112 protein-coding genes, 1 tRNA gene and 5 pseudogenes (1 of these 118 running past the window's edge) are annotated in these 112305 nt (G+C 70.7%); 91 read left to right on the top strand and 27 right to left on the bottom strand.

Features of this window, described 5'->3' with window-relative positions; genetic code table 11:
- Positions 1 to 10: 10 nt before the first annotated feature.
- The 3 genes and pseudogenes from POD19_RS05945 to POD19_RS05955 all read left to right on the top strand — a co-directional run bounded on the left by POD19_RS05945 (position 11) and on the right by POD19_RS05955 (position 2146).
- Positions 11 to 459: pseudogene (locus POD19_RS05945) on the top strand (FAS1-like dehydratase domain-containing protein).
- Complete coding sequence (locus POD19_RS05950; RefSeq protein WP_101965856.1) at positions 459 to 950, top strand: MaoC/PaaZ C-terminal domain-containing protein; 492 nt, start codon at positions 459 to 461, stop codon at positions 948 to 950. The pseudogene POD19_RS05945 and the gene POD19_RS05950 overlap by 1 nt, the downstream one beginning before the upstream one ends.
- Entirely contained in the window at positions 947 to 2146 is a 1200-nt protein-coding gene (locus POD19_RS05955; protein WP_101965855.1) for a UDP-N-acetylmuramate dehydrogenase, read from the top strand. The genes POD19_RS05950 and POD19_RS05955 overlap by 4 nt, the downstream gene beginning before the upstream one ends.
- Before the next feature lie 200 nt (positions 2147 to 2346).
- Here the strand turns inward: POD19_RS05955 and asd are convergent, their stop codons facing one another.
- The 7 genes from asd to mshD all read right to left on the bottom strand — a co-directional run bounded on the left by asd (position 2347) and on the right by mshD (position 7792).
- Positions 2347 to 3519 (bottom strand): aspartate-semialdehyde dehydrogenase, encoded by a 1173-nt coding sequence (asd, locus tag POD19_RS05960; protein ID WP_049146263.1) that lies wholly within the window; start codon positions 3517 to 3519, stop codon positions 2347 to 2349.
- Between the two features lie 10 nt (positions 3520 to 3529).
- On the bottom strand, positions 3530 to 3760 hold the full coding sequence (locus POD19_RS05965; RefSeq protein ID WP_070708542.1) for an NF038396 family protein: 231 nt from the start codon (positions 3758 to 3760) through the stop codon (positions 3530 to 3532).
- Between the two features lies 1 nt (position 3761).
- Entirely contained in the window at positions 3762 to 4322 is a 561-nt protein-coding gene (locus POD19_RS05970; RefSeq protein ID WP_044659551.1) for a dihydrofolate reductase, read from the bottom strand.
- A gap of 22 nt (positions 4323 to 4344) precedes the next feature.
- Positions 4345 to 5175: a thymidylate synthase gene (locus POD19_RS05975; protein WP_036317717.1), complete on the bottom strand. Its 831-nt coding sequence runs from the start codon at positions 5173 to 5175 to the stop codon at positions 4345 to 4347.
- A gap of 82 nt (positions 5176 to 5257) precedes the next feature.
- Positions 5258 to 5614 carry a GNAT family N-acetyltransferase gene (locus POD19_RS05980; protein WP_041103569.1) on the bottom strand — a complete coding sequence of 119 codons (357 nt, stop codon included), beginning with the start codon at positions 5612 to 5614 and terminating at the stop codon, positions 5258 to 5260.
- 75 nt (positions 5615 to 5689) lie between these two features.
- Positions 5690 to 6700, bottom strand: coding sequence for an NUDIX hydrolase (locus tag POD19_RS05985; protein WP_113913807.1), 1011 nt, complete (start codon positions 6698 to 6700; stop codon positions 5690 to 5692).
- Positions 6701 to 6838: 138 nt separating this feature from the next.
- Positions 6839 to 7792: a mycothiol synthase gene (mshD, locus tag POD19_RS05990; protein ID WP_135019256.1), complete on the bottom strand. Its 954-nt coding sequence runs from the start codon at positions 7790 to 7792 to the stop codon at positions 6839 to 6841.
- 101 nt (positions 7793 to 7893) lie between these two features.
- Here mshD and POD19_RS05995 point away from each other — a divergent pair, with 101 nt between their 5' ends.
- From POD19_RS05995 to ygfZ, 3 genes are all read left to right on the top strand, one after another.
- Positions 7894 to 8700: a hypothetical protein gene (locus tag POD19_RS05995; protein WP_228070389.1), complete on the top strand. Its 807-nt coding sequence runs from the start codon at positions 7894 to 7896 to the stop codon at positions 8698 to 8700.
- A gap of 187 nt (positions 8701 to 8887) precedes the next feature.
- Entirely contained in the window at positions 8888 to 9556 is a 669-nt protein-coding gene (locus POD19_RS06000) for a nitrobindin family protein (RefSeq protein ID WP_135019254.1), read from the top strand.
- The gene (ygfZ, locus tag POD19_RS06005; protein WP_095694872.1) at positions 9553 to 10749 is read left to right on the top strand and encodes a CAF17-like 4Fe-4S cluster assembly/insertion protein YgfZ; all 1197 of its coding nucleotides are present in this window, start codon (positions 9553 to 9555) and stop codon (positions 10747 to 10749) included. The genes POD19_RS06000 and ygfZ overlap by 4 nt, the downstream gene beginning before the upstream one ends.
- A 13-nt stretch (positions 10750 to 10762) precedes the next feature.
- On the opposite strand, the gene POD19_RS06010 is transcribed toward ygfZ, so the two are convergent.
- The 3 genes from POD19_RS06010 to POD19_RS06020 all read right to left on the bottom strand — a co-directional run bounded on the left by POD19_RS06010 (position 10763) and on the right by POD19_RS06020 (position 13697).
- Positions 10763 to 11515 (bottom strand): hypothetical protein, encoded by a 753-nt coding sequence (locus POD19_RS06010; RefSeq protein ID WP_135019253.1) that lies wholly within the window; start codon positions 11513 to 11515, stop codon positions 10763 to 10765.
- Positions 11512 to 12543 (bottom strand): 6-phosphofructokinase, encoded by a 1032-nt coding sequence (locus POD19_RS06015; RefSeq protein WP_036317733.1) that lies wholly within the window; start codon positions 12541 to 12543, stop codon positions 11512 to 11514. Before POD19_RS06015 ends, POD19_RS06010 begins: the two co-directional genes overlap by 4 nt.
- Positions 12544 to 12632: 89 nt before the next feature.
- A complete protein-coding gene (locus POD19_RS06020; protein ID WP_102708516.1) occupies positions 12633 to 13697 on the bottom strand; it encodes a PspC domain-containing protein in 1065 nt (354 codons plus the stop codon).
- A 96-nt stretch (positions 13698 to 13793) separates the two neighbouring features.
- On the opposite strand from POD19_RS06020, the gene POD19_RS06025 reads away from it, so the two are divergent.
- Both POD19_RS06025 and POD19_RS06030 read left to right on the top strand, forming a co-directional pair.
- On the top strand, positions 13794 to 15053 hold the full coding sequence (locus POD19_RS06025) for an ATP-binding protein (RefSeq protein WP_036317738.1): 1260 nt from the start codon (positions 13794 to 13796) through the stop codon (positions 15051 to 15053).
- Complete coding sequence (locus POD19_RS06030) at positions 15050 to 15748, top strand: LuxR C-terminal-related transcriptional regulator (RefSeq protein ID WP_036317741.1); 699 nt, start codon at positions 15050 to 15052, stop codon at positions 15746 to 15748. The genes POD19_RS06025 and POD19_RS06030 overlap by 4 nt, the downstream gene beginning before the upstream one ends.
- Before the next feature lie 47 nt (positions 15749 to 15795).
- Here POD19_RS06030 and POD19_RS06035 read toward each other — a convergent pair.
- Positions 15796 to 17003: pseudogene (locus tag POD19_RS06035) on the bottom strand (pyridoxal phosphate-dependent aminotransferase).
- 173 nt (positions 17004 to 17176) lie between these two features.
- Here POD19_RS06035 and POD19_RS06040 point away from each other — a divergent pair.
- The 48 genes and pseudogenes from POD19_RS06040 (at position 17177) to POD19_RS06275 (ending at position 54673) form a co-directional block, all read left to right on the top strand.
- Positions 17177 to 17249: transfer RNA gene (locus tag POD19_RS06040), tRNA-Trp, on the top strand.
- An 80-nt stretch (positions 17250 to 17329) separates the two neighbouring features.
- A complete protein-coding gene (gene secE / locus POD19_RS06045) occupies positions 17330 to 17581 on the top strand; it encodes a preprotein translocase subunit SecE (protein ID WP_036317743.1) in 252 nt (83 codons plus the stop codon).
- A 104-nt stretch (positions 17582 to 17685) separates the two neighbouring features.
- The gene (gene nusG, locus POD19_RS06050) at positions 17686 to 18561 is read left to right on the top strand and encodes a transcription termination/antitermination protein NusG (protein WP_144820105.1); all 876 of its coding nucleotides are present in this window, start codon (positions 17686 to 17688) and stop codon (positions 18559 to 18561) included.
- 132 nt (positions 18562 to 18693) lie between these two features.
- Positions 18694 to 19125 carry a 50S ribosomal protein L11 gene (gene rplK, locus POD19_RS06055; RefSeq protein ID WP_144820104.1) on the top strand — a complete coding sequence of 144 codons (432 nt, stop codon included), beginning with the start codon at positions 18694 to 18696 and terminating at the stop codon, positions 19123 to 19125.
- A 77-nt stretch (positions 19126 to 19202) separates the two neighbouring features.
- Positions 19203 to 19910 (top strand): 50S ribosomal protein L1, encoded by a 708-nt coding sequence (gene rplA, locus POD19_RS06060; RefSeq protein WP_073116807.1) that lies wholly within the window; start codon positions 19203 to 19205, stop codon positions 19908 to 19910.
- Between the two features lie 343 nt (positions 19911 to 20253).
- Positions 20254 to 20775: a 50S ribosomal protein L10 gene (gene rplJ, locus POD19_RS06065; protein ID WP_070708780.1), complete on the top strand. Its 522-nt coding sequence runs from the start codon at positions 20254 to 20256 to the stop codon at positions 20773 to 20775.
- Positions 20776 to 20844: 69 nt separating this feature from the next.
- The gene (gene rplL / locus POD19_RS06070) at positions 20845 to 21234 is read left to right on the top strand and encodes a 50S ribosomal protein L7/L12 (RefSeq protein ID WP_036317747.1); all 390 of its coding nucleotides are present in this window, start codon (positions 20845 to 20847) and stop codon (positions 21232 to 21234) included.
- Between the two features lie 285 nt (positions 21235 to 21519).
- Positions 21520 to 25026 carry a DNA-directed RNA polymerase subunit beta gene (gene rpoB, locus POD19_RS06075; protein ID WP_036317750.1) on the top strand — a complete coding sequence of 1169 codons (3507 nt, stop codon included), beginning with the start codon at positions 21520 to 21522 and terminating at the stop codon, positions 25024 to 25026.
- A gap of 83 nt (positions 25027 to 25109) precedes the next feature.
- On the top strand, positions 25110 to 29006 hold the full coding sequence (locus POD19_RS06080; RefSeq protein WP_036317751.1) for a DNA-directed RNA polymerase subunit beta': 3897 nt from the start codon (positions 25110 to 25112) through the stop codon (positions 29004 to 29006).
- A 310-nt stretch (positions 29007 to 29316) separates the two neighbouring features.
- Positions 29317 to 29691 carry a 30S ribosomal protein S12 gene (gene rpsL / locus POD19_RS06085; RefSeq protein ID WP_002854787.1) on the top strand — a complete coding sequence of 125 codons (375 nt, stop codon included), beginning with the start codon at positions 29317 to 29319 and terminating at the stop codon, positions 29689 to 29691.
- The gene (rpsG, locus tag POD19_RS06090; protein ID WP_010080379.1) at positions 29691 to 30161 is read left to right on the top strand and encodes a 30S ribosomal protein S7; all 471 of its coding nucleotides are present in this window, start codon (positions 29691 to 29693) and stop codon (positions 30159 to 30161) included. Before rpsL ends, rpsG begins: the two co-directional genes overlap by 1 nt.
- A 118-nt stretch (positions 30162 to 30279) precedes the next feature.
- Positions 30280 to 32394, top strand: coding sequence for an elongation factor G (gene fusA, locus POD19_RS06095; protein ID WP_036317752.1), 2115 nt, complete (start codon positions 30280 to 30282; stop codon positions 32392 to 32394).
- 281 nt (positions 32395 to 32675) lie between these two features.
- Complete coding sequence (tuf, locus tag POD19_RS06100; protein WP_036317754.1) at positions 32676 to 33866, top strand: elongation factor Tu; 1191 nt, start codon at positions 32676 to 32678, stop codon at positions 33864 to 33866.
- A 128-nt stretch (positions 33867 to 33994) separates the two neighbouring features.
- Positions 33995 to 34135, top strand: coding sequence for a hypothetical protein (locus POD19_RS06105; protein WP_162833779.1), 141 nt, complete (start codon positions 33995 to 33997; stop codon positions 34133 to 34135).
- Entirely contained in the window at positions 34132 to 34599 is a 468-nt protein-coding gene (locus POD19_RS06110) for a DUF3817 domain-containing protein (protein ID WP_036317755.1), read from the top strand. The genes POD19_RS06105 and POD19_RS06110 overlap by 4 nt, the downstream gene beginning before the upstream one ends.
- Before the next feature lie 325 nt (positions 34600 to 34924).
- Complete coding sequence (gene rpsJ / locus POD19_RS06115) at positions 34925 to 35233, top strand: 30S ribosomal protein S10 (RefSeq protein WP_002857463.1); 309 nt, start codon at positions 34925 to 34927, stop codon at positions 35231 to 35233.
- A 20-nt stretch (positions 35234 to 35253) separates the two neighbouring features.
- Complete coding sequence (gene rplC / locus POD19_RS06120; protein ID WP_036317759.1) at positions 35254 to 35904, top strand: 50S ribosomal protein L3; 651 nt, start codon at positions 35254 to 35256, stop codon at positions 35902 to 35904.
- A gap of 4 nt (positions 35905 to 35908) precedes the next feature.
- Positions 35909 to 36544, top strand: coding sequence for a 50S ribosomal protein L4 (rplD, locus tag POD19_RS06125; RefSeq protein WP_041103272.1), 636 nt, complete (start codon positions 35909 to 35911; stop codon positions 36542 to 36544).
- The gene (rplW, locus tag POD19_RS06130; protein WP_002857471.1) at positions 36541 to 36846 is read left to right on the top strand and encodes a 50S ribosomal protein L23; all 306 of its coding nucleotides are present in this window, start codon (positions 36541 to 36543) and stop codon (positions 36844 to 36846) included. Before rplD ends, rplW begins: the two co-directional genes overlap by 4 nt.
- A gap of 37 nt (positions 36847 to 36883) precedes the next feature.
- Positions 36884 to 37723, top strand: a complete 840-nt coding sequence (gene rplB / locus POD19_RS06135; protein ID WP_010080386.1) for a 50S ribosomal protein L2 — start codon at positions 36884 to 36886, stop codon at positions 37721 to 37723.
- A gap of 15 nt (positions 37724 to 37738) precedes the next feature.
- Positions 37739 to 38020 (top strand): 30S ribosomal protein S19, encoded by a 282-nt coding sequence (rpsS, locus tag POD19_RS06140; RefSeq protein ID WP_002857475.1) that lies wholly within the window; start codon positions 37739 to 37741, stop codon positions 38018 to 38020.
- Between the two features lie 51 nt (positions 38021 to 38071).
- Complete coding sequence (rplV, locus tag POD19_RS06145; RefSeq protein WP_017487837.1) at positions 38072 to 38437, top strand: 50S ribosomal protein L22; 366 nt, start codon at positions 38072 to 38074, stop codon at positions 38435 to 38437.
- A 2-nt stretch (positions 38438 to 38439) separates the two neighbouring features.
- Positions 38440 to 39258 (top strand): 30S ribosomal protein S3, encoded by an 819-nt coding sequence (rpsC, locus tag POD19_RS06150; RefSeq protein ID WP_002857479.1) that lies wholly within the window; start codon positions 38440 to 38442, stop codon positions 39256 to 39258.
- Positions 39258 to 39674 carry a 50S ribosomal protein L16 gene (rplP, locus tag POD19_RS06155; RefSeq protein ID WP_036317764.1) on the top strand — a complete coding sequence of 139 codons (417 nt, stop codon included), beginning with the start codon at positions 39258 to 39260 and terminating at the stop codon, positions 39672 to 39674. Before rpsC ends, rplP begins: the two co-directional genes overlap by 1 nt.
- 4 nt (positions 39675 to 39678) lie before the next feature.
- Entirely contained in the window at positions 39679 to 39948 is a 270-nt protein-coding gene (gene rpmC / locus POD19_RS06160) for a 50S ribosomal protein L29 (protein ID WP_036317766.1), read from the top strand.
- Complete coding sequence (rpsQ, locus tag POD19_RS06165) at positions 39945 to 40226, top strand: 30S ribosomal protein S17 (RefSeq protein ID WP_036317768.1); 282 nt, start codon at positions 39945 to 39947, stop codon at positions 40224 to 40226. Before rpmC ends, rpsQ begins: the two co-directional genes overlap by 4 nt.
- 342 nt (positions 40227 to 40568) lie before the next feature.
- Complete coding sequence (rplN, locus tag POD19_RS06170) at positions 40569 to 40937, top strand: 50S ribosomal protein L14 (protein ID WP_002857487.1); 369 nt, start codon at positions 40569 to 40571, stop codon at positions 40935 to 40937.
- 4 nt (positions 40938 to 40941) lie between these two features.
- A complete protein-coding gene (gene rplX / locus POD19_RS06175) occupies positions 40942 to 41283 on the top strand; it encodes a 50S ribosomal protein L24 (protein WP_036317770.1) in 342 nt (113 codons plus the stop codon).
- Positions 41283 to 41858: a 50S ribosomal protein L5 gene (gene rplE, locus POD19_RS06180; protein ID WP_036317773.1), complete on the top strand. Its 576-nt coding sequence runs from the start codon at positions 41283 to 41285 to the stop codon at positions 41856 to 41858. The genes rplX and rplE overlap by 1 nt, the downstream gene beginning before the upstream one ends.
- Before the next feature lie 73 nt (positions 41859 to 41931).
- Entirely contained in the window at positions 41932 to 42330 is a 399-nt protein-coding gene (gene rpsH, locus POD19_RS06185; RefSeq protein ID WP_002857494.1) for a 30S ribosomal protein S8, read from the top strand.
- A 30-nt stretch (positions 42331 to 42360) separates the two neighbouring features.
- Positions 42361 to 42894, top strand: a complete 534-nt coding sequence (gene rplF, locus POD19_RS06190; RefSeq protein ID WP_036381545.1) for a 50S ribosomal protein L6 — start codon at positions 42361 to 42363, stop codon at positions 42892 to 42894.
- A complete protein-coding gene (rplR, locus tag POD19_RS06195) occupies positions 42894 to 43268 on the top strand; it encodes a 50S ribosomal protein L18 (RefSeq protein WP_002857498.1) in 375 nt (124 codons plus the stop codon). The genes rplF and rplR overlap by 1 nt, the downstream gene beginning before the upstream one ends.
- Positions 43265 to 44014: a 30S ribosomal protein S5 gene (rpsE, locus tag POD19_RS06200; protein WP_002857500.1), complete on the top strand. Its 750-nt coding sequence runs from the start codon at positions 43265 to 43267 to the stop codon at positions 44012 to 44014. Before rplR ends, rpsE begins: the two co-directional genes overlap by 4 nt.
- A 3-nt stretch (positions 44015 to 44017) precedes the next feature.
- A complete protein-coding gene (rpmD, locus tag POD19_RS06205; RefSeq protein WP_002857502.1) occupies positions 44018 to 44242 on the top strand; it encodes a 50S ribosomal protein L30 in 225 nt (74 codons plus the stop codon).
- The gene (gene rplO / locus POD19_RS06210) at positions 44235 to 44687 is read left to right on the top strand and encodes a 50S ribosomal protein L15 (RefSeq protein ID WP_036317776.1); all 453 of its coding nucleotides are present in this window, start codon (positions 44235 to 44237) and stop codon (positions 44685 to 44687) included. The genes rpmD and rplO overlap by 8 nt, the downstream gene beginning before the upstream one ends.
- 165 nt (positions 44688 to 44852) lie before the next feature.
- Entirely contained in the window at positions 44853 to 46160 is a 1308-nt protein-coding gene (gene secY / locus POD19_RS06215) for a preprotein translocase subunit SecY (protein ID WP_036317778.1), read from the top strand.
- Positions 46161 to 46211: 51 nt separating this feature from the next.
- A complete protein-coding gene (locus tag POD19_RS06220) occupies positions 46212 to 46829 on the top strand; it encodes an adenylate kinase (RefSeq protein ID WP_036381548.1) in 618 nt (205 codons plus the stop codon).
- A gap of 4 nt (positions 46830 to 46833) precedes the next feature.
- A complete protein-coding gene (map, locus tag POD19_RS06225) occupies positions 46834 to 47676 on the top strand; it encodes a type I methionyl aminopeptidase (RefSeq protein WP_036381552.1) in 843 nt (280 codons plus the stop codon).
- 204 nt (positions 47677 to 47880) lie between these two features.
- Positions 47881 to 48102, top strand: coding sequence for a translation initiation factor IF-1 (gene infA / locus POD19_RS06230; protein WP_010080397.1), 222 nt, complete (start codon positions 47881 to 47883; stop codon positions 48100 to 48102).
- A gap of 35 nt (positions 48103 to 48137) precedes the next feature.
- Positions 48138 to 48251, top strand: a complete 114-nt coding sequence (rpmJ, locus tag POD19_RS06235) for a 50S ribosomal protein L36 (RefSeq protein ID WP_002857509.1) — start codon at positions 48138 to 48140, stop codon at positions 48249 to 48251.
- A 274-nt stretch (positions 48252 to 48525) separates the two neighbouring features.
- Positions 48526 to 48894 carry a 30S ribosomal protein S13 gene (gene rpsM, locus POD19_RS06240; protein WP_017487821.1) on the top strand — a complete coding sequence of 123 codons (369 nt, stop codon included), beginning with the start codon at positions 48526 to 48528 and terminating at the stop codon, positions 48892 to 48894.
- Positions 48895 to 48977: 83 nt separating this feature from the next.
- The gene (gene rpsK / locus POD19_RS06245) at positions 48978 to 49382 is read left to right on the top strand and encodes a 30S ribosomal protein S11 (protein ID WP_002857513.1); all 405 of its coding nucleotides are present in this window, start codon (positions 48978 to 48980) and stop codon (positions 49380 to 49382) included.
- 132 nt (positions 49383 to 49514) lie between these two features.
- Positions 49515 to 50513, top strand: a complete 999-nt coding sequence (locus POD19_RS06250; protein WP_049146318.1) for a DNA-directed RNA polymerase subunit alpha — start codon at positions 49515 to 49517, stop codon at positions 50511 to 50513.
- A gap of 75 nt (positions 50514 to 50588) precedes the next feature.
- Positions 50589 to 51317, top strand: coding sequence for a 50S ribosomal protein L17, sunset domain variant (gene rplQ / locus POD19_RS06255; protein ID WP_049146305.1), 729 nt, complete (start codon positions 50589 to 50591; stop codon positions 51315 to 51317).
- Between the two features lie 117 nt (positions 51318 to 51434).
- A pseudogene (locus POD19_RS06260) lies at positions 51435 to 52327 on the top strand (tRNA pseudouridine synthase A).
- A 277-nt stretch (positions 52328 to 52604) separates the two neighbouring features.
- Positions 52605 to 53048, top strand: coding sequence for a 50S ribosomal protein L13 (gene rplM, locus POD19_RS06265; protein WP_002857519.1), 444 nt, complete (start codon positions 52605 to 52607; stop codon positions 53046 to 53048).
- Between the two features lie 41 nt (positions 53049 to 53089).
- Entirely contained in the window at positions 53090 to 53578 is a 489-nt protein-coding gene (gene rpsI / locus POD19_RS06270; protein ID WP_036317791.1) for a 30S ribosomal protein S9, read from the top strand.
- Positions 53579 to 53778: 200 nt separating this feature from the next.
- A pseudogene (locus POD19_RS06275) lies at positions 53779 to 54673 on the top strand (polyphosphate kinase 2).
- 65 nt (positions 54674 to 54738) lie between these two features.
- Here the strand turns inward: POD19_RS06275 and POD19_RS06280 are convergent.
- Complete coding sequence (locus POD19_RS06280) at positions 54739 to 55539, bottom strand: peptidoglycan recognition protein family protein (protein ID WP_041103278.1); 801 nt, start codon at positions 55537 to 55539, stop codon at positions 54739 to 54741.
- A 162-nt stretch (positions 55540 to 55701) separates the two neighbouring features.
- Between POD19_RS06280 and glmM the strand changes: the two genes are divergently transcribed.
- A complete protein-coding gene (glmM, locus tag POD19_RS06285) occupies positions 55702 to 57057 on the top strand; it encodes a phosphoglucosamine mutase (protein ID WP_179288534.1) in 1356 nt (451 codons plus the stop codon).
- A gap of 329 nt (positions 57058 to 57386) precedes the next feature.
- Here glmM and mscL read toward each other — a convergent pair whose 3' ends face one another.
- From mscL to coaA, 3 genes are read right to left on the bottom strand one after another with little or no spacing between them, the layout of a single operon-like run.
- Positions 57387 to 57809 (bottom strand): large conductance mechanosensitive channel protein MscL, encoded by a 423-nt coding sequence (gene mscL, locus POD19_RS06290; protein WP_095353616.1) that lies wholly within the window; start codon positions 57807 to 57809, stop codon positions 57387 to 57389.
- 59 nt (positions 57810 to 57868) lie between these two features.
- Positions 57869 to 58618: a M15 family metallopeptidase gene (locus POD19_RS06295; RefSeq protein WP_041103280.1), complete on the bottom strand. Its 750-nt coding sequence runs from the start codon at positions 58616 to 58618 to the stop codon at positions 57869 to 57871.
- 3 nt (positions 58619 to 58621) lie between these two features.
- Positions 58622 to 59596 (bottom strand): type I pantothenate kinase, encoded by a 975-nt coding sequence (gene coaA, locus POD19_RS06300; protein ID WP_227717996.1) that lies wholly within the window; start codon positions 59594 to 59596, stop codon positions 58622 to 58624.
- A gap of 109 nt (positions 59597 to 59705) precedes the next feature.
- On the opposite strand from coaA, the gene galE reads away from it, so the two are divergent.
- From galE to POD19_RS06365, 13 genes and pseudogenes are all read left to right on the top strand, one after another.
- Complete coding sequence (gene galE, locus POD19_RS06305) at positions 59706 to 60761, top strand: UDP-glucose 4-epimerase GalE (protein ID WP_340309373.1); 1056 nt, start codon at positions 59706 to 59708, stop codon at positions 60759 to 60761.
- 50 nt (positions 60762 to 60811) lie between these two features.
- On the top strand, positions 60812 to 62683 hold the full coding sequence (gene glmS / locus POD19_RS06310) for a glutamine--fructose-6-phosphate transaminase (isomerizing) (RefSeq protein ID WP_095353614.1): 1872 nt from the start codon (positions 60812 to 60814) through the stop codon (positions 62681 to 62683).
- Positions 62684 to 62840: 157 nt separating this feature from the next.
- Positions 62841 to 64970 (top strand): glycogen debranching protein GlgX, encoded by a 2130-nt coding sequence (gene glgX / locus POD19_RS06315; protein ID WP_036315853.1) that lies wholly within the window; start codon positions 62841 to 62843, stop codon positions 64968 to 64970.
- Positions 64967 to 65698: a hypothetical protein gene (locus tag POD19_RS06320; protein WP_095353613.1), complete on the top strand. Its 732-nt coding sequence runs from the start codon at positions 64967 to 64969 to the stop codon at positions 65696 to 65698. The genes glgX and POD19_RS06320 overlap by 4 nt, the downstream gene beginning before the upstream one ends.
- Complete coding sequence (locus POD19_RS06325; RefSeq protein WP_036338002.1) at positions 65695 to 66075, top strand: holo-ACP synthase; 381 nt, start codon at positions 65695 to 65697, stop codon at positions 66073 to 66075. The genes POD19_RS06320 and POD19_RS06325 overlap by 4 nt, the downstream gene beginning before the upstream one ends.
- Entirely contained in the window at positions 66072 to 66617 is a 546-nt protein-coding gene (locus POD19_RS06330; protein WP_340309374.1) for an NAD(P)H-hydrate epimerase, read from the top strand. Before POD19_RS06325 ends, POD19_RS06330 begins: the two co-directional genes overlap by 4 nt.
- Positions 66614 to 67648 carry an NAD(P)H-hydrate dehydratase gene (locus POD19_RS06335; RefSeq protein WP_340309375.1) on the top strand — a complete coding sequence of 345 codons (1035 nt, stop codon included), beginning with the start codon at positions 66614 to 66616 and terminating at the stop codon, positions 67646 to 67648. The genes POD19_RS06330 and POD19_RS06335 overlap by 4 nt, the downstream gene beginning before the upstream one ends.
- On the top strand, positions 67645 to 68850 hold the full coding sequence (alr, locus tag POD19_RS06340) for an alanine racemase (RefSeq protein ID WP_340309376.1): 1206 nt from the start codon (positions 67645 to 67647) through the stop codon (positions 68848 to 68850). Before POD19_RS06335 ends, alr begins: the two co-directional genes overlap by 4 nt.
- Positions 68847 to 69473, top strand: a complete 627-nt coding sequence (gene tsaE, locus POD19_RS06345) for a tRNA (adenosine(37)-N6)-threonylcarbamoyltransferase complex ATPase subunit type 1 TsaE (protein ID WP_049160271.1) — start codon at positions 68847 to 68849, stop codon at positions 69471 to 69473. The genes alr and tsaE overlap by 4 nt, the downstream gene beginning before the upstream one ends.
- A gap of 10 nt (positions 69474 to 69483) precedes the next feature.
- On the top strand, positions 69484 to 70155 hold the full coding sequence (tsaB, locus tag POD19_RS06350) for a tRNA (adenosine(37)-N6)-threonylcarbamoyltransferase complex dimerization subunit type 1 TsaB (protein ID WP_210078938.1): 672 nt from the start codon (positions 69484 to 69486) through the stop codon (positions 70153 to 70155).
- Entirely contained in the window at positions 70152 to 70739 is a 588-nt protein-coding gene (locus POD19_RS06355) for a GNAT family N-acetyltransferase (protein ID WP_340309377.1), read from the top strand. Before tsaB ends, POD19_RS06355 begins: the two co-directional genes overlap by 4 nt.
- Before the next feature lie 26 nt (positions 70740 to 70765).
- Positions 70766 to 71856, top strand: a pseudogene (tsaD, locus tag POD19_RS06360) (tRNA (adenosine(37)-N6)-threonylcarbamoyltransferase complex transferase subunit TsaD).
- Between the two features lie 50 nt (positions 71857 to 71906).
- Entirely contained in the window at positions 71907 to 72437 is a 531-nt protein-coding gene (locus POD19_RS06365; protein ID WP_340309378.1) for a hypothetical protein, read from the top strand.
- 7 nt (positions 72438 to 72444) lie between these two features.
- On the opposite strand, the gene POD19_RS06370 is transcribed toward POD19_RS06365, so the two are convergent.
- From POD19_RS06370 to POD19_RS06390, 5 genes are all read right to left on the bottom strand, one after another.
- On the bottom strand, positions 72445 to 73476 hold the full coding sequence (locus tag POD19_RS06370; RefSeq protein ID WP_340309379.1) for a cation diffusion facilitator family transporter: 1032 nt from the start codon (positions 73474 to 73476) through the stop codon (positions 72445 to 72447).
- Entirely contained in the window at positions 73473 to 73976 is a 504-nt protein-coding gene (locus tag POD19_RS06375) for an ABC transporter substrate-binding protein (RefSeq protein WP_144786662.1), read from the bottom strand. The genes POD19_RS06370 and POD19_RS06375 overlap by 4 nt, the downstream gene beginning before the upstream one ends.
- A complete protein-coding gene (locus POD19_RS06380; RefSeq protein ID WP_340309380.1) occupies positions 73973 to 75004 on the bottom strand; it encodes an NAD-dependent epimerase/dehydratase family protein in 1032 nt (343 codons plus the stop codon). Before POD19_RS06380 ends, POD19_RS06375 begins: the two co-directional genes overlap by 4 nt.
- On the bottom strand, positions 75001 to 76176 hold the full coding sequence (locus POD19_RS06385; protein WP_340309381.1) for a zinc-dependent alcohol dehydrogenase: 1176 nt from the start codon (positions 76174 to 76176) through the stop codon (positions 75001 to 75003). Before POD19_RS06385 ends, POD19_RS06380 begins: the two co-directional genes overlap by 4 nt.
- Positions 76177 to 76248: 72 nt before the next feature.
- A complete protein-coding gene (locus tag POD19_RS06390; RefSeq protein ID WP_340309382.1) occupies positions 76249 to 77685 on the bottom strand; it encodes a polysaccharide biosynthesis tyrosine autokinase in 1437 nt (478 codons plus the stop codon).
- A 533-nt stretch (positions 77686 to 78218) separates the two neighbouring features.
- Between POD19_RS06390 and POD19_RS06395 the strand changes: the two genes are divergently transcribed.
- The 12 genes from POD19_RS06395 to POD19_RS06450 all read left to right on the top strand — a co-directional run bounded on the left by POD19_RS06395 (position 78219) and on the right by POD19_RS06450 (position 92218).
- Positions 78219 to 80186 (top strand): nucleoside-diphosphate sugar epimerase/dehydratase, encoded by a 1968-nt coding sequence (locus POD19_RS06395; protein WP_340309383.1) that lies wholly within the window; start codon positions 78219 to 78221, stop codon positions 80184 to 80186.
- The gene (locus POD19_RS06400; RefSeq protein WP_340309502.1) at positions 80086 to 81207 is read left to right on the top strand and encodes a DegT/DnrJ/EryC1/StrS family aminotransferase; all 1122 of its coding nucleotides are present in this window, start codon (positions 80086 to 80088) and stop codon (positions 81205 to 81207) included. Before POD19_RS06395 ends, POD19_RS06400 begins: the two co-directional genes overlap by 101 nt.
- Positions 81204 to 82490 (top strand): NeuD/PglB/VioB family sugar acetyltransferase, encoded by a 1287-nt coding sequence (locus POD19_RS06405; RefSeq protein ID WP_340309384.1) that lies wholly within the window; start codon positions 81204 to 81206, stop codon positions 82488 to 82490. Before POD19_RS06400 ends, POD19_RS06405 begins: the two co-directional genes overlap by 4 nt.
- The gene (locus POD19_RS06410) at positions 82487 to 83743 is read left to right on the top strand and encodes a glycosyltransferase family 4 protein (protein WP_144818475.1); all 1257 of its coding nucleotides are present in this window, start codon (positions 82487 to 82489) and stop codon (positions 83741 to 83743) included. Before POD19_RS06405 ends, POD19_RS06410 begins: the two co-directional genes overlap by 4 nt.
- Entirely contained in the window at positions 83740 to 84774 is a 1035-nt protein-coding gene (locus POD19_RS06415) for a polysaccharide biosynthesis protein (protein ID WP_101967437.1), read from the top strand. The genes POD19_RS06410 and POD19_RS06415 overlap by 4 nt, the downstream gene beginning before the upstream one ends.
- Before the next feature lie 2 nt (positions 84775 to 84776).
- A complete protein-coding gene (locus POD19_RS06420) occupies positions 84777 to 85871 on the top strand; it encodes a polysaccharide biosynthesis C-terminal domain-containing protein (protein ID WP_144818474.1) in 1095 nt (364 codons plus the stop codon).
- Positions 85872 to 85873: 2 nt separating this feature from the next.
- Positions 85874 to 87004 carry a non-hydrolyzing UDP-N-acetylglucosamine 2-epimerase gene (gene wecB / locus POD19_RS06425; RefSeq protein ID WP_101967439.1) on the top strand — a complete coding sequence of 377 codons (1131 nt, stop codon included), beginning with the start codon at positions 85874 to 85876 and terminating at the stop codon, positions 87002 to 87004.
- Positions 87001 to 88155 (top strand): glycosyltransferase, encoded by a 1155-nt coding sequence (locus tag POD19_RS06430; protein ID WP_101967440.1) that lies wholly within the window; start codon positions 87001 to 87003, stop codon positions 88153 to 88155. The genes wecB and POD19_RS06430 overlap by 4 nt, the downstream gene beginning before the upstream one ends.
- An 83-nt stretch (positions 88156 to 88238) precedes the next feature.
- Entirely contained in the window at positions 88239 to 89375 is a 1137-nt protein-coding gene (locus POD19_RS06435) for a hypothetical protein (RefSeq protein ID WP_144818473.1), read from the top strand.
- Positions 89376 to 89558: 183 nt separating this feature from the next.
- The gene (locus POD19_RS06440; protein WP_144818472.1) at positions 89559 to 90806 is read left to right on the top strand and encodes a hypothetical protein; all 1248 of its coding nucleotides are present in this window, start codon (positions 89559 to 89561) and stop codon (positions 90804 to 90806) included.
- A 93-nt stretch (positions 90807 to 90899) separates the two neighbouring features.
- Positions 90900 to 92050 (top strand): IS3 family transposase gene (locus POD19_RS06445; protein WP_145930913.1). Its coding sequence is split into 2 segments (ribosomal slippage): positions 90900 to 91170 and positions 91170 to 92050, totalling 1152 coding nucleotides; the frame shifts between segments, so codons are not numbered across the junction.
- 15 nt (positions 92051 to 92065) lie between these two features.
- Entirely contained in the window at positions 92066 to 92218 is a 153-nt protein-coding gene (locus POD19_RS06450) for an IS3 family transposase (RefSeq protein ID WP_260849760.1), read from the top strand.
- A 548-nt stretch (positions 92219 to 92766) separates the two neighbouring features.
- On the opposite strand, the gene POD19_RS06455 is transcribed toward POD19_RS06450, so the two are convergent.
- The 5 genes from POD19_RS06455 to POD19_RS13020 all read right to left on the bottom strand — a co-directional run bounded on the left by POD19_RS06455 (position 92767) and on the right by POD19_RS13020 (position 97748).
- Positions 92767 to 93108 carry a hypothetical protein gene (locus POD19_RS06455; RefSeq protein ID WP_254184685.1) on the bottom strand — a complete coding sequence of 114 codons (342 nt, stop codon included), beginning with the start codon at positions 93106 to 93108 and terminating at the stop codon, positions 92767 to 92769.
- 37 nt (positions 93109 to 93145) lie between these two features.
- Entirely contained in the window at positions 93146 to 93541 is a 396-nt protein-coding gene (locus tag POD19_RS06460) for an acyltransferase (protein ID WP_144819312.1), read from the bottom strand.
- Positions 93542 to 93696: 155 nt separating this feature from the next.
- The gene (locus POD19_RS06465; protein ID WP_144819314.1) at positions 93697 to 95031 is read right to left on the bottom strand and encodes a hypothetical protein; all 1335 of its coding nucleotides are present in this window, start codon (positions 95029 to 95031) and stop codon (positions 93697 to 93699) included.
- A 546-nt stretch (positions 95032 to 95577) separates the two neighbouring features.
- A protein-coding gene (locus tag POD19_RS06470; RefSeq protein ID WP_119217444.1) for an IS5 family transposase occupies positions 95578 to 96472 on the bottom strand; the annotation gives its coding sequence in 2 pieces (ribosomal slippage) (positions 95578 to 96114 and positions 96116 to 96472; 894 coding nt in all).
- A gap of 46 nt (positions 96473 to 96518) precedes the next feature.
- A complete protein-coding gene (locus tag POD19_RS13020) occupies positions 96519 to 97748 on the bottom strand; it encodes a glutamate-cysteine ligase family protein (protein WP_445299759.1) in 1230 nt (409 codons plus the stop codon).
- Positions 97749 to 97817: 69 nt separating this feature from the next.
- Here POD19_RS13020 and POD19_RS06485 point away from each other — a divergent pair, with 69 nt between their 5' ends.
- From POD19_RS06485 to POD19_RS06505, 5 genes are all read left to right on the top strand, one after another.
- The gene (locus POD19_RS06485) at positions 97818 to 99149 is read left to right on the top strand and encodes a class I SAM-dependent methyltransferase (protein WP_044659443.1); all 1332 of its coding nucleotides are present in this window, start codon (positions 97818 to 97820) and stop codon (positions 99147 to 99149) included.
- Positions 99150 to 99319: 170 nt separating this feature from the next.
- Positions 99320 to 100384: a siderophore ABC transporter substrate-binding protein gene (locus POD19_RS06490; RefSeq protein WP_144819117.1), complete on the top strand. Its 1065-nt coding sequence runs from the start codon at positions 99320 to 99322 to the stop codon at positions 100382 to 100384.
- Positions 100381 to 101439, top strand: coding sequence for an ABC transporter permease (locus POD19_RS06495; RefSeq protein ID WP_080695885.1), 1059 nt, complete (start codon positions 100381 to 100383; stop codon positions 101437 to 101439). Before POD19_RS06490 ends, POD19_RS06495 begins: the two co-directional genes overlap by 4 nt.
- Positions 101432 to 102520 (top strand): iron chelate uptake ABC transporter family permease subunit, encoded by a 1089-nt coding sequence (locus tag POD19_RS06500; protein WP_049146677.1) that lies wholly within the window; start codon positions 101432 to 101434, stop codon positions 102518 to 102520. Before POD19_RS06495 ends, POD19_RS06500 begins: the two co-directional genes overlap by 8 nt.
- A complete protein-coding gene (locus tag POD19_RS06505; RefSeq protein WP_002857584.1) occupies positions 102517 to 103272 on the top strand; it encodes an iron ABC transporter ATP-binding protein in 756 nt (251 codons plus the stop codon). Before POD19_RS06500 ends, POD19_RS06505 begins: the two co-directional genes overlap by 4 nt.
- A 205-nt stretch (positions 103273 to 103477) precedes the next feature.
- Here POD19_RS06505 and POD19_RS06510 read toward each other — a convergent pair whose 3' ends face one another.
- Positions 103478 to 104455: a hypothetical protein gene (locus POD19_RS06510; RefSeq protein ID WP_036315903.1), complete on the bottom strand. Its 978-nt coding sequence runs from the start codon at positions 104453 to 104455 to the stop codon at positions 103478 to 103480.
- Positions 104456 to 105094: 639 nt separating this feature from the next.
- Here POD19_RS06510 and groES point away from each other — a divergent pair.
- The 3 genes from groES (at position 105095) to POD19_RS06525 (ending at position 109184) form a co-directional block, all read left to right on the top strand.
- Complete coding sequence (gene groES, locus POD19_RS06515; RefSeq protein WP_002857590.1) at positions 105095 to 105391, top strand: co-chaperone GroES; 297 nt, start codon at positions 105095 to 105097, stop codon at positions 105389 to 105391.
- A gap of 108 nt (positions 105392 to 105499) precedes the next feature.
- Entirely contained in the window at positions 105500 to 107107 is a 1608-nt protein-coding gene (gene groL, locus POD19_RS06520) for a chaperonin GroEL (protein ID WP_101965835.1), read from the top strand.
- 121 nt (positions 107108 to 107228) lie between these two features.
- Positions 107229 to 109184, top strand: a complete 1956-nt coding sequence (locus POD19_RS06525) for a BCCT family transporter (RefSeq protein WP_340309385.1) — start codon at positions 107229 to 107231, stop codon at positions 109182 to 109184.
- A 1-nt stretch (position 109185) separates the two neighbouring features.
- Here the strand turns inward: POD19_RS06525 and POD19_RS06530 are convergent, their stop codons facing one another.
- Positions 109186 to 110619, bottom strand: a complete 1434-nt coding sequence (locus tag POD19_RS06530) for a dicarboxylate/amino acid:cation symporter (protein WP_070709889.1) — start codon at positions 110617 to 110619, stop codon at positions 109186 to 109188.
- Between the two features lie 185 nt (positions 110620 to 110804).
- Between POD19_RS06530 and guaB the strand changes: the two genes are divergently transcribed.
- Positions 110805 to 112305, top strand: the 5' portion of a protein-coding gene (guaB, locus tag POD19_RS06535) for an IMP dehydrogenase (RefSeq protein WP_070709887.1). The gene runs 44 nt beyond the window's last position; 1501 of the gene's 1545 nt are visible here — the first part of the coding sequence; its start codon is at positions 110805 to 110807; the stop codon falls past the right edge of the window.

The raw sequence follows: 112305 nt of genomic DNA on the forward strand, positions 1-112305 counted from the left end.
GAGGCCCGAGTTGAGCGTGAACCCCGACGTCGCCGGGCGGAGCTATCCGCCCGCGCCCCCTTCCAGGTCGGTCGTGAGGCGGTCCGCGGCTTCGCCGAGGCCGTGCAGGCCCACCATCCCGCGCACCACGACGTCGCGGCCGCCCGGGCCCTGGGACACGCCGACCTGGTCGCCCCCCCGACCTTCGCCGTCGTCATCGCCCAGCGCGCCGAGGCCGCCGTCGTCGCCGATCCCGAGCTGGGGATCGACTTCTCGCGGGTGGTCCACGCGGACGAGCGCTTCGTCCACCACCGCCCGCTGGTGGCCGGGGACGAGGTCGTGGCGACCGTGCGGGTCGAGGCCGTGAAGTCCCTCGGCGGCAACCGCATGGTCACCACCGTCACCGAGATCGCGGATCTGGACGGCGCTGCCGTCTCCACCGTCACGTCCACCCTGCTGGTCCGGGGAGAGGAGTCCTGATGAGCACCGCCCCCCGCCTGTCCGACCTCGCCCGGGGCGAGGTGGTCGGCACGCGCACCGTCACGTTCACCCGCGCCGACCTCGTCGCCTACGCGGGTGCCTCCGGCGACCGCAACCCGATCCACTGGTCCCCGACGTTCGCCGAGCACGTCGGCCTGCCCGGCGTCATCGCCCACGGGATGCTCACCATGGGCGCGGCCGTGCAGCTCGTCTCGGACTGGGCGGGCGACCCGGGCGCCGTCGTCGACTACCAGACCCGCTTCACCGGCATGGTGCCGGTCGCGGACACCACGGGGCGCACGGACGACGACGGCGCGCCCGTCCCCGGCGCCACGCTCGAGGTCGTCGGCACGGTCGGCGCCGTGGACGAGGCTGCCGGGACGGTGCGGATCGACCTGAACGTCACCAACCCGGACGCGGTGAAGCCGCGCGTGCTGACCAAGGCGCAGGCCGTGGTCCGTCTGGCCGACCCCGCGGGGGAGAGCGCGTGAGCGAGCGGCTGGCGGACCACACCACCACCCGCGTCGGCGGGCCTGCGCGCGCGTGGGTCACCGCGCGCACCGAGGCCGAGGCGATCGAGGCCGTGCGCGCCGCCGACGCGGCGGGCGAGCCCCTGTTCGTCCTCGGCGGCGGTTCCAACACCCTCATGGCGGACGCCGGCTTCCCCGGCACCGTCGTGCGGCTGGCCTTCGAGGGCATCCACGTGCTGGACGGGCCGCTGCCCGGCGAGGGCGAGACGCCGCCCGCCGGCGACGGGGCCCGGTCCGCGGACCACGAGGGGGAGGCCGTCGTCGTGCGGATCGCGGCGGGCCACCCGTGGGACGACGCCGTCGCATGGACCGTGGCGCACGGGCTCGGCGGGATCGAGGCGCTCTCGGGCATCCCGGGCTCGGCCGGCGCGACGCCCGTGCAGAACGTCGGCGCGTACGGCGCGGACGTCTCGCAGGTGCTCGTCGCCCTGCGCGCGTGGGACCGGGAGGCGGGCGACGTCGTCGAGCTGACGCCCGCGGACCTGCGCTTCGGCTACCGCGACTCCGTGATCAAGCGCTCCATGCTGGAGACCGGCGCGCCGAGTCCCCGGTGGATCGTGCTCTCGATCGACCTGCGGCTGCGTCGCGCCTCCTCCGACGCCGAGCCGACGGTGCCGGTCCGCTACGGGCAGCTGGCGGCCGCGCTCGACGTCGAGGAGGGCGCCCATGCCCCGCTCGCGGTGGTCCGCCGCGAGGTGCTGGCCCTGCGCGCCGCCAAGGGGATGGTGTCCGATCCGGCGGACCCGGACACGTGGTCCACGGGCAGCTACTTCACAAACCCGATCGTGCCCGCGTCCGTGCGGGCCTCCCTGCCCGACGGCGCCCCGGCGTTCGCCGCCGGCCAGGCCGAGGACGGGACGCCGCTCGTGAAGCTCTCGGCGGCCTGGCTGATCGATCGCGCGGGCTTCGCGAAGGGCTTCGGGCTGCCCGAGGTCGCCCCCCGCGAGGGCGGGCCGGACGGCCGCGGAGCCGACGGCACCGGCCTGGCCGGGGGCCGCGCGTCGGTGTCCACGAAGCACACCCTCGCCATGACCAACCGCGGCGACGCGACCACCGAGGACGTCCTGACGGTCGCGCGCACCGTGCGCGACGGCGTGCGCGAACGCTTCGGCGTCGAGCTGCACCCCGAGCCGATGATCATCGGCACCAGCCTCTGACCCCCCTCCACTTTCGTTCGGGAAACGGCGCCCCCAGGAGTGCTTTCGTTCGGGAAACGGCGCCCCTAGGCGGCGCGGGCGCCGTTTCCCGAACGACAACGCGCGAACACCCGCCGTTTCCCGAACGAAAACGGGGGCCGGGGTCCGGGGTCCGGTGCGGGGCCGGGTCCCCGCGCGCGCCGCGGCGCCGGCGTCGCGGCTCAGAGGTTGCCGGTGGCGATCATCAGCATGCGACGCACGGGCTCGGCCGCACCCCACAGCAGCTGGTCGCCGACGGTGAACGCCGAGAGGTACTCGGGACCCATGTTGAGCTTGCGCAGCCGGCCGACGGGGATCTGCAGGGTGCCGGTCGCGGCGATCGGGGTCAGGTCGGTGACCGTGGCCTCCTTGGTGTTCGGCACCACCTGCACCCACTCGTTGTCCGCGGCGATGATCTGCTCGACCTCGTCCAGCGGCACGTCCCGGGTGAGCTTGAGGGTGAGGGCCTGCGAGTGGGAGCGCATCGCGCCGATCCGCACGCACAGCGAGTCGAACGGGATCCGGTCCGCCCCGGTCAGTCCGAGCACCTTGTTGGTCTCGTCGTAGGCCTTGCGCTCCTCGCGGGAGACGCCGTCGCCCAGGTCGGAGTCGATCCAGGGGATCAGCGAGCCGCCCAGCGGCACGCCGAACTGCGTCGAGTCCAGGCCGTCGCGCTGCAGCTCGATCACCTTGCGGTCGATCTCGAGGATCGCCGACGCCGGATCGGCCAGCTCGGCCCGCACCGCGCCGCCCAGCTCGGCGTACTGGGTGAGCAGCTCGCGCATGTGCCGGGCACCGCCGCCGGAGGCCGCCTGGTAGGTCATGGCGGTGCCCCACTCGACCAGGCCCGCCTTGAACAGGCCACCGAGGCCCATGAGCATGCAGGAGACGGTGCAGTTGCCGCCGATGAAGTCCTTCGTCCCGTTCGCCAGGGCGGCGTCGATCACGCCGCGGTTCACGGGATCCAGTGCGATCACGGAGGTGTCCGCCATGCGCAGGGTGGAGGCGGCGTCGATCCAGATGCCGTCCCAGCCGGCGGCGCGCAGCTTCGGGTACACGGCCTGCGTGTAGTCCCCGCCCTGCGCGGTGAGGATCACGGGCAGGGCCTTGAGCGCGTCCACGTCGTACGCGTCCTGGAGCACGCCCGGGTCACCGGCCATGCCCTCGAGCACGGGCGCGGGACCGCCGGCGTTGGACGTGGAGAAGAAGACGGGATGGATACGGGCGAAGTCGCCCTCCTCGGCCATGCGCTGCAGGAGGACGGACCCCACCATGCCGCGCCAGCCGACCAGGCCCACGGTGGGCACGGCGGCCGCGTCGGGGGCGTTCACAGATGCGGGGGCAGCGGAAGTCATGCCCTCCAGGCTAGCGGCCCTGCTGCGCGCGCTTCCGCTTGTTCCACGCGATGAGACCGCCCACGGCGAACACCTGGGTCAGCACGAGCAGGAACACCAGCCCGGCGATGGTCTTGCCCTGCAGCACGAGGATCAGCCCGAACACGGCGCACACGAACGCCAGCACGGGCAGGACGACGAGCGCGAGGAACGAGACCGCCTGCGGGGAGAGCAGACGCTGGTCGGAGTCGGTCGGGGCCATGTCAGTCGCGTTCCCATCGTTCGAAGCGGTGGCGCGGGCCGGAGGCGGAGTCCAGCCACGCGTCGGGGGCGGGCTCGACGGCGGTGCGCCGCCAGCGGGCGTCGAGCAGCGGGGCGTGCGTGTCGCCGTCGACGTCGGCGTCGATCACGGTCACCTCGGCGCGCGAGGCCACGTCGAGGGCCTGCTCGTAGAGCGTCGCCCCGCCGATCACCCACACGGTGTCACAGCCGTCGGCCTCGGCCGCGGCGGCCAGGGCCGCCCCGAAGTCAGGCACGACGACGGCGCCCGCGGCCCGCAGCTCCGCGCCGGCCTCCTCGGTGGCCGTCAGGGTGCGGGAGACCACGATGTTCGTGCGCCCGGGCAGCGGGCGGAAGCGCGCCGGGAACGACTCCCACGTGCGCCGGCCCATGATCACGGGGTGGCCGTGCGTGTGGGCCCGGAAGTGGGCGAGGTCCTCGGGGACGTGCCACGGCATGGTGCCGTCGCGGCCGATGACGCGCTCGGGGGTCTGGGCCCAGATCATGGCGATCACGGGCTCGGTGGGACGGGTGGCCCGGCTCATGGGGTCGCTGCGCATCCTCGGCTCAGACGGCGATCGGCGCCGTGATGGTGGGGTGGTGACGGTAGTCGAGGACCTCGAAGTCGTCGTAGTCGTAGTCGAAGATCGACGCGGGGGTGCGCCGCAGCCGCAGCCGCGGGTACGGGTACGGCTCGCGGGAGAGCTGCTCGCGCACCTGCTCCTCGTGGTTCGCGTAGATGTGCACGTCCCCGCCGGTCCACACGAACTCGCCGGGCGTCAACCCGGTCTGCTGCGCGACCATCACCGTGAGCAGCGCGTACGAGGCGATGTTGAACGGCACGCCGAGGAACAGGTCCGCCGAGCGCTGGTAGAGCTGGCATGAGAGCCGCCCGGGGGCGCCGTCCTGACCGGGGGAGACGTAGAACTGGAACAGCGCGTGGCACGGCGGCAACGCCATCTCGTCCACCTCGGCGGGGTTCCACGCGGTGACGATGTGCCGGCGCGAGTCGGGGTTCGTCCGGATCTGCTCCACGACCTTGGCGATCTGGTCGATGTGGCCCCCGTCCGGGGTGGGCCACGAGCGCCACTGCACGCCGTAGACGGGGCCGAGCTCGCCGTCCTCGTCCGCCCACTCGTTCCAGATCCGCACGCCGCGCTCCTGGAGCCACCGCACGTTCGAGTCCCCGCGCAGGAACCACAGCAGCTCGAGCGCGACCGACTTGAAGTGCACGCGCTTGGTCGTGATCAGCGGGAAGGACTCGGCCAGGTCGAAGCGCAGCTGGCGGCCGAACACGCTGCGCGTGCCCGTGCCGGTCCGGTCCGTCTTGACGGCCCCGTGGGCCATCACGTCGGCGAGGAGGTCCTCGTAGGGGGTGGGGATGCTCACCCGGTCCACTCTAGCGATCCGAGCGGACGCGCTGAGCGTCGTCGACGGCCCGGCGGAGGCGGGTACCGGCAGGGCAGGGCCCCGCCCCCGGTCAGCCGTGGAAGACCATGTCCTGGTACTCGGGGTAGCGGCGCAGGTAGTCCTCCACGTAGGAGCACTCGGGCACGATCCGGTCACCCTCCGCGCGCAGCCGGTCCAGGACCATGGTCACGAGGGCGCGGGCATAACCGCGGCGGCCAAACTGCTCGTCGATGATGGTGTGCTGCAGGCGCAGGACCACGGTGTCCTCGCCGTCCGCGCCGCGCACGGTCTCCTGGTCGTAGCCGAGGAACCCGATGAAGGTCCCGTCCTGGCGCAGCTCGAAGCGCTGACGGTCCGGGTCCCGGGTCACCGTGAGGCGCTCGTGGACGATCTTCTCGGGCTGGCTCTGGGCGGCGGTGTTCTCCATGACCCGAGCCTAGGGCCGGGGGCGGGCCCGCTCAACGGTGGCCCGGTCGTGCGGGCCGAGGCCGGCGCGGGCGGCTCAGTCGTCCCAGGGGTCGTAGACCTCGACGGCCACCACGTCGCCGTCGAGGTCGAGCGCGCGGTGCGCCACCAGCACAGCGCCGGGCCGCAGCCACGGATCCTCGGTCGGCAGGGCCCGCAGCACGCGGTCCGCCTGGCCGGCGGCCGCGTCCTCGACCACCTCGAACAGGGTCGGCAGCACCGGCCGGTGCGTGCACACGACCAGCGGCCGGGAGCGGCCCATGAGCTCGGCCATCACCTTGCGGGTCTTCTTGGGCTTCTCCCGGGCCGTGGTCTCCGTGAACGCGCCCTTGGTCTTCAGCGGCAGCCGGCTGGACTTCACGAGCGGGGCCAGCGTCTCCACGCAGCGGCGCCACGGGGAGGAGACCAGCCGCTCCGGCCGCCAGGCCGACACGAGGCCCTCGACGGCGAGCGCCTGCCGCCGGCCCGTCGCCGCCAGCGGGCGCTCCTGCTCGGCGCGGGACCACGAGGAGCGGGGCTTGGCCTTGGCGTGGCGCAGCACCAGCAGCGGCACGGTCCGCAGGCGCCCCCGGGAGGCGGCACGCAGCAGCAGGTCGAGCGGTTCGTGATCCGAGTCGTTCGTCAGCAGCCGCCGGGCCTCGTCCGGCCCGACCCAGCGGACCTCGTCCACCTCGTCGCCGTCGGGGAGGGCGCGCTGGCCGTCGACCTCGGCGGCCCAGTACCAGACCTCCTTGCTCTGACGTACGCCCCGCTTGCCGGGCACCTCGTACGCGGTCACGCACAGCGGGATGCCCGGCCGCAGCTCCAGGCCGACCTCCTCGCGCAGCTCGCGGACCGCGCACTCCGGCAGCGTCTCACCCGGATCGAGCTTGCCCTTGGGCCACGACCAGTCGTCGTAGCGGGGCCGGTGGATCACCATCACCTCGAGGCCGCCGGGCACGCGGCGCCACGGCAGCATGCCGGCGGCCAGCACCTCGGCGCGGGGGCCTTCCGAGGCGCGGTCCTCCGTGGACCAGCGGGCGACGCGGTCGGCGTGGGACGAGGGCATGGGGCGGGTTCCTCTCGGGGTGCGGCGGCCGCGACGACTGCTGGGGCAGGGCACGGGGCGTGGCCGACCCCACGGGGGCCGGCCTCACCAGGATACGAGGCCGCCGGGATGTGCCCGGCCGGCCCCCGCCCGAGGGTCTCAGGGGCGGCGGTACTGGGCGTCGGCGGCGAACAGCTCGAAGCCGAGGGACGCGTAGAGCGCGACGGCGGCCGTGTTGTCCGCGTCCACGTACAGGTCCACGACGTCGACTCCCTGTTCCGCCATCCGGTGCAGCCCCGCCAGCGTCAGGGCCCGACCGAGGCCGAGGCCCTGGGCGTCGGGGGAGACGCCCACGGCGTACACCTCCCCGACGCGCGGGCCGTCGGCTCCGGCATCCGGCTCCACCTTCGTCCAGTGGAAGCCGAGCAGCCGCCCGTCCGCCTCGCGGGCGGCGAGCAGGAGGCCGTCGGCGTCGAACCAGTCCTCCGCCATGCGGTCGTCGAGGTCGGCGCGGGTCAGGCTGCCCTGTTCGGGGTGGTCCGCGAAGGCGGCGGCGTTCACGTCCAGCCAGGCCTGCTCGTCCTGGCCGGGGACGAAGCCGCGCAGGGCCACCCCGTCGGCGAGCCGCACCTCCGGCAGGGCCGCGAGCGCCGCGTGCGACAGGCGCATCCGGCGCAGCTCGCGGACGGGCTCGAGGCCGTGCCGCCGGGCGAGCCGGACCGCCCCCGGGAGCATGCCGTGGGCCCAGACGCTCGTGGTCTCCTCCCGCGCCAGGTCCCGGACCGCGGCGGCCGCGGCCTCGGCCAGGGCCGACCCCCGGCCGGTGCGGCGTGCGGCCGGGTCGACGACGAGCTCGAGCACCGCCGCCGCGCCCTCGGGCACGAGCACGGCCGCCCCGTCGATCGCGCCGTCCGGGCCCCGGGTGGCCCCCCACCAGAGCTGCCCGCCGCGGGCGAGCAGCACGCGCGTCTGGTCCGACAGCGGGGGATGACCGTCCGCCGCCCCGGCGCGGTCGGCCAGGTCCAGGACGGCGCTCGCCTCCTCCGGGCGCGGGGTGACGACGCGCGGCATGCCGTCAGCGTCGGAGGTCGTGGGGGTGGGGTGTTCGGCCATGCCGGCCACCCTACGGAAGGAGGACGGTGGCCCGCGAGGTGCGCCCCGCCGTCGCCCGCCCAGGGCCGAGCCGGTGCGCACCTGGCAGGATGGGGCAGGTGATGCGCTTGTCCATGGCCCTGAGTGCGGCCGTCGCCGCCCTCGTCCTGGGCGGTGCCGCGCTGCTGGGCCCGGTCCCCGCCGCCCTCGCCGCCGCCGTCGTGATCCTGGTCATCGCCTGGGGCTGGCCGCGGCAGATGGGGGCGCCCGCGCGCCTCTCGCTCAGCGTCACCCTGGCCGTCGCCGGGGCCGTCGCGGTGCTGCTCATGCTGCTGTGGCCGCCGCTCGAGGACGGGCGCAGCGGGGCCTGGACGCTCTTCGAGCCGCTCGCCGTCGTCGTCGCCTGGAGCACCATGGCCTCGTTCGTCGTCCAGCTGGTGCGCGGGACCGGCCGGCCGCTGCGCCTCGAGTCCACCGTCGCCACGATGGGCGGGGCGTTCATGGCCGTCGTGACGGCGTGCTGGGTGGCCGTCTCACGTTGGACCGACACCCCCGCGGTCGCCGGGCTGGTCATCACGCTGGCGGTCACGGTGGCCGCGGTCTGCCTCGTCGGCCTCACCCCGTGGATGCAGGGCCGGCCGGGGGTCCTGGCGCTCGTCGTCATCCCCCTCGGCACGGTGCTCGCGTGGCCCGTCTCGGCGCTGGCCGGCGTGGGCACCCGGGACCGGCCGGCCGTCACGGCCGCGGCGCTCGCGGTGGCCGTGCTCGTGTCCCTGACCGCCGCCACGGCGCCGTCGTCGCGACCCCGGCCCGAGGACCGGCCGGTGGGCACCACCCTGCGCCCGCGCCGGGCGGGCTATGCCCTCGCGTTGGCGCCCGTGGGCGCGGCCGGCGTCGTGGCGCACGTCATGGTGGGCTTCCTGGCCTGACAGGTCGGGCCCGCTCGGTAGGATGTCCCGCATGGATACCCTTCTTGCGCTCGAGATCTTCTTCCTGGCCCTCGTGGTCCTGGCCGGCCTGGGCATGGCCGCCGTCGCCGCGGTCGTCATCAGCGGCCTCTTCAAGGGCCAGCGCTGAGGACGCGCGGCCCGCTGTCGGGCCGCGCCGTGATCTGCCATGGCGACTGAACTCCCGTACGACCTCACCCCCGAGCTCGCGCCCCTGTCCTGGCTCATCGGCAGCTGGGAGGGCCAGGGCCGCCTCGGCGACGGCTCCGCCGGCACCGAGATCTTCTACCAGCGGGTGGACTTCACCGAGCATGGTCTGCCGTTCGTCGAGTACCGCGCGGAGTCGTGGCTGTGCGAGGCGGACGGCACGCTGCTGCGTTCGCTGACCGTGGAGTCCGGCTTCTGGCAGGTGGACCGGGCGCGGCGCGACGGCGACGTCGGCCCCGGCATGCGCCCGGCGGACATCGTCCCCGCGTTCCGCTCCGCCGAGGACGTCGAGCGGCTGCGCGCCGGCGACGAGGGCTTCGGCCTGACCGCCACCATCACGCATCCGGGCTCGCTGTCCGAGCTGTACTACGGCCGCATCAAGGGCCCGCAGCTGCAGCTGGCCACGGACGCGGTCCTGCGCGGCTCCGCCGCCGGCCCGTACCACCGGGCCACCCGCATGGCCGGTCTCGTGAACGGGCAGCTGTTCTGGCGCTGGGACGTCGCGGACGCCGCGGGCGCCGAGCTCGAGGCGCACGCCTCCGCCATCCTGGACCGCATGCCGAGCGCGGCCGAGGGTCGGCTCGCCCCGGGGGCCGAGCGTCCTCGCGGGGCTCGCGGGGAGCAGTCGTGACGGCCTCCCGCAGCCCGCTGCTGGACCTGGCCGTGGCCGAGCCGCAGGGGCCGGCCGGCGGCGCCGTCGAGGGCCGCGGCCCGGACGCCGGCGTCGCCGCGCACTACGGTCGCCCCCTGCCCGAGCAGCGCGCCCTCGCCCGGGGCCGCGCCCTGGTCGACCTCTCCCACCGGGCCGTGCTCTCCGTGTCCGGCCCGGACCGGCTGAGCTGGCTGCACACGCTCGGCACGCAGCACGTCGAGACGCTGCCCCCCGGCACAAGCACCGAGATCCTCTTCCTCGACGTGCAGGGGCGGATCGAGCACGCCGCCCACCTGCTCGAGGACGGCGCCGCGGCCTGGCTCGTCACGGACCGCGAGGACGGCCCGGGCCTCGCCGCGTGGCTCACCTCGATGCGCTTCTCCCACGACGTCACGCTGCGGGACCACACTGGGGCGGTCGCCGTCGTGGGCGCCACCGCGCCCGTGCCCGGCTGGGAGGACCGCACCGTGTGGCTGGACCCGTGGCCGCGCGTCGGGGCGGGCGGCTGGGCCTACACGGCCGATCCGGATCCGGCGACCCACCCGGGTGCGGACTGGTCCTGGCGCGAGTACCTCGTCACCCGGGCCGACCTCGAGGCCACCGTCCGCGCGCTCGGCACGGGCGTGCTCGCGGGCTGGTCCCTGGCGGGCACGACGGCGGCCGAGGCGCTGCGCATCGAGGCCGGCCGCCCCCGCCGGGCCCTCGACGTGGACGACCGCGCGATCCCGCACGAGCTGGACCTGCTGCGCACCGCCGTGCACCTCGAGAAGGGCTGCTACCGCGGTCAGGAGACCGTGGCGCGCGTGCACAACCTGGGCCGCCCGCCCCGCCGCCTCACCCGCCTGCTCCTGGACGGCTCCGTCCACGCGCTCCCCGAGCACGGTGCCCCCGTGATCCTCCGGCCGGCCGAGGACACGCCCGAGGCCCGCGCCGCCGCCCGTCCGGTGGGGACGGTCACCGCCGCGGCCCAGCACCATGAGGCGGGCGCCGTCGCCCTGGCGCTGCTCAAGCGCACGGTGCCCGTGGACGCCGAGCTGCTGGTCCGCGAGGACGCTCCCGGCGAGGACGGTGCCGCCGAGGGCGGCTGGATCGCCGCGAGCCAGGAGCCGCTCGTGTCCCCGGACGCCGGGCAGGTCGTCGGCCGACCGCGCGGCGTGGGCCGCCTGCGCTGACCGACTCGCCGGCTCAGTCCAGCGCGAGGACGGTCCGCGTGCCCGCCGCCTCCAGCCCGACGGCGATCGCCACGTGGTGCGCGGCTGTGTGGCCCGCCGGCACCTCGGCGAACGGCAGCAGCCCCTCCAGCGCCGCCCGGTCCATCGCCACGGCCACCGCGTAGCGGCCGAGCCCACGACCGCGCAGCCGCGGTGGGGTGAGGGTGCCCAGCGAGGCCAGCACGCCGCCCGTCACGCGATGCCCCGCCGCCGCCACCGCGGCTTCGATCGCCCGTCCCGCGCCGTCGTCGGGAACGAGCGCGACCGAGGACTCCCAGGAGGGGACACCCGCCTCGGCCACGTCGTCTGCGGGGGCCTGCGCGACCACGGCGTGGACGTGGGTGGGGTCGTCGGACACGGCGACGGTGCGCGAGGGGTCGACCGGCGGCGGTTCCTCGGCGGCGTAGAGCGTGAACTCGCCGCGGGAGCGCACGGCCTCCCCGGCGGCGGCGCGCACCGCCGTCCGCAGCAGGGCCGACTCCACGCCCAGCGCCTCGGCGGGCACGCCGCGGCAGGCACGCGTGAACCACGCCGGCCCCGCCACGACGGTGGCCCAGGGCAGGGCCAGCACCTCCGCCTCGGCCACATCCTGCCGGGCCACCTCGATGCGGCGCGGCTCGGCGCCCGCCGCCGGGGCGTCGCCGGGCAGGAGCGCGGTGTCGGGCAGGCCGAGCCGACGCGCCAGCCCGAGGGCCAGCACGCCGACGGCGGGGTGGTCGGGTCTCACCGGCCGAACAGGATCTTCGCCTCGTCGTAGCGGGAGACCGGCACCTTCTTGAGGCCCTTGAGGGCGGCGCTCATGGGGATGGAGATGATCTCCGTGCCGTTGGCCGCCACCATCTGTCCCCAGCGGCGCTGGGCGACGAGGTCGACGGCGCCCATGCCGAAGCGCGTGGAGAGCACGCGGTCCGTGGCGGTGGGGGCGCCGCCGCGCTGGATGTGGCCCAAGATGGTGCTGCGCGTCTCGATGCCGGTCATCTCCTCGATCTCGCGGGTCACCCACTCGCCGATGCCGCCCAGACGCGGCCGGCCGGACGCCTCGACGCCGGCCTCGGCCAGCGGGTCGTCGTGGCCCTCGGGGACGAAGCCCTCCGCCACCACGACCAGCGGGGAGCGACCGCGGTCGTGGACCTGCTGCACCCACTCGGCGACCTGGGACATCGGGGTGCGGACCTCGGGGATGAGGATCGCGTGGGCGCCGGCGGCCATGCCCGAGTGCAGGGCGATCCAGCCGACGTGGCGGCCCATGACCTCGGCGACCATGCAGCGGTGGTGGGACTCGCCCGTGGTGCGCAGCCGGTCCATGGCGTCCGTGGCGATCTGCACGGCCGTGTCGAAGCCGAACGTGTAGTCGGTGCCCTGCAGGTCGTTGTCGATCGTCTTGGGCACGCCCACGATCGGCAGCCCGTCCGCGGCCAGGCGGTTCGCGCCGGCCAGGGTGCCCTCGCCGCCGATCGCGATGACGGCGTCGATGTCCAGCTCGCGCAGGTTGCGGAGCATGTTCTCCGGGCCGCCGCCCTCCGCGTTGTAGGGGTGCGTGCGGGAGGTGCCGAGGATGGTGCCGCCGGTGCGGGCCAGGCCGCGCACGCGGGAGCGGGGCAGGTCCTCGACGTCCTTCTCGATCAGGCCGGACCACCCGTTGCGGATGCCCACCATCTCCATGTCGTACGACTTGATGCCGTGCAGGACGGCGGAGCGGATGACGGCGTTGAGGCCGGGGCAGTCGCCTCCGGAGGTGAGCATTCCGACGCGCATGGGGGTCCTCTCGGGCGTTCTCGTGGGGGTCGGCACCACCCTAGGCGTGCCCGCCGCGTCGCGTCAGGGGACGGGCGACGGGCGGCGGGTCAGCCGAGGGCCACGAGGACGGCGACCTGGAGGGCCGTCGCACCCACGAGGATGCCGCTCGCCGGGCCGAGGGTGCCGGGACGACGGCCGCTGAGCAGAGCGCCCAGCAGGACGGGGGCGATCACCGCGAGCGCGGCCACGAGCATCGGCACCGCCAGCAGCGTGGGGGTCGGACCGACACCGAGCAGCAGGCTGATCCCGAGGGCGGCGAGCGCGGCGAGGACGGCCCCGGCGTAGGTGGCGGCCTGCGCGATCGGCCCGAGGCGCGGCTTCGCGGCCGTGGCTGCGGACCCCGAGCCGGTCGGGGCGGTGGCTGCCCGGGGGGCCTCCTCGGCCAGGCGCGCCGCGGCTCGCCGCTCGCGGGAGTGGACGTGGTCGCGCCAGGTGCCGGTCGCGGGGTCGATCCATTCGGGGTGGAAGCCGTGCGGGTCGGTGACCTCGGCCGCCCGCTCGCGCGGACCTCCGCCGACGTACCAGGCCGGGCGCGGCACGGCGTGGCTGGGCTGGTCGGCGTCGGGGGCCCGGCCCGGGGCCACGCGGGCCTGCGCCCGGCCGTCCCAGCGGGTCACGAGCCACCAGACGAGCACGGCCAGCGCGCCCAGGCCCAGGAGGGAGCCGGGGCCGCCCACGGCCGGGGCGATGAGGGTGAACCCGGCGCCGAGCAGCAGGTTGAGGGCGCCGATCGCCCCGATCACGCCGATGGCCACGGTGGCGTCCTGCCACTCCCTGCGGCGCAGGCGGCCGAACTGCACGCGTCCGTCGGCGTCGGGGAGCACGGCCCAGGCGGCCGCGTAGGCCAGCAGGCCCAGGCCCGCGGAGACCATGCACACGGCGACGAACACGCCGCGGGCGAGCAGCGGGTCGATGCGGTAGCGCTCGGCCACCCCGCCGAGCACCCCGCCGACCCACGAGGCCGGCGAGCGGCGCACGCCCCAGCTCAGGACGGCGCGGCGCAGCCAGCCCGGCAGGGCGTCCAGTCCGTCGGGGCCGGTCTCGCCCGAGGCGGCTCCGTCGGGGGCGACGTGGGGGCCGGGGCCGGTGAACGGGTCGTGTGTGCTCGTCATGTCTCCATCCTCGTCCGCCTGCGGCCCCCGCCCATCCGGGAACTCCCGGAATCCTCCCCGGATGTGCCGCCCCGTCCGACACGGCAGGATGGGGGCATGCCCACCCCGTCCGCGCCCGCGCCGGCCCCGCGTCCGCCGTTGATGCGGCACGGGGCCGACCGTCCGGTGTCCGGCGTCGCCGCGGGGCTCGCCCGGCACCTCGGGATGCCCGCCGGCCGCGTCCGCGCGGCCCTGGCGCTGCTGAGCCTGCTGGGCGGCGCGGGCCTGGCCCTGTACGTGTGGCTCTGGCTGCTCATGCCGGAGGAGGGTCCGGACGGCGCCCCCGCCGCCGACGCCCCCACCCTGCGTGGTCGCGCCCCCGAGGTGCTCGAGCGGGTGCGCGAGGGCGGCTGGCCGGTGCTGCTGGCCGCCGTGGTGCTCGGCGTGGGCGTGCTGACCGTCGCGGACGGCCTCGGCCTCACCGTCGACTGGGCGCTCGTGGGCCCGGTGGCCGTCCTCGTGATCGGCCTCGGCCTGGCCTGGATGCAGCTCGACCTGGCGGGCGGGCCCCGGGCCGGGCGGAGCGGACGACTGGTCCGCCTCGTGCTCGGCACGGCCCTCGTGCTGCTGGCGGTGCTGGCCATCGTCCTGGGCGCCGTGAGCTCGGGCGAGCTGTGGCGGGCTCTGCTGGCCGCCGTCGCGATGCTCGCCGGCGCGGCGCTGGTGGCCATGCCCTACGCCCTGGCCTGGCTGCGCCGACGCGACGCGGAGCGGACCGCGTTCGCGGTGCAGGCCCAGCGCGCCGAGATCGCGGCGCACCTGCACGACTCGGTGCTGCAGTCCCTCGCCCTCATCCAGCGGCGCGCCCAGGACGCGGACGTGGTGGCCCGGGTGGCCCGCGCCCAGGAGCGTGAGCTGCGTCAGTTCCTCGCCCTGGACTCCCGCGGCGGCCCGCACTCCCTGGCGGAGGCGCTCGACCAGCACGCCGCCGCCGTCGAGGACGCCCACGGGGCCCGGGTGGAGGTCGTGGCCGTGGGGCGGGCCGCGGGGGCGTGGCTCGAGCCGCTCGCGGCCGCGGCACGCGAGGCCATGCAGAACGCGGCCCGGCACGCCGGCGACGCGCAGGTCTTCGCGGAGGCCGGTGAGGACGACCGCGGCCGCACCGTCGCGGAGGTGTTCGTCCGGGACCGCGGCCCCGGCTTCGACCTGCCCACGGTCCCGGCCGACCGGCTCGGCGTGCGGGAGTCGATCCTCGGCCGCATGGAGCGTGCCGGCGGGACCGCCCGCATCCGGTCCGGCCCGGGCGGCACCGAGGTCCACCTGACGCTGGCCGAGCCCGAGGGTGCGCGAGCGCGCACCGGACAGGAGCACCCATGACCGACCCCGCCCCGCGCACGGCCGTCATCGTGGACGACCACGCGATCTTCCGCTCCGGCCTGCGCGCCGACCTGGACCCGGACCGACTGGCCATTCTCGGCGAGGCCGGGGACGTGGACGAGGCCGTCCGCGCCGTGCTGGACCTGGCGCCGGATGTGGTGCTGCTGGACGTGCACCTGCCCGGCGGGGCCGGCGGCGGGGGAGCGGAGGTGGCCGAGCGTGTCCTCGCGCGCCGACCCGCGCAGCGGTTCCTGGCCCTGTCCGTCTCGGACGCGGCCGAGGACGTCGTCGCCGTGATCCGTGCGGGGGCCCGCGGCTACATCACCAAGACGGCCTCCGGCGCCGAGGTGGCGGACGCGGCGGTCCGCGTGGCCGACGGCGACGCCGTGTTCTCGCCCCGGCTGGCCGGGTTCGTCCTCGACGCCTTCCGCGGCACGGCGCCCGCGCCTCCGCCCGTCACCGCTGCGGCGACGAGCGGGGCTGCGGCCCCCGACGAGGACCTCGACCGGCTCTCGGCACGGGAGCGGGAGGTCATGCGGCTGATCGCCCGCGGATACACCTACCGGGAGGCCGGGGCGGAGCTGTTCATCTCGGACCGCACGGTCGAGACCCACGTGTCCTCCGTGCTGCGCAAGCTCCAGCTCTCCAACCGCCACGAGCTGACCCGCTGGGCCGCGCGCCGCGGATACGCCTGAGCCCCGCGGCGCGCGGCGTCGCGGGGCTCAGGGGTGGGGTGTGCGGCTCAGGCGCTGAGCAGGGCGCGGATGCGCTCGACGCCCTCCGCGAGGTCCGCATCGCCCAACGCGTAGGACAGTCGCAGGTAGCCGGACGGGCCGAACGCCTCGCCCGGGACCACGGCGACCTCCGCCTCGTCGAGGATGAAGGCGGCCAGCTCGGCCGACGTCGTGGGGGTGACGCCCCCGCGGTAGGTCTTCCCGAGCGCCTCCCGCACGTCCACGTACGCGTAGAACGCGCCCTGCGGGGTGGGGCAGTGGAAGCCCGGCACGGCGTCCATGGCCTCGACCATGGCCCGGCGCCGGCGGTCGAACGCCGTCTTCATCTCCGCCACGGCGTCCAACGGGCCGGCGACGGCGGCCAGCGCGGCCCGCTGCGACACGTTGGCCACATTCGAGGTGGCGTGGGACTGCAGGTTCGTGGCGGCCTTGACCACGTCCAGCGGACCGGCCATCCAGCCGACGCGCCAGCCCGTCATGGCGTAGGTCTTGGCGACGCCGTTGAGGATCACGGACTGCTCCGCCAGCTCGGGCACGGCGCGGACGATCGAGGTGAACGGCATGCCGTCGTAGGTCAGGTGCTCGTAGATCTCGTCGGTGACCACCCACAGCCCCCGCTCCCGTGCCCACCGGCCGATCGCCGCCGTCTCCTCGGGGAGTACACGGCGCCGGTGGGGTTGGAGGGGGAGACGAACAGGAGCACCTTGGTGCGGTCCGTGACGGCCTCGTCGAGCTGGTCCACGGTGACCTTGTAGCCCTGCTCGGGGCCGGCGAACACCTCGACCGGCACGCCGCCGGCCAGGCGGATCGCCTCCGGGTAGGTGGTCCAGTAGGGGGCGGGGACGAGCACCTCGTCCTGCGGGTCCAGCAGGGCGGCGAAGGCGTTGTACACGGCCTGCTTCCCGCCGTTGGTCACGAGCACCTGGGCGGCCTCGAGGGACACGCCGGAGTCGCGCAGCGTCTTGGCCGCGATCGCCTCGCGCAGCTCGGGCAGGCCGGCGGCGGGGGAGTAGCGGTGGTTCTTCGGGTCCCGGGCCGCGGCGACGGCGGCCTCCACGATGTAGTCCGGGGTGGGGAAGTCGGGCTCGCCGGCGCCGAAGCCGATCACCGGGCGCCCGGCGGCCTTGAGCTCCTTGGCGCGGGCGTCGACGGCGAGGGTGGCGGAGGGCGCGATGGCGGACAGACGGGCGGAGACGCGGCGGGCGGGCGCGGCCATGGGGACCTTCTTCGAGCTCGACGGGGAGGGCGGGGCGGAGCGGGGCTCCGTCCTGCCAGGGTACTGACTGCCCGGGGCCCGTTCGACTCCCGCCGCCCGATGGCGTATCCTGGATCTCCGGTACCGCGTTCGCGGTCGATCCCGCGAGGGTTCGGTCGGCTCCGTCGGTCCGAAGGGTAGTGGCGCAATTGGTAGCGCAGCGGTCTCCAAAACCGCAGGTTGCAGGTTCGAGTCCTGTCTGCCCTGCTCGATGCCGGGCCTCGTGCTCGGCATCGGACGTGTAGAAAGCGATTCGGCGATCCGACGAGTGAGGCCACGTGACTGAGATGGCGGCGAACGGCGGGGGGCCCGCCCCCACGCCGAGCAGGCAGCGTCGCGGGCTGTTCGCGCGGATCGCGCTGTTCCTGCGCCAGGTGGTGGACGAGCTCCGCAAGGTCGTCACCCCCACGAGCGAGGAGCTGCTGCGCACGACCGGAGTGGTGCTCGCCTTCGTGGCGTTCATGATCCTGCTGGTCATGGGGCTGGACTGGGTGTTCGGCACCGTGGCGGGTCTCCTGTTCGGCGCCGGCGGCCTCTGAGCCCGGCGCGGACGGTCCCGACGTCGCAGGACGCGTCCCCCGCACGCCCGTGAGGGCCCTCCCCGACGGCAGGGCCCGCCGTCCGTCAGCAGAAAGCAGGAACCGTGTCCGAGCAGGAACTGGATCGTCAGCCCGCCGAGGAGTCCGTCCCGATGTCGGAGGACGCCGTGGCCGAGGAGACCGCGCAGGACGCCGGCACGCCCGTCGAGGACGCCCTGGACGAGCCCGCCGGCAGCGGTGACGAGACCGCCGAGGCCACCGTGCAGGAGGCCGACCTGGCCGTCGCCGAGGGCGAGGACGCGCCGACACCCGTCGAGGGGCAGGCCGACGACGAGCCCGCCGTGGACCCCGCCGAGGAGCTGCGCACCCGCCTGCGCCGCCAGCCCGGCGACTGGTACGTCGTCCACACCTACGCCGGCTACGAGAAGCGCGTGAAGACGAACCTCGAGGCCCGCATCCTGACCCAGGACATGGAGGACTCGATCTACGAGATCGAGGTCCCCATGGAGGAGGTCGTGGAGATCAAGAACACGACGCGCAAGATCGTCTCGCGCGTGCGCATCCCGGGCTACGTGCTCGTCCGCATGGACCTCGACGACGCCTCGTGGGGCGTCGTGCGGCACACCCCGGGCGTCACGGGCTTCGTGGGCAACGACGCCCACCACCCGCAGCCGCTCAGCCTGGACGAGGTGTACGACATGCTCGCCCCGTCCGTGATCCAGGAGGCCGCCCGCGCCGCCGAGAAGGCCGGTCTGGCCGTCCCCGCCTCGGCCGAGTCCGGTGCGCCCGCCGCCCCCGCGATCCACGTGGACTTCGAGGTCGGCGAGTCGGTCACCGTCAACGACGGCCCGTTCGAGACCCTCCCGGCCACGATCTCCGAGATCAAGCCGGAAGCCCAGCAGCTCGTGGTGCTCGTCTCGATCTTCGAGCGTGAGACCCCCGTGACGCTGTCCTTCAACCAGGTGACCAAGGCCATCTGAGGACACCCGACGCTTCCGCACCGGGCCGGCCGCCTGCCGGCCCGGACGCGGCACCGGCCGCCGCGCCACGGCGGCCACCGCCCCCGGTGCGCTCCTGCGCCGAGGGTCCCCCAGTGAGAGAAGGATCCACTCATGGCTCCCAAGAAGAAGGTCACCGGTCTGATCAAGCTTCAGATCCAGGCCGGCGCCGCCAACCCGGCCCCGCCCATTGGCCCCGCCCTGGGCCAGCACGGCGTGAACATCATGGAGTTCTGCAAGGCGTACAACGCCGCCACCGAGTCGCAGCGCGGCAACGTGGTCCCGGTCGAGATCACCGTGTACGAGGACCGCTCGTTCACCTTCGTGACCAAGACTCCGCCGGCCGCCGAGCTCATCAAGAAGGCCGCCGGCGTCGCCAAGGGCTCCGCCACCCCGCACACGGCCAAGGTCGGCACGCTGACCCAGGCCCAGTGCGAGGAGATCGCCCAGACCAAGATGGAGGACCTGAACGCCAACGACGTGCCGGCCGCCGCCAAGATCATCGCGGGCACCGCCCGCTCGATGGGCATCGCCGTCGAGGGCTGACGCCCACCCCCACCCCCTTCCAGTGGCAGGGCCGAGCGCGGCCCGCAGACCACGACTGCACAAGGAGAAGAACGCAGATGGCACAGCGCAGCAAGGCATACAAGGCGGCCAAGGCCGCGATCGGCGATGATCTGTACTCGCCGGCGGAGGCGATCCGCCTCGCCAAGGAGACCAACCCCTCCAAGACCGACGCCACCGTGGAGGTGGCCCTCCGCCTCTCGGTCGACCCCCGCAAGGCCGACCAGATGGTCCGCGGCTCCGTGAGCCTGCCCCACGGCACCGGCAAGACCGCCCGCGTCGTCGTGTTCGCCACCGGTGACCGCGCCGAGGCCGCCCGCGCCGCCGGCGCGGACGTCGTGGGCGACGACGACCTGATCGCCCGGATCTCCGAGGGCTGGGTGGACTTCGACGCCGCCGTGGCCTCCCCGGAGCTCATGGGCAAGGTCGGCCGTCTGGGCAAGGTGCTCGGCCCCCGCAACCTGATGCCGAACCCCAAGACCGGCACCGTGACCCCGGACGTGGCCAAGGCCGTGGCCGACATCAAGGGCGGCAAGATCGACTTCCGCGTCGACAAGCACTCCAACCTGCACTTCATCATCGGCAAGACCTCCTTCGAGGCCAAGGCCCTGGTCGAGAACTACGCCGCAGCCCTCGAGGAGGTCCTGCGTCTGAAGCCGTCCTCCTCCAAGGGCCGCTACATCTCCAAGGCCACCGTGGCCACCACCTTCGGCCCGGGCGTGCCCATGGACCCGAACGTGACCTCGGTGGACTCCTCCGAGCTCTGAGCGGCGCGGCCCCGGTGACCGGGGCCCATGACGCCGGCCGGTCGTCCCCGCAGCGGGACGGCCGGCCGCCGTCGTCCCGGACCGATTTTGCGGGCCCGCCCCGGACGTGTACGCTGGTGCCTACCGAAGACCGCCGGTCGTGGTGTCCTGCCTCCGGGCAGAGCCCACCGAAGGATCTCCCTGACGGAGACGGCCCGCGCAGGTGAACGTGAGCCACGCTCGCATCCGCACGTCGACCCTCCGGGTCCGACCGCGTCGATGCTCCTGCTGCGCCCCGTGCATCTGCACGGGGCGTTTTCTCGTCTCGGGGTGGCGGTTCCCACGCATCATCGAGAGGAGTACCATGGCGACGTCCGCGAAGGAGTCGGCGGTGGCTGAGCTCACGGACCTGTTCCGTGAGTCCAGCGCCGCTGTTCTGACGGAATACCGTGGCCTGACGGTGACGGAGCTCAAGCAGCTGCGTGACTCCATCCGTCAGGACGCGACCTACGCCGTGGCGAAGAACACGCTGGCCGAGATCGCGGCCAAGGACGCCGGTCTGGAGGGCCTCGAGGCTCACCTGTCCGGGCCCACCGCGATCGCGTTCGTGACCGGAGACCCGGTCAACGTCGCGAAGGCCCTGCGTGACTTTGCCAAGGATCACGAGGAGCTCGTGCTCAAGGGCGGCTACATGGATGGCCAGCCCCTGGACGAGGCCGGCATCAAGAAGCTCGCGGACCTCGAGTCCCGCGAGGTGCTGCTGGCCAAGTTCGCCGGCGCGATGAAGGGCAGCATGTCCAAGGCTGCCGCCCTGTTCCAGGCGCCGCTGTCCAAGACCGTCCGCACGGTCGAGGCGCTGCGCGCCGCGCAGGGCGAGGCTGCCTGAGCAGTCCGCCCCGGGCTGCACGGCCCACCACTTCACACGTAGTCAAGACGTACCCGTAAAGGAGCCATCATGGCCAAGCTGACCACCGAAGAGCTGCTCGCCGCGTTCGAGGAGCTGACCCTCATCGAGCTGTCCGAGTTCATCAAGGCGTTCGAGGAGAAGTTCGACGTCACCGCCGCCGCCCCCGTGGCCGTGGCCGCCGCCGGCGGTGCCGCCGGTGGTGCCGAGGCCGCCGCCGCCGAGGAGAAGGACGAGTTCGACGTCGTCCTCGAGGCCGCCGGCGACAAGAAGATCGGCGTCATCAAGGAGGTGCGCGCCCTCACCTCCCTCGGCCTGAAGGAGGCCAAGGACCTGGTGGACGGCGCTCCCAAGCCCATCCTCGAGGGCGTCAACAAGGAGACCGCCGAGAAGGCCAAGGAGCAGCTCGAGGGCGCCGGCGCCACCGTCACCCTCAAGTGATGATCGCGGCCTGAGCCGCATCACGCTTCCTCACGAGGCCCCCGGATCCGCACTGCGGACCGGGGGCCTCGTGGCGTCCCAGGTCACGCACCCGCGGCTGGACAGGGGAGACGGGCGGGGATAGGATGGATCTTTGCATCTCCCCTGTTCCGTGCCGCCCGCAGGACCCCGCGTCCCGCCGTGGCCCGCACGGTTCCGCACGGCCTTCATATAGCGGTGGGCCGGCGCCGCCGTCTCGCGGCAGGGGAGCGAACGGAACCCAGAAGGCCTGTGGAAGGATCCTACGTGGTCGCCTCGAGCACCTCCAACGAAACCGCTACCGTCTCCCCGCGATCCGGCGCCTCCGCCGGACGCGTCTCCTTCGCCAAGATCTCCGAGCCGCTGGACGTGCCGGACCTGCTGGCGCTGCAGACCGAGTCGTTCGACCGCCTGATCGGCAATGAGCGGTGGGCTGCGCGCGTGGACGCCGCCCTGGCCGCCGACGACCACTCCGTGCCCGTCACCTCGGGACTGACGGACATCTTCGAGGAGATCTCCCCGATCGAGGACTTCCAGGGCACCATGTCCCTGTCCTTCGCCGAGCCGGAGTTCGCCGACGCCAAGATGACGGAGGAGGAGTGCAAGGATCGCGACGCGACCTTCTCCGCCCCGCTGTACGTCAAGGCCGAGTTCATGAACAACACGACCGGCGAGATCAAGCAGCAGACCGTCTTCATGGGCGACTTCCCGCTGATGACCCGCAACGGCACGTTCATCATCAACGGCACCGAGCGCGTCGTCGTCTCCCAGCTGGTCCGCTCCCCGGGCGCCTACTTCGAGCGCACCCCGGACAAGACCTCGGACAAGGAGATCTTCTCCGCGAAGATCATCCCCTCGCGCGGCGCCTGGTTCGAGCTCGAGGTGGACAAGCGTGACCAGGTCGGCGTCCGCCTCGACCGCAAGCGCAAGCAGCCCGTGACGGTGCTGCTCAAGGCCATGGGCTGGACCGAGTCCCGCATCCTGGAGGAGTTCGGCCACTACGACTCCATCCGCGCCACCCTCGAGAAGGACGGCACCGCGGACCAGGACGAGGCCCTGCTCGACATCTACCGCAAGCTGCGCCCGGGCGAGCCGGCCGCCGTCGACGCCGCGCAGACGCTGCTGAACAACCTGTACTTCACCCCGAAGCGCTACGACCTCGCCAAGGTGGGCCGCTACAAGCTCAACCGCAAGCTCGGCGTGGACGTGCACCTCGGCGACCCCAACGCGTCTGTGCTCACCGAGGACGACATCGTCCAGATGGTGCACTTCATCGCCGCGCTGCACGCCGGCGAGACCGTCATCAAGGGCACGCGCGACGGCGAGCCGGTGGATGTGCGCGTGGAGATCGACGACATCGACCACTTCGGCAACCGTCGCATCCGTGCGGTGGGCGAGCTGATCGAGAACCAGATCCGCACCGGCCTGTCCCGCATGGAGCGCGTCGTGCGCGAGCGCATGACCACCCAGGACGTCGAGGCGATCACCCCGCAGACCCTGATCAACATCCGCCCCGTGGTGGCGGCGATCAAGGAGTTCTTCGGCACCTCGCAGCTGTCCCAGTTCATGGACCAGAACAACCCGCTGGCCGGCCTGACGCACAAGCGTCGCCTGTCCGCGCTCGGCCCGGGCGGCCTGTCCCGCGACCGTGCCGGCATGGAGGTCCGTGACGTCCACCCGTCGCACTACGGCCGCATGTGCCCCATCGAGACCCCGGAAGGCCCGAACATCGGCCTCATCGGCTCGCTGGCGACCTTCGGCCGGATCAACTCCTTCGGCTTCATCGAGACCCCGTACCGCCGCGTGGTCGACGGCCGGGTCACGGACACCGTGGACTACCTGACCGCCGACGACGAGCTGGCCTTCCAGATCGCCCAGGCGAACGCCCCGGTGGATGAGGACGGCCGGTTCGAGGAGGAGTTCGTGCTCTGCCGCCAGCGCGGCGGCGACGGCGAGCCCGTGCTCTCGACCGTGGACGAGATCGACTACATGGACGTGTCCCCGCGCCAGATGGTGTCGGCGGCCACCGCCCTGATCCCGTTCCTCGAGCACGACGACGCCAACCGCGCGCTCATGGGCGCGAACATGCAGCGTCAGGCCGTGCCGCTGCTCCGCTCCGAGGCCCCCTACGTGGGCACCGGCATGGAGAAGTACGTGGCCGTGGACGCGGGCGACTCCGTGACGGCCACCCAGGGCGGCGTCGTGACCGAGGTGGCCGCGGACCTGGTGACCGTCATGAACGACGACGGCACCACCACGCACTACCCGATCATGAAGTTCGCCCGCTCGAACCAGGGCAACGCCTACAACCAGCGGGTGCGCGTCTCCGAGGGCGAGCGGGTGGAGCCGCTGAGCATCATCGCCGACGGTCCCGCCACGGACAACGGCGAGCTCGCGCTCGGCAAGAACCTCCTCGTCGCGTTCATGCCCTGGGAGGGCCTGAACTACGAGGACGCGATCATCCTGTCCCAGCGCATGGTCTCGGAGGACGTCCTCACCTCGATCCACATCGAGGAGCACGAGGTCGACGCCCGCGACACCAAGCTGGGCGCCGAGGAGATCACGCGCGACATCCCCAACGTGTCCGAGGAGGTGCTCTCGCAGCTCGACGAGCGCGGCATCATCCACATCGGCGCCGAGGTGGAGGCCGGCGACATCCTGGTCGGCCGCGTGACCCCGAAGGGCGAGACCGAGCTGACCCCGGAGGAGCGCCTGCTGCGCGCGATCTTCGGCGAGAAGTCCCGCGAGGTCCGCGACACGTCCCTGAAGGTGCCGCACGGCGAGTCCGGCACCGTCATCGGCGTGCGCATCTTCGACCGCGACGAGGACGACGACCTGCCCCCGGGCGTGAACCAGCTGGTGCGCGTCTACGTGGCGCAGAAGCGCAAGATCACCGACGGCGACAAGATGGCCGGCCGCCACGGCAACAAGGGCGTCATCTCGAAGATCCTGCCGCTCGAGGACATGCCGTTCCTGGCGGACGGCACCCCGGTGGACATCGTGCTGAACCCGCTCGGCGTCCCCGGCCGCATGAACCTCGGCCAGGTCATGGAGCTGCACCTGGGCTGGGCCGCCTCGCGCGGCTGGGACATCCAGGGCGAGCCGGAGTGGATCAAGGACCTGCCGAACTTCCCGCGGCAGTCCGGTCCGGTCAACGTGGCCACCCCGGTGTTCGACGGCGCCGAGGCGTACGAGATCACGGGCCTGCTCGGCCACGTGAACGTGACCCGCGACGGCGACCGTCTCATGAGCGACAGCGGCAAGGCGCAGCTGTTCGACGGCCGCACCGGCGAGCCGTTCCCGGACCCGGTGTCCGTGGGCTACATGTACATGCTCAAGCTGCACCACCTGGTGGACGACAAGATCCACGCCCGTTCCACGGGCCCGTACTCGATGATCACGCAGCAGCCGCTGGGCGGTAAGGCCCAGTTCGGCGGCCAGCGCTTCGGCGAGATGGAGGTGTGGGCGCTCGAGGCGTACGGCGCGGCGTTCACCCTCCAGGAGCTGCTGACCATCAAGTCCGACGACATCCACGGCCGCGTGAAGGTCTACGAGGCCATCGTCAAGGGCGAGAACATCCCGGAGCCGGGTGTTCCCGAGTCCTTCAAGGTGCTCATCAAGGAGATGCAGTCCCTCTGCCTGAACGTGGAGGTCCTCTCCGCCGACGGCCAGGCCATCGAGATGCGCGACGCGGAGGACGAGGTCTACCGCGCCGCCGAGGAGCTGGGCATCGACCTCTCCCACGCCGAGCCCAGCTCGGTGGAGGAAGTCTGAGCCGGGCCCGATCCCGCATCCACAAGACGTCACCTGAGAACCACTGAACCAAGGGAGTTCACCGGAGCATGAGCGTGAACAGCATGTCCACTGACAACTCTTTCGGCCTGATGCGCATCGGCCTGGCCACGGCGGAGGACATCCGCCGCTGGTCCTACGGCGAGGTCAAGAAGCCGGAGACCATCAACTACCGCACCCTGAAGCCGGAGAAGGACGGACTCTTCTGCGAGAAGATCTTCGGCCCCACCCGTGACTGGGAGTGCGCGTGCGGCAAGTACAAGCGCGTGCGCTTCAAGGGCATCATCTGCGAGCGCTGCGGCGTCGAGGTGACCCGCTCGAAGGTGCGCCGCGACCGCATGGGCCACATCGAGCTGGCTGCGCCGGTCACCCACATCTGGTACTTCAAGGGCGTGCCCTCGCGCCTGGGCTACCTGCTGGACCTGGCGCCGAAGGACCTCGAGAAGGTCATCTACTTCGCGGCGTACATGATCACCTCGGTGGACGAGGAGGCCCGGCACCGCGACCTGGCCAACCTCCAGGCCGAGTACGACCAGGAGACCCGTGTCCTGGCCGACCAGCGTGACTCCGACATCGCCGCGGTGGCCGCCGACCTCGAGAAGGACCTGGCCAAGCTGGAGTCCGAGGGCGCCAAGGCCGCCGAGAAGAAGAAGGCCCGCGACGCCGCGGACAAGACCATGGCGCAGATCCGCAAGCGCGCGGACGCGGACCTGGACCGCAAGGAGCAGGTCTGGGACCGCTTCAAGAACCTCAAGGTCGCCGACCTCGAGGGCGACGAGGGTCTGTACCGCGCCATGCGGGACAAGTACGGCCAGTACTTCGAGGGCTCGATGGGCGCGGAGGCGATCCAGCGTCGCCTGCAGACCTTCGACCTCGAGGCCGAGTCCGAGATGCTGCGTGAGACCATCAAGACGGGCAAGGGCCAGCGCAAGACCCGCGCCTTGAAGCGCCTGAAGGTCGTCAACGCGTTCCTGACCACGGACAACTCGCCCGAGGGCATGGTCCTGGACGCCGTCCCGGTGATCCCGCCGGAGCTGCGTCCGATGGTGCAGCTGGACGGCGGCCGCTTCGCGACCTCCGACCTCAACGACCTGTACCGTCGCGTGATCAACCGCAACAACCGCCTGAAGCGGCTGCTCGACCTCGGCGCGCCCGAGATCATCGTCAACAACGAGAAGCGCATGCTGCAGGAGGCCGTGGACTCGCTGTTCGACAACGGCCGCCGCGGCCGGCCGGTGACCGGCCCGGGCAACCGCCCGCTCAAGTCACTCTCCGACATGCTCAAGGGCAAGCAGGGCCGGTTCCGTCAGAACCTGCTCGGCAAGCGCGTGGACTACTCGGGCCGCTCGGTCATCGTGGTGGGTCCCCAGCTCAAGCTGCACCAGTGCGGCCTGCCGAAGCAGATGGCGCTGGAGCTGTTCAAGCCGTTCGTGATGAAGCGTCTCGTGGACCTGAACCACGCGCAGAACATCAAGTCCGCCAAGCGCATGGTGGAGCGCTTCCGTCCGCAGGTCTGGGACGTGCTCGAGGAGGTCATCACCGAGCACCCGGTCCTGCTGAACCGCGCCCCCACCCTGCACCGTCTGGGCATCCAGGCCTTCGAGCCGCAGCTCGTGGAAGGCAAGGCCCTGCAGCTGCACCCGCTGGTCTGCTCCGCGTTCAACGCGGACTTCGACGGCGACCAGATGGCGGTCCACCTGCCCCTGTCGCCGGAGGCCCAGGCCGAGGCGCGCCTGCTCATGCTCTCGAGCCACAACATCCTGAAGCCCTCGGACGGCCGCGCGGTCGCCGTGCCGGCCCAGGACATGATCATCGGACTGAACCACCTCACCACGGTGCGTCCGGACGAGGTCGGCGCGGGCAACCTGTACGCGACCGTCGGCGAGGCCATCATGGCGTTCGACGGCGGCGACCTGCACCTGAACGCGCCCGCACGGATCGGCGTCGAGGGCTTCGTGCCGTCGGCGGACGTGCCGGCCCCCGAGGGCTGGTCCGAGGGCGAGATCGCCCTCATCGAGACCACCCTGGGCAAGGTGCTGTTCAACGAGCTGCTGCCGGACGACTACCCGTGGCTGGACAAGCAGGCGACCAAGGGCACCCTCGGTCAGCTGGTCAACGACCTGGCCGAGCGCTACCCAATGGTCGTCACCGCGCAGACGCTGGACAACCTCAAGGACGCCGGCTTCCACTGGGGCACCTGGTCGGGTGTGACCGTGGCGATCTCGGACATCACCTCCGACTTCGACAAGGCCGCCATCATGGAGGGCTACGAGGAGCAGGCCCAGCGCGTGCAGCAGCAGTACGACAAGGGCCTGATCGCGGACGACGAGCGTCGCTCCGAGCTGATCGACATCTGGAACAAGGCCACCGACGAGGTCGCCGCGGCCATGAAGGACGGCCTGCCGGAGCTCAACACCATCAACCGCATGGTGTCCTCCGGTGCGCGAGGCAACTGGCTCCAGGTGCGCCAGATCGCGGGCATCCGCGGCCTCGTGGCCAACCCGAAGGGTGAGATCATCCCGCGTCCGATCAAGTCCTCGTACCGCGAGGGCCTGTCCGTGCTCGAGTACTTCTCCGCCACCCACGGCGCCCGCAAGGGCCTCGCGGACACCGCGCTGAAGACCGCGAACTCGGGCTACCTGACCCGTCGTCTCGTCGATGTGTCCCAGGACGTCATCGTCCGCGAGGACGACTGCGGCACCGAGCGCGGCCTGTCCGTCACGATCGCCGCCCCGAACGCCGACGGCGAGCTGGTGGCCCACGAGCAGGTCGAGAACTCGGCCTTCGCCCGCACGCTGGCCCAGGACGTCACGGGCGAGGACGGCACGGTGCTGGCCTCGGCCGGTGCGGACGTGGGCGACGTGCTGATCGGCGAGCTGGTGGCCGCCGGCGTCACGGAGATCAAGGTCCGCTCGGTCCTGACCTGCGAGTCCGCCGTGGGCACCTGCGCGAAGTGCTACGGCCGCTCCATGGCCACCGGCCAGCTGGTGGACATCGGCGAGGCCGTCGGCATCATCGCGGCCCAGTCGATCGGTGAGCCGGGCACCCAGCTCACCATGCGCACGTTCCACACCGGCGGTGTGGCCTCGGCCGACGACATCACGCAGGGTCTGCCCCGCATCCAGGAGCTCTTCGAGGCCCGCACCCCGAAGGGCGTGGCCCCGATCTCCGAGGTCGCCGGCCGCGTGACCATCGAGGACACCGAGGCGTCCGTGCGCCTGCTGCTCACGCCGGACGACGGCTCCGAGGAGATCGCCTACCCGGTGCTGCGCCGTGCGCGCATCCTCGTGGCCGACGGCGAGCACGTGCCGGTGGGCACGCAGCTCGTGGCCGGCGCCGTGGACCCGAAGCAGGTTCTGCGCGTGCTCGGCCCGCGGGCCGCGCAGCGGTTCCTCGTGGACGAGGTGCAGAACGTGTACCAGTCCCAGGGCGTGGGCATCCACGACAAGCACGTGGAGGTCATCGTCCGGCAGATGCTGCGTCGCATCACCGTCATCGAGTCCGGTGACACCGACCTGCTGCCGGGCGAGCTCACGGACCGGGCGCGCTTCGTGGCCGCCAACCGCGCCGCCGTCGCTGAGGGCCGCCAGCCGGCCTCCGGCCGCGACGAGCTGATGGGCATCACGAAGGCCTCGCTGGCCACGGACTCGTGGCTGTCGGCCGCGTCCTTCCAGGAGACGACCCGCGTCCTGACGCAGGCGGCCATGGAGGGCAAGTCCGACCCGCTGCTGGGCCTGAAGGAGAACGTGATCATCGGCAAGCTGATCCCGGCCGGCACGGGCCTGGACCGCTACACGAAGACCGTCGTGGAGCCGACGGAGGAGGCGAAGGCCAACCTGTTCGCCTCGCCGGCCGGCTTCGCGGACTTCGACTACCCGGGCCTGGACCAGTCGCTCGGCGAGAACGACTTCCACGCCGTCTCGTTGGACGACTACGACCGCGGGGGCGACTTCCGCGCCTGATCCCCGTCCCCCAGGGGGCCCGCCGTTCCGCCGCTCACGCGGGGGAGCGGCGGGCCCCTTGGCGTGCGGGGCCGGCTCGTCGACGGCGCCGGGGCGTGCTATGCTGTCAAGGATTGTTTTTCGTGTGGCAAATTGGACGCTGTCCGGGTCGCGGGGTCATTGCGCGGCAGATGCCACACTTTTGCACGCCTGCGGACGTCTGCTCGTTGCGAGCCCCCACAGGGAGAGGCAGAGCAGAGGAACGAGCAGCCGGCGCCCCGGGCGCCGGTCGATCACGTCAGCGATCACCGAAACACAGGAAGGCTGAAGAGTGCCTACGATTCAGCAGCTGGTCCGCAAGGGCCGCTCACCCAAGGTCGTCAATACGAAGGCCCCTGCCCTGCAGGGGAACCCCATGCGTCGTGGCGTGTGCACCCGTGTGTACACCACCACGCCCAAGAAGCCGAACTCGGCGCTGCGCAAGGTCGCCCGTGTGCGCCTGAACGGCGGCATCGAGGTCACCGCCTACATCCCCGGCGAGGGCCACAACCTGCAGGAGCACTCGATCGTGCTCGTCCGCGGCGGTCGTGTGAAGGACCTGCCCGGCGTGCGCTACAAGATCGTGCGCGGCGCCCTCGACACCCAGGGCGTGAAGAACCGCGGCCAGGCCCGCTCCCGCTACGGCGCCAAGAAGGAGAAGAAGTAATGCCTCGTAAGGGTCCTGCGCCGAAGCGCCCCCTCGTCGTCGATCCCGTCTACGGCTCCCCGCTGGTCACGCAGCTGATCAACAAGGTGCTCGTCGACGGCAAGAAGTCCACCGCCGAGCGCATCGTGTACGGCGCGCTCGAGGGCGCCCGTGCCAAGAACGGCGCCGATCCCGTGGCCACCCTCAAGAAGGCCATGGACAACATCAAGCCGGCCCTCGAGGTGCGCTCCCGCCGCGTCGGCGGCGCCACCTACCAGGTGCCCGTCGAGGTCAAGCCGGGCCGCTCCACGGCCCTGGCCCTGCGCTGGCTGGTCGGCTTCTCCAAGGCCCGCCGTGAGAAGACCATGACCGAGCGCCTGATGAACGAGATCCTGGACGCCTCGAACGGCCTGGGCGGCGCCGTGAAGCGTCGCGAGGACACCCACAAGATGGCCGAGGCCAACAAGGCCTTCGCCCACTACCGCTGGTGATCCGTGTGGCCCGGGGCGCGCGATCCGCGCCTCGGGCCGCAGGTGCGTCCTCTCGGACGGGCCACCCACCGCATCCACCTCACGAGCCCCCCCATTCCACCCGACCAAGGGAGACACCGTGGCACAGGACGTGCTGACCGACCTGCACAAGGTCCGCAACATCGGCATCATGGCCCACATCGATGCCGGCAAGACCACCACCACCGAGCGCATCCTGTTCTACACGGGTGTCAACCACAAGCTGGGCGAGACCCACGACGGCGGCGCGACGACGGACTGGATGGAGCAGGAGAAGGAGCGCGGCATCACCATCACCTCCGCCGCGGTGACCTGCTTCTGGAACGACCACCAGATCAACATCATCGACACCCCCGGCCACGTGGACTTCACGGTCGAGGTGGAGCGCTCGCTGCGCGTGCTCGACGGCGCCGTCGCCGTGTTCGACGGCAAGGAGGGCGTGGAGCCCCAGTCGGAGACCGTGTGGCGCCAGGCGGACAAGTACAACGTCCCGCGCATCTGCTTCGTCAACAAGATGGACAAGCTGGGTGCGGACTTCTACTTCACCGTCGACACCATCGTGAAGCGCCTCGGCGCGCGTCCGCTCGTGATGCAGCTGCCGATCGGCGCCGAGAACGACTTCGTGGGCGTCGTCGACCTGCTCTCCATGAAGGCCTTCGTGTGGCCGGGCGACGCCAAGGGCGACGTCACCATGGGCGCCTCCTATGAGACTCGCGAGATCCCCGCCGAGCTCCAGGAGAAGGCCGAGGAGTACCGCAACGAGCTCGTCGAGGCCGTCGCCGAGACCTCCGAGGAGCTCATGGAGAAGTACCTCGAGGGCGAGGAGCTCACCGTCGAGGAGATCCAGGCCGGCGTGCGCCAGCTGACCGTGAACGCCGAGGCCTACCCGGTGTTCTGCGGCTCCGCGTTCAAGAACCGTGGCGTGCAGCCGATGCTGGACGCCGTGGTCGCCTACCTGCCGAACCCGCTGGACGCCGGCTCCGTCAAGGGCCACGCCGTGAACGACGAGGAGGAGGTGCTGGAGCGCGAGGCGTCGAAGGAGGCCCCGTTCTCGGCGCTCGCCTTCAAGATCGCCACGCACCCCTTCTTCGGCACGCTGACCTTCATCCGCGTGTACTCCGGCCGCCTGGAGTCCGGTGCGCAGATCCTCAACGCCACCAAGGGCAAGAAGGAGCGCATCGGCAAGCTGTTCCAGATGCACGCCAACAAGGAGAACCCGGTGGACGAGGTGGTCGCCGGCCACATCTACGCCGTGATCGGCCTCAAGGACACCACCACGGGCGACACCCTGTGCGATCCCGCGAACCCGATCATCCTCGAGTCGATAACCTTCCCGGAGCCCGTGATCTCCGTGGCCATCGAGCCGAAGACCAAGGGTGACCAGGAGAAGCTCTCCACCGCCATCCAGAAGCTCGTCGCCGAGGACCCCACGTTCCGCGTGAACCTCAACGAGGAGACCGGCCAGACCGAGATCGGCGGCATGGGCGAGCTCCACCTGGACGTGTTCGTGGACCGTATGAAGCGCGAGTTCAAGGTCGAGGCCAACGTGGGCAAGCCCCAGGTCGCGTACCGCGAGACCATCAAGCGCAAGGTCGACAAGGTCGACTACACGCACAAGAAGCAGACCGGCGGCTCCGGCCAGTTCGCCAAGGTGCAGCTGTCCTTCGAGCCCCTGGACACCGCCGAGGGCGAGGTCTACGAGTTCGAGAACGCCGTCACCGGCGGTCGCGTGCCCCGCGAGTACATCCCCTCGGTGGACGCGGGCATCCAGGACGCCATGCAGTTCGGCGTGCTGGCCGGCTACCCGATGGTCGGCGTGAAGGCCACCCTGCTCGACGGCGCGTACCACGACGTCGACTCCTCGGAGATGGCGTTCAAGATCGCCGGCTCCCAGGCCTTCAAGGAGGGTGTCCGCAAGGCCAACCCGATCATCCTCGAGCCGCTGATGGCCGTGGAGGTCCGCACCCCCGAGGAGTTCATGGGCGACGTCATCGGCGACCTGAACTCCCGCCGCGGCCAGATCCAGTCCATGGAGGACGCCACCGGCGTGAAGGTGGTCAACGCCCTCGTGCCGCTGTCGGAGATGTTCGGCTACATCGGCGACCTGCGCTCCAAGACGCAGGGCCGCGCGGTGTACTCGATGACCTTCCACTCCTACGCCGAGGTCCCCAAGGCCGTGGCGGACGAGATCATCCAGAAGTCCCAGGGCGAGTGACCGCAGGTCACCTGCTCTGAACGACCTGCCCCGGGTCGGCCGCCGCAGCCGCGGCCGGCCCGGGGCGACCGGACCGCCCTTCCCGGCGCGGCGGTCCGCGATCAGGACGGGTCAGGTCCGGTCCGCTTCCGGCGGTCCCGACGGCCTGGAACCGGACTGGCCCTCGTGAGGCCGGGATTTCCCCAACCCCGCACCATCCGAGTAGACTCAGTCAAGTTGTCAGCACGTCGCAGGCGGCTGAGCAGTCTTCTTGACGATGAACCAGTTCTTAGGAGGAACTAGTGGCAAAGGCAAAGTTCGAGCGGACGAAGCCGCACGTCAACATCGGCACCATCGGCCACGTTGACCACGGCAAGACCACGCTGACCGCCGCCATCTCGAAGGTCCTGTACGACAAGTACCCGGACCTGAACGAGGCCCGTGACTTCGCGACGATCGACTCCGCCCCCGAGGAGCGTCAGCGCGGCATCACCATCAACATCTCCCACGTGGAGTACCAGACCGAGAAGCGTCACTACGCCCACGTGGACGCCCCCGGTCACGCCGACTACATCAAGAACATGATCACCGGCGCCGCTCAGATGGACGGCGCGATCCTCGTGGTCGCCGCCACCGACGGCCCGATGGCCCAGACCCGTGAGCACGTGCTCCTGGCCCGCCAGGTCGGCGTGCCGGCCCTGCTCGTGGCCCTGAACAAGTCGGACATGGTCGAGGACGAGGAGCTCCTCGAGCTCGTCGAGATGGAGGTCCGCGAGCTGCTGTCCTCCCAGGACTTCGACGGCGACGAGGCCCCGGTCATCCGCACCTCCGGTCTGAAGGCCCTCGAGGGCGACCCCCAGTGGGTCAAGTCCGTCGAGGACCTCATGGAGGCCGTGGACGAGTTCATCCCGGACCCGGTCCGCGACAAGGACAAGCCGTTCCTGATGCCGATCGAGGACGTCTTCACCATCACCGGTCGTGGCACCGTGGTGACCGGTCGCGCCGAGCGCGGCACCCTGAAGATCAACTCCGAGGTCGAGATCGTCGGCATCCGCGACGTGCAGAAGACCACCGTCACCGGCATCGAGATGTTCCACAAGCAGCTCGACGAGGCCTGGGCCGGCGAGAACTGCGGTCTGCTGCTGCGCGGCCTGAAGCGCGACGACGTGGAGCGCGGCCAGGTTGTGGTGGAGCCGGGCTCCATCACCCCGCACACCAACTTCGAGGCGAACGTCTACATCCTGTCCAAGGACGAGGGTGGCCGTCACAACCCGTTCTACTCGAACTACCGCCCGCAGTTCTACTTCCGCACCACCGACGTCACCGGCGTCATCACGCTGCCCGAGGGCACCGAGATGGTCATGCCCGGCGACACCACCGAGATGTCGGTCGAGCTCATCCAGCCGATCGCCATGGAGGAGGGCCTCGGCTTTGCCATCCGCGAGGGTGGCCGCACCGTGGGCTCCGGCCGCGTCACCAAGATCACCAAGTGATCTGACGCATCCCGTCTCGTGGCTCCGTTGAGCCGCTGACGCGCGACGCCCCCGTCTCCGGGTCCCCCGGAGGCGGGGGCGTCGCCGTGTCCGACGACGGCGCGGCGGCGGCGGCTAGGCTGGGGAGCATGCCTGAACTGCTCATCCTCATCGTGGTGCTCGCCGTGGCCGTCGTGGCCGTGCGCTGGGCGCTGCGGACCTTCCGTCCCGAGATCGACCGTGCCCGGCGCATCCGGCGCGCGAACCGCGGCGGGGAGCTGGAGCGATGAGCCTGCCCGGCCCGCGCCGCCTCTTCGCCGTCACGGCGATGGCCGAGATGTTCACCTGGGCCGGTCTGCTGATCGCCATGGGCCTCAAGTACGGCGGAGTCACGGAGCGGGTGGTGCCGATCGCCGGCGGCGTCCACGGCTTCGTGTTCCTCTGCTACCTCGTGGTGACGGTCGCCGTGTGGATCGACGGGCGGTGGCCCGTGGCCCGCGGACTCCTCGGCCTCGGTTCGACGATCGTCCCGTTCATGACGGTCCCGTTCGAGCGGGCCCAGCGGCGGCGCGGCGAGCCGGCGTCGCGGTGGCAGGTCGTGGACCGCGCGCCGGGGGAGCGGGGGCCCCTCGAACGGCTTCTCGTCGTGGTGCTGCGCCATCCGGTGGTCAGCGCGCTCCTGGCGGTCGCCGTGGTCGCCGTCGTCTTCACCCTGCTGCTCAACGCCGGCCCGCCCACCGAGTGGGGCCGCTGAGCCCGGGGGCCGTCGGGCCCGGCCCGCCGATTGGCGGACCGGGCCCGGTTCTGTCTATACTGATTCGGTTGCTCAAGCGCCATTGCGCTGTCGTCGTGTGTCTCGCGGCGGCAGCTCGGCCCAGATGTGACGTCACCACTCCGACCCGCCACAGGCGCGTGCCCTCCCAGGAATGCGACACGCCCGACCGCGTGGACCGGAGTCCGGCGGCGGCGAGGAACCCGGTCCGACCGGATTCGCCCCGCGCGGGTGGAGGACAAGAAGGCGGGCACGATCCGCCGCACAGGGACAGGAACAGCACACCCGACGAGAGAGGCGTGACGCCATGGCGGGACAGAAGATCCGCATCCGGCTGAAGTCGTACGACCACGAGGTCATCGACGTCTCGGCCCGCAAGATCGTTGACACGGTCACGCGCGCAGGCGCGACGGTGGTCGGCCCCGTGCCGCTGCCGACGGAGAAGAACGTGTACTGCGTTATCCGTTCTCCCCACAAGTACAAGGACAGCCGCGAGCATTTCGAGATGCGCACCCACAAGCGGCTCATCGACATCATCGACCCGACCCCGAAGGCCGTCGACTCGCTCATGCGACTGGACCTGCCCGCGGACGTCAACATCGAGATCAAGCTCTGAGAGGGAGGTGCTGAGAGACTATGACCAACACCCAGAACATCAAGGGCCTGCTGGGCACGAAGCTCGGCATGACCCAGGTCTGGGATGAGGACAACAAGCTCATCCCCGTGACCGTGGTCAAGGCAGACCCGAACGTCGTCACCCAGCTGCGCTCCGAGGAGACCGACGGCTACACCGCCGTGCAGATCGCCTACGGCCAGATCGATCCCCGCCGCGTGACCAAGCCCCTGGCCGGTCACTTCGAGAAGGCCGGCGTGACCCCGCGTCGCCACCTCGTCGAGCTGCGCACCGCCGACGCCGCCGAGTACTCGCTCGGCCAGGACGTGACCGTGGAGGTCTTCGAGGCCGGCCAGAAGGTCGACGTCGTGGGCACCACCAAGGGCAAGGGCTTCGCCGGCGCCATGAAGCGCCACGGCTTCGCCGGTGTGGGCGCCTCGCACGGCCAGCACAAGAACCACCGCAAGCCCGGCTCCGTGGGCGGCGCGTCCACCCCCGGCCGCGTGTTCAAGGGCCAGCGCATGCCCGGTCGCATGGGCGCCGTGCGCCAGACCACCATGAACCTGACCCTCCACGGCATCGACGTGGAGAACAACCTCCTGCTGATCAAGGGCGCGGTGCCCGGCTCCAAGGGCCAGGTCGTGCTCGTCCGCAGCGCCGTGAAGGGAGCCTGAGACCATGGCTGAGAACTCCGTGAAGACCGTCCAGGTCGATCTGCCCGCCGAGCTCTTCGACGTGCAGTCCAACGTGCCGCTCATGCACCAGGTCGTCGTCGCCCAGCTCGCCGCCGCCCGTCAGGGCACGCACAAGACGAAGCGCCGCGGCGAGGTGTCCGGTGCCGGTCGCAAGCCGTTCAAGCAGAAGGGCACCGGCCGCGCCCGTCAGGGCTCCATCCGCGCCCCGCACATGACCGGTGGTGGCGTCGTCCACGGCCCGACCCCGCGTGACTACTCGCAGCGCACCCCCAAGAAGATGAAGGCCGCCGCCCTGCGCGGTGCCCTGTCGGACCGCGCCCGCAACGGCCGCGTCCACGTCATCGAGGCCCTCGTGTCCGGGACCACCCCGTCCACCAAGGCCGCCAAGGCGGGCCTCGCGTCCCTGAACACCGGCCGCAAGAACGTGCTGCTGGTGATCGACCGGGCCGACGACGTCGCCGCCCTGTCCGCCCGCAACCTGCCCGCGGTCCACACCCTGTACGCCGACCAGCTGAACACCTACGACGTGCTCGTCTCCGACGACGTCGTGTTCACCCAGGCGGCCTACGAGGCGTACGTGGCCCAGGCTTCCGGCGCCAAGAAGGAGGATGCCCAGTGAGCGGCTCCATCAACAAGGATCCCCGCGACGTGATCATCGCTCCCGTCGTGTCGGAGAAGAGCTACGGTCTGATCGACGAGGGCAAGTACACCTTCCTGGTCGACCCGCGCTCCAACAAGTCCGAGATCAAGCAGGCGGTGGAGCGCATCTTCAACGTCGACGTGGCCTCGGTCAACACCCTGAACCGTTCCGGCAAGCGCCGTCGCACCCGCTTCGGGTGGGGCCAGCGCAAGTCCACCAAGCGTGCCATCGTCACGCTCAAGGACGGGACCATCGACATCTTCGGAGGTCCGCTCGCCTGATCGGCGTGCGGAGACCACTTAATCGAGGAACTGACACATGGCTATCCGTAAGTACAAGCCGACCACCCCGGGCCTGCGTGGCTCGTCCGTGGCCGACTTCGCAGAGATCACCCGGTCCACGCCGGAGAAGTCCCTTCTCCGTCCGCTGCACAAGACCGGCGGCCGCAACAACACCGGTCGCATCACCACCCGTCACAAGGGCGGCGGCCACAAGCGCCAGTACCGCCTGGTCGACTTCCGTCGCCACGACAAGGACGGCGTGCCCGCCACCGTGGCGCACATCGAGTACGACCCGAACCGCACCGCCCGCATCGCGCTGCTGCACTACGCGGACGGCGCCAAGCGCTACATCCTGGCCCCGGCCAAGCTGAAGCAGGGCGACGTGGTCGAGGCCGGCCCGAACGCCGACATCAAGCCCGGCAACAACCTGCCGATGCGCAACATCCCCGTGGGCACCACCATCCACGCGGTGGAGCTGCGCCCCGGCGGCGGCGCCAAGATGGCCCGCTCCGCCGGCGCGTCCGTGCAGCTGGTCGCCCGCGAGGGCAAGTACGCCCAGCTGCGCCTGCCCTCCGGTGAGATCCGCAACGTCGACGTGCGCTGCCGCGCCACGATCGGCGAGGTCGGCAACGCCGAGCAGTCGAACATCAACTGGGGCAAGGCCGGCCGCATGCGCTGGAAGGGCGTCCGCCCGACCGTCCGTGGCGTCGTCATGAACCCGGTCGACCACCCGCACGGCGGTGGCGAGGGCAAGACCTCCGGCGGTCGTCACCCCGTCAACCGGAACGGCAAGCCCGAGGGCCGCACGCGTCGTCCGAACAAGGAAAGCGACAAGCTCATCGTGCGTCGCCGTCGTACCGGCAAGAACAAGCGATAAGGGAGCAGGGAAGACATGCCTCGCAGCCTGAAGAAGGGCCCCTTCGTCGATCAGCACCTCTACCTGAAGGTTCTGGCCGAGAACGAGAAGGGCAGCAAGAACGTCATCAAGACCTGGTCCCGCCGGTCGATGATCATCCCGGACATGCTGGGTCACACCATCGCGGTCCACGACGGACGCAAGCACGTCCCGGTGTTCGTCACCGAGTCCATGGTGGGTCACAAGCTGGGCGAGTTCGCCCCGACCCGGACCTACCGCGGCCACGTGAAGGACGACAAGAAGGGCAAGCGCCGCTGAGCCTGAGGGCACAGCACGCTTGACCTTCTCGAGAATCGAAAGAGAGAAGCAATGGAAGCCAAGGCAATTGCGCGCCACCTGCGCGTGACGCCGATGAAGGCCCGGCGCGTCGTCGACCTGGTCCGTGGCAAGCAGGCCACCGAAGCACTGGCCATCCTGAAGTTCGCCCAGCAGGGCGCTTCGGAGCCGGTGTACAAGCTGGTGGCCTCCGCGGTGGCGAACGCCCGCGTCAAGGCGGACCGCGAGGGCCAGGCCTTCGACGAGGACGCCCTCTACATCACCGAGGCCTTCGTGGACGAGGGCCCGACCATGAAGCGGTTCCAGCCCCGTGCTCAGGGCCGCGCGTACCGCATCAACAAGCGCACGAGCCACGTGACCGTGGTCGTCGCGTCCAAGGACGAGAAGGGTGGGAACTGACAATGGGCCAGAAGATCAACCCCAACGGGTTCCGCCTCGGCATCACCACCGACCACGTCTCGCACTGGTTCGCGGACTCCCACAAGGAGGGCCAGCGCTACGCTGACTTCCTCAAGGAGGACGTCAAGATCCGCGAGCTGATGACCACCGGCATGGAGCGCGCCGGCATCTCCAAGGTGGAGATCGAGCGCACCCGTGACCGCGTGCGCGTGGACATCCACACCGCGCGTCCGGGCATCGTGATCGGCCGCCGCGGCGCCGAGGCCGACCGCATCCGCGGTGAGCTCGAGAAGCTCACCGGCAAGCAGATCCAGCTGAACATCCTCGAGGTCAAGAACCCCGAGACCGATGCCCAGCTGGTGGCGCAGGGTGTGGCCGAGCAGCTCGCCTCGCGCGTGGCGTTCCGCCGCGCGATGAAGAAGGCGATCCAGTCCGCCATGCGCGCCGGCGCGCAGGGCATCCGCATCCAGTGCTCCGGCCGCCTCGGCGGCGCCGAGATGAGCCGCTCGGAGTTCTACCGCGAGGGTCGCGTGCCGCTGCACACCCTCCGCGCGAACATCGACTTCGGCAAGTTCGAGGCCAAGACCACCTTCGGCCGCATCGGCGTGAAGGTCTGGATCTACAAGGGCGACCTGACCGCCAAGGAGCTCGCGGCCAAGGAGGCCGCGCAGCCCTCCGGCCGTGGCCGTGGCGGCGAGCGCCGCGGCGGCGGTGAGCGTCGTCGTCGCAACGATCGCGCCGAGCGTGCTCCCCGCCAGGAGAACGCCGGCGCCGGCGCCGAGACCCCGGCCGCCGCTCCCGCTGAAGGAGGCAACGCCTGATGCTGATCCCCCGTCGCGTCAAGCACCGCAAGCAGCACCACCCCAAGCGTTCCGGCGCCGCCAAGGGCGGCACCACCGTGACGTTCGGCGAGTGGGGCATCCAGGCGCTCACGCCGGCCTATGTGACCAACCGTCAGATCGAGGCCGCCCGTATCGCCATGACCCGCTACATCAAGCGTGGCGGCAAGGTCTGGATCAACATCTACCCGGACCGTCCGCTCACCAAGAAGCCCGCCGAGACCCGCATGGGCTCCGGCAAGGGCTCGCCGGAGTGGTGGGTCGCCAACGTCAAGCCCGGACGCGTGCTCTTCGAGCTGTCGGGTGTCACGGAGGACGTCGCCCGCGAGGCGCTCCGCCTGGCCATCCACAAGCTGCCGCTGAAGGCCCGTATCATCCGTCGAGAGGGTGGTGAGTGATCCCATGGCGATCGGCACCAAGGATCTGAACGTCGAGTCCCTGGACGGGATGGACAACGCCCGCCTGCTGGAGGCCCTGAAGTCCTCCAAGGAGGAGCTGTTCAACCTGCGCTTCCAGGCCGCCACCGGTCAGCTGGACAACGCCAGCCGGCTGAAGGCCGTCAAGCGTGACATCGCGCGCATCTACACGATCCTGCGCGAGCGCGAGCTGGGCATCCGCGGCGATGTCGCCGCCGAGGCGCAGGCCGAGAAGAACGAGGAGGCTGCCAAGTGACCGAGCAGACCCCGGCCGTCTCCGAGGAGCGCGGCTACCGCAAGGCCCTCCGTGGCATCGTCGTCTCCGACAAGATGGACAAGACCATCGTCGTCGAGGTCGAGGACCGCAAGAAGCACTCGCTCTACGGCAAGGTGCTGAAGACCTCGAAGCGCGTGAAGGCGCACGACGAGGACAACACCGCCGGCGTGGGCGACCGCGTCCGCCTCGCCGAGACCCGCCCGCTGTCCGCCTCCAAGCGGTGGCGTCTGGTGGAGATCGTCGAGCGCGCCAAGTGATCGACCCGGCCCCCTGAGGGCCGGCGACGCAGAGGGCCGCCCCGTGCACTGGCACGGGGCGGCCTTGTGCGTTAGACTCTGATATTCGTGCGCCCTCTCGTTGGCAGGACCATCCATCCTGTGTGCCGAGGGCCGCGCACGCCGATCCCGGATCCGCCTCGGCCCTGCCCTGCGCGCCCCTCCGCTCTCGACCTCCCCGACGCTGTCTGAACACGCGTCGCCGGGGGACGACGGCGGGCGGCCCGCCTCGGGGGAGGGGTAAGCGTCCCGGGATGCCCGTTCAACCGTTCCGCAAGGCTCGCCCATCGTGGGGGAGAACCGGCGCGACGCTAGGAGAGACAAGTGATCCAGCAGGAGTCGCGGCTCAAGGTCGCCGACAACACCGGTGCGAAGGAAATCCTGACCATCCGTGTTCTCGGCGGTTCCGGACGCCGCTACGCAGGCATCGGCGACACCATCGTCGCCACCGTGAAGGACGCCATCCCCGGCGGCAACGTCAAGAAGGGCGACGTCGTCAAGGCCGTGGTGGTCCGCACCCGCAAGCAGTCCCGCCGTCCCGACGGCTCGTACATCAAGTTCGACGAGAACGCGGCGGTCATCCTGAAGACCGACGGCGAGCCCCGTGGCACGCGCATCTTCGGCCCCGTGGGTCGCGAGCTGCGTGACAAGAAGTTCATGAAGATCGTGTCGCTCGCCCCGGAGGTGATCTGACCTCATGGCCAAGATCAAGAAGGACGACCTCGTCCAGGTCATCAGTGGCAAGGACAAGGGCAAGCAGGGCAAGGTCCTGCGCGTGTTCCCGGCGGATGAGCGCGTGCTCGTCGAGGGCGTGAACCGCGTGACCAAGCACCTGCGCGCCGGCCAGGACAACAACGGTTCCACCGAGGGCGGCCTGCAGGTCGTCGAGGCCCCGATCCACATCTCGAACGTGGCCGTGGTGGACCCGGAGACCAAGAAGCCGACCCGTGTGGGCTACCGCTTCGAGACCGTCGAGAAGGACGGCGTGAGCAAGACCGTGAAGGTCCGCTTCGCCAAGGCCTCGGGGAAGGAGCTGTGATGACCGAGGTGCAGCAGACCGAGAAGGTCACCCCGCGTCTGAAGACCAAGTACCGCGACGAGATCCGCGGCGCCCTGCAGGAGCAGTTCCAGTACGGGAACGTCATGCAGGTGCCGGGTCTCGTGAAGGTCGTCGTCAACATGGGCGTCGGGGAGGCCGCCAAGGACTCCAAGATCATCGACGGCGCGGTCGCCGACCTCACCGCCATCACCGGCCAGAAGCCGATGATCACCAAGGCCCGCAAGTCCATCGCGCAGTTCAAGCTGCGTGAGGGCATGCCCATCGGCACGCACGCCACGCTCCGTGGCGACCGCATGTGGGAGTTCCTGGACCGCCTGGTCACGCTCGCGCTGCCGCGCATCCGTGACTTCCGCGGCCTGTCCGACCGCCAGTTCGACGGCAACGGCAACTACACCTTCGGCCTGTCCGAGCAGACCGTGTTCCACGAAATCGATCAGGACAAGATCGACCGCGTGCGCGGCATGGACATCACCGTGGTGACGACCGCCAAGAACGACGACGAGGGCCGCGCGCTGCTCAAGGCGCTGGGCTTCCCGTTCAAGACCGACCAGTAAGACCTCCACGCCACAGGTCCTCCACCGGTGAACCGGTGGCGGAAACCACGGCGAGAAAGGGCGTGAAGCCCACATGACCATGACCGATCCCGTCGCAGACATGCTGACCCGTCTGCGCAACGCAAACTCGGCCTACCACGACACCGTGTCCATGCCGTCCTCGAAGCTGAAGACTCGCGTCGCCGAGATCCTCAAGGCCGAGGGCTACATCCAGGACTGGCGCGAGGAGGAGGCCGAGGTCGGCAAGAAGCTGACCATCGACCTGAAGTTCGGCCCGCAGCGTGAGCGTGCGATCGCCGGCCTGCGCCGCATCTCCAAGCCGGGCCTGCGCGTGTACGCGAAGTCCACGAACCTGCCCCACGTGCTGGGCGGCCTCGGCATCGCCATCCTGTCCACCTCCTCTGGTCTCCTCACGAACCAGCAGGCCGCCAAGAAGGGCGTGGGCGGAGAAGTCCTCGCCTACGTCTGGTGACGGGCAAGACGGAAGAAAGGCTGAACTGACATGTCTCGAATCGGACGTCTCCCGATCACCATCCCCGCCGGCGTCGATGTGACCATCGACGGCGACCGCGTCTCCGTGAAGGGCCCCAAGGGCCAGCTCGAGCACTCGCTGCCCACGCCCATCACGGCCACCCTCGAGGAGGGGCAGGTCACCGTGGCCCGCCCCGACGACGAGCGTGAGTCCCGCTCCCTGCACGGTCTGACCCGCACCCTCATCAGCAACATGGTCGAGGGCGTGACCAACGGCTTCTCCAAGCAGCTCGAGGTCGTCGGCACCGGCTACCGCGTGCAGGCCAAGGGCCAGGACCTCGAGTTCGCCCTGGGCTACTCCCACCCCGTCCCGGTGAAGGCGCCCCAGGGCATCACCTTCACGGTGGAGGGCAACAAGGTCACCGTCGCCGGTATCGACAAGCAGCAGGTCGGCGAGACCGCCGCCAACATCCGCAAGCTGCGCCGCCCCGACCCGTACAAGGGCAAGGGCGTGCGCTACGCGGGCGAGCAGATCCGCCGCAAGGCCGGAAAGGCAGGTAAGTGATGTCTACTCTGAAGGTGAAGGGCAAGGGCAAGTTCAACGCCCGCACCCGCCGCCACCTCCGGGTGCGCAAGCGGATCTCCGGCACCACCGTCCGTCCCCGCCTCGTCGTCAACCGCTCTGCACGGCACATGTTCGTGCAGGTCGTGGACGACACGCAGAGCCGCACGCTCGCGTACGCCTCCACCATGGAGGCCGACGTGCGTGCGCTCGAGGGCGACAAGACGGCCAAGGCCAAGCGCGTGGGCGAGCTCGTCGCCGAGCGTGCCAAGGCGGCCGGCATCGAGGCCGTGGTCTTCGACCGCGGCGGCAACAAGTACCACGGGCGCGTCGCGGCCGTGGCCGACGGTGCGCGAGAGGGTGGGCTGCAGCTGTGACCGAGAACATCAACCAGAAGGACACTCAGGTGACCGAGAGCACCGAGACCACCGTCTCCGAGACCGGGTCGGGCTCGGCGAGCCAGACCACCGAGCGCGCCACCGGTGGCCGCGGCGGTCGCGACGGCGGCCGCGGTGGCCGTGACGGCGATCGTCGTGGCGGCCGTCGCGACGACCGCAACCGTCGTGGCGCCCAGGACGACGAGAAGGACCAGTTCCTCGAGCGCGTCGTGGGCATCAACCGCGTCTCCAAGGTCGTCAAGGGCGGCCGCCGCTTCTCCTTCACCGCCCTCGTGGTGGTGGGTGACGGCGACGGCACCGTCGGCGTCGGCTACGGCAAGGCGAAGGAGGTCCCCGCCGCGATCCAGAAGGCCGTGGAGGAGGCCAAGAAGTCCTTCTTCCGCGTCCCCCGCGTCGGCTCCACCATCCCGCACCTGGTGCAGGGTGAGGACGCCGCCGGCGTCGTGCTGCTCCGCCCGGCCTCCCCGGGTACCGGCGTGATCGCCGGCGGTCCGGTGCGCGCCGTGCTCGAGTGCGCCGGCATCCACGACGTGCTGTCCAAGTCCATGGGCTCCGTGAACGCGATCAACATCGTGCGCGGCACCGTGGACGCACTCAAGAAGCTGGAAGAGCCCCAGGCCGTCGCCGCCCGCCGCGGCAAGGCCCTGGACGAGATCGCCCCCCATGCGATGCTGCGCACCATGGAGAACGATCGCGCCCAGAAGAGCGCGAAGGCAGGTGCGTGAGCCGTGTTTGAGCCCACTCGCAAGAACATCCAGCCCTCGGACGCCACCCTGGTCATCACCCAGACCCGCGGCGTCACGGGCTCCAAGCAGAACCATCGGGACACCCTGCGCTCGCTGGGCCTGAAGCGGATCGGCCACCAGGTCACCCGCAAGGCCGACGCGGTGACGGTCGGCATGGTCAACACCGTGCCGCACCTGGTGTCCGTGGAGGAGGTCAACAATGGCTGACAACGACGCCATCAAGGTCCACGACCTGCGTCCGGCCCCCGGTGCCAAGACCGCCAAGACCCGTGTGGGTCGCGGTGAGGCGTCGAAGGGCAAGACCGCCGGTCGCGGCACCAAGGGCACCAAGGCCCGTTACCAGGTCCGTGCGGGCTTCGAGGGCGGCCAGCTGCCCCTGCAGATGCGTCTGCCGAAGCTCCGCGGCTTCAAGAACCCGTTCCGCACGGAGTACCAGGTCGTGAACCTGGACAAGCTCTCCGCGCACTTCCCCGAGGGCGGTGAGGTCACCGTGGACGCGCTCGTGTCCAAGGGCCTCGTCCGTCGCGGTCAGCCCGTGAAGGTGCTGGGCACGGGGGAGATCACCTCGGCCGTGCAGGTGAAGGCGAACGCCTTCTCCTCGTCCGCCGTGGAGAAGATCCAGGCCGCCGGCGGGTCCACCGAGACCCTCTGACACGCCGACCCATCCACCGAGGGCCCTGGCCCGGAGCAGCCGCTCCGGACCAGGGCCCTCGGTCCGTCCGTGTAGACTCGCACAGCGGCCGCCCCGGTGTGGCCGCCGTCTCGTGCCCCGCCCCGCGGCCGGCGCGCGCCCCACAGGACCACCGCAGGAGGACTCGTGCTCAAGGCCATCGCCCGGATCGTCCGGACGCCTGACCTGTTGCGGAAGATCGCCTTCACGCTCGCGCTCATCGCCGTCTACCGGATGGGCGCCTTCGTACCGGCCCCCGGGGTGGACTACCCGGCGGTGCAGCAGTGTCTCGCGGCGGGCAACGCCCAGGGCGGCCTGTACTCCTTCGTGAACATGTTCTCGGGCGGGGCGCTCCTGCAGGTGTCCGTCTTCGCGCTCGGCATCATGCCCTACATCACGGCGTCGATCATCGTGCAGCTGCTGCGCGTGGTGATCCCGCGCTTCGAGCAGCTCCACCAGGAGGGCCCGCAGGGCCAGGCGACGCTGACGCAGTACACCCGCTACCTGACCCTCGCCCTCGCCCTGCTGCAGGCGACCACGATGGCCTCGCTGGCCCGCACCGGGGCCCTGCTCGGATGCAGCCTGCCGCTGCTGCGCGACGGCTCCATCCTCACGGTGCTGCTCGTGGTCATCGCCCTGACCACCGGTTGTCTCATCGTCATGTGGTTCGGCGAGCGGATCACCGAGAACGGCGTGGGCAACGGCATGTCCCTGCTCATCTTCACCTCCATCGCGGCGGGCTTCCCGGCCGGCCTCGGCCAGGTGGTCCAGACGCAGGGCTGGCGCGTGTTCGCGATCGTCATGGGGATCGGCCTGCTCACCATGCTGGCCATCGTCTTCGTGGAGGAGTCGCAGCGCCGGATCCCGGTCCAGTACGCCAAGCGGCAGATCGGCTCGCGGACCGTGGGCGGGTCGAGCACCTACATCCCGGTCAAGGTGAACATGGCCAACGTCATCCCGGTCATCTTCGCCTCCTCCGTGCTGATGCTCCCGAGCATCCTCATCCAGTTCAACACGCCGCAGGACGGCAGTGCGCCGGCCCCGTGGATCACGTGGCTGAGCCGGTACTTCGGCCCCGGCGACCACCCGGTGTACATGGCCCTGTACTTCCTGCTCATCATCGGCTTCACGTACTTCTACGTGTCCATCACGTTCAACCCGGTGGAGATCTCGGACAACATGAAGCGCTACGGCGGCTTCATCCCCGGCGTCCGCGCCGGCCGGCCCACCGAGCGTTACCTGCAGTACGTCATCAGCCGCATCACGCTCGTGGGCGCCCTCTACCTCGGTATCGTGGCCATGATCCCGCTGATCGCCTTCGCGGTGATCGGCACCAGCCAGAACTTCCCGCTCGGCGGCACGTCCATCCTCATCATGGTGGGCGTCGGCCTCCAGACCGTGAAGCAGGTCAGCGCACAGATGGAGCAGCGCCACTACGAGGGCCTGCTGCGCTGAGCCCCGACCCGATCCCGCAACGCCGTCCGTATCGACAGTGAGGAACACACGATGACCCGCATGCTGCTCATGGGCCCTCCCGGTTCCGGCAAGGGCACCCAGGCCACCCGGATCGCCGACAAGATGGGGATCGTCCCGATCTCCACCGGTGACATCTTCCGCCACAACGTGAAGTCGATGACGCCGCTCGGCGTCGAGGCCAAGAAGTACATCGACAACGGCGACTTCGTCCCCGATGAGGTCACGAACCGCATGGTCGCGGACCGCATCGCCCAGGCCGACGCGGAGCACGGCTTCCTGCTGGACGGCTACCCGCGCACGAAGGGCCAGGTCGAGGCGCTGGACGCCATGCTCGCCGAGTCCGGCCAGTCGCTGTCCGCCGTCGTCGAGCTGGAGGTGCCCGACGAGGAGCTCGTGGAGCGTCTGCTCAAGCGTGCCGAGATCGAGGGCCGCGCGGACGACACCCAGGAGGTCATCGAGCACCGCCTGGACCTGTACCACCGCGAGACCGAGTCCGTCATCCAGGAGTACGTGGAGCGCGGCATCGTCGCCCGCGTGGACGGCACCGGGCAGATCGACGACGTCACCGAGCGCCTGCTGCAGGCCGTGTACTCCGTGCGTGCCGCCACGGGCTCCCTGCCCGTGATCCAGCCGGGCGCGGAGTCCTGACCCCGTGATCGGCCGCCGCTCGCTCGAGCTCAAGACCGCCCCCCAGCTGCAGGCCATGCAGCGCGCGGGGGTGGTCCTGTCCGAGGCGTTGGACGCCACGCTGGCCGCGGCCGCGCCGGGCGTCACCACCGCGGAGCTGGACGCCGTGTTCGCGGGCGTGCTGGCCGAGCGCGGTGCCACGTCCAACTTCCTGGGCTACTACGACTTCCCGGCCTCGATCTGCACCTCGGTCAACGACGAGGTCGTGCACGGCATCCCCGGGGACCGGGTCCTGCAGACCGGCGACGTGCTGAAGGTCGACGGGGGCGCGATCGTGGACGGCTGGCACGCCGACTCGGCCCGCACGGTGATCCTGGGCTCCTCCGCGGCCGGCACCGCGGACCCGGCCGACGAGCGCCTCTCGGCGATCACGCGGGAGGCACTCTGGGTCGGCATCGCGGCCTTCGCCTCCGCCACCCACGTCGGGGACATCGGGGACGCCATCGACGACTTCGTCTCCGCGCAGCCGGGCGAGGAGCTCGGCATCCTCGAGGAGTACGTGGGGCACGGCATCGGCTCGGCCATGCACCTGCCGCCGGACGTGTTCAACTACCGCACCGGCCACCGGGGGCCCAAGATCCGCCCCGGTCTGGCACTCGCCATCGAGCCGATGCTGGTGCGTGGCTCCATCGACACGAAGGTGCTCGCGGACGACTGGACCGTGGTGACCCTCGACGGCGCCCGCGCCAGCCAGTGGGAGCACTCGGTCTGCCGGCACGACGGCGGTGTGTGGGTGCTCACCGCGCCCGACGGCGGCGCCTCCGAGCTCGCCCGGTTCGGCGTGGTCCCGGTCCCGCCGGGGGAGTGAGCGGCCCGAGCTGTCGGCCGTCCGTCCCGCCCGTCCGGCGGACCGGGCGGCCGTCGTCGTCTGTGCTGGTTCTCAGACCGAGAATGCGGTATCATCGAACGTTGTTCGTGTGCGCGCACTCGTGTGCGCCGGCGAGCAGACCCGTTCCCGCCCCGTCGCCCGGCCCTCCGCGGCCGTGCCCGGGGCATGACGATTGTGGAGGACATGGCTAAGAAGGAAGGTGTCATCGAGGTCGAGGGCACGGTGTCGGAGGCATTGCCGAACGCGATGTTCCGGGTCCGTCTGCAGAACGAGCACGTCGTGCTCGCCACGATCTCCGGAAAGATGCGTCAGCACTACATCCGCATCCTCCCCGAGGATCGCGTCGTGGTGGAGCTTAGCCCGTACGACCTCAACCGGGGTCGGATCGTGTACCGATACAAGTAAGAACCCCCGTCCAAGCGAGCGCAGGAGGAAGAGCCGTGAAGGTTCAGCCGAGCGTGAAGCGGATTTGTGACAAGTGCCAGGTCGTGCGCCGTAAGGGCCGCGTGCTGGTGATCTGCTCGAACCCGCGCCACAAGCAGCGCCAGGGCTGATCGCCTCCCCGGGAGCCCGGGGAGCGACGCCGTCGCGTTGACCACACCACCCACCGGCCATCGGGCCGAACAGCAGGGACAGCGGTCCACCCCGTGAGGGGAGGGCCCCCACCTCCGGCCGCAGGGGCCGGAGACCGACGACGGCGGACGCCCGCCGCGGAGCACGCCGGATCTTCCCCGGCGCCGCGACGACGGGTCCGCGAGGCCCAGTGCCGCGTCGTACGGGACGTCCCTGGTGCAGACCCCTGCTGCAGAAGAACAGGAGGACGGCCACATGGCTCGTCTTGCAGGCGTTGACATTCCGCGCGAGAAGCGCGTGATCATCGCACTCACGTACATCTACGGTGTGGGCAAGACCCGCGCTGAGGAGACCCTCGCCGCCACGGGCATCGACCCGAACATCCGCGTGAAGGACCTCTCCGACGAGCAGCTGGTGCAGCTGCGCGACCACATCGAGGGCAGCTACAAGGTGGAGGGCGACCTCCGCCGCGAGGTGGCCGCCGACATCCGTCGCAAGGTGGAGATCGGCTCCTACGAGGGCCTGCGCCACCGCCGCGGCCTGCCGGTGCGCGGCCAGCGCACGAAGACCAACGCCCGTACCCGCAAGGGCCCCAAGAAGACGGTCGCCGGCAAGAAGAAGTGATCCTGCACCGGCGGTGACCGCGTCCACGTCCGGACGCCCCGCCCGCAGCATCAGCACCAGCAGCTTTCCCGGAGGAGAATCACATGCCCCCCAAGACTCGCGCATCGGCTGCCCGCAAGCCGCGTCGCAAGGCCAACAAGAACATCACCGTGGGCCAGGCCCACATCAAGAGCACGTTCAACAACACCATCGTGTCCATCACGGACACCACGGGTGCCGTCATCTCCTGGGCCTCGTCCGGCGAGGTCGGCTTCAAGGGGTCGCGCAAGTCGACCCCGTACGCCGCGCAGATGGCCGCCGAGCAGGCCGCCAAGCGTGCGCAGGAGCACGGCATGAAGAAGGTGGACGTCTTCGTGAAGGGTCCGGGCTCGGGCCGCGAGACCGCCATCCGCTCCCTGCAGGCCGCCGGCCTCGAGGTGGGGTCCATCCAGGACGTCACCCCCATGGCCCACAACGGCGCTCGCCCGGCGAAGCGCCGCCGCGTCTGACCTGAGCGCTGTGTCCGCGTCCGCCCCCGCCCGGGGCGGACGCGGACAGGTCTGCGGACCTGCCCCCACCCCGTCCTCGTTTCCACCCACCGCGTGCGTCATATGGCGGACGCTCGCCGAAAGGAAATGTCCGTGCTCATTGCACAGCGCCCCACGCTGACCGAAGAGGTCGTCTCCGACCGTCGTTCCCGGTTCGTCATCGAGCCCCTGGAGCCCGGCTTCGGCTACACCCTCGGCAACTCCCTGCGCCGCACTCTGCTCTCGTCGATCCCCGGTGCTGCCGTGACCAGCATCCGCGTGGACGGCGTGCTGCACGAGTTCAGCACCGTCAACGGAGTCAAGGAGGATGTCACCGAGATCATCCTCAACATCAAGAAGCTCTCCGTCTCCTCGGAGAACGACGAGCCCGTGGTGGCCTACCTGCGCAAGCAGGGGGCCGGCGTCGTCACCGCCGCGGACATCACCGCGCCGGCCGGCGTCGAGATCCACAACCCGGACCTGCACATCGCGACCCTGAACGCGAAGGGCAAGTTCGACATGGAGCTGACCATCGAGCGCGGTCGCGGCTACGTGACCGCCGCCCAGAACAAGTCCGCGGACGCGGAGATCGGCCGCATCCCGGTCGACTCCATCTACTCCCCGGTCCTCAAGGTGACCTTCAAGGTCGAGGCCACCCGTGTGGAGCAGCGCACCGACTTCGACCGTCTGATCCTGGACGTGGAGACCAAGGAGAACATGCTGCCGCGTGACGCGGTGGCCTCTGCCGGCTCCACCCTGGTCGAGCTGTTCGGCCTGGCCCGCTCGCTCAACGTCGAGGCCGAGGGCATCGACCTGGGCGACGAGCCCGAGGTCGTCGAGGGCTCCGCCGACCTGGCCCAGCCGATCGAGGAGCTCGAGCTCACCGTGCGCTCGTACAACTGCCTCAAGCGCGAGGGCATCCACACCGTGGGTGAGCTCGTGGGCCGTTCCGAGGCCGACCTGATGGACATCCGCAACTTCGGCGCGAAGTCCATCGACGAGGTCAAGGAGAAGCTCCAGGAGCTGGGCCTGTCCCTCAAGGACTCGCCGGCCGGCTACGACCCGCAGGCGCACGCGCGCCAGATGGACGACGACCCGTTCTCGGACTTCTGAGCCGATTCCGCACCACCTGACATCTTCGACCCAACGCCGCAGCCGGCTGCAGGGTCCCACCCGAGGAGAAACACCATGCCTACCCCCACCAAGGGTCCGCGTCTGGGCGGCAGCCCGGCCCACGAGCGCATCATGCTGGCGAACATGTCCGCCCAGCTGTTCGAGCACAAGTCGATCACCACGACGCTCACCCGCGCCAAGCGCCTGCGCCCGTACGCCGAGCGCCTGATCACCTTCGCCAAGAAGGGCGATCTGCCGGCCCGCCGCAAGGTGCAGGGTCTCATCGCCGCCAAGAACCGCACCAACAAGGCGGTCGTGCACGAGCTGTTCACCGTGATCGGCCCGGCGATGGCCGAGCGCAACGGCGGCTACACCCGCATCACCAAGATCGGCAACCGCCAGGGCGACAACGCGCCCATGGCCGTGATCGAGCTGATCATGGAGCCGATCTCCGGCAAGCAGGCCGTCGTGCGTGAGGCCGAGCAGGCCGCCGCGTCCGCGCCGGCCGCCCCGGCCGAGTCCACCCCGGTGGAGGCCGTCGACCCGGCCGCCACCGAGGAGGTCACCGTGGCCGAGTCGCAGGAGGCCGCCGCCGAGATCGACGGCGCCGTGCCCACCAACGAGGACGGCTCGGCTCCGGCCGAGGCCACCATCAAGGGCAACGCCAGCTCGAAGAAGTACCACGTCCCCGGCTCGCGCTGGTACGACCAGACCACCGCCGAGGTCTGGTTCTCCACCGTCGAGGAGGCCAAGGCCGCGGGCTTCGAGCCTGCCGGTGGCGAGGCCGCCCAGAAGATGGCCTGACGCCAGCGCGTGAGTCCGCGTCCGTCCCCGTGACGACGCATCGGCGAGGGCCGTCCACCACCCGGTGGGCGGCCCTTCGCCGTCCCCGGTCCCGCCCCGACCCGCTTGAGGAGCAGCATGAGCGAGCAGCACCGCCCGGACGCCCCGCCGGCGCCCGGGGAACCCGCGTCCGTGCGCGTCCGCCTGGACCTGGCCTACGACGGCGGCGCCTTCCACGGCTGGGCCCGCCAGCCCGGTCTCGACTCGGTCCAGGGTGCGCTGGAGGACGGGCTCGAGCGGATCCTGCGCCGGCCCGTGCGCACGGTGGTCGCCGGTCGCACCGACGCGGGGGTGCACGCGCGCGGTCAGGTCGTCCACCTCGACCTGACCGAGGCGGAGTGGGTGGGCCTGACCCGTGGCCGCCCCGGCCTGGAACCGGCCACCTCCCTGACCCGCCGCCTCGGCGGGGTGCTCTCCGGGTGGGGCGGGGCCGTCGTCGTGCACGGGGCGCGGCGGGCCCCTGCGGGCTTCGACGCGCGGTTCAGCGCGCTGTGGCGCGAGTACGAGTACCGGATCGACGACGCGCCCGCCGCGCGTGACCCGCGCACGCGGGGCTTCACCCACTGGCACGCCGCCGCCCTGGACGATCGCCTCATGGCGCTGGAGGCCGACGCCGTCCTCGGACTGCACGACTTCCTGTCCTTCTGCCGGCCCCGCGAGGGCGCCACGACCATCCGCGAGGTCCAGCGCCTGGAGGTGCGACGCGATGTGGACGGCGTCGTGCGCGTCCGGATCCGGGCCGACGCGTTCTGCCACAACATGGTCCGGGCGATCGTCGGGGCGCTACTGCAGGTGGGGGAGGGGGCCCGCGAGCCCGGCTGGCTCGCGCACCGGGTGGCGAGGCCGGCCCGCGACTCCGAGGTGCGCCTCGCCCCGCCCGGGGGCTGACGCTGCTCGCCGTCGGCTATCCCGACGAGGCGGCGGAGCTGCGCCGGCGCGCCGAGGGCACCCGGGCGAAGCGGACCCTGTGAGCCGGGGTCGCCCGCGGCGACGGCTTTTGGCTCCGAGGCCCGCGTTCGGTAGGATGGGTGGACGTTGCGCATGCCCGCACCCGGATGCGTCGTGCCGCGAGTGGCTCAGTTGCATGGCCTTCAGCTCGCGCCGCACCCCCGGGGCATCGGGCCCGGACGCCTTCCAGCCCTCACCTGGGGGACCGGCGCGCACGGAGAACTGACAGCGCGAGCGCGCCGGAATCACGACCCGGCGGGCAGGTGCTGTGGACCACCACCGACCCTGAAGGCAGACAACGTGCGTACGTACTCTCCCAAGCCTGGTGACGCCGACCGTCAGTGGCACATCATCGATGCCACCGACGTCGTCCTCGGCCGCCTGGCCTCCCACACCGCCACCCTCCTGCGCGGCAAGCACAAGCCGACGTTCGCCCCCCACATGGACATGGGCGACTACGTCATCATCGTGAACGCCGAGAAGGTCGCCCTCACCGGCGCCAAGCTCGAGAAGAAGCGCGCCTACCGCCACTCGGGCTACCCGGGCGGCCTGAAGTCGCAGTCCTACGCCGAGCTGCTCGAGACCAACCCGGTCCGCGCCGTGGAGAAGGCCGTCAAGGGCATGCTCCCGAAGAACTCGCTGGCCGCCCAGCAGCTCTCCAAGCTGAAGGTGTACAAGGGCGCCGAGCACCCGCACACCGCCCAGCAGCCCCAGACCTTCGAGATCGGCCAGGTCGCCCAGTGACCCCGGCGGGCCACTGACGCAGACCTTCCCTGAGGAGAACCATGAGCATCAACGAGAACGACGACGTGGAGCTGACGAGCTACACCTCTGAGTCCACCGCCGCCGCCGAGGCCCCCGTCGCCTCCGAGCGCCCGGCCCTGACCGTGCCCGGCTCCGCCGTCGGCCGCCGCAAGGAGGCCGTGGCCCGCGTGCGCCTCGTCCCCGGCTCCGGCCAGTGGACCATCAACGGCCGCGCCCTGGAGAACTACTTCCCGAACAAGCTGCACCAGCAGGAGGTCTCCGACCCCTTCACGCTGTTGGAGCTGACCGGCGCCTACGACGTGATCGCCCGCATCCACGGCGGCGGCCCCTCCGGCCAGGCCGGTGCGCTGCGCCTGGGCATCTCCCGCGCCCTCAACGAGATCGACCGCGAGCACAACCGCCCGGCGCTCAAGAAGGCCGGCTTCCTGACCCGCGACGCCCGCGTCATCGAGCGCAAGAAGGCCGGCCTCAAGAAGGCCCGCAAGGCCTCGCAGTTCTCGAAGCGCTGATCCTGCGCCGCACGGTGTCCCCACCGTGCCCCCGCCGACGCCCCGTCCCGCTCCTCACGAGCGGGGCGGGGCGTCCGCCGTCTCCGTGGGCCGGCGGCACCTGACCCAGGGGTAATATGAAGGCGCATGGCGACGACGCCATGACGGGCCGCTCGCCCGTCCGGTGCGCGGTCCGATCGGAGACACCCTCGGGAGCCGCCGTGGCCGAGAACACGAGTCCCACGCCCGACCCCCGCACCCGTGGCGAGCACGGCACGGAGCACGCCGCGCAGGCCCCCTTCGCCGTGACCCGTGACTACGCCGCCGAGGTGGACGAGATCCGGGAGCTGGGCCGCAAGCTCGGCGGGGAGAAGAAGACCCCCCACCCCGGACCCGCAGGCCTGGCGTGAGGGCTACCCGTACAAGACCAAGCTCAGCCGCAAGAGCTACGAACGACGCAAGCGCGAGCTGCAGATCGAGCTGCTGAAGATGCAGCTCTGGGTCAAGGAGACCGGCCAGAAGGTCCTGATCATCTTCGAGGGCCGCGACGCCGCCGACAAGGGCGGCGCCATCAAGCGCTTCAACGAGCACCTCAACCCCCGCGGCGCCCGGACCGTGGCCCTGGAGAAGCCCACGGAGGAGGAGGCCTCGCAGTGGTACTTCCAGTGCTACATCCAGCACCTCGAGTTCATGCGCGAGACCCCTGAGCTGGAGCGCATGCTCGTCAACTCCGGCGTGCACATCATCAAGTTCTGGTTCTCCGTGTCCCAGCGTGAGCAGCTCAATCGCTTCGCCGCGCGGGAGACCGACCCCGTGCGTCGCTGGAAGCTCTCGCCCACCGACCTGGCCTCCCTGGACAAGTGGGACGACTACACGAACGCGAAGGAGGCCATGTTCTTCTACACGCACACGGCCGACGCCCCGTGGACCGTCGTGAAGTCGAACGACAAGAAGCGCGCCCGCCTCGAGGCCATCCGCCACGTGCTGCACACGCTGCCCTACCCGGACAAGGACGAGCGCATCGTCCACCGCCCCGACCCGCAGATCTGCGGCCCGGCCAACGAGCTGGCCGAGTACGGCGAGGTCTCCGGCGGCTCGTTCCCGCGCGTGCGCTGACCGGGCCGCACACGACGGCGCCCCTCACCGTCCGGGGAGGGGCGCCGTCGTGTGCGGGGGCGGATTCAGCCGCGCTCCTCCTCCACGTACTCCGGGGTGACGTGGGCGTCGTCGAAGAGGTTGTCCGCCCCGAAGCCCTCCGAGACGTGGTACTCGCCCGAGGCCAGGGAGAGGCGGACGTCCTCGCGCAGGATCGGCAGCTTGGCGTAGAACGCGTCGCCGCAGCAGCTGGTGGCGGTGACGTCGCGGTGGCCGATGATGCGGGACGGCGGCAGCTCGTACTGCTGGCAGATGTAGGCGACGAGCGGCACCAGGCCGGCGTAGAGGCTCTGCGGCGGCGGGTTCAGCATGTACAGCCCCTCGCACTCGATGCCGAGCGCATACGCGTTGAACCCGAGCGCGTGGACGCCGAGCATGAACGTCTGTCCGCCCTCGAGCGCGTGCCGGGAGCCGTGGCGGCCCTCCATCGCAAAGCCGCCGCGGGAGACGGTGAAGTGCTGCCCGGTGTCGCCCCAGTCGTTCGCGGGGCTCATGTGCGCGTTCTGGACCACCTGTGCGATGCTTTCCGCCGCCTCCCGGGAGCCGTCCGTGACGTTCGGCGTGGTGGTGTGGTGGATCACCAGGTAGGAGGGGCGCTCGTTCAGGGTCTGCAGGTAGTAGTTGGGCTGCATGGCGCCCCACTGCGCGGTGGTGATGATGTCCGGGGCGGGCAGACGGGTGGCCTGCTCGTCGCCCTCCGAGCTCTGCTCGGCCTGCTCATCACGCCCGCAGCCGGCCACGCCGGCGGCGATCGCCAGGCCCGTGCCGCCCAGCACGCTGCGGCGCGTCCAGGAACGGGAGGGCGGGGGCGGGGTCACGTCGGGCATGGATCGAGGTCCTTCGGGTTCGGGGCGGGGCCTCCCGGGCGGATGTGAGCGGACGGGCGCGCGGCCGCGGGGGCTCGACCGGTCCGATGCTACCGCCCCCGGGCCCGTTTCGTGACCCTCCCGTGATGCAGGCCGCAGGGGCGGCCCCTACACTGACTGATCATGTCGAGATTGTTCGGAACCGATGGCGTCCGTGGCCTGGCCAACGAGACCCTCACCGTGGAGTTGTCCGTCCAGCTGGCCCAGGCCGCCTCGCCCGTCCTCGGCGCGGAGGCCTTCGACGCCGGCCGACGCCCGGTCGCCGTCGTGGCCCGGGACCCGCGCATCAGCGGCGAGTTCATCGCGGCCGCCGTGCAGGCGGGTCTGGCGTCCTCGGGCGTGGACGTGTGGGACGCCGGCGTGCTGCCGACTCCCGCCGCCGCCTATCTCGTGGGGGACCTGGACGCCGACTTCGGTGTGATGATCTCCGCCTCCCACAACCCGGCCCCGGACAACGGCATCAAGTTCCTCGCGCGCGGCGGCGAGAAGCTGACCGACGCGCAGGAGGACGAGATCATCCGTCACCTCGAGGGCGTGACGCCGCGGCGGCCCCAGGGCGCGGACGTGGGCCGCGTGCGCGTCTTCGCGGACGCCGAGGACCGCTACGTCCTCCACCTCCTGCAGACCCTCCCGCACCGGCTGGACGGGCTCAAGGTCGTCCTGGACTGCGCACACGGCGCGGCCGCCGGCTGCTCGCCCGAGGCGTTCCGCGCCGCCGGCGCGGAGGTCGTGGTGATCGGCGCGTCCCCGGACGGGCTCAACATCAACGACGGCTACGGCTCCACCCACCTCGAGAAGCTCCAGGCGGCCGTGCGCGAGCACGGCGCGGACCTCGGCATCGCGCACGACGGCGACGCCGACCGGTGCCTCGCCGTGGACGAGCGCGGCGAGGTCGTCGACGGCGACCAGATCATGGGCGTCATGGCCGTGGCCCTCAAGGACCGCGGCGTCCTGCGGGACGACACCCTGGTCGTGACCGTCATGTCCAACCTGGGCCTGAAGCTGGCCATGGGCCGGGAGGGCGTCCAGCTCGTCGAGACCCAGGTGGGCGACCGCTACGTCCTGGCCGGCATGAAGCTCGGCGACTACTCGCTCGGCGGCGAGCAGTCCGGCCACGTGATCTTCTCGGACCACGCCACCACCGGTGACGGGGTCCTCACCGGCCTGCAGCTCGCCTCGCGCGTCGCCGAGACCGGCACCCCGCTCTCCGAGCTGGCCGCGGTGATGGACCGGCTGCCCCAGGTCCTCGTGAACGTGCGCGGCGTGGACAAGTCCCGCGCCGCCGAGGACGAGGCCGTCCAGGCGGCGGTGGCCGAGGCGGAGGCCCGCCTCGGCGCGACCGGCCGCGTGCTGCTGCGCCCGTCGGGCACGGAGCCGGTCGTGCGCGTCATGGTCGAGGCCCCGGACGAGGAGACCGCCGGCCGGGAGGCCCAGGTGCTGGCCGACGTCGTGCAGCGCGAGCTGCGCCTGCACGACTGACCGGACCGATGACGTCGGACGCGGCCCCCGGCCCCGCCGCTGGACCCTGTTCGCGGGGCTGCTCGCGGGGCTGGCGGTCCTGTGGTCGGCCGCGTTCCTCGCCGTGGACGCGCCCGTGTGTGCGCGGCAGAGCGCCCCCGTGGAGTGGTTGCCGTGCCTGGATCCGGACCGGCAGGACTCGGAGGTCGCCCCGGACGCCGGGTCCAGCGCGGACCGGACGACGTCGCGGCCCTGAGGGCACGGCCCCGGTGCCGCCGAGGGCATGAAGGAAGGGCGCGGGGCGACTCGTGTGAGTCGTCCCGGGCCCTTCGGCGTCGGACAGGGGGAGATCAGAGGGTGGTGGTCCCGGAGGTGGGGCCGCCGCGGCGCTCGGCGAGCAGGTCGCGGATCTCGGTGAGCACGGCGACGTCGGCGGGCACCTCCTCCTCGGCGGGGTCGATGCCGAGGCGGCGGTTGCGGGCCTCGGTCATCTTGTTCATCGGCATCACGATGGCGAAGTACACGGCCGCGGCGATGAGCAGGAAGTTGACGATGGCGGTGAGCAGCACGCCGAACTTCACGTCGTTGCCGTTGACCGTCAGCACGGCGAACGAGTCGAAGTTCGGCGAGCCCACGGCGGCGGCGATGAGCGGCATGAGGACCGCCTCGACGAGCGCGTTCACGATCTTGCCGAAGGCGGCGCCGATGATGACGGCGACGGCAAGGTCGAGGACGTTGCCCTTCATGATGAAGTCTTTGAATCCCTGGAGCATGGGGAGAATCCTACGTGTGGCGAATTCGGCGCGGTACACCGTCGAGCGAGTCGTGCGTCTCAGTCCGCGTAGTCCGGCGCCGGAGGCAGGCCCCACGCGGTCTCGAGGACGCCGCCGGCCGCCTCGACCCGGGCCGCCTCCGCGGACCCGACGTAGCGCAGGTGCCACGGCTCGTGGGCGAAGCCCGTCACGTCCTCGGCCCCGACGGGATAGCGGATGACGAACCCGTACTCGGCGGCGTGCGCGGCCACCCAGCGGCCCGCGGCAGTGTCGCCGAAGCACGCTTCCAGGTCACACGCGGGGGTCGCGGCGTCGCCCACGTCCCAGGCCAGGCCGGTCTGGTGCTCGGAGTACCCCGGACGCGCCGAGACGCGGTCGGCCTCGGCGCGGCCCAGCTCGTCGACCCAGTGGCCGTACGTCCGGACCTGGTAGTCGTACGAGCGGTAGGCGCTCAGGGTGGTGAGGCGGTGACCCGCCGCCGCGGCGGCATCCAGCAGGTCACCGGCCGCCGTCGCGGCCTCCGCCCGCAGGGACAGCTCGCTGCCGGGCACGGCCACCAGATCCGAGGGCGCCCAGTCGGGCGGAGCCACGGGGCGGGTCTTGTTCACGACGACGTCGAGGGCGGCCGGGTCGGCGTGCGTGCTCGACGACGGCGCCGTGCTCGAGGCGGCGCCGGACGACGCGGCCGCGCTCGCGGCGCCGGACGTCGGCGTCGTCGGCGTCGAGGACGGGCCCGCGGCGGGCGTGCCGCAACCGGCCACGAGCAGCGCGAGCGCGGCCAGCGCGGCGAGAGGGAGGGTGCGACGCATGGATCAGACCTTCCTCAGCAGCACGCGGGTCACCTCGTGTTGCGCGTTCTTCGTGAGCACCAGCCGGGCGCGCCCGCGGGTCGGGCGCACGTTCTGCTCGAGGTTCGGGCCGTTGATGGAGTCCCAGATGGACTCGGCCGTCGCCTGAGCCTCGGCGTCCGACAGGGAGGAGTACCGGTGGAAGTAGCTGCGCGGGTCGGCGAAGGCCCCCGAGCGCAGACCCATGAACCGGTCGATGTACCAGGACCGGATCCAGGACGCGCGCGCGTCCACGTACACCGAGAAGTCGAAGAAGTCGGAGACGGAGAGCCCGGCGGTGCCGTCGGCCCGGGTGCGCGGCGGGGCCAGCACGTTGAGTCCCTCCACGATCAGCACGTCGGGACGGTGCACCACCTGTTCCTCGCCCGGCACGATGTCGTAGGTGATGTGCGAGTACACGGGCGCGCGCACCTCCTGCGCCCCGGACTTGACGTCCGCCATGAAGCGCAGCAGCGCGCGGCGGTCGTAGGACTCGGGGAAGCCCTTGCGGGACATGATGCCGCGCTCGTGCAGCACCGCGTTGGGGTGCAGGAAGCCGTCCGTGGTGACCAGCTCGACGCGCGGCGTCGTCGGCCAGCGGCGCAGCATCTCCTGGAGCACGCGCGCCGTCGTCGACTTGCCGACGGCGACCGACCCGGCCACCCCGATCACGTACGGGGTGCGCCCCGTCCGCTCGCCGAGGAACGCGTTGGTCGCGCTGCGCAGGGCCGCGGAGGCCTCCACGTTGATGCTCAGCAGGCGCGAGAGCGGAAGGTAGACCTCGGCAACCTCGCGCAGGGACAGATGCTCGCCGAGGCCGCGCAGACGCTCCACGTCCGCCTGGTCGAAGGGCTGCGCCATCTCCGAGGCGAGACGGGCCCAGGTCTGGCGGTCCAGCTCCACGAAGGGGGAGCGCTGGTGGCCGTCGGGCACGGCGTCCGCGGGCTCCTCGGGGCCCACGAGGGGCAGCTCGGAGGTCGGGGGGTGTAGGTCACCCGATCCATTATGGCCGCGGCCCGCCCGGAGCGGGCCCCCGCGTGACGTCACAGGGCCCGGATAGGATCGGCCCATGCGCGTTCTCGTGACCGGCGGTGCCGGATACCTCGGATCCCACACCGTGCTCACGCTGCTCGAGGCGGGCCACGACGTCCTCGTCCTGGACAGCCTGGTCACGGCGACGACGACGGCGCTCGAGCGTGTCGCCGAGCTCGCCGGGACGCGCCTGGGCGGGTCGCGGCTGCGCCTGCACGTGGCCGACATCCGCCGCCCCGAGGACTACCGCGGGGCGCTCGCGGACTTCGGCCCGGCCGCACTCGTGCACTTCGCCGGGCTGAAGTCGCCCACCGAGTCGATGACCCGCCCCGCCGCCTACTACGACGTGAACGTGGGCGGCACGGCCGCCGTCGCCGAGGCCGCGCTCGCGGCCGGCGTCCGCACGGTCCTGTTCTCCTCCTCCGCGACCGTGTACGGCGACCGCGCGCCGGTGCCGGTCGCCGAGGACGCGGCCACGGACCCGGTCTCGCCCTACGGACACTCCAAGCTCATGGCGGAGCAGGTGCTGCGCGACGTCTGCGCGACGGTCGACGGCGGCGGGCTGGCGATGTTGCGCTACTTCAACCCGGTCGGCGCGCATCCCTCCGGGCGGCTGGGCGAGGACCCGAGCGGGGTGCCGGCGAACCTCATGCCCTTCGTGGCGCGGGTGGCCTCCGGCGCGTACCCCGAGCTGCGGGTGTTCGGCGCGGACTTCGACACGCGCGACGGCAGCGCCGTGCGCGACTTCATCCACGTGATGGACCTCGCGGAGGCGCACGTGGCCGGGCTCGACTGGCTCGCGGCCCGGGTGGCGGCCGGGGGCGGTACGACGACCCGGGTCTGGAACATCGGCCGGGGCGAGGGCGTCACCGTGTTCGAGATGGTGCGCGCCTTCGAGGCGGTCACGGGCGGCCGCATCCCCTACCGCGTGGTCGAGCGCCGGCCCGGGGACATCGCCGAGTCGTGCGCCGCCGTGGACGCGATCGGCGCCGAGGTGGGCTGGCACGCCCGACGCGATGTGACCGCGATGGTGCGGGACCTCTGGGCCTGGCAGGAGGCCAACCCCGCGGGGTTCTCGTCCCGGGCGGAGTGACCCGGCCCGCCGTGCGCCGAAGTCGGGTCCGGCCCGGTATTCTCGTGCGCATGTGCGGAATCGTCGGATACATCGGCCAGCCCCAGTCGGATCGTGAGCACGGCGCTCTCGACGTCCTGATGGAGGGCCTGCGTCGTCTTGAATACCGCGGATACGACTCCGCCGGTGTGGCCGTGGTGGACGGCGGTCAGCTGTACCACCGGAAGAAGGCGGGCAAGCTCGCGAACCTCGCCGAGGAGCTCGCCGAGCACCCCATCCCCACCGGCCTCGTCGGCATCGGCCACACCCGGTGGGCCACCCACGGCGGCCCCACCGACCGCAACGCCCACCCGCAGGTGGCGGACGAGGGCCGGCTGGCGCTCATCCACAACGGCATCATCGAGAACTACGCCGAGCTGCGCGAGGAGCTGCTCGCGAAGGGGGTCGAGTTCCTCTCCGAGACGGACACCGAGGTGGCCGCCCACCTCCTCGCCGACGTCTACCGGAACGCGGCCGGCCAGGACCTGACCCGCGCCATGCAGCTGGCCTCCCAGCGCCTCGAGGGTGCCTTCACCCTGCTGGCCGTGCACGTGGACCACCCGGACCGCGTGGTGGCCTCGCGCCGCAACTCGCCGCTCGTCGTCGGCCTGGGCGAGGGGGAGAACTTCCTCGGCTCGGACGTCTCCGGCTTCATCGACTTCACCCGCGAGGCCATCGAGCTCGAGCAGGACCAGGTCGTGACGATCACGGCCGACGCCGTCGAGATCTCGGACTTCCGGGGCGGCCCCGCCGACGGCAAGCGCTTCACCGTGGACTGGGACGCCTCGGCCGCGGAGAAGGGCGGCTTCGAGACCTTCATGGAGAAGGAGATCCACGACCAGCCCCAGGCCGTGCAGGACACCCTGCTGGGCCGCACGGACGCCGCCGGCGCCCTGATGCTGGACGAGCTGCGGATCGACCCCGAGGAGCTCAAGGCCGTCGACAAGATCATCGTCCTGGCGTGCGGCACGTCCGCCTATGCGGGCACGGTGGCCAAGTACGCCATCGAGCACTGGTGCCGGATCCCCGTGGAGGTGGAGCTCTCCCACGAGTTCCGCTACCGCGACCCGATCATCGACCCGCACACCCTCGTGGTGTCCATCTCCCAGTCCGGCGAGACCATGGACACCCTCATGGCGGTCCGCTACGCCAAGGAGCAGGGCGCCCGCACCGTGTCCATCTGCAACACCAACGGCTCCACGATCCCGCGCGAGTCGGACGCCGTGCTCTACACGCACGCCGGCCCGGAGATCGCCGTCGCCTCCACCAAGGCGTTCCTGGCGCAGATCACCGCCGCCTACCTGCTGGGCCTGTACCTGGCCCAGCTGAACAAGAAGCTGTTCAGCGGCCAGATCAAGGACATCCTGGCGGACCTCGGGGCGATCCCCGGCAAGATCGAGGAGATCCTCGCCGGCAAGGACCAGGTCAAGGAGCTCGCCCGCTCGATGGCCGACGCCACCTCCGTCCTGTTCCTCGGCCGCAACGTCGGCTACCCGGTGGCCATGGAGGGCGCGCTCAAGCTCAAGGAGCTCGCCTACATCCACGCCGAGGGCTTCGCCGCGGGCGAGCTCAAGCACGGCCCGATCGCCCTGATCGACGACGGCCAGCCGGTCTTCGTGGTCATGCCCTCGCCCCTGGACCGTCACTCGCTGCACGCCAAGGTGGTCTCGAACATCCAGGAGGTCCGCGCCCGCGGCGCCCGCACCTTCGCCGTCGCCGAGCGCGGCGACGCGGCCGTGCGCGGCCAGGCCGAGGTCGTCTTCGAGGTCCCCGAGACCCAGCCGATGCTCATGCCGCTGCTGACCACGGTCCCGCTGCAGATCTTCGCCCTCGAGCTCGCCACGGCGAAGGGCTACGACGTGGACCAGCCGCGCAACCTCGCCAAGTCCGTCACGGTGGAGTGATCCGCCGCTGAGGCCACCGAGACCTCTCCTGCCGGGCCCGGCCGCCACACAGCGGCCGGGCCCGCGACGCGTCCGGGACGGTGTCCTCCCGCCCCAGTAGACTCCCCGAGGAGGCCCGCCGCACCCGGCGGGCCGCACGACGAGACCCCGGAGAGTCATGCACACAGTGGAGATCGGCCAGCCGTACCCCCTCGGGGCCACCGTGGACGAGACCGGCACCAACTTCGCCCTCGCGGTCTCCCGCGAGGTGGAGGCGGTCGAGCTGTGCCTCGTCGCCGACGACGGCACGGAGACGCGCATCCCTCTCGAGGAGCGGCACGGCACCACATGGCACGCCCACGTGGCGGGCATCGGCCACGGGCAGCGCTACGGCTACCGCGTGCACGGCCCCTGGGACCCCGCCCGCGGCCTGTGGCACAACCCGGCCAAGATCCTCGTGGACCCGTACGCGCGGGCGTTCACCGGCGACTACGAGTGGGGCCAGCAGCACCACTCGTACGACTTCGACGAGCCGGACCGCATCGACACCTCGGACAACCTGGGCACGAGCATGCTCGGCGTCGTCGTCGCCGAGGACTTCGACTGGGGCGATGACGCCCCACCCGCCGTCGAGCTCACGGACACGGTGATCTACGAGACCCACGTCAAGGGCATGACCAAGCTGCACCCCGCCGTCCCCGAGGAGCTGCGCGGCACCTACGCGGGCATGGCCCACCCGGAGGTGGTCCGCCACCTGACCGAGCTCGGGGTGACCGCCGTCGAGCTGATGCCCGTGCACCAGTTCGTCAACGACGCCACCCTGCAGGAGAAGGGGCTGAGCAACTACTGGGGCTACAACACGCTCGGCTTCTTCGCCCCGCACGCCGCCTACGCCTCCTCCTCGGAGGTGGGCGGCCAGGTCCGCGAGTTCAAGCAGATGGTGAAGGACCTGCACGCCGCTGGTCTCGAGGTGATCCTCGACGTGGTCTACAACCACACGGCCGAGGGCAACGACAAGGGCCCCATGCTCAGCCTGCGCGGGCTGGACAACGCCGGCTACTACCACCTCGTCGAGGGCGACGAGCGGCACTACATGGACTACACGGGCACCGGGAACTCGGTGGACCTCTCCAGCCCCAAGGCCCTCCAGCTGGTCATGGACTCCCTGCGCTACTGGGTCACCGAGATGCACGTGGACGGCTTCCGGTTCGACCTGGCCACCACCCTCACCCGGGTGGAGGGGGAGCAGGGCCCGGACATGTTCTCCGGGTTCTTCGACGTGGTCCGCCAGGACCCGGTGCTGCGCACCGTCAAGCTCATCGCCGAGCCGTGGGACGTGGGCTGGGGCGGCTACCAGGTGGGCAACTTCCCCGGCCTCTGGTCCGAGTGGAACGGCATGTACCGGGACGCGGTACGCGACTTCTGGCGCGGCGAGCCCGGCACCCTCGGCGAGTTCGCCACCCGCCTGACCGGCTCGGCCGACCTCTATGAGGGGGACGGGCGCGGCCCCGGTGCGTCCGTGAACTTCGTCACGGCCCACGACGGCTTCACGCTGCGCGACCTCGTCTCCTACAACGAGAAGCACAACGAGGCCAACGGCGAGGACAACAACGACGGCGAGGCGCACAACCGCTCGTGGAACTGCGGCGTTGAGGGGGAGACCGACGACCCCGAGGTCGTGACGCTCCGCGCCCGCCAGCGCCGCAACTTCCTGGCCACCCTGCTGATCAGCCAGGGCGTGCCCATGATCAGCCACGGCGACGAGCTGGGCCGCACCCAGGGCGGCAACAACAACGTCTACTGCCAGGACAACGAGATCTCGTGGATCGACTGGTCCGCCATGGACGACTCGCTCGTGGCGTTCACCCGCGACCTGATCGCGCTGCGCCGTGACCACGCGGTGTTCCGCCGTCGCCACCACTTCGACGGTCGCCCCGCGGCCCGCGACGTCGAGGCGCCCCTGCCGGACATCGTGTGGCTCGAGCCGGACGCGACCGCCAAGACGGAGGACGACTGGGGCGCCGAGGCCCGGTCGATCGGCTTCTACCTCAACGGGCACATGCTCACCCGCGGGGACGAGGAAGGGGAGGAGCCCTACCGGGACTTCTACGTCCTCATGAACGCGTGGTGGGAGCCCGTGCCGTACACCCTGCCCGGGCCCACGTTCCCGGCGGAGTGGGAGGTCGTCGTGGACACCTCGTCCCACGTCGCCCCGGACGGCACCCGCCCCCGCGTGCGTGCCGGGGACGTGCTTGAGCTCCCGGCCCGCTCCACCGTCGTGCTGCGGCAGGTGCCCGAGGGCGCATGAACGAGCGGGTCGACCGGGGGCGCGTCCGCCGTGGCCTGCCGCGGTGGGCGCGGGCCCTCTGCGCCACCGTGGCCACCCTGGCGGCGCTGGCACTGGCCTTCGGCGCGGGGTGGGCCACGCACGCCGTGACGGACCCGCACCCGGACGACGCACCGCGCGTGGACGCCCTCCTCGTCCTCTACAGCCAGCCCCGCGTCTATGACGCCGCGATCGAGCTCGCCGCGTCCGGCGTCACCGACCGGCTCTTCGTCTCCGCGTACCTGGGGCCGGACGGGCACGAGAAGCTGTGCGGCGGCCCGGGGGAACGCGACCCGCGGCTGGCCGGCGTCAGCGTCGAGTGCTTCGCGCCCGATCCGGTGACCACCCAGGGCGAGGTCATCCACGCGGCCGACCGCATGCGCGAACTCGGCCTGCACCACCTGGGCGTGCTCACCTTCCACCAGCACGTGGAGCGTGCGCGGCTGCTGGCGGAGCGGTGCCTCACCCCCGAGGAGGGCCGTGTGTCCCTGTACGCGTTCGACGCCGGCTTCGACCGGCTCGGCCGCCTGCAGCACGGCGTCTACGGCGTGCTGGCCTACGGGAAGGCGATGCTCACGCCGGGCTGCGACCAGCAGCTGCCCGGCGTGCTGCAGTGGCCGCTCGACCTGGCCAAGCGACTGCGCGGGCAGCCCGTCGGGGACGAGGCCGGCGCCGTCGTCGTGGGCGCCCGGCGGGCGGGGGCGGTGTGATCGTCGGCGTGGGGGTGGACGTGGTGGACGTCCCGCGGTTCCGGGCGCAGCTCGAGCGCACGCCGGCGCTGCGCGCACGCCTGTTCACCGAGGACGAGCGGGACCTGCCGCTGCGCTCGCTGGCCGCGCGCTTCGCCGCCAAGGAGGCGGTCGCCAAGGCCATGGGCGCCCCGCCCGGGATGATGTGGCACCACTGCTGGATCCCGCGCCCGGACCACGGCGACGGCCGCCCCACCGTGCACCTGACCGGCACCGTGCAGGCCCAGGCCGAGGCCCTGGGCATCACCCACTGGCACCTCTCCCTCAGTCATGACGGGGACGTCGCCACCGCCTACGTGGTCGCCGAACGCCGCGCGGCCGAGGAGGAGTCCGCATGACCGCCGATGACCTGACCCGCATCGCCCTGACCGGCTCGGCCGTGCGCACGGCCGAGGAGCCCCTGTTCGCGGCCGGGCGCGGCCCGGAGCTGATGCGCGCCGCCGCCTGGGCCCTGGCCGAGCACGCCGCCGCCCTGCTGCGTGAGCGCGGCCCCGTGGCCGGGGCGACCGTGGCCGCCCTCGTCGGCCCCGGCAACAACGGCGGGGACGCGCTGTTCGCCCTCGCCTTCCTGCGCCGCCGGGGCGTGGCCGCGGTCGCCGTGCCCGTCCGCCGGGACGACGACGGCGCCCCGCGCTGGCACGCCGAGGGCTGGGCTGCGCTGCAGGCGGCCGGGGGACGCCGCGCGGACGCGGTGCCGCCCGAGGCCGCGCTCGTGGTGGACGGCGTGCTCGGCACGGGCTTCACCGGCGAGTATGAGCTGCCCGCCGCGGCGCGCGCGCTGTCGGCGGAGGCGCTCGTGCTGGCGTGCGACGTGCCCTCCGGCGTGGACGCGGACACCGGCGAGGTGCGGGGGAGGCCCTCCGCGCGGACGCGACCGTGACGTTCGGCGCCCTCAAGTCCGGTCTCGTCCTCGGGGAGGGGGCGGCGCGCGCGGGCACCGTGCACGTGGTGGACATCGGGCTGGGACCGCACCTGCCGACGTCGCCGGCCGCGCGGCTGGGCGTGATGGACGAGGCCGCCGCACGGACCGCCCACCCGGCCCCCGCAGCCGAGGCCCACAAGTACACGCGCGGCGTGGTGGCCGTCGTCGCCGGATCGGAGCGCTACCCGGGGGCCGCCGTGCTCGCGAGCGCGGGCGCGCTGCAGACGGGCGCGGGCATGGTGCACCACGCCGGCCCGCAGACCACCCGGGACCTGGTGCTCGCCGCCCACCCCGAGGCGCTGGTCTCGGCGGAGGGGCCCGAGCCGTCGCGCGCGGACGCCTGGGTGGCCGGCCCCGGCCTGGACACCGAGCACGACGCGCGGCGGCGCTGGGCCGGCGTCCTCGCCGCGCTCGAGGAACGGCCGGAGGCGGCCCTGGTCGCCGACGCCTCGGCCCTGGACCTGGTCACCGCCGCCGAGCTGCGGTCGCTGCGCGCGGCCGGCACGCCCGTGGTCCTGACGCCGCACGCCGGGGAGTGGTCCCGGCTGCGCGAGCGCGTCCCCGCGGACGGCGACGACGCCGCCGACCCGCTGGCGGCGCTGCGGGCGTGGACCGCTGCGCACGGGGCCACCGTCCTGCTCAAGGGTCAGCGCACCCTCGTGGTCGCCCCGGACGGCGAGGCATGGGCCGTGACCGGCGGCGGCCCCGAGCTCGCGATGGGCGGGACCGGCGACGTGCTCTCCGGGGCGATCGGCGCCGTCCTGGCCGCGGACGTGGCGCGGCGCTCGCGGGCGCGCCGGGCCGGGGAGGACCCCGGCCCGGCGCCCACGGCCCGGCTCGCGGCGGCGGCCGCCTGGCTGCACGCCCAGGCCGGGGCCGACCAGGCCCGCGCCGGGCGGATCACCACGGCCACGCTGCCGGCCGCGCTGGGCGCGCGCGTCGCGCACCTGTGGTGGCCGGACGACGCCGAGCCGGAGGCCGTCCGATGAGCCGCGCCGACGTCAGCCCGGCGGACACCGAGCGCGCCGTACGCATCGACCTGGCGGCCGTCCGGCACAACGTGGGCGTGCTGCAGGAGCGGATCCGCCGCCCCGACGGCAGCCGGCCGCTGCTGACCGCCGTCGTCAAGGCCGACGCCTACGGCCACGGCGCGGTGGCCGTCGCGCGCGCCGCCGCGGCCGCCGGCGCGGACCGGCTCGGGGTGGCCCACGTGCGCGAGGCCCTGGCCCTGCGCGCGGCGGGGGTGCGCCTGCCCGTGCTCGCGTGGCTGCACACCGGGGCCACGGACTTCGCCGCCGCGGTGGAGGCGGAGGTGACCCTCGGTGTCTCGGGCTGGGACCTCGACGCCGTCGCCGACGCCGTCCGCGGGCTGCGGTCCCGCGGCGGGGCCGGACCCGAGGCCCGCGCCGTCCTGCACCTGAAGGCGGACACCGGCCTGGGCCGCCACGGCTGCCCGCCCGAGCGGTGGCCCGCCTTCGTGGCGCATGCTGCCGAGCTCGAGGCCGCGGGCCTCGTGCGGGTGGAGGGCGTGTTCTCCCACCTCGGCGTGGCGGACGAGCCGGACCGGGCCGCCGAGACCACGGCGCAGCTGCTGCGGTTCGAACGGATGGCCGCCGAGGCCGCCGAGGCCCTCGGCCACCCGCTGCTGCGGCACCTGGCCAACACGCCCGCCGCCCTCGCCCGGCCGGACACGCACCTGGACATGGTGCGCGTCGGCCTGGGCCTGTACGGGCTCTCCCCGTTCGCGGACGTCACCGCCGCCGAGCTCGGACTGCGCCCGGCCATGTCCCTCGTCACCGTCCTGGCCAACGTCAAGGCCGTCCCCGCCGGGCAGGGCGTGTCCTACGGGTTCCGCCACGTCACGGCGGAGCCCACCACCCTCGGGCTCGTGCCCCTCGGCTACGCCGACGGCGTCCCGCGCGTCGTCGAGGGCACGCGCGTCCACGTCGGCGGCCGGACCGTCCCCGTGGTGGGCCGCATCGCGATGGACCAGTTCGTGGTGGACCTCGGCCCGGACGCCGCGGACGCGCCCGGCGACGCCGTCGAGCTGTTCGGACCGGCCTCCGGCATTCCGGTGGAGGAGTGGGCCGCGGCCGCCGGGACGATCAACTACGAGCTGGTGACCCGCATCGGAGGCCGCGTGGACCGGCAGCACGTGGACCCCACGCCGACCCAGGAGGCCTGCCCATGAGCGACCACGCGATCCCCGCCCCCGGCCCGACCCTGCCCGAGCCCGTGCTGACGGCGACGGTCCCGCTCGAGGGCGCCGACGGCACCCGGGCGTTCGGCCGCGCCCTCGCCGGGGTGCTCCGCGCCGGCGACGTGCTGATCCTCACGGGCGACCTCGGCGCGGGCAAGACGACCTTCACCCAGGGGCTGGCCAGCGGATTCGGCGTGGCCTCCGGCGTGGTCTCGCCGACGTTCGTCCTCTCCCGCGTCCACCCCGCCCCGGCCGACGCCCCGGCGGGCACCCCGGACCTCGTGCACGTGGACGCGTACCGGCTGCGCTCGGCGGGGGAGCTCACGGACCTCGACCTGGACGCGAGCGTGGACCGATCCGTGACCGTCGTCGAGTGGGGCCGGGGCATGGCCGAGTCCCTCGCCGGGTTCCCCGAGGACCCGGACGCCTCGTGGCTGGACATCGAGATCGTCCGGGCCCGCGGGGGTGAGGACGCCCCCGCGGCCTCGGCGGGGGAGGGCGAGGACGGCATCGTCACCGACTTCTCCGACGAGGACGGGGGCCAGGCCGAGGAGCTGCGCTCGGCCGTCGTGACCGGCCGCGGCCCGCGCTGGGCCGGCGTCGTGCTTCCGTAGACTGGCGGTCATGGCCCTGCTCCTCGCGATCGACTCCTCCGCCGCCGCCTCCGTCGCCGTCCTGCGGGACGGTGAGGAGCTCGCGCGCTGGGCCACGGACGACACCCACGCCCATGCCGAGGTGCTCGCCCCCGCGGTGCAGGCCGTGCTCGGCGAGGCCGGCGTCACCGGCACCGCGCTGGACGCGCTCGCGGTCGGCGTCGGCCCCGGACCGTTCACGGGACTGCGCGCGGGCCTGGCGACGGCGGCCGCCCTCGGCCTGGCGTGGGACGTGCCCGTGCACGGGGTCCGCAGCCTCGACGCGCTCGCCCATGCGGCCGGCGTCGACGCCTTCCGCCACGGGATCGAGGAGTTCGTGGTCGCCACGGACGCCCGCCGCCGCGAGGTCTACTGGGCCCACTACGCGCAGGTCGGCGGGCAGCCGACCCTGCTGCACGGCCCCTTCGTCTCGCCGGCGGACGAGGTCACTCCGCTGCCCGTCTACGGCGCGGGGGCCGGGCTCTACCCCGAGGCGCTGCGCGCGGTGCCGGACTGGGAGACGGCCACGCCGTCCGCCGTCGGGGTGGGGCAGGTGGCCGAGCTCGCCCTGCGGCGCGGCCGAGGCCTCGTGCCCGCCGAGCCGCTCTACCTGCGCGAGTCCGACGCCAAGGTCCCCGGCCCCCGCAAGCGGGCGGGCGCGTGAGCCCGGCCGAGCCGGCCCCGGCCGGTGACGGGCGCCCCGCCGAGGACGGGCACGGGCTGCCGCCCGGGTACCTGATGCGCCCCATGACCGTGTGGGACGTCCCCGAGGTGCTCGCCCACGAGGCCACGCTCTTCCCGCTCGACGCCTGGCCTGCGCACTTCTACGAGGAGGAGCTCGCCCAGACCGGCCCCGCCGGCGGACGGGACGCGCACGGCCGCCCGCCCACCCGGGACTACCGCGTGGTCGTCCGCGACGTGGCCGCGCCCGGCTCCGCGGACGACGACGGCCCCGCCCCCGGCGAGATCGTCGGCTACGGCGGGATCATGGTGGTCGGCGACGTCGCCGACGTGCAGACCGTGGGCACGGTCGCGGCGGCGCGGGGGCGGGGGATCGGGGCGGCCCAGCTGCGCTGGATGGCCGCGGAGGCCGCGGCGCGCGGCGCGAGCGCCCTCATGCTCGAGGTCCGGGCCTCCAACGCCGTCGCCCGGCGCCTCTACGCGCGCCACGGATTCGAGGAGCTGCACGTGCGTCGCCGCTACTACCCGGGCGGCGAGGACGCCGTGATCATGCGCAAGGCCCTGTGACCGGGCCGCTCACTAGACTGGAGCCCATGCCCACCGCCACCGCAGCCCCCCTCGTGCTCGGCATCGAGTCCTCCTGCGACGAGACCGGCGTCGGCGTCGTCCGCGGCACCGCCCTGCTGGCCCACGAGGTCGCCTCCTCCGTCGAGGAGCACGTGCGCTTCGGCGGCGTGATCCCGGAGATCGCCGCCCGCGCGCACCTCGAGGCCCTCGTGCCCACGATCCGCCGCGCCCTGGACGCGGCCGACGTCACCCTCGCGGACCTCGACGCGATCGCCGTCACCTCCGGTCCGGGTCTGGCGGGCGCCCTCATGGTGGGGGTCGCGGGGGCCAAGGCGCTGGCCACGGCCCTCGGCACGCCCCTCTACGGCATCAACCACCTCGTGGCGCACGTGGGCGTGGGCATGCTGGACGGTGTGCGGCCCGCGGCGTGGGACGACCTGCCCGCGGACCTGGGCGCGCTGCTCGTCTCCGGCGGGCACACCGAGATCCTGCGCGTGGGCCGGATCAGCTCCGAGGTCGAGCTGCTGGGCTCGACCATCGACGACGCGGCCGGTGAGGCGTACGACAAGGTCGCCCGGCTCATCGGGGCGGGCTACCCCGGGGGTCCCGTGATCGACCGGCTCGCCGCCCAGGGCGACCCGACGGCCTTCCGCTTCCCGCGCGGGCTCACCGCGGGCAAGTTCGTCGGCAGCGCCGAGGAGCCCGGCCCGCACCGGCACGACTGGTCCTTCTCCGGGCTGAAGACCGCCGTCTCCCGCGCCGTGGAGCAGTTCGAGGCCCGCGGCCTCGAGGTGCCGCGCGCGGACATCGCCGCCTCCTTCCAGGAGGCCGTCGCGGACGTGATCACGGCCAAGGCCGTCCGCGCCTGCCGCGAGCACGGGCTCACCCACCTGATGCTCGGCGGCGGCGTCGCGGCGAACTCGCGCCTGCGCGCCCTGCTCGCCGACCGGTGCCGCTCCGCGGGCATCGAGCTGACCGTCCCGCCCGTGAACCTGTGCACCGACAACGGGGCGATGGTCGCCGCGCTCGGCGCACGCCTGGTGCGCGACGGCGTCACCCCTCCGACGCGTGGTTCGGCGCGGACCCGGGACAGCCGGTCGAGGTCGTCAGCGTCTGAGCGCGCCCGGCCCCTTGCCGCCACGCCCGCGCGTTCCGTAGACAGGGCCCATGACCGGCCATGAGCACCCCCGCCCCGAGTCCACCTCCGCCGCCGTGGACGAGCAGATGCTGGAGGACTTCCTCAATCAGCACCTGCTCGGCTCCCGCTCCGGTGTGAAGGCGTTCCGTGCCGCCGAGCAGACCTGGGCCGGCACCCCGCAGGAGGCCGCGCTGCGCCGCCTCGGCGACGCCGTCCAGGACGACCAGGACCGCCTCGAGGCGCTCATCGGCGAGCTGGGCCTCCGCACCCCGCTGGTGGACCGGGCCGCCGGCGCGGCGGCCGAGGTCGGCGGACGCCTCAACCCCGTGAACGCGCTGCGCACGCGCGGCTCCGGCTGGACGCAGATCGAACTGGACCTGCTGCAGGGCATGCTCCAGGCCAAGTCCGCGATGTGGGACGTCCTCGAACAGCTCGCGCCGCACCTGCCAGCGGTCGACGCTGCCGAGATGCAGGCACTGCGTCAGAGGGCCGCCGACCAGCAGCGCGAGGTCCAGCGCATCACCTCCGCCACCCTCGAGGGACGGTTCCTGGCCGGATGAGGCCGGGCTACTCCTCGCCCGTCTGATGCTCCCCGGACCGACCGCCGTGCACCTCGGCAGGCAGCTCGTCCACCGGGGCGACGACGACGTCCTGCAGCTTCCAGTCCAGGGCGGTGATCGCGTCCCGCAGCGCGCAGCAGCGGGCCACCGTCACGTCCGCCCCCTCGTGCGGCACCACGAACATCTCCACGTGGAACACGTGGCCCTCATCCCGGACGCGGGCGCCCGCGTGGCGTACCCACGGCTCCGCCCAGGCGACCCGCTCGGCACGGTCGATGAGCGGGTGCGGCCGGGCGCCGTCGATCGTGGCGGCGCGACGGTCCGCCAGGTTCGTGACGGCCTCCTTCAGGTTCTTCCAGCCGTCCAGCACGATGCTCACGCCCACGAAGATCGCTGCAGCGGAGTCCGCCCACCACCAGCCCAGGCCGATGCCGGCCACGCCGACGATGGTGGCCACGCCCGTCTGCCAGTCCGCCTTGTTCATGTCCGCGTCCGCGTACAGCACGCGGTCGTGGAGCTGCTCGGCCAGCTTGAGCTTCTTGTGGCCGAGGATCATGGGTCCGGGCACGGACAGGGCCATCACGGCCATCATGAACCAGCCCTGCCACACGGTGTGCCCGAACAGGTCGAACGTGCCGATGGGCGGGTGCTCCGCCGTCACCAGGCCCAGGATGGAGTCGCCGACGAGGACCACGCCCATCACGGACAGGGCGACGGCGGCCACGAGGTGCCCCACCCCGACGGACCGGTGAGAGCCGTAGGGCCGGGCCCGCGTCGGGGCCATGCGGGCCACGCGCAGGGCGATGAGGAACGCGATCGGCGGGATCAGGGAGAGCAGGTCCTCGATCCACGCGGCCCGCATGGCCTGCGAGGAGCCCATCACGATCGCCACGAGGACGATCGTGACCACGATCACCCCCAGCGTCGCCCATTCGAGCCGCTTGGCCTGCTGGACCACGCGCTCGATCTCCGGGGGCAGCTCCGTGGCGCCGAAGCGGCGCCCGCTCGGCCCCGTCTCCCGGGTGTTCCGCCGCGTCATCGGGCCTCCTCCGCTGCGCGCTGGTCGAAGTACGCCTCGAGGGCCGTGAGCATCTGATTCTCACCCAGGGGCACGGCCATCACGAGCTTCACCGGCTCGCCGTCCGGACCCTGCGCCTCGGCGTAGTCGCGGGTGATGCTCGCGTGCGACGTCCACGGGGACGCCGAGGTCAGGCCGCCGGCCACCAGGTCCACGTCGCCCTTCTCCAGTGCGGTCATGAGCGCCTCCTCCCCGGCCACGGTCCACTCGACGCGTGCGTCGTGCGCCGCGGCGAAGCCGCGGATCAGGTCGGGCTCGGGGCCGACGGGCTCGGCGCCCGAGACGTCCACGTGAGGCGGGTGGTGCACGACGCCGACGCGCAGCACCCCGCCCGTGACGCGGTCCAGGGTGCCGTCCGGGTCGGCGGGATAGCCGGAGGAGGTGCAGGCGGTGAACCCGAGGGCGGCGCTCCCGAGCAGGCCCGTCAGGGCGGCCCGGCGGGTGAGGGTCCTCGTCCTCATTCCGTGGGCGAGTGCGAGCGGTGCCCGGCGTTGCCGAGGCCTTCGGCGCCGTCGAGATGGTCGAGCACGAGGCGGACCGCCTCCCGGGCGTCGGTGGTCTCGGACCAGCCGGTCGCGGCGCGCAGGGCCGTGGTGTCCATGATGGGCACCGCCGCCGCCATGTCCACCCACCCCGGGTCGGTGGGCTGCAGCCGTGCCCGGTAGGTCAGCGCCGCGGCCGCTCGGAACAGGCCCACGGGCAGCTCCAGGATGCGGCGCGCCCCGAGGACGGTGCCCATGGTGTGCGCGTCCAGCACGGGTTCGGCGGCCACATTGAAGGCCCCGCCCGCGCGGTGGGCGATCACGCGCCAGTACGCGTCCGCCACGTCCTGGGCCGTGAGCGCCTGGAATCGCAGGCCCCGCGGGAACGGCAGCACCGGAGCGCGCAGGCGGGCGACCAGCCGGGCGGGGACGAGGTCGCCCAAGAAGTAGTCCTTGATCTCGGGCCCGGCGGCGGACTGGAAGATCAGCCCGGGGCGCAGCCGGGTCACGAGCATCTCGGGGTGCTCGGCCTGCACGCGGTCGAGGATCGACTCGACCTCGGCCTTCTGTGCGGCGTAGTGCGAGGTGGGGACCCCGGTGGTGGGATGGGACTCGGCCACGGCGCGGCCCTTCGGGCCGGGCCCGTACGCGCCCACCGAGGACGCGTAGACCAGGTGCGGCACGCCCGCCTCGGCCACGGCCCGGAACACGCGCTCGTTGCCGGCCACGTTGACGGCGCGCAGGTGGTCGCGGTCGCGGTTGGGGCGGATCACCCACACCAGGTCGACGACGGCGTCGGCGCCGGCGACGATCTCGCGCAGCCGCCCCGACGCCGTGGGCTCCGCGACGTCCAGGCGGTGCCACTCGACGCCGTCGTAGGGCGCCCCGGACCGGTCCGGGCCGCGACGGCTCACGCCCACGATCGAGCTCACCTCGGCCGCGGCCTGGAGGCGGTGCAGGACAGCGGTGCCGACGTTGCCCGTCGCGCCCAGGACGACGATCCTCACGGCTTCAGGACCACCTTGATGCAGCCGTCCTCCTTCTTCTGGAACGTCTCGTAGAGCGCGGGCGCGTCCTCGAGCGGGGCGGTGTGCGTGGCCAGGTCGAGCACGCCGAGGGGGTCGGACGGGTCGTCGAGCAGGGGCAGCAGGTCGTCCACCCAGCGACGGACGTTGCACTGGCCCATCGTCAGGGTGACCTGCTTGTCGAACAGGGTGAGCATCGGCATCGGGTCGTTCATGCCGCCGTAGACCCCGGAGATCGACACCGTGCCGCCGCGCCGGACCGCGTCGATCGCGGTGTGGAGGGCGCTCAGGCGGTCGACGCCGGCGGTCTTCATGACCGCCCGGCCGAGCGCGTCGGGCAGCAGGCCCACGGCGGTGTGGGCCACGTGCCCCACCGGGGAGGCGTGCGCCTCCATGCCGACCGCGTCCAGGACCGCGTCCGGGCCGCGGCCGCCGGTGCGCTCGCGGAGCACCTCGGCCTCGCCGCCGTCGGCGTCCAGGACCTCGATGCCGTGCCGGGCCGCCATCGCGCGGCGCTCGGGGACCGGGTCGACGCCGATCACCCGGTACCCCAGGTGCACACCGATGCGCGCCGCCAGCTGACCGATGGGGCCGAGGCCGAGCACCGCGAGCGTGCCGCCGTCGGGGACGTTCGCGTACTGGACTCCCTGCCAGGCGGTGGGGACGACGTCCGAGAGGAACAGCCACTGCTCATCCGGGCCGGTGTGCGGCACCTTCACGGGGCCGTAGTCCGCGTGGGGCACGCGCAGCAGCTCGGCCTGCCCGCCGGGGACGGAGCCGTAGAGCCGGGAGTAGCCGAAGAGTGCGGCGCCGGAGCCCTGCTCCCGGACCTGGGTGGTCTCGCACTGGGACTGCAGCCCGCGCTGACACATCCAGCACCGGCCGCAGGAGATGGTGAAGGGCACGACCACCCGGTCACCGGGCCGGATGTGGGTGACCTCGGACCCGACCTCGCGGACGATGCCCATCGGCTCGTGACCGATCACGTCCCCCGCGTCCATGAACGGCCCCAGGACCTCGTACAGATGCAGGTCCGACCCGCAGATGCCGGTCGAGGTGACCTCGATGATCGCGTCCGTCGGCTCCTGGATGCGCGGATCCGGGACATCTTCGACGACGACGTTGCGCTTTCCCTGCCATGTGAGTGCTCGCATGGTGCAGACACTACGGGCCCGCCACCGGGGCGAGTACCCCTCGCCCGCCCAGGTCGTTCGCGTCGGCCCAGGTCAGGCGGTGGATGCGGGGGAGGTGTAGTCCGAGCGGTAGTAGGCGTACCGGCCAGATCGGTCCTTGGAGTCCACGCGGTTGAGCACGGCGCCCAGGATCGGGGCGTGGACGCGTTGGAGCGCCTGCACGGCGTGGCGCAGCTCATCACGCGTGGTGGACTCGGCGTTCAGGACGAGCAGTGCCCCGTCCAGCCGGGTGGCCACCACGGACGCATCGGGGACCGCCAGCAGCGGGGGGGCATCCACGACCACCATATGCGTCTCCGCCAACGCCTCAATGGCCTCTCTGAAGCGCTCGGACGTGAGCAGCTGGGTGGGATTCGGAGGGAGCTGGCCGGCCGGCAGGATCACCAGATCCTGGAGATCCACCGCTGAATGGAGCACGTCCGCGAACGCGGCCCGTCCCACCACCACGTCACTGAGTCCGGCGCCCTGGGGCAGATCAAAGGTAGTGGCCACCGTGGGACGGCGCAGGTCCGCATCCACCAAGACCACCGGCACGCCGGCGTGGGCCAGTGTGACGGCGAGATTCGCGGCCACCGTGGACTTGCCGTCGTTGGGGCTGGGCGAGGTCACGGTGATGATGCGGGGCGGATCGTCTGGGTTCATGTACTGGAGGTTGATCCGCAGCTCGTTGAAGGCCTCGCGGATTCGGAAGTGACCGGCGTCCTGCCTGCCGGCCACCTCCAGGACGCGCTGACCTTTCGCGAGGCCGGTGGACTTGGGGATGGCGCCGATGGGCGTCACGCCGGCGCGCTGCAAGTCGTCCGTGCCGCGGATGCGGCGGTCCAGTGCCTCCAGGGCTAGGGCAAGCGCGGCTCCCGCAGCGAGGCCCAGGACGGCCCCCACGACGAAGTTCAGAGGCGGGTTGGGTGACGTGGGGGAGGCGGGCGCCGTAGCCGGGAGCAGGCGGTCGATCTGTACCTGCGGGTCTCGCCCGTCCGCCGCGTCGAGCTCGCCCACCTGGTCCTGCAGTGCCTGCACCCAGGCGTCGGCGAGCTGGGCGGCCTGGGCGGGGTCGGACCACTCGGCCTGGACCTTGATCAGGGCGGTGTTGGTGGGCACGGACGTGGTCACCGCGGACAACGCCTGACCGGTCGAGACGGGGAAGTCCACCATGGCAGCTGCCCGCTCGGCCACGAGGGCCGAGCCGGCCAGCTCGTCGAACTGCACCGCCCGGGACTTGGCCACCGAGTCCTGGCTCAGTGCGGCCGCCGGATTGTCCGTGACGGTCGGATTGACCACGGCTGTGGCCGACGCCGTGTAAGTGAGCGGCTGGAGTGCGGTGAGGACCGCGGCGACGGCCAGGCCCAGGAGTGTGAACGCCGTGATGGCCTTCCAGCGGCGGCGCAGGAGCTGCAACACGTCCCGCAGCGAGAACCCGTCCGGGTCCCCTTCCACGGGCACCGTCGCGTCCATCGTCTGATGCTGGTCCATCCGTCTCCCTGTCTCCCGTGCCGATCGGGGAGGGGATCTGCCGGCGGGGCCGGCAGGGTCACCGACCCCGTTGTCTTGCAGGTCAGCGTAGCGCCGCCGCGGCCCGCCATTGGCGTTCACCCGATATTCAAGTGGAATTAAGGTCAGGTTTTCGAGGTCATCGCTTTGATGAGGCAACTGCGGGCCGCATTTCGGGTGTGATGTACGCTCGCGTCAGCGAGGCTGAGCGGTCATCACAGATCCCGCGAGATGCCCTTGTCGGTCGTCAGAGTCGATGTGCAGCGCACGGGAAACCGGAGGTCATGTGGTGAAACTGGTGGTCACCGGCCCGGGATATGTTCGGCTGCCCGTCTGCATTCGAGCGGTCGAGGCGGGCTATGACGTGGTAGTGACCCCCGACCGTGCCGACGTGGACCACTCGGCCGTTGCACCACTCCGCGTACCCGTGTACGGCACCCGCAATATGTTCTCGGCCGGGGATAACGTGACCGTTCTGTGATGTCGAGGGGTGCGGAAAGAGAAGGAGTACGGCGATGACAACCAAGGCGTGGACGGCAGCGAGACGCCACGATTGGGCGATCACCCTCGTGTGCGATGTGGGGGTGTGGGCGGTGGCGCTGGCCGTTGCCACGCTGTTCCGTTTTGAGTTCGCCGTGGGCCCGGTCCGATGGGCGGGGGTGCTCAGCGTCGTCGTGCTCACCGCGGTGGTGCAACTGGTGGCTGGGTACCTCATGGGCTTCTACCGCGGACGGTACGGCTACGGCACGTTTGAAGAGGTCCGCGGTCTGACGACACTTGTCATCGGCGTGTCGGCCCTGGTCACTGCCGTGTTGCTGGTGGTGGGGGAGGCATGGCAGGTCCCGCGGAGCCTACTGCTCATCGCGGGGCCCATTGCGCTGGTCCTCATGCTGGGGCTGCGCTACATCCATCGCCTGCGGCGGGAGGCGAGGATTGGCCCCGGCGAGGACGCCGCCCCCACCCTCATCTACGGGGCAGGCATGCTGGGCGAGGTTCTTGCGCGCCGGATGCAGATCGACTCGGAGTCCGAGTACCGGCCCGTCGGGTTCCTGGACGACGACCCCGGCCTGCGGCGGCGTGTGGTGCGGGGTGTCCCCGTGGTGGGGGCCCTTAAGGACCTGCCGAAGGCGGTGGATCGCACGGGTGCCACCGAGCTGATCGTGGCCATCGCGGCCGCCGACAACCGCCTCACCCGCGCGGTGGCGGACGCCGCCGCCCCGTTGAGCCTCCATGTGCGGGTGCTGCCGGTGCTGGACCGCCAGCTGACGTCCGCCGTGGGTCTGGAGGACCTGCGGAACCTGTCCATCGAGGACCTGATCGGCCGCGAGTCGGTGGACACTCAGGTGGACACGGCGGCCGAGTACCTTGTGGGGAAGCGGGTGCTCGTCACTGGCGCCGGCGGGTCGATCGGCTCGGAGCTGTGCCGTCAGATCGTGAAGTACGCCCCGGCGGAGCTGATCATGGTGGACCGGGATGAGACCGCCCTGCAGGACGCCCAGCTGGCGACCGTGGGCCACGGGCTTCTGGACACCGAGGATGTGGTTTTGGCGGATATCCGTGACGTGGCTGCTCTGAACCGCATCTTCCAGGACCGCCGCCCGGAGGTGGTGTATCACGCCGCAGCCCTGAAGCATCTGCCCATGCTGGAGCAGTACCCCGAGGAGGCGTGGAAGTCCAACGTCCTCGGCACGTTGAACGTGCTTGAGGCGGCCCGGGCGGTGGGCGTCGATGTGTTCATCAACATCTCCACGGACAAGGCGGCCAACCCCACGTCCGCCCTCGGGCACTCCAAGCGGGTGGCTGAGAAGCTCACGGCCTGGATGGCGCGGGAGACGGGGCGGCCCTACCTCTCCGTGAGGTTCGGCAATGTGATCGGCAGCCGCGGATCCATGTTGCCCACGTTCCGGCGGCTGATTGAACAGGGCGGCCCGGTGACCGTCACCCACCCGGAGGTGACCCGATACTTCATGACCATCCCGGAGGCCGGCCATCTGGTCATCCAGGCCGGAGCCATCGGCCGGCCAGGTGAGGTGATGATCCTGGATATGGGGGAGCCGGTGCGTATTCTGGACATCGCCCAGCGGATGATCGCCATGTCCGGGAAGGACGTCCCTATCACGTTCACAGGACTCCGCCACGGGGAGAAGCTCCACGAGGAGCTCATCGGGCAGGGCGAGACGGATGACCGTCCCTTCCACCCGAAGATCTCCCACGCCGCGGTGGACGTGCTCGCGCCAGACGCCCTGGACTACGACGAGTGGCTGAGGCGGACGCGGGCCAGCACCCCCGAGTGGCCTCGTCCGACGCACCGGCTCGCAACGCATGAACCTGACCAGCTCTACGAGGGAGAACGGCGAGATGACCACCCACACGCGCATCCTCATGTCTTCGCCGGATGTGGGCCAAGCCGAAGAAGACGCCGTGGTGGCCGCGATCCGCTCCGGATGGATCGCTCCGCTCGGCCCGGACGTGGACGCCTTTGAAGCGGAGATGGCCGAGCGCATCGGCGTCGGCCACGCCGTGGCATTGTCCTCGGGGACGGCCGCCCTGCACCTGGGACTGCTCACCATGGACATCGGGCCGGGGGACATCGTGGTGACGTCGACGATGACGTTCGCGGCCACCGCGAATGCCATCGTCTATACCGGAGCCACCCCCTACTTCGTCGACAGTGTCGAGGCGACCGGGAACATGGACCCTGACCTGCTCGAAGAGGCGCTGACGGCCCTGGAGTCGGCGGGTACCCCAGCCCGTGCCGTGGTGCCCGTGGACTTGCTCGGCAAGGCCTGCGACTACACCCGCCTGATGGAGATCGCCGACCGTCATCAGGTCCCGGTCTTCGCGGACGCTGCCGAGTCCCTCGGTGCTTCCCATGCGGGCACGCCTGCCGGCAGGTTCGGACGGGCGTCCGCGTTCTCTTTCAACGGGAACAAGATCATGACCACATCGGGGGGCGGCATGCTCCTCACGGACGACGCCGACATGGCGGGTCGTGTGCGCTACCTCGCCACGCAGGCCCGTCAGCCGGTCACCCACTACGAGCACACGGACATTGGCTACAACTACCGCCTGAGCAACCTCCTGGCTGCGCTGGGCCGCGCTCAGCTGCGTCGGCTCGACGCGATGATCGCACGGCGCCGCGAGTGGCGCGAACGCTACCGGGATCTCGTGGCTCAGGTGCCAGGTGTGGAGATCTTCGGAGGCGCGGACGACGCAGAGGACAACTGCTGGCTCACCTCTTTGGTGATTGACCCGGATGTCGCTCCCCTGCCGGTGAGCGATCTGCGGCTGCGGCTGGACGAGGCCGCGATCGAGTCCCGTCCTCTGTGGAAGCCCATGCACCTGCAGCCGGTCTTCGCCGACGCCCCCAGACTGGTCACCGGCGCCAGCCAGCGGCTCTTCGAAACCGGTCTGACCCTGCCCAGCGGCAGCGCGCTGTCCACCGAGGCCTTCGATCGGGTCCTCTCCGCACTCGCGGCGGCGTGGGGGGTGGACCCATCATGACCCTCTACCCCCGAGTCAAACGTGTCGGTGATGCCACGCTGGCAGGGCTGGGGCTGGTCGTGACGGCTCCTCTCATGGCCGCCACCGCCGCTGCGGTGGCGGTGAAGCTGGGCCGCCCGGTGCTCTTCGCCCAGGAGCGCCCCGGAAAGGACGGGCGTGTGTTCACGCTTTACAAGTTCCGCTCCATGAAGGTGGAGGACCAATTTGATGGCCCGGTGACGGACGCGGACCGGCTCACATCTTTCGGCAGATGGCTGCGCTCGACCAGCCTCGATGAACTGCCTTCCCTATGGAACGTGCTGCGCGGCGACATGTCTCTGGTGGGTCCGCGCCCTCTGCTGCCGGAGTACTTGAACCTGTACACGCCGCGGCAGGCGCGCCGGCACGAGGTACGGCCGGGCATCACTGGACTGGCTCAGGTCTCTGGGCGCAACGCCGTGGGCTGGGAGGAGCGCTTCGATCTCGATATCGAGTATATTCAGAATATAAGCTTCCGCCAGGACCTGTCGATCTTGTGGCGTACCATCCGCTCAGTGGCGGTGCGCGAGGGCATCACGGCGGAGGGGCAGATGACCATGTCCCGCTTCACCGGCACCCATCCCGCTATCGCCGAAAAAAATACAAGAAGGAATGTAATGACAAGGCGTAATCTTTATATTATGGGTGCGGGCGGCTTTGGGCGCGAGGTCGCCGATGTCGCCAACGCCATCAATGCTCGGCTTGGTGACGGCGAGGGCTATACGCTCGCTGGGTTCTATGATGACGGGGCGTCAGACACGAACATTGGACGTCTAGAGGCCTTGGGTCTGCCCTTTCTCGGCCCTCTACCTGCTTCCCCGCCGGAGGACGGTGCATGTTTGGTCATCGGGATCGGCAATCCACAGGTGCGCCGGAAGATCGTCGAACGTATCGCTGACGCGGGGTGGATATTCCCCAACCTGGTGCACCCCACTGTGCAGACCGGTGGCGCCTTCCGCATGGGTGAGGGCAACGTCATCTGTGGGGGAGTTCAGATTACCACGAACGTGACCATCGGATCCCACGTGCACCTGAACCTGAACTGCACCATTGGTCATGATGCCCGCCTGCAGGACAGTGTCTCCGTCAATCCAGGAGCGGCGATCTCCGGTGAGGTCACCGTCAAAGAGGCAAGCCTCATCGGGGTCGGCGCCATCGTGCTCGAGGGACGTACCGTCGGACGCTGCAGCATTGTCGGCGCCGCCGCCTGCGCGGTGAAGGACGTGCCGGACAACGTTATCGTGAAAGGCATCCCCGCACGGTGAAGATCCTTGTCCTCTCGCAGTACTATCCCCCAGAACCGGCCCCCATCCCGGCGTCGGTCGCCCGTGGCCTTGTCAGTCTTGGACATGAGGTCAGAGTGCTCACCGGACTACCTAACTACCCGGAGGGGCGTCTTTACGCGGGATACGACACCCACGGGTCGATCGAGTGGATCGACGGCGTCCCCGTGCACCGGGTCCGGTCGCACCTGTCGCATTCGAGCAACCCGTTCGGGCGCTTCGTAAGCTACGGCAGCTTCGCATTGGCCGGTGTCAAACAGCAGGCACTAGTGCGTGGTGCCGATGTGGTCTATGTGTACGCGACCCAGATGACGGCTTCGGTCCCCGCCTTGCTCGCGTCGGTGGGTCGGGTCGGCACGCCCTACGTGCTTCATGTCCAGGACCTCTGGCCGGAGTCGGTCACAGAATCCTCCATGGTCCCGAAGAGGGTGGGACGGATCATGGCGAACCTCATGAATCCTTGGCTATCTTTGACCTACCGACGCGCCGCCGCCGTCGTGGCCATCGCACCGACGATGACCCGCATCCTCGAGGAGCGAGTTGGACCCGGGACGCCCGTCCATACGCTGCTCAACTGGTCTGAAGATGCGCGGGTCAACGTCGGACGGGACCTAAGCAGGACAAATGGTGTGCTGCGGCTCCTCTACGCGGGGAACCTCGGGGACCTGCAGGATTTGGAGACCATTGCGGCCGCAGTCGAGATCGCCGTGGGTCGGGGTCTCGATGTTCAATGGCGCATCGCCGGGGGAGGCAGCGCCGAGAATCGTCTGCGGCAGCGATGTGAAGGTCTTGTGGAAGCCGGAAAGGTGCTGTTCCTCGGACGGTTGACCCCTCCGGAGCTCCAACCCCATCTCGATTGGACCGATTTCCAGCTGGTCCCCTTAAAGGACTTGCCCATCTTCCGGGGAACGGTTCCCTCGAAGCTGCAGGGCTCTATGGCCGCTGGCATCCCGGTCATCACCACTGTTCTTGGCGACGTGCAGAAGATTGTGAGTGAGCACGGCACGGGGTTCACCAGTCCTCCCGAGGACCCCCTCGCCCTGGCGGATGTCCTTGCCGACGCCGCGGCGCTCCCGCAGAACCAGTACGAGGACATGAAGACGGCTGCTCGCCGACTGTTCGAGGAGCGCATGTCATCAGTCTCAGCCCTCGGTCAGCTCGAGGACATCCTCCATCACGCCGCCGTCCAGGGAACCACGCCTTCTCGATCCAGCCTTCACCAGGAGCAGCCATGACCGACCGCAAAATCCTGATCACCGGTGGCACCGGCTCGTTCGGCCACACCGTCACCACCCGGCTCCTCGAGCGCGAGAACATCGCGGAGATCCGCATCCTAAGTCGGGATGAAGCCAAGCAGGACCAGATGCGCCATGACCTCGGCGACGACCGTCTGCGCTTCTATCTGGGCGACATCCGGGACTACACCAGCGTGTCTCGCGCGGTCAGGGGCGTGGACTACGTGTTCCACGCGGCCGCCCTCAAGCAGGTGCCCTCCTGCGAGTTCTTCCCGATGGAGGCCGTCCGGACGAACATCTACGGATCGGACAACGTGATCCGCGCATCCGACGAGGCCGGCGTCGGCTCGCTGGTGTGCCTGTCCACGGACAAGGCCGTGTACCCGGTGAATGCGATGGGCATGTCCAAGGCTCTGATGGAGAAGGTGGCGCTGTCCCACGGGCTCAACAATCCGACCGCAGCCACCACCGTCTCCTGCGTGCGCTACGGCAACGTCATGTATTCGCGCGGCTCCGTGATCCCGCTCTTCATCCGCCAGCTCAAGGCCGGCAAGAACCTCACGGTGACGAACCCGGAGATGACGCGGTTCATGATGTCCCTGGCGGACTCCGTCTCTCTCGTGGAGTTCGCCTGGGAGAACGCCAGACAGGGCGACCTCTTCATCCGCAAGGCACCCTCCTGCACCATTGGCACCCTCGCCCAGGCCGTCATCAACCTGTTCCAGTCGGACGCGCAGGTGGACGTCATCGGCACGCGGCACGCAGAGAAGCTCTCGGAGGCCCTGGCCAGCCGCGAGGAGCTGTCCCGCGCGGAGGACATGGGCGAGTACTTCAGGATCCGTGCTGACGCGCGGGATCTGAACTACAAGGTCTACGTGGACGAGGGGGACAAGGCGCTCACTCAGTACAACGACTATGACTCCCACACGGTGGAGCGGTTGTCCGTGACGGAAGTCGAGGACCTTCTCCTGACTTTGCCTGACGTCCGCAGGGAGCTCGCCCTGGCGGGCATTCGAGTGGAGAAGGGCTGAGCATGGCGCGCTACGTGATGACCGGCGGACACGGATTCCTGGGGCTCCATACCCGTGCTGCCCTGCACGAGCAAGGCCACGAGGTTCGCCTTATTCCGGTGGGGGAGGGATTCGACGCGTCCGAGGCCCGCGAGGCACTAGACGGCGCCGATCAGCTCCTGCACCTGGCGGGCGTGAACAGAGGGACGGACAGTGAAGTCGCCGACGGTAACAGGCTGTTCTCGCAGCAGGTGTCTGATGTGCTCCTTGAGGTCGACCGCGCTCCGGCTCGCGTGGTCTTCGCCAACAGCGTCCAAGCCACTAACGGCTCTGTGTACGGCGATGCCAAGTCGGCGGCGGGGGAGAGGCTGGCCCGTGCGGCAGCCTCCCGGGGTGCCGGGTACGAGGACGTCCGCCTGCCCAACCTGTTCGGCGAGTTCGGCCGCCCCTTCTACAACGCGGTCACAGCGACGTTCTGTCATCTGATCGCCGCTGGAGAGGAGCCTCAGGTCCACCAGGATCGGGAACTGACCCTCCTGCATGCGCAGAACGCGGCGGACGTCCTGATCGGGACTGTGCCGGTGTCAGCGATGGCGGACCTCGCGGTGAACGAGACGGTAGGCGGTCTCGCCCGGCGGCTGACCGCGATGGCACGGGTCTATGAGCGTACGGAGATCCCCGATCTGGCATCTCCCTTCGATCGTGACCTGTTCAACACCTACCGGTCCTACCTGTACCCCGGCGGGCTGCCGCTCGACATCATTCGCCACGCCGACGCCCGCGGCTCGTTCTTCGAGATCGTTCGCGCGCACGGGGGATCGGGCCAGACGTCGTTCTCCACCACTGCCCCCGGTGTCACGCGCGGCGACCACTACCATCGCCGCAAGGTGGAGAGATTCACGGTCCTCGCAGGAGAAGCCGAGATCTCGCTGCGCAAGCTGGGGACGTCCGACGTGCACACTTTCCGGGTGAACGGCGAGACCCCGGTCTCCGTTGACATGCCCACGCTCGTGTCACACAACATCACCAACGTGGGCGACTCTACGCTGTACACCGCGTTCTGGACCAACGACATCTTCGACCCCAAGAACCCCGACACGATTCCTGAGGTGGTGTGACCATGAGCGGTCGCTTGAAAGTCATGACCGTGGTGGGCACACGCCCGGAGATCATCCGGCTGGCCTGTGTCATCCGGCGGCTGGAGAAGCACACGGACCACGTGCTGGTCCATACCGGGCAGAACTACGACTACAACCTCAACGGCGTCTTCTTCGAGGATCTCGGTCTGCGCGCCCCGGACCACTTCCTCGAGGCGGACACCTCGTCTCTGGGCAGTGTCCTAGGCGACGTCCTGAAGGGGACGGAGAGGGTGATCCTGGAGGAGAAGCCGGACGCGATGGTTGTCCTGGGGGACACCAACAGCTGCGTATCCGCCATCATGGGCAAGCGCATGAAGGTGCCGGTGTTCCACCTGGAGGCGGGCAACCGCTCCTTCGATCCCAACGTGCCAGAAGAGATCAACCGACACCTGGTGGACCATGTCAGCGACTACAACCTGGTCTACACGGAGCACTCCCGGCGCAATCTTCTCGCCGAGGGCCTTCACCCCGCCTCGCTGCTGGTGATGGGTTCCCCGATGCTGGAGGTCCTGACCTCGTACCGTGACCGGATCGAGGCCTCTGATGTGCTCGAGCGCCTGGGACTCACCCCCGGGGAGTACCTCCTGGCCAGTGTGCACAGGGAGGAGAACGTGGACCGCCAGGACCGGCTGGAGAAGGTCCTGGCGTCCCTGGCCGCGGTAGCGGAGGACCAGGGCGTGCCGTTCTTGGTCTCCACCCATCCACGAACGCGCAAGCGGATCGAGGCCTTCCACCTGAATGCCGACAGCAACTTGCGGCTGCACGAGCCCCTGGGCTTCCACGACTACAACAAGCTGCAGCTCAATGCGCGGTGTGTGATCTCGGATTCCGGTACCATCTCCGAAGAGTCATCCATGCTTGGCTTCCCAGCAGTCACTTTGCGAGACGCCATCGAGCGTCCGGAGGCGATCGACACCGGTGCCATCATCGCCACCGGGCTGGATCCCGAGGATGTCGTGGACGCGGTCCGCATGACCATCGAGGACCATACTGCTGATGGACCCGCGGCTCGCCCCGAGGATTACGCCATCGGTGACTCTTCACGCCGAGTGGTGAACTTCATCCGGTCGATGGCCACGACCCACCACCAGCGGCGGGGGATCCGACGGTGAGATTGCTGATCATAACGGCGGGTTTCCCTCCGGCGTATCTCGGCGGTGGGCCGATTCGCACTGTCTCCGCAATGCTTCGTTCGGCGCCTCAACACCACGAAGCGTATGTCTTGACGGCGAACCACGACTTGGGCCAAGCAGATCGGCTGGTGGAGGACGCCAGCGCGTGGCACAGCGTGGGCAAGTCCATGGTGCGATATGTGGACCGAGGCGTGGGGTCGTGGCTCCGCGCCCTGCGTGCAGGCTTGAAGACGGACCCTGCTGCTGTTTATCTCAACAGCCTCTTCAGTCCGAAGTATTCGCTCTCGGTTCTGCCTTTTGTTGCGGTAAACCCTGGGGTACGCCTCGTTATCGCTCCTAGGGGTGAGCTGAGTGCAGGCGCGCTCAAGTTGAAACGCCGCAAGAAGACGTTGTTCCTTGCCGGGTTGCGGCGCTCTGGACTGTTGCGTTCTGTGATATGGCATGCCTCCACCCCGCACGAGGCGCAGGACATCCGGCGCGAATTCGGCCCAGAAGCGCGTGTCCTCGTTCGTGAGAACGATACCGACCTGCCATTGACACCGCAGTTGCCTCCGGACAAGGCGCATGTCGAGGGAGGGCGATTGAACATGGTCTTCATGTCGCGGCTCTCACCCAAGAAGGGGCTTCACGTGTTGTTAGAGGCGCTTCAGTCCGTGAGTTCGCCGGTGCGCCTCACGGTGGTGGGTCCACACGAGGACCAGGATTACGCCCGGCGGTGCGTAAGACTGGCGGAATCCCTGCCTGATCACGTGCAGGTGGTGTTCCACGGTCCTGTGCCCGCTAACCGCATGCGCGAGGTCTTGTCTGACTTCGACGTCATGGCCTTCCCTACCGCCGGAGAGAACTTCGGGCATGTCATCGCCGAGGCGCTGTCGGTCGGGTGTCCTCTCGTGATTTCTGACACCACGCCCTGGTCCGATCTCCTGCGCCGTCACTCTGCGGGGCGAGTCCTGCAGAGCAGATCTGCGGCATCCTGGTCGGCTGCCGTTGACGAATACGCGTCCCTGGGCCCCAGTGAATGGCGCGCCGCAAGAGAGCGGGCTGCGGGTGCCTACAGCGAATGGAGAAACTCTCCGTCTGCGCCGCATTTCTTCGATCTACTCGAACGCGCACTGGCGGAATCGCAGTGATACGGCGGAAACGCCTTAATGTCTCCGCACTGCGCCGAGGAAGCAAAGCGGTAGTTGCCCAGGGAGCCACCAGCGCTACCTCCATGGTGCTGTTCGTGGCTGTGGCGCGCGCAGGAGATTTGGCCCTGCTGGGGCGCTACTCGATCTACTATGCGGCATTCCTCGTGGCGGTGCAGGTCGTTCGCGAAGCCACCATCACGCCCTTGCTCTCGCGAAAGCTCAGCGATCCTGAGCTGAAGTCACACGCCGGCAGGCAATCGCTCGCGGGTTTGGTGCTTGGACCGGTGACGGTCCTCATCGGGGCCATGCTCGTGCTTCCGGACCTGATCTGGTTGGGTTTCGGCCTTCATGGGATGCTTCTGTTGCACTACATCAAGCTTGTCTCGGTGACGTTCGGCAACGGCCGATCCGCGATACTCCAGGAGCTGGTCGTCCTCACAGCCGTCTGCATCGCTGGCCTGGGTGCCGTGTTCTTCGACCTTCCTGCCCAGGCGCCATTTCTAGTGTGGATCTGCATGTCCGCCGTGGTCGGCTACATCTCGGCGCTGACCGGTCGGTATGCCATTCGCCCACGGTGGCGCGCCGAACAGGGGGAGGGCGTTGCATCGGCATCTTTCTCCCTACAGGCCCTTGTCAATGCCTCCTCTGTGCACGTTTTGACCATGGCAGTGGGGCTGACTGCGGGCCTGCCCACCGTGGGTGCCCTCCGCGGGGCGTCGACACTGGTGGGTCCGGCGAATCTTGTCATCACTGCGGTTCAGCCGATTATCATTCGGCGGGTCTCCGCCTATGCCGAGCGTCCCAGTCATATCCGGGCGCGGCTATTGCTCAGAGATGCAGCTCTCACCGTGGGGGCATACTCCGCTGCAGTAATTCCCCTTTTAGCTTTGGGGTACCTCGCCGGCGAAGTTCTATTGGGAGAGGACGTCTGGCCGTCAGTTCGCCCCATTCTTTTTCTCGTAGCAGCTGATGGATTACTGGCGGGCGTGGCCACAGTGGCTGTCAGCTATCATCGGGCCACCTGGAACCATCGGCGCGCGCTCACTATCTCGCTAGTGACGCTGATCCCGCGATGGTCATTGGTGCTTAGTCTATCCCTGGTGTATGGGGCGTCTGGGGCTGCCGCAGGAGCCGTTACTGCAACCGCTCTATCCACACTTGTGTGGTGGTTTTCGGCGCTGAGTCATAGTCTGACCAGACAACAATCGGCGCAGGGGTGATGGATCCAAAGTGGGAACGCGGGGGTTCGTGTCCAGTGGTGAGATGCATCCAGAAGCGTATTTCGAATACTTTTACTGTGATAAGAATGAGCCGCGACAGAACGATGCAGGAACATGAGAATTATATATTTCAGATTAGCGAGCACGCTCTTTTCTATTGTGGTGACATGCATCACTTCGCTGATGCTCGGGGGCGCCGCCCAGGAGGCTGCTCTGATTACAGGCGTAGCTCTTGCAATTGTATCGGCCACAGCCTTTATTAAGTTGGGGGAGGGTACGTTCAGTGCGGGATCTGTAACATCGTTTTGCATTCTAGTCTTTGGGGCGGGAGCAGGAATTTATACAACTGCTGGGTACTTCCCCCTTGCTGAAACGTCAACCTTCCACGGCCTTTGGGTAGTGTTGAGCATGTTCCTAGCGCTTCAATTATTCATTCTATGGATATGTCCAGAAAAAGTGGCCAATAGCAGCAATTTCAATCGCATCTCTGATCATCAAATCCGCAGGTTCGCCCACGCCGGGCTTCTGCTAGGGGCCGTGTCGACGGCTTTGCTTTTTTTAAATGTCCCCGTTATTCCAACACCCATGGTAACGTCCGCCATCATTTTCCTGAGCTTTTCTCTGAGCTTCTCCAAAAAGGCGTCGAGGAAGGTGTTTTATGCCACTATTGTTTTAGTGATGATATTTGCCTACTATGAACTCTTTTTTTCCGGATTCGGTCGCCTAAATATTGCCGCGCTGTTGCTATCAGTTGCAGCCATCTGGTCATTGGCAAACCCATCCAGAGTAGCTAAGTGGCTTACCCTAGCTGCGGTTGTTCCCATGCTTGGAGTGCTATCTCTGGCGCGCCTTGCATTTCTTGAGGAGGCGCAGGGTAGAATTCCCGGCCAGACGGAAGGCATTGGGTCAGTTGTTGGCCCAGTCGGGAGCGCTGGGGCCATTGCTGTCGCGCACCTGGAGCAGGTAATACAGCCCGCTTTAGGGATGACACTCATTGCAGCCGCATTATTCTGGGTTCCCTCTGATCTGTGGTCAGGAAAACCCCTTGGATTTGGGCGTGAGATTGTTAAAGTCACCCAGCCTGAACATCTCTCTACAGCAGAGTTTTCAGATGCAGGCATGGTGGTGGGTGAAGCCATTTGGAATTTCGGTATTGTCGGAGGAATTGTCTCACTTTTTGTTGTGGCGGCAATGGTGCGCTGGGTTGATTGCTTCTTCATGAACTCCCGCCGTTCCGATCGATCATTGCTATCTTCACAATTGGTGGTGTTATTCGGGGTCGTAGCTGGAAGCATGACACAGGTCATATGGGGTGGCGCTTTTACATGGTCGTCTCGAACTGTGATTCCCATTGTCATAATTTGGCTCACGGCAAATATGGCCATGTATACGATGCGGTCCCAAAAGAGGGATCCCATGCATTGTGATTGAAGAAAAGTGGTGGGCTGACCCCGTTTCGTAGGTCCAGTCGTTATGAGAGTCGTCCTGTTGCCCGCGGTCGCGGGCAGGGAGACTGGTCAGATCATGACGAACAGCAGGAAGCGTCACACCCCCGAGCAGGTCGTCCGTAAGCTCGGGCAGGCCGACAGGATGCTCGCCGATGGTCAGGACGTCGCGGCGGTGTGCCGGGAGCTCGGGGTGTCCGAGCAGACGTACTACCGGTGGCGGAACCAGTACGGCGGCCTCAAGGCCGAGGACGCAAAGCGCCTGAAGGAGCTGGAGAAGCAGAACGCGACCCTGAAGCGTCTGCTCGCGGAAGCGGAGCTGGAGAAGGCCGCGCTCAAGGAGCTGGCTGAGGGAAACTTCTAAGCCCGGACAGGCGCCGCGCCGCCGTCGATCACCTCAAGCGCAAGTTGCGGGTGAGCGAACGGATGGCGTGCCGTCTGGTCGGGCTGAGCCGCTCCGCGTACCGGCGACCGCTCAAGGGCGACACGGTCGCGGACCCGGATCGGGCGCTCAGGGAGTGGCTGCGCGCCTGGGCGAAGGACCATCCCCGCTACGGGTATCGGCGGGCGTATCACGACGCCCGCGCCGAGGGGTGGGTGGTGAACCACAAGAAGATCCAACGCCTGTGGCGTGACGAAGGGCTCCGGGTCCCGCAGCGGCGTCGACGCAAGCGCGTCGGGTCCTCGACCGTCGACGCGCCGACGGCGGACGCGCCGAACGTGGTGTGGGCGGTGGACTTCCAGTTCGACGCCGACGAGCACGGACGACCGATCAAGATCTGCTCGATCGTCGACGAACACACCCGGGAGTGCATCGGCGGCCTCGTGGAGCGCTCGATTACCGCCGACCGACTCACCGCCCACCTCGAGGACCTCGTCGCCGCCCGGGGCGCCCCGGCGGTGCTCAGGTCGGACAACGGGCCGGAGTTCATCAGCGAGGCGATGGCCGACTGGGCCGGCACCCGCACCGGCCTGTCCTACATCCCTCCGGGCTCGCCGTGGCGCAACGGGTACGTCGAGTCGTTCAACAGCCGGATCCGCGACGAGTGCCTCAACATCAACAGCTTCTACTCGCTGCTGCACGCACAGGTCATCATCGGCGACTGGAAGGACGAGTACAACCACCACCGCCGGCACTCCTCGCTCGGCTACCTAACCCCAGCCGAGTACGCTCGGCAGTGCACCCATCAAATGGAAACCGACGACTCACAGAACGTCCGGACCGAATGAAGGGGGCGGCTCAACTTGGAGATCGCGGTCGCGGAGTACATCGACTGGTTCAACCATCGTCGTGTGCACGGCGAGATCGAGCTGGTCCCTCCGGTCGAGTTCGAGGACGCATACCATCATGAACACCCCGTGCCGGCGCCTGCCGGGGCGGCACTTGCGAGCCTCTAACAAACCCGGGGCGATTCAGACGTCTACCATCATGAGAACCCCGTGCCGGCGCCCGCCGGGACGGCACTTACGAGCCTCTAACAAACCCGGGGCGATTCACGTTCTTGAATGATCTGCTTGGTAAGAACTGGAAATGACCGGAGCTCTTAGAGAGTTTCGATCCGCGGGGGCAGGTCGTGTTCCTTAGCCCCTGCGCGGTAAAAAGGAACATTGCGTCGAGATGCCGACCACATCGCGTTGAAGCGCTACAGCTGGAAACGCTCGGCTTCAGCCCGCGTTACGTCAGTCTCATACCAGGCTGCCCTGGCAAGAACTTTCTCGTATCGGCGGCGGCCTACGGTGGAGCGAAGAACACGCGAGAAGATGCACTCACTGTAACCGCCGACTGCAGGGTGAGAGGTCTGCGCCAGGTACGCCACGCCATGGAGATGGGTCCCTGCCGCAGTGGGCTGTCCTGGGGGATGCTGCCGCGTGAAGTTGGGTGGCGTCACTCTCGTCTGCGGTGGTCGCTCAAGGTAGAATGACCGCTGTCATCGTGACATCGGCCCCTACTCGTCAATAGCACCTACTCTCAACGATTCACGCGTCCGAGCGGCCGCGTCCCGCACCACGGCGCGCAACGGGGCGACGGAGTCCTCGGCGTCGTGCCCCTCGGTCGGCGGGGTGGCGGCCGCCTCCTTCTCGATACGGCGCTGCCGGGCCGCGGCGCCGCCCTCGGCCATCATGGCGTGAACATGACTCAGCTCGGCCGCGCAGCGCAGCCGCTCGGCCACCGGCGTCAGCCGCTCGATCTCCGCCGGCAGGTGCTCCGCCAGCGGGACGGTCTGGCCCGCGGAGCAGAGGAATCCGCCGGCGCGGATGGCAATGGAGAGGAGGTTTACGCGGCTCATGCTGCTGGCTGGTCCGGAGCGAGCGTCTGTCGGTGGATCACGCGTCGAAGTGCTTAAGTACGCGCGCCGGGACTCCGCCGATCATCACGTTGTCTGGGAACTCGCCGCGCACGACTGCACCGGCCGCTACCATGCACCCGCGGCCCACGGACGAGCCCGCGAGGAACGTCGTCCGAGCCCCCATCCAGGTCCCAGCGCCCATCGTGATGCCGGCGCTGTACCCCTGGCCGGCGCGCCGCGTGGTGTCGCCGAGGTGGTGACTGCCGGCGACCAGCATGACACCGGGGCCGAGGTCGCAGCGGTCCTCGATCCGTACCATGGCACCGGGACCACCGATGGGCTGGCATCCCCCGCCGATCCAGGTCTGGGCCCCGACCTCGACCCACTTGTTCGAGAGCATCGCCGTCCCGTTGATCTTTGCGGTGCGGTCCACGCGAGCCCCGGCGACCGTCTACACGCCCTGACGCAACGCGAAACCGCGGGTGTGGGGCGTAATAGCAGAAAGGAGGTTGGGGAGCCACATGGACATGGGATCGATGGTATCCGCTTGGAGGTGTCTGCGAAGTCGCGACCGAATGGGGACGCGCGTCAGCGGTCGCCGTCCCAGGCGTCCACCGGCAGGGTTTTGGGGACCTTGCCCGCGACACTGAGGGTGGGCTCGCGCACCATTTTCACCGTGATCGCGGTGAGGTCGATCCCCTGATCCGTCTTCCGGACATCCTCGTGTACTCGCGCGGTGATCTCCGCGTCCGTCCACGTGGGCGCGGGGGCGGTCGCCAAGATCGTGAGCTCCCCGGCCGACGTCGGGGCGAACTGAACCTGGGTGATGGTGGGGAAGGCTCGCAGCATGTGTTCGTACTGATTGGGAAGGACGTTCGCGAACGTGCCATCGAGACGACGCACCGCCACCTGCTGGTTCACCCGACCCCGAACCGTCGACAGGTACCGGATGTCATCCACTCCGTCAACTCCCTCAACGGCGTCGCCGATGGCGTAGTTGAATAACGGGAAGCGGCGTGGGTCGAGCGTCGTCACCTGGATGCCTGTCTCGGGGTCGGGCAGGGCGCCGTAGATGCTCGCCCAGGGGACGCGCAGGGCGCCGGCGGTCGCATCGTAGTGGGCCAGCAGCCCGGTCTCGACGGATCCGTACTCGCCGGCGACTCTGGCCCCGAAGGCCCGCGCCATCACCTCAAGGTCCTCTGCGGTGGAGGTGTCCGACGTCGGGATGACCCATTCGAGTGAGCTGGGGGCGGGGAGGCAGTGAGAGATCAGGTGATGGGCCAGCTGGGTGATGTAGGAGGCGTACCCGATGATGTATTTGGGCTTGAGTCGGAGCAACTCGTCCGCGACGGAGGCGAGGGCTTCGGGTGAGCGGTCGTAACCATTGACTCGATGCCCTCCGCTCGCCAGATCTTTGGCGGCGCGCACCACCTTGCGGACGCCTGCCTGTGGGCCCCCGCCAAAGAGATGGCTGTGGCCCCAAGGATGGAGGTAAGGGTCCCCCGGCTCGATACCGATCCAGGACCGTCCGAGGAAGCCGTTAACCCAGCGGTCCGGGACCTCGTCGTCGCTCTTGGGGTACCGCATCGGTGAGCCCGTGCTGCCTCCCGTGACGTAGGCGGCCTCGCCGCCGCCGTCACCGAACACAAGGTCCTGGTGCTCTCGCAGCACCTCCTTCGTCAGCAGCGGGAAGTTCTGGATCTGTTCCAAAGTCTCTAGCCGGTCGGGCAGGGCGTACTTCCGCGCCCAGTACCGATAGAAGGGGGAGACCTCCCGTGCCTGCTCCCAAGCCTCGTTCAGCTTGTCGAGCCGGATCCGTTGCTGCTCGTCCGCCCCGGTCTCCGCATACAGGCGCTTGCGGTTATCGAGCTCGGATAGCTGACGACGCTTCAAGGCACGGATCACGATCTTCCGCGGGTTCATGTGGAGTCTCTCCAAAAGGTGGGGGGCGGAGGCAGGCGGTGCAGGGCTGAGGTAGGCGCGAAAACCTGCGACCAGCCGGCGCCCGCAGGAAAGGAGTTCCCCGTTATGTTACCGCCTGGTCGAAGTAGCAGTCCGGCACGGATCCGGCCACGCGCCTGCCGAGGGGACTGCCGCTGCCGCCCCGAGGGTTCGGTCCTGTGTTGATGCAGTCGGCCTACTGCTTCTCAAACTTCTCGCACATCTCCGGGGACGACGTCCTCGCGGAACTCCTCGGGGTAAGGGGCTGGCATGGTGCACATCCATCTCTGCGATGCGGGGATGCCACAGACGATATGTCACCCATGGGTGCATCAGTCCCCTTTATCGGCTGATCAGGGCCGTTGGAGAGTATTAACCCGATCATTTCCCGTCGATCGTCGGGTGGCATGTAGGATAGGAAATCATTATCGCGACCTGCAATGAAGTGTTACGAGAGTTTCGGGCGCTCACAAAAACGCCCGCGGGGCGGCCTTGCGGATTGGGGGCGCGATATCAGGGCGAACAGCACTAGGGCATGTCTGACAATCGTTTGGACCATGCGATCACAGCATTCAGCACCACAGCGGACCGGTAGACGATCGCGTACTTGTCATACCGGGTCGCCAGACCCCGCCACTGCTTCAGGTGCGCGTACTGACGCTCGATGACGTTGCGGCCCTTGTAGGCGTCCGCGTCGAGGCTGACGGGGCGCCCGCCGCGGGCACCGCGCCGTCTGCGGTGGCCCTGCTGGTCGGCCGGTTCGGGGATGACCGCTTTGATCCCACGGGCACGTAGGTGGGTGCGGATCGCCCGGGAGGAGTACGCCTTATCGCCCAGCACGGCCTCGGGGCGGGTCCGGGGCCGCCCTACTGGCCGGGTCACGCGCAGCTGCGCCAGAAGAGGAAGCAGCATCGGGGAGTCCCCTGCCTGGCCGGGGGTGATCAGGCTGACCAGCGGCAGCCCGGTCCCGTCCACGAGCTGATGGATCTTCGTGCTCAGCCCGCCACGGGAGCGCCCGATGCCGTGATCGGCCGGCTCCTCACGCGGATTCTTGTAGTTCGATCCATCCCCCTGTGTGGCGGGTGATGTTCGTCGCGTGCTGGTGGGCGCGGGCGATCGTGGAGTCCACCGAGACCGACCAATCGATCAGGCCTTCGGCGTCAGCGGCGGCGGTCAGCGTGGCCAGCACCGTGTCCCATGTGCCCTCTTCAGCCAAGCGCCGATGCCAGGTCCACACGGTCTGCCAGGGCCCGTAGACCTCGGGCAGATCCCTCCAAGCGATTCCGCACCGGTACCGGTAGATGATCGCCTCCACCATGGTGCGGGCGTCGGCGAACGGCCTGCCGGCGCGGCCGGTCCGGGTCGGGAGCATCGGGGCGATCAACTCCCATTGGGTGTCAGAGAGCATCTGGAACCGGGACATGTCCCCAGGGTCTCAGCTGACTCGTGCATCTATTCTCAGACACGCCCTAGATGACCTCCGTGGTCGTGCTCGATTTCTCAACCGCATATGCACGCAACGATTCCCGAGTCCGTGCCGCCGCGTCCAGCACGACCGCGCGCAGCGGGGCCACCGCGTCATCCGTGTCCTCACCCGCGGCCGGCGGGCCGGCCAGGGCCTGTGCCTCCACGCGACGCTGCCGGGCCGCGGCGCCGCCGTCGTCGATCATCGCCTGGACGCCGGCGAGCTCCGCCGCGCAGCCCAGCCGCTCGGCGACCGGGGTCAGTCGCTCGATCTCCGCCGGCAGGTGCTCCGCCAGCGGGACCTGGGTGCCGCGGGCGTCCACGATCACGGTGGCGTCCATGCCGTACCGGGCGGCGCGCCACTTGTTCTCCTGCACGTGCCACGGCGGCAGGACCTCGACCGTCTCGCCGCGCTCCAGGCTCGCGGACAGGTCATCCACGAGGCACTGCGTGTAGGCGGTCACGGCGGCGATCTCCTCGAGCGTGGCCAGGCCGTCGCACGCGCGCATCTCCACCGTGCCCAGGCGGGCACGGCCCGCACGTCCCAGCGGCACTCGGTGACGTCCGCGATCATGCCCACCTGCTCCATCTGGGCCACGCAGCGCTCGAAGTCCTCCCACTCCTGGAACTGGAACGGCAGGCCGGCCGTGGGCAGCTGCTGGAACAGGAGGGTGCGCTGGGACTGGTAGCCCGTGTCCGTGCCCGCCCAGAAGGGGGGAGGAGGCCGAGAGTGCGAGCAGGTGCGGCACGCGGTTGACCAGGCCGTTCACCACCGGCATGGCCTTGGAGACGTCGTCCAGGCCCACGTGCACGTGCACGCCGAAGATCAGCATCTGCCGACCCCAGTACTGGGTGAGATCCAGCATGCGGTCGTAGCGTTCGCTGGGCGTCGAGGGCTGCGCGATCGCGTCCGCGAACGGGTGCGTGCCCTGGCAGAACAGGGAGATGCCCCGCGCCGCCGCGGCGTCGGCCACGCGCGCGGCGATCCGGCCGAGGTCCGCCGTCGCGGCGTCGACGCGCTCGTGCACACCCGTGACGAGCTCCACCGTGTTCTGCAGGAGCTCGCTGGTCATGTGCGGGTTCACGTCGTCCTCGGCGAGGCCCTCGGTCGCATGCAGGGTGCGCAGCAGGTCCGGGGCCTCGGAGCGCAGCTCGCCGGACACGGCATCCACGAGCGCGAGCTCCCACTCGATTCCGAGAGTGGACTGCGCGGAGTCGGCGAAGGGCAGAGTCATGCCGCCCATCCTAGAAGCCCCGGCCCGGTCTGTGCCCGGTGTCCACGCTCCGGACCTAGGGTGTGGGGCATGGCCCGTCCCCGCCCCGCCTCCCGCTCGCCGCGCCCCACGGCCGCCGCCTCGGAGGCGGACGACACCGCCCTGGCCCCCGTCCTCGAGCCGGAGGGCCGCGCACTGCTCGACTCCCTCGCCGGGTACCGCGAGGCCGACGCGCTCGCGGTCTCCTCCCGCCTGCGCGCCGCGGGGCACCCGCCCGAGCGCGTGGCCGCCGCGCTGACCCAGGCCGCGCTGCGGTCCCGGGCGGAGGCCCGCCTCGGGCCGGAGGCGCGCCGGATGCTGTTCACGCGCGACGGCCTGGAGCAGGCCACCCGCCCGCTGGTCGCGGGCCTGCATGCGGACCGGCTGGCGGCCGCGGGGGCCCGGCGCGTCGCCGACCTCGGCTGCGGTCTCGGCCTGGACGCGCGCGCCTTCGCCGACCGGGGCCTGGACGTCGTGGCGGTGGAGCGGGACGCCGTCGTCGCCGCGGCCGCCGAGGTGAACCTCGCCGGCCACCGCGGAGCGCGTGTGGTGCACGGCGACGCCGTGGCCTGGGCCCGCGCCCACGTGCCCGCCGAGGCGGACGCGGTGTGGCTGGACCCCGCCCGCCGTCAGGTCGGCGGGGGCGGGTCCGCGCGCGTGTTCGACCCCGAGGCGTTCTCCCCGCCCCTGAGCGTCGTGACGGACATCGCCGCGACGGGCGTCCCGCTCGGTGTCAAGCTCGGCCCGGGGCTCCCGCACGAGGCCGTGCCGGCGGGCGCCGAGGCCGAGTGGGTGAGCGTCGACGGCGACGTCGTGGAGGCCGCCCTGTGGTTCAACGCGGCGGCCCGCCCCGGGGTGCGGCGGGCGGCGCGCGTCATGACCGTCCGGGGCGGGGAGACGACGACGGCGCAGCTCGTCTCCGGCGCGGACTTCGGCGACTCGCCCGAGGTCGAGGCCGTGGGGGAGGAGGGCATGGCGGGGCTCGTCGGCGCGGTCCTGCACGAGCCGGACGGCGCCGTCATCCGGGCCGGACTCGTGACGGACCTGGCCGCGTCCTGGCCCGTGCCGACGCGGCAGCTGGACCCCCACCTGGCCTACCTCGTCGCGCCCGAGCCCGTGCGGGACGGCCTGGCCCGCGCCCATCGGATCGAGGCGGTGCACGGCTTCCACCTGGCCTCCCTGCGGCGCTGGGCGAAGGAGACCGGGGTGGGTCGGCTGGACGTGAAGAAGCGGGGCATCCGCGAGACGCCCGAGGAGGTGCGTCGCGCCGTCCTCGGCGGGGCGAAGCCGGGCCGGCGTGGCGGGGCCGGACGGCACGCCACCCTCGTGCTGGCGCGCGTGGGTCGGGCGCGGTTCGCCCTCGAGGTGACGCCGTTGGACTGACGGGGCTCGAGGCCGCGGGCCCCGGGCGGCGGGACCCGTCGAACTCCCGTTGGGGGATTACGGCACCCTCGTGTACGGTATTCGACTGAGGCAAGGCTCACCTCCACGGGAGCGCGCCCACCACCCCGACTGCTCATCCCGGGGCAGCCCCGCCGCCCAGAAGGAGAACCATGCCGCGTTCTGCCCGCGCCCCCCGCCTCGCCAGGCTCGCCCTGACCTCGGTGGCGGCCCTCGCCCTCGTCGGCTGCTCCGCCGGCGGCGCGGCCACGGGCTCGTCCTCCGTGAGCGCCGCCGGCGAGTCCTCGTCCTCCGCGAGCGCCGCCGGCGGCTCCTCGGCCGCCTCAGGCGGCGTCGTGGCCGGGGTCACCGTCACCGACATGTCCGGCGCCGAGGTCACCCTGCCGGAGGAGGTCGACTCCGTCATCGCCACGGACAACCGCACCTTCCGCACCCTGGACGACTGGGGCGTCGAGCTGTCGGCCGCGCCGAAGCAGATCATGTACAAGGGCGAGGGCGGGCCCTCCTACCTCCAGGACGACTCGGTCGCCGACATCGGCAACCACCGGGAGCCGGACATGGAGCTGTTCGTCACGGCTGAGCCGGACGTCGTGTTCAACGGCCAGCGGTTCAACGAGCGCAAGGCGGAGATCGACGAGCTGACCGGCGACGCCGCCGTCGTGGACACGAACTTCGACGTCACGCAGACCCCCATGGACGAAGGCCTGAAGAAACTGACCACCCTGCTGGGCGAGGCCACCGGCCACGAGGCCGATGCCGAGAAGCTCATCGCCGACTTCGACGCCGCCACCCAGCGCGCCAAGGATGCCTACGACCCCGAGCAGACCGTCATGGGCCTCATCGCCTCGGGCGGTGAGCTCTCGTACGTCGCGCCCAGCGCCGGCCGCGCCATCGGCCCGTTCTTCGACATGCTGGACCTGACCCCGGCCCTCGAGCAGTCGGGCACCGACAACCACCAGGGCGACGACATCTCCGTCGAGGCCATCGCGAAGTCGAACCCGGACTGGCTGATCGTCATGGACCGTGACGCCGCCGTCGGCGAGGAGAACGCCACCGCTGCCGAGCTGATCGAGCGCTCCGAGGCCCTCCAGGACGTGACCGCGGTGAAGGAGGGCAACATCGTGTACCTGCCCACCGACTTCTACGTCGCCGAGGACATCCAGAACCACACCACCGTCATGGAAGACCTCGCGAAGGCCTTCGAAGGCGCGCAGTGATTCTCGACGTGCGTCACCACGTCGCCGACGCCCCGCCCCGGCTCGAGGAGCCGGGGCGGGGCGACCGCGTGTGCTGGGTCCCGCCCGCCGTCCTGCGGCCCGAGCGCACCCGCTGGCAGCGCACTTGGCCGCTGCTGGCCGGCATCGTGGTGACCGCGGTCCTCGTCGTGGTCTCGCTGTTCGTGGGCGTGTACGACGTCGGCGCGGAGGGCGGACGCGAGATGTTCGCCATCACGCGCGTGCCGCGCACGGTCGCCCTCGTGCTGGCCGGCGCCTCGATGGCGATGTGCGGGCTGATCATGCAGCTCATGACGCAGAACCGCTTCGTGGAGCCCAGCACCACGGGCACCACCGAGTGGGCCGGTCTCGGCTTGTTGGTGACCATGGTGCTCGTGCCGGGGGCGGGCCTGGTGACCCGGATGGCCGGGGCCATCCTCTTCGCCTTCGTCGGCACCCTCGTGTTCTTCCTCTTCCTGCGGCGTGTGCGCCTGCAGTCCTCCCTCATCGTGCCGATCGTGGGCATCATGCTCGGCGCCGTCGTGGGCGCCGCCTCGACGTTCCTCGCCCTCCAGACGGACATGCTGCAGCAGGTGGGCGCGTGGTTCGCGGGCTCGTTCACCTCCGTGGTCCGCGGCCGGTATGAGCTGCTCTTCCTCGTGCTGATCGTGTGCGTGGCGGTCTTCGTCATCGCGGACCGCTTCACCGTGGCCGGCCTCGGCAAGGACGTCGCCACGAACGTCGGCCTCAACTACGACGCCGTGATCCTCACCGGCGTGGCCATGGTGGCCGTGGCCACCGGGGTGGTCACCGTGGTGATCGGGGCCCTCCCGTTCCTGGGGCTCGTGGTCCCCAACCTCGTGTCCATGGTCCGTGGCGACAACCTGCGCACGAACCTGCCCTGGGTGGTCATGGTCGGCGTGTGGATCGTGATCGTCTGCGACCTGATCGGGCGCACCGTGATCGCCCCGTTCGAGGTGCCCATCTCGCTGATCCTGGGCCTCGTGGGCGCGATCGTGTTCCTCGCCCTGCTGCTGAGGCAGGCCAAGCATGGTTGAGCCGCTCGCGACCGCCCCGGGTCGCATCCCCGCCCCGCCCGGCGGCGCCACCGCGGCCGGGCCCGTCGACGCCGACGCCCCGCGCCGGTCCGGCGCGTTCGTCACCGCCGCCGACCGCCGGAGGTATGCGGTCGTCGTCGCGGTGCTGGCCGTCGTCGCCGTGCTCTCCACCGCCGGGGTCCTGCTCTGGGGCAACGAGGCCGAACCCGGTTCGCGCGCGTTCTGGATGATCGCGCGGATGCGCGTGGAGTCCCTGGGCGTGATCGGCATCGTGGCGCTGTGCCACTCCTTCGCGACCGTCAGCTTCCACACGGTGACGGGCAACCGCATCATCACGCCCTCGATCATGGGGTTCGAGGCGCTCTACACCGCCGTGTCGACCGCCGCCGTGTACGTGCTGGGGGCCGCGGGCGTCGCGGTGCTGACCGGGGTGGGGCCGTTCCTCGCCCAGGCCGCGCTCATGGTGGCGCTGGCGACGGCCCTGTACTCGTGGCTGCTCTCCCGGCCCTACGGCAGCGTCCATCTGATGCTGCTCGTGGGCGTGGTGCTGGGCGGCGGGCTGGCCGCGCTGAGCACGTTCATGCAGCGACTGCTGGACCCGAACTCGTTCGACCTGCTGAGCGCGCGGCTCTTCGGCAACATCTCGAACGCCCGGACCGAGTACGTGGCGATCGCCGCGCCCATCGCCGTCGTCGTGTGCGCGCTGCTGTGGCTGCGCTCCCGCCGCCTGAACACGGTGGCGCTCGGCGCCGACGCCGCGACCAACCTGGGCCTGCACCACCGGCGCGAGCTCATGGTGACGCTGCTGCTGGTCTCCGTGCTGATGGCCATGACCACCGCGCTCGTGGGCCCGATGACGTTCCTCGGCTTCCTCGTGGCGACGCTGGCGTACAGCCTCGTCGACACCCACGACCACCGGTTCATCCTCCCGGTGGCGGCGCTGGCCGGGTACGCGGTGCTCACGAGCGCCTACTTCGTGCTGCGGCACGTGTTCTACGCGGGGGGTGCGGTCACGGTGGTCATCGAGCTGATCGGCGGCATCACCTTCCTGGTCGTCGTGATGAGAAAGGGACGTCTGTGATCGAGCTGCGCGGCGTGGTGAAGCGCCACAGCGACGAGGTGTGCATCGGGCCCGTGGACCTGGACATCCAGGCCGGGGGAGTGACCGCGCTCGTGGGGCCCAACGGGGCGGGCAAGTCCACGCTGCTGACGATGATCGGCCGGCTGCAGGACGCCGACGCCGGGACGATCGCCGTGGGCGGGCACGACATCACCACGACGCCGTCCCGGAAGATCGCGCAGACCCTGTCCATCCTGCGGCAGGAGAACCACTTCGTGACGCGGCTGACCGTGCGACAGCTCGTGGGGTTCGGGCGCTACCCGTACACGCGCGGCCGGCTGACCCTGGAGGACGAGCGGCACGTGTCCGACGCGATCGACTTCCTCAACCTCGGCCCGTTCGAGAACCGGTACCTCGACCAGCTCTCGGGCGGCCAGCGGCAGCGCGCGTACGTGGCGATGGTGCTGGCGCAGAACACCGAGTACGTGCTGCTGGACGAGCCGCTGAACAACCTGGACATGCAGCACTCGGTGCAGATGATGCAGCAGTTGCGCCGGGCCGCCGACGAGCTGGGCCGGACCGTGGTGATCGTGCTGCACGACATCAACTTCGCCGCCCACTACGCCGACCGGATCGTGGCCATGGGCGACGGCCAGGTGGTGGAGACCGGCACCCCGGCCGAGATCCTGCGCCCTGAGGTGCTGGAGCGGATCTTCAAGACCCCCTGCAGCGTGGTGGACGGACCGCACGGGCCGCTGGCCGTGTACTACTGAGCGGGGCGACGGTGAGGCCGGCCCGGGTCGGTCCGGGCGGGGGTCGGGTGCCCGGCCGACGCGAGCGTTCCGTGGGCAGAACCCGCCGGGTCTCGCCTTCCGGGGGCAGAACCCGCGTGTTTCCAGGTTCCGTGGGCAGAAGCACCCTCGCTTCTGCCCACGGAACCCCTGCGCATGGACGGCAGGGCCATACGCGACGACGACGTCAGGCATCCCAGCCGTTCGAGACCTGTGCCCGTCGTCTGAGGACGGCCTCGATCACCCGCGCGTATCCCTCGCCGACGTCCCGGCTCGTGACGTGCAGGGTCATCTGCCCACGCTCCGCGTAGTACTGGTCTCGCCGGGCGTCCCGGGCGTGTTGCTCGGCACTCCGGTGCACCTCGCCGTCGTACTGGAGGACGAGCCGGCAGTCCTCGAACCACAGATCGGCCTCGGGGGCGTCCCGCCGCCCGGGGTCGAACACGTGCTGCAGCGTCGGCTCGCCCAGCCCCGCCTCGACGAGCGCCAGCCTCAGCCGGGTCTCCTGCGGCGAGTCGGCACCCACCCGTACGCGCTCGAGCGCCGCCGTCGCCCGCGGTCTTCCGACGAACCGCCCGAGCGGCCGCATCGCCTCGTGCAGCGCGGTGACCGTGGTGATGGGAGGCCGCCGGCCGCGCGGGGACCAGGGGTGACGGACCAGGTGGTCACCCGCCGACACGAGGGATGCCTCGTCCCAGGGGTGGCCGATCGAGCACAGATCGAGCCAGGTCCGTTCCGGCGTCGTCACCCGTAGCCCGAGCACGGAGGTGACGTGGCCGGCGGGCAGGGGTCTGCGGTGCTCCATGACGCCGGGGATCCGCGCCCGTGCGGTGCCGCGGTGCAACGTGATCTCGACGGCGGCGCGTCGCGTGGCCCCGCCCGGGGGAAGCGGGAGGCCGTGGAGGTGCGCCGCCGTCTCGTGGGAGAGAACGGCGTCGGGACGGGACCGCAGGAGGGCGGTCAGCAGGTCGAGGCCGACCCCGTGGTGCGGCGGCGGGAGCCCGGCAGACTCCCAGGTGCGCAGCGGCATGTCACGGCGACGGTGGATGCCGCGGGCGAGGCGGAGGACGTCGGACCGCCGCACCCGGCTGGGCGGCAGACCGCGTTCGAGCACGTCGCGGGTGGTGAAGACGGGGACGAGGGGGAGATCGGGGGCGAAGGACATGGGTCGACCTTGACGCGGTCGGCCTGACGACGGCCGGGCGGGCCGCGTGTCTGTGCACACCGGCGCGGGGTGGGCCGGCTGTGCAGGACTCGGCGGCGGCCGGTTGTCCCGCCGGGACGACGTCGTCATGGCTCGGTGGGCAGAACTGCGAGGAGTTCCGCCCACGCAACATCCGTGGGCAGAAGAGAGGGCGCTTCTGCCCACGGAGACCGAAAACCTGCGGATGCTGCCCACGCGACGGGCGGGGGTGCGGTTTCTGCCCACGGAGGGTGGCGAGGGGGGGAGGGTGGGGAGTGGGGGGAGGGACAGGTTGCGGGCCGCAGTCGTGACCACTCCGCGTGCTCTTGGGCTCGGAACCCGCCCCGCCCGCCGCCCCACGGCATCCCACCGCACCGCGCCCCGCGCCCTCCGCCCACGGCGGACGGCGGGGACACGGCTGGCACTCATGTTGAAGGAGTGCCAGAACCCGGAGTAGAGTGGGCACTGGCACTCGGGGGTACCGGGTGCCAATGCCCGAGGTGGACCGTCCGGCACCGCGACGACGGAGGGTCTGACGCCCGTGGCGCACCCGCAGACCACAGCATCAGCGGTCCGGCGAGCCCGCCGGAGCCGCACGTCGACGAAGAAGGAGTGTGCAGCATGTCTGTCTCCATCAAGCCCCTTGAGGATCGCATCGTTGTCCGCCCCCTGGAGGCCGAGCAGACCACCGCGTCGGGCCTCGTGATCCCGGACACCGCCAAGGAGAAGCCGCAGGAGGGCCAGGTCGTGGCCGTGGGCCCGGGCCGGGTCGCCGAGAACGGCAACCGCGTGCCGGTCGACGTCGCCGAGGGTGACGTGGTGCTGTACTCCAAGTACGGCGGCACCGAGGTCAAGGTCGGCGGCGAGGAGTACCTGGTGCTCTCCGCCCGCGACGTGCTGGCCGTCGTCACCAAGTGACCCCGCCGCGACGGGCCCGGTGAGCGGCGCGCACCGCACCGGTGCGCGCGCCCCGGGCCCCTCGCGTCCCCGCACCCCCTGACTCCCTGAACGAAAGGAGCGTCCGTCATGGCCAAGCAGCTGGCTTTCAACGACGACGCACGCCGCGCCCTCCAGGCCGGCATCGACAAGCTCGCCGACACCGTCAAGGTCACCCTCGGCCCCAAGGGCCGCAATGTGGTGCTCGACAAGGCGTGGGGCGCCCCCACCATCACCAACGACGGCGTCACGATCGCCCGTGAGGTGGAGCTGGAGGACCCGTACGAGAACATGGGCGCCCAGCTCGCCAAGGAGGTCGCCACCAAGACCAACGACATCGCGGGCGACGGCACCACCACCGCCACCGTGCTGGCCCAGGCGCTCGTGAACGAGGGCATGCGCCAGGTCGCCGCCGGCGCCGCGCCGGGCGAGGTCAAGAAGGGCATCGAGGTGGCCGTGGCCGCCGTCGAGCGGCGCCTGCAGGAGAACGCCCGCCCGGTCGAGGGCCAGGAGGTGGCCCACGTGGCCGCCATCTCGGCCCAGAACGACGAGGTCGGCGAGCTGCTGGCCCGCGCGTTCGACACGGTCGGCACCGACGGCGTCATCACCATCGAGGAGTCCTCCACGACCTCCACCGAGCTGGACGTCACCGAGGGCATGCAGTTCGACAAGGGCTTCCTGTCCCCGTACATGGTCACCGACGCCGAGCGTCAGGAGGCCGTGCTCGAGGACGCCTACGTCCTGATCAACTCGGGCAAGATCTCCAACGTACAGGAGCTGCTGCCCCTGCTGGAGAAGGTCCTGCAGGCCAACAAGCCGCTGTTCGTGATCGCCGAGGACATCGAGGGCGAGGCCCTGTCCACCCTCGTGGTGAACAAGATCCGCGGCACCCTGAACGTCGTGGCCGTCAAGGCCCCGGGCTTCGGCGACCGCCGCAAGGCCATGATGCAGGACATCGCGATCCTCACCGGCGCCCAGGTCGTCTCCCCGGACCTCGGCATGAAGCTCGAGCAGGCCGACCTGGACGTGCTCGGCTCCGCCCGCCGCATCACCGTCACCAAGGACGAGACCACCATCGTCGACGGCGGCGGTGCGGCCGAGGACGTCGAGGCCCGGGTCGCCCAGATCAAGGCCGAGTCCGCCGCGACCGACTCCGACTGGGACCGCGAGAAGCTCCAGGAGCGCCTCGCCAAGCTCTCCGGCGGCATCGGCGTGATCCGCGTGGGCGCCGCCACCGAGGTGGAGCTCAAGGAGCGCAAGCACCGCATCGAGGACGCCGTGTCCTCGACCCGCGCCGCCCTCGAGGAGGGCATCGTGGCCGGCGGGGGCACCGCGCTCATCAACGCGCTGACCGCGCTCGACACCGACGCCGACGTCCAGGCCCTGACCGGCGACGCCGCCGTGGGCGTGGACATCGTCCGCAAGGCCCTGAAGCAGCCGCTGCGCTGGATCGCCCAGAACGCGGGCGAGGACGGCTACGTGGTGGTCTCCAAGGTCGCCGAGCTGGAGCCGAACCACGGCTTCAACGCGAAGACCGGCGTCTACGGCGACCTGATCGCCGACGGCGTGATCGACCCGGTCAAGGTGACCCGCTCCGCGCTGGCCAACGCCGCCTCCATCGCGGCCCTCGTGCTGACCACCGAGACCCTCGTGGCGGACAAGCCCGCCGAGGAGGACGAGGCCGGCCACCAGCACTGACCCCTCCGTCGGCCCTGACGCGGCCGGCTGTCGACGACGGCCCCTCGCCCGCCCGGGTGAGGGGCCGTCGTCGTGCGGGCGGGAGACGCCGGCCGTCCGGGGTGCCCTCTATGGTGTGCCCATGGACACACCCACGCCGCCCCGTCCCACCGGGTCCCACACGACCCGGACCCCGGCCCGGCCACGGCTGCGCCGCTTCGTCCGCGAGTTCTCCTATCCGCACGGCATCCACCCGGCCCTCGTGCCGGGCGTGTCCGTGGAGGACCGCCGGGTGCGCTACGGCGTGGACCGGGTGATCCTCGCCGTCGTCGGCCTGCTGGTGGTCGGCTTCGTGGTGTGGGGCGTGCTGCAGCCGGACGCCGTGCTGGCCGTCTCGAGCGCGGCCCTCGACTGGGTGATGCTCCACGCCGGCTGGCTGTTCGCCCTGCTGGCCATCGGGATGGTGGTGTTCCTGCTGGCCCTGGCGTTCTCCCGGTACGGCGAGATCCCGCTGGGACTGGACGGGGAGAAGCCGGAGTACTCCACGGCGAGCTGGTCGGCCATGCTCTTCGCGGCCGGCATCGGCATCGGCATCATCTTCTTCGGCCCGTACGAGCCGCTGACCTACTACCTGGCCCCGCGCCCGGGGGCGTACGAGGCGGCGAGCGAGGAGGCGGTGACGGGCGCGCTGGCCCAGGCCGCGCTGCACTGGGGCGTGAACGCGTGGGCGATCTACGCGGTCGTCGGCCTGTCGGTCGGCTACGTGTCCTACCGCCGGGGCCGGGTGCCGCTGATGAGCTCCATCATCGCGCCGCTGTTCGGCGACTCCCAGCGCAGCGACTCCGTCGGGACGCGCCTGATCGACGGGCTCGCGATCATCGCCACACTGTTCGGCACGGCGGCCTCGCTGGGCATCGGCGCCCTGCAGATCGGCCGGGGCGTGGAGATCGTCTCGGGCTGGTCGGCGCCGGGGAACACGGTGGCGCTGGGGATCATCGTGGTGCTCACGATCGGCACCATCTTCTCGGCGGTGTCCGGTGTGGCCCGCGGCATCCGGTGGCTGTCCAACATCAACATGCTGCTCGCCCTCGGCCTGGCGCTGTTCTTCTTCGTCGTCGGCCCGACGGCGTTCCTGCTGAACATCGTGCCCGGCGTCCTGATGGACTACGTCTCCTCCGCCCCGGACGCCCTCGGCGCCTCGATGGCCGAGGGGGAGGACATGCAGGAGTTCCTCTCCAGCTGGACGATCTTCTACTGGGCGTGGTGGGTCAGCTGGGCCCCGTTCGTGGGCGTGTTCATGGCGAAGATCTCGAAGGGTCGGACCATCCGCCAGTACGTCCTCGGGGCCCTGTTCATCCCGGCCGCGGTGATCGTCGGCGCGTTCACGATCATCGGCGGCACCACCATCTGGCTGCAGCGGACGCAGGGCTCCGTGGCGCCGGACGGCACGGCCGCGTCGCTGCCCGCGCCGGCGGAGATCTTCTGGGTGGTCCTGGACCAGCTGCCCGGCGGCGGGCTGGTGGCCCCGGTCGTGATCGTCATGCTGGCGGTCTTCTTCATCACGACGGCGGACTCCGCCTCGATCGTGAACTCGCAGCTCTCACAGCGCGGCGCCCCGGCCCCGCGCCGCACGATCACGGTGTTCTGGGCGCTGTGCATGGCGGGCATCGCCGTCGTGATGCTGCTGACCGGCGGCGACACCGCGCTCACCGGCCTGCAGAACCTCATCACCATCACGGCGCTGCCGTTCACCGTGGTGCTCGTCCTCATGGCGGTCGCGCTCCAGCGCGAACTGGCCAACGACCCCTTCGCGATCCGTGACCGGTACCAGCGGGCCGCCGTCGAGAAGGCGACGGTGCGGGGCCTGGTGGAGTACGGGGACGACTTCGCGTTCACGGTGGAGCGCACCCCGCCGGGCAGCTGGTACGCGGCCGGCGAGGGGTTCGACTCCACCGCCGCGGAGATCACCGACTGGTACCGCCGCACGGACGAGGACGGGAACCCCGTGGACTACGACTACGTGCTGGGCGAGTACCTGGACGAGGGGGACGAGGACGGCGCGGACGGACCCGCCGGAGCGGGCCCGTCCGGCCGCTGACTCAGGCGCGCGGCTCCGGGGTGCCGACGAGCTGGGCGCGGGAGTCGGCGGTCGCGTGGGCGCGGGCCTCGACGATCTCCTCCTCGTCCTCGCCGAAGATGTCGCCGCGCGGGGCGTCGTAGCGGTCCCGGTCGAGGATGCCCTCCTGGGAGGCCACGAGGGCGGGGATGAGGGCCTGGCCGGACACGTTGAGGGCGGTGCGACCCATGTCCACGATCGGGTCGACGGCCAGGAGCAGGGCCATGCCCTCGAGGGGCAGCCCGGCGGTGGACAGCGTGAGCGTGAGCATCACGGTGGCGCCGGTGGTGCCGGCGGTCGCGGCCGAGCCCAGCACGGACACGAGTGCCACGAGGGCGTACTGGCTCAGGCTCATGTCGATCCCGTAGAACTGGGCGATGAACACGGCGGCCACGGCCGGGTAGATCGCGGCGCAGCCGTCCATCTTGGTGGTGGCGCCCAGCGGGACGGCGAAGGAGGCGTAGCCGGTGGGCACGCCGAAGTTGCGCTCGGCCACCCGCTGGGTGACGGGCAGCGTGCCGAGGGAGGAGCGGGAGACGAAGCCGAGCTGGAACGCCGGCCACACGCCGGTGAAGAACTGCTTGACGGAGAGCCCGTGCAGGCGCGCCAGCACCGGGTACACCACGAGCATCACGAGGGCCAGGCCCACGTAGATCGCCACCACGAACTTGGCCAGCGTGCCCATCGTGGACCAGCCGTACGAGGCCACGGCGTTGCCCAGCAGGCCGATGGTGCCGATCGGGGCCAGGCGGATGATCCACCACAGCAGCTTCTGGATGATCGCGAGCACCGAGCGGGAGAACGTGAGGAACGGGGCGGCCTTCTCGCCGACCTTGAGCGCGGCCACGCCCACGACGATCGCGATCACGAGGATCTGCAGCACGTTGAACGTGGGGGAGGAGGCGAGCGCGCCGTCCTCGCCCGCCGTCGTCTTGACGGTCAGGCCGAGGAAGTTCGCCGGCACCAGGGAGGTCAGGAAGTCGAGCCAGCCGACGTCCTTGGCCTGGTAGGACGCCGGCGCGGTCTGGCCGGTGCCCACGCCCGGCTGCAGCGCGACGCCGACGGCGAGGCCGATGAGCACCGCGATCAGGCTCGTGATGGCGAACCACAGCAGGGTCTTGGCGGCCAGGCGGGCCGCGTTGGTCACCTGGGCCAGGTTGGCGATGGAGGCGACGACGGCGAAGAAGACCAGCGGGACGACCGTGGCCTTCAGCAGGCTGATGTAGATGCTGCCGACGGTGGCCAGCGTCTCGCCGAGCCAGGTCGGGTGCTCGGAGGTGTGCCCCGTGGCGCGGGCGATCAGGCCCAGGACGAGGCCGAGGACGAGGGCGGCGGCGATCTGCCAGCCGAAGTTCGACGTCCAGGCGGGGAGCCGGCGTCGGGGCGCCGGTGCGGGGGAGGACTGTGCGGTGCTCATCCGGGGAGATTAGGCGGACCAATATCACGACGCCGAACCGGATTGCGCCATGTGACGTCGTGGTGACGTCCGTCTCGCCCCCGCGTGGCCCAGCGCGGGGGCCCTGTGACGTGGCCCGCACCCGGGTCGCCGGTTTGACCCCCGGGCATAGAATCGCGGAAACACCCGTCCCGAAAGGCGCCTTCGTGACCAACACCAGCACCGGTCCCAGCCCCGAGCCCGTCCACTCCTCCTCGGATCCCTTCGGCTTCTTCGGCCTCACCTATGACGACGTCCTGCTGCTGCCCAACGCCACCGACGTGATCCCCGCGGACGCGGACACGGGCACCCGGCTGACCCGCAACATCCGCTTGAACATCCCCATCGTCTCCGCGGCGATGGACACCGTGACCGAGGCTCCCCTGGCCATCGCCATGGCCCGTCAGGGCGGCATGGGCATCATCCACCGCAACCTGTCCATCGAGGACCAGGTCCGCCACGTGGACACCGTGAAGCGCTCCGAGTCGGGGATGATCAAGGACCCCGTGACCATCGGCCCCGACGCCACGCTCGCGGACCTGGACGAGCTGTGCGCCCAGTACCGCGTCTCGGGCCTGCCGGTGGTGGCCGAGGACATGACGCTGCTGGGCATCATCACCAACCGCGACACCCGCTTCATCCCGCGCGAGGAGTGGGCCACCCGCACGGTGGACACCGCCATGACCCGCATGCCGCTGGTCACCGCGCAGGAGGGCGTCTCGCGCGCCGAGACCATCCGCCTGTTCTCCCAGAACCGCGTGGAGAAGCTGCCGCTCGTGGACGATGCGGGCCGCCTGACCGGCCTGATCACCATCAAGGACTTCGACAAGGCGGAGCAGTACCCGGACGCCGCGAAGGACGACGAGGGCCGGCTGCTCGTCGGCGGCGCCGTCGGGTTCTTCGGCGACGGCTGGGAGCGCGCCATGGCGCTCGTGGAGGCAGGCGTGGACGCCCTCGTGGTGGACACCGCGAACGGCCACACGCACGGCGTGCTGGACATGATCGCGCGCCTGAAGAAGGAGAAGGCGGCCGCGCACGTCGACGTCATCGGCGGTCAGGCCGCGACCTACGCGGGCGCCAAGGCGATCGTCGACGCCGGCGCGGACGCCGTGAAGGTGGGCGTGGGCCCGGGCTCGATCTGCACGACCCGTGTGGTGGCCGGCGTCGGCGTCCCGCAGATCACCGCCATCTACGAGGCGGCCAAGGCCACGCGCCCCGCGGGCGTCCCGCTGATCGCCGACGGCGGCCTGCAGCACTCCGGTGACATCGGCAAGGCCCTCGTGGCCGGCGCCGACTCGGTGATGCTCGGCTCCCTGCTGGCCGGCACGGCCGAGTCCCCGGGCGACCTCGTGTTCTACCAGGGCAAGCAGTTCAAGACCTACCGTGGCATGGGCTCCCTGGGCGCCATGCAGACCCGCAACGGCACGCGCTCCTTCTCCAAGGACCGCTACTTCCAGGCGGACGTGCCGGACGAGGACAAGCTGATCCCCGAGGGCATCGAGGGCCAGGTGCCCTTCCGGGGCCCGGTCGCCTCGGTGGTCCACCAGCTCGTGGGCGGCCTGCGCCAGACGATGTTCTACACGGGCGCGTCCACGGTGGCCGATCTCAAGGAGAACGGCCGCTTCGTGCGCATCACCGCGGCGGGCCTGAAGGAGTCCCACCCGCACG

The organism is Micrococcus sp. GPGPB33, from assembly GCF_037853785.1.
Lineage (GTDB): Bacteria > Actinomycetota > Actinomycetes > Actinomycetales > Micrococcaceae > Micrococcus > Micrococcus luteus.

What these genes read in the sequence shown, in the direction of transcription:
- rplF (WP_036381545.1), top strand. Translation starts at nt 42,361, where the DNA reads ATGTCTCGAATCGGACGTCTCCCGATCACCATCCCCGCCGGCGTCGAT.
- POD19_RS06110 (WP_036317755.1), top strand. Translation starts at nt 34,132, where the DNA reads ATGAGCCTGCCCGGCCCGCGCCGCCTCTTCGCCGTCACGGCGATGGCC.
- groL (WP_101965835.1), top strand. Translation starts at nt 105,500, where the DNA reads ATGGCCAAGCAGCTGGCTTTCAACGACGACGCACGCCGCGCCCTCCAG.
- POD19_RS06465 (WP_144819314.1), bottom strand. Translation starts at nt 95,031, where the DNA reads ATGAACCCGCGGAAGATCGTGATCCGTGCCTTGAAGCGTCGTCAGCTA.
- mshD (WP_135019256.1), bottom strand. Translation starts at nt 7,792, where the DNA reads ATGGCCGAACACCCCACCCCCACGACCTCCGACGCTGACGGCATGCCG.
- rplQ (WP_049146305.1), top strand. Translation starts at nt 50,589, where the DNA reads ATGCCTACCCCCACCAAGGGTCCGCGTCTGGGCGGCAGCCCGGCCCAC.
- rpsG (WP_010080379.1), top strand. Translation starts at nt 29,691, where the DNA reads ATGCCTCGTAAGGGTCCTGCGCCGAAGCGCCCCCTCGTCGTCGATCCC.
- alr (WP_340309376.1), top strand. Translation starts at nt 67,645, where the DNA reads ATGAGCCGCGCCGACGTCAGCCCGGCGGACACCGAGCGCGCCGTACGC.
- POD19_RS06485 (WP_044659443.1), top strand. Translation starts at nt 97,818, where the DNA reads ATGGCCCGTCCCCGCCCCGCCTCCCGCTCGCCGCGCCCCACGGCCGCC.
- POD19_RS06000 (WP_135019254.1), top strand. Translation starts at nt 8,888, where the DNA reads ATGGCGACTGAACTCCCGTACGACCTCACCCCCGAGCTCGCGCCCCTG.
- rpsM (WP_017487821.1), top strand. Translation starts at nt 48,526, where the DNA reads ATGGCTCGTCTTGCAGGCGTTGACATTCCGCGCGAGAAGCGCGTGATC.
- rplR (WP_002857498.1), top strand. Translation starts at nt 42,894, where the DNA reads ATGTCTACTCTGAAGGTGAAGGGCAAGGGCAAGTTCAACGCCCGCACC.
- wecB (WP_101967439.1), top strand. Translation starts at nt 85,874, where the DNA reads ATGAGCGGTCGCTTGAAAGTCATGACCGTGGTGGGCACACGCCCGGAG.
- POD19_RS05970 (WP_044659551.1), bottom strand. Translation starts at nt 4,322, where the DNA reads ATGAGCCGGGCCACCCGTCCCACCGAGCCCGTGATCGCCATGATCTGG.
- POD19_RS06390 (WP_340309382.1), bottom strand. Translation starts at nt 77,685, where the DNA reads ATGGACCAGCATCAGACGATGGACGCGACGGTGCCCGTGGAAGGGGAC.
- galE (WP_340309373.1), top strand. Translation starts at nt 59,706, where the DNA reads ATGCGCGTTCTCGTGACCGGCGGTGCCGGATACCTCGGATCCCACACC.
- tsaE (WP_049160271.1), top strand. Translation starts at nt 68,847, where the DNA reads ATGAGCGACCACGCGATCCCCGCCCCCGGCCCGACCCTGCCCGAGCCC.
- POD19_RS06280 (WP_041103278.1), bottom strand. Translation starts at nt 55,539, where the DNA reads ATGCCCGACGTGACCCCGCCCCCGCCCTCCCGTTCCTGGACGCGCCGC.
- rplK (WP_144820104.1), top strand. Translation starts at nt 18,694, where the DNA reads ATGGCTCCCAAGAAGAAGGTCACCGGTCTGATCAAGCTTCAGATCCAG.
- POD19_RS06385 (WP_340309381.1), bottom strand. Translation starts at nt 76,176, where the DNA reads ATGCGAGCACTCACATGGCAGGGAAAGCGCAACGTCGTCGTCGAAGAT.
- POD19_RS06030 (WP_036317741.1), top strand. Translation starts at nt 15,050, where the DNA reads ATGACCGACCCCGCCCCGCGCACGGCCGTCATCGTGGACGACCACGCG.
- POD19_RS06320 (WP_095353613.1), top strand. Translation starts at nt 64,967, where the DNA reads ATGAACGAGCGGGTCGACCGGGGGCGCGTCCGCCGTGGCCTGCCGCGG.
- POD19_RS06510 (WP_036315903.1), bottom strand. Translation starts at nt 104,455, where the DNA reads ATGTCCTTCGCCCCCGATCTCCCCCTCGTCCCCGTCTTCACCACCCGC.
- POD19_RS06015 (WP_036317733.1), bottom strand. Translation starts at nt 12,543, where the DNA reads ATGCGCGTCGGAATGCTCACCTCCGGAGGCGACTGCCCCGGCCTCAAC.
- POD19_RS06080 (WP_036317751.1), top strand. Translation starts at nt 25,110, where the DNA reads ATGTCCACTGACAACTCTTTCGGCCTGATGCGCATCGGCCTGGCCACG.
- rplX (WP_036317770.1), top strand. Translation starts at nt 40,942, where the DNA reads ATGGCCAAGATCAAGAAGGACGACCTCGTCCAGGTCATCAGTGGCAAG.
- rpsC (WP_002857479.1), top strand. Translation starts at nt 38,440, where the DNA reads ATGGGCCAGAAGATCAACCCCAACGGGTTCCGCCTCGGCATCACCACC.
- POD19_RS05995 (WP_228070389.1), top strand. Translation starts at nt 7,894, where the DNA reads ATGCGCTTGTCCATGGCCCTGAGTGCGGCCGTCGCCGCCCTCGTCCTG.
- POD19_RS06405 (WP_340309384.1), top strand. Translation starts at nt 81,204, where the DNA reads ATGACCCTCTACCCCCGAGTCAAACGTGTCGGTGATGCCACGCTGGCA.
- groES (WP_002857590.1), top strand. Translation starts at nt 105,095, where the DNA reads ATGTCTGTCTCCATCAAGCCCCTTGAGGATCGCATCGTTGTCCGCCCC.
- POD19_RS06415 (WP_101967437.1), top strand. Translation starts at nt 83,740, where the DNA reads ATGACCGACCGCAAAATCCTGATCACCGGTGGCACCGGCTCGTTCGGC.
- POD19_RS06435 (WP_144818473.1), top strand. Translation starts at nt 88,239, where the DNA reads ATGGTGCTGTTCGTGGCTGTGGCGCGCGCAGGAGATTTGGCCCTGCTG.
- POD19_RS06105 (WP_162833779.1), top strand. Translation starts at nt 33,995, where the DNA reads ATGCCTGAACTGCTCATCCTCATCGTGGTGCTCGCCGTGGCCGTCGTG.
- POD19_RS05965 (WP_070708542.1), bottom strand. Translation starts at nt 3,760, where the DNA reads ATGGCCCCGACCGACTCCGACCAGCGTCTGCTCTCCCCGCAGGCGGTC.
- glgX (WP_036315853.1), top strand. Translation starts at nt 62,841, where the DNA reads ATGCACACAGTGGAGATCGGCCAGCCGTACCCCCTCGGGGCCACCGTG.
- POD19_RS06400 (WP_340309502.1), top strand. Translation starts at nt 80,086, where the DNA reads ATGTCTTCGCCGGATGTGGGCCAAGCCGAAGAAGACGCCGTGGTGGCC.
- rplC (WP_036317759.1), top strand. Translation starts at nt 35,254, where the DNA reads ATGACCAACACCCAGAACATCAAGGGCCTGCTGGGCACGAAGCTCGGC.
- rplP (WP_036317764.1), top strand. Translation starts at nt 39,258, where the DNA reads ATGCTGATCCCCCGTCGCGTCAAGCACCGCAAGCAGCACCACCCCAAG.
- POD19_RS06440 (WP_144818472.1), top strand. Translation starts at nt 89,559, where the DNA reads ATGCTCGGGGGCGCCGCCCAGGAGGCTGCTCTGATTACAGGCGTAGCT.
- POD19_RS06490 (WP_144819117.1), top strand. Translation starts at nt 99,320, where the DNA reads ATGCCGCGTTCTGCCCGCGCCCCCCGCCTCGCCAGGCTCGCCCTGACC.
- rpsJ (WP_002857463.1), top strand. Translation starts at nt 34,925, where the DNA reads ATGGCGGGACAGAAGATCCGCATCCGGCTGAAGTCGTACGACCACGAG.
- rplA (WP_073116807.1), top strand. Translation starts at nt 19,203, where the DNA reads ATGGCACAGCGCAGCAAGGCATACAAGGCGGCCAAGGCCGCGATCGGC.
- infA (WP_010080397.1), top strand. Translation starts at nt 47,881, where the DNA reads ATGGCTAAGAAGGAAGGTGTCATCGAGGTCGAGGGCACGGTGTCGGAG.
- POD19_RS06025 (WP_036317738.1), top strand. Translation starts at nt 13,794, where the DNA reads ATGCCCACCCCGTCCGCGCCCGCGCCGGCCCCGCGTCCGCCGTTGATG.
- rpsS (WP_002857475.1), top strand. Translation starts at nt 37,739, where the DNA reads ATGCCTCGCAGCCTGAAGAAGGGCCCCTTCGTCGATCAGCACCTCTAC.
- rplV (WP_017487837.1), top strand. Translation starts at nt 38,072, where the DNA reads ATGGAAGCCAAGGCAATTGCGCGCCACCTGCGCGTGACGCCGATGAAG.
- POD19_RS06530 (WP_070709889.1), bottom strand. Translation starts at nt 110,619, where the DNA reads ATGAGCACCGCACAGTCCTCCCCCGCACCGGCGCCCCGACGCCGGCTC.
- asd (WP_049146263.1), bottom strand. Translation starts at nt 3,519, where the DNA reads ATGACTTCCGCTGCCCCCGCATCTGTGAACGCCCCCGACGCGGCCGCC.
- rplB (WP_010080386.1), top strand. Translation starts at nt 36,884, where the DNA reads ATGGCTATCCGTAAGTACAAGCCGACCACCCCGGGCCTGCGTGGCTCG.
- rpsH (WP_002857494.1), top strand. Translation starts at nt 41,932, where the DNA reads ATGACCATGACCGATCCCGTCGCAGACATGCTGACCCGTCTGCGCAAC.
- POD19_RS06525 (WP_340309385.1), top strand. Translation starts at nt 107,229, where the DNA reads ATGGACACACCCACGCCGCCCCGTCCCACCGGGTCCCACACGACCCGG.
- POD19_RS05985 (WP_113913807.1), bottom strand. Translation starts at nt 6,700, where the DNA reads ATGCCCTCGTCCCACGCCGACCGCGTCGCCCGCTGGTCCACGGAGGAC.
- mscL (WP_095353616.1), bottom strand. Translation starts at nt 57,809, where the DNA reads ATGCTCCAGGGATTCAAAGACTTCATCATGAAGGGCAACGTCCTCGAC.
- rpsI (WP_036317791.1), top strand. Translation starts at nt 53,090, where the DNA reads ATGAGCATCAACGAGAACGACGACGTGGAGCTGACGAGCTACACCTCT.
- POD19_RS06370 (WP_340309379.1), bottom strand. Translation starts at nt 73,476, where the DNA reads ATGACGCGGCGGAACACCCGGGAGACGGGGCCGAGCGGGCGCCGCTTC.
- POD19_RS05980 (WP_041103569.1), bottom strand. Translation starts at nt 5,614, where the DNA reads ATGGAGAACACCGCCGCCCAGAGCCAGCCCGAGAAGATCGTCCACGAG.
- POD19_RS06420 (WP_144818474.1), top strand. Translation starts at nt 84,777, where the DNA reads ATGGCGCGCTACGTGATGACCGGCGGACACGGATTCCTGGGGCTCCAT.
- POD19_RS06295 (WP_041103280.1), bottom strand. Translation starts at nt 58,618, where the DNA reads ATGCGTCGCACCCTCCCTCTCGCCGCGCTGGCCGCGCTCGCGCTGCTC.
- glmS (WP_095353614.1), top strand. Translation starts at nt 60,812, where the DNA reads ATGTGCGGAATCGTCGGATACATCGGCCAGCCCCAGTCGGATCGTGAG.
- POD19_RS06395 (WP_340309383.1), top strand. Translation starts at nt 78,219, where the DNA reads ATGACAACCAAGGCGTGGACGGCAGCGAGACGCCACGATTGGGCGATC.
- secE (WP_036317743.1), top strand. Translation starts at nt 17,330, where the DNA reads ATGGCGGCGAACGGCGGGGGGCCCGCCCCCACGCCGAGCAGGCAGCGT.
- POD19_RS06455 (WP_254184685.1), bottom strand. Translation starts at nt 93,108, where the DNA reads ATGAGCCGCGTAAACCTCCTCTCCATTGCCATCCGCGCCGGCGGATTC.
- rpmC (WP_036317766.1), top strand. Translation starts at nt 39,679, where the DNA reads ATGGCGATCGGCACCAAGGATCTGAACGTCGAGTCCCTGGACGGGATG.
- POD19_RS06375 (WP_144786662.1), bottom strand. Translation starts at nt 73,976, where the DNA reads ATGAGGACGAGGACCCTCACCCGCCGGGCCGCCCTGACGGGCCTGCTC.
- rplO (WP_036317776.1), top strand. Translation starts at nt 44,235, where the DNA reads ATGGCTGACAACGACGCCATCAAGGTCCACGACCTGCGTCCGGCCCCC.
- POD19_RS13020 (WP_445299759.1), bottom strand. Translation starts at nt 97,748, where the DNA reads ATGACTCTGCCCTTCGCCGACTCCGCGCAGTCCACTCTCGGAATCGAG.
- POD19_RS06020 (WP_102708516.1), bottom strand. Translation starts at nt 13,697, where the DNA reads ATGACGAGCACACACGACCCGTTCACCGGCCCCGGCCCCCACGTCGCC.
- POD19_RS06500 (WP_049146677.1), top strand. Translation starts at nt 101,432, where the DNA reads ATGGTTGAGCCGCTCGCGACCGCCCCGGGTCGCATCCCCGCCCCGCCC.
- POD19_RS05950 (WP_101965856.1), top strand. Translation starts at nt 459, where the DNA reads ATGAGCACCGCCCCCCGCCTGTCCGACCTCGCCCGGGGCGAGGTGGTC.
- POD19_RS06330 (WP_340309374.1), top strand. Translation starts at nt 66,072, where the DNA reads ATGACCGCCGATGACCTGACCCGCATCGCCCTGACCGGCTCGGCCGTG.
- rplD (WP_041103272.1), top strand. Translation starts at nt 35,909, where the DNA reads ATGGCTGAGAACTCCGTGAAGACCGTCCAGGTCGATCTGCCCGCCGAG.
- POD19_RS06365 (WP_340309378.1), top strand. Translation starts at nt 71,907, where the DNA reads ATGACCGGCCATGAGCACCCCCGCCCCGAGTCCACCTCCGCCGCCGTG.
- glmM (WP_179288534.1), top strand. Translation starts at nt 55,702, where the DNA reads ATGTCGAGATTGTTCGGAACCGATGGCGTCCGTGGCCTGGCCAACGAG.
- POD19_RS06220 (WP_036381548.1), top strand. Translation starts at nt 46,212, where the DNA reads ATGACCCGCATGCTGCTCATGGGCCCTCCCGGTTCCGGCAAGGGCACC.
- rpsK (WP_002857513.1), top strand. Translation starts at nt 48,978, where the DNA reads ATGCCCCCCAAGACTCGCGCATCGGCTGCCCGCAAGCCGCGTCGCAAG.
- tsaB (WP_210078938.1), top strand. Translation starts at nt 69,484, where the DNA reads ATGGCCCTGCTCCTCGCGATCGACTCCTCCGCCGCCGCCTCCGTCGCC.
- rplL (WP_036317747.1), top strand. Translation starts at nt 20,845, where the DNA reads ATGGCCAAGCTGACCACCGAAGAGCTGCTCGCCGCGTTCGAGGAGCTG.
- rplJ (WP_070708780.1), top strand. Translation starts at nt 20,254, where the DNA reads ATGGCGACGTCCGCGAAGGAGTCGGCGGTGGCTGAGCTCACGGACCTG.
- rplE (WP_036317773.1), top strand. Translation starts at nt 41,283, where the DNA reads ATGACCGAGGTGCAGCAGACCGAGAAGGTCACCCCGCGTCTGAAGACC.